This window comes from Puia sp., from assembly GCF_035546395.1.
Classification (GTDB): Bacteria; Bacteroidota; Bacteroidia; order Chitinophagales; family Chitinophagaceae; genus Puia.
Map to the genome: position 1 here is coordinate 111,682 of NZ_DASZXR010000005.1, position 115,343 is coordinate 227,024.

General features: G+C 55.0%; 107 protein-coding genes and 2 tRNA genes (2 of these 109 only partly in view). 60 read left to right on the top strand and 49 right to left on the bottom strand.

The features are described from left to right. On the top strand, window positions 1-1,084 hold the 3' portion of the coding sequence (locus tag VHE34_RS05355) for a phospholipase D-like domain-containing protein (protein ID WP_325585416.1). 869 nt of this gene lie to the left of the window's left edge; 1,084 of the gene's 1,953 nt are visible here — the last part of the coding sequence; the start codon falls outside the window, past its left edge; the stop codon is at window positions 1,082-1,084. A gap of 28 nt (window positions 1,085-1,112) precedes the next feature. Continuing rightward, window positions 1,113-1,346, top strand: coding sequence for a hypothetical protein (locus VHE34_RS05360; RefSeq protein WP_325585418.1), 234 nt, complete (start codon window positions 1,113-1,115; stop codon window positions 1,344-1,346). A 148-nt stretch (window positions 1,347-1,494) separates the two neighbouring features. On the opposite strand, the gene VHE34_RS05365 is transcribed toward VHE34_RS05360, so the two are convergent. Beyond that, window positions 1,495-1,565: transfer RNA gene (locus tag VHE34_RS05365), tRNA-Cys, on the bottom strand. 93 nt (window positions 1,566-1,658) lie between these two features. Between VHE34_RS05365 and VHE34_RS05370 the strand changes: the two genes are divergently transcribed. The 4 genes from VHE34_RS05370 (at window position 1,659) to VHE34_RS05385 (ending at window position 4,806) form a co-directional block, all read left to right on the top strand. After that, entirely contained in the window at window positions 1,659-2,534 is an 876-nt protein-coding gene (locus VHE34_RS05370) for a nucleoside phosphorylase (protein ID WP_325585420.1), read from the top strand. Between the two features lie 74 nt (window positions 2,535-2,608). After that, window positions 2,609-3,394 carry a diaminopimelate epimerase gene (gene dapF, locus VHE34_RS05375; RefSeq protein ID WP_325585422.1) on the top strand — a complete coding sequence of 262 codons (786 nt, stop codon included), beginning with the start codon at window positions 2,609-2,611 and terminating at the stop codon, window positions 3,392-3,394. A gap of 15 nt (window positions 3,395-3,409) precedes the next feature. Next, entirely contained in the window at window positions 3,410-4,345 is a 936-nt protein-coding gene (locus tag VHE34_RS05380; protein ID WP_325585424.1) for a magnesium transporter CorA family protein, read from the top strand. Between the two features lie 5 nt (window positions 4,346-4,350). Further along, the gene (locus VHE34_RS05385; protein ID WP_325585426.1) at window positions 4,351-4,806 is read left to right on the top strand and encodes an NUDIX domain-containing protein; all 456 of its coding nucleotides are present in this window, start codon (window positions 4,351-4,353) and stop codon (window positions 4,804-4,806) included. Window positions 4,807-4,821: 15 nt separating this feature from the next. On the opposite strand, the gene VHE34_RS05390 is transcribed toward VHE34_RS05385, so the two are convergent. The 3 genes from VHE34_RS05390 to VHE34_RS05400 are packed head-to-tail and all read right to left on the bottom strand — an operon-like array spanning window position 4,822 to window position 6,169. After that, the gene (locus tag VHE34_RS05390) at window positions 4,822-5,340 is read right to left on the bottom strand and encodes a GNAT family N-acetyltransferase (protein ID WP_325585428.1); all 519 of its coding nucleotides are present in this window, start codon (window positions 5,338-5,340) and stop codon (window positions 4,822-4,824) included. After that, window positions 5,337-5,639 (bottom strand): hypothetical protein, encoded by a 303-nt coding sequence (locus tag VHE34_RS05395; RefSeq protein WP_325585430.1) that lies wholly within the window; start codon window positions 5,637-5,639, stop codon window positions 5,337-5,339. The genes VHE34_RS05390 and VHE34_RS05395 overlap by 4 nt, the downstream gene beginning before the upstream one ends. Window positions 5,640-5,662: 23 nt before the next feature. After that, a complete protein-coding gene (locus tag VHE34_RS05400) occupies window positions 5,663-6,169 on the bottom strand; it encodes an Lrp/AsnC family transcriptional regulator (RefSeq protein ID WP_325585433.1) in 507 nt (168 codons plus the stop codon). Window positions 6,170-6,285: 116 nt separating this feature from the next. Here VHE34_RS05400 and ahcY point away from each other — a divergent pair, with 116 nt between their 5' ends. Beyond that, window positions 6,286-7,611 (top strand): adenosylhomocysteinase, encoded by a 1,326-nt coding sequence (ahcY, locus tag VHE34_RS05405; RefSeq protein WP_325585435.1) that lies wholly within the window; start codon window positions 6,286-6,288, stop codon window positions 7,609-7,611. Window positions 7,612-7,681: 70 nt separating this feature from the next. Here the strand turns inward: ahcY and VHE34_RS05410 are convergent, their stop codons facing one another. Next, complete coding sequence (locus VHE34_RS05410) at window positions 7,682-8,659, bottom strand: YeiH family protein (protein ID WP_325585437.1); 978 nt, start codon at window positions 8,657-8,659, stop codon at window positions 7,682-7,684. Between the two features lie 133 nt (window positions 8,660-8,792). Between VHE34_RS05410 and VHE34_RS05415 the strand changes: the two genes are divergently transcribed. Beyond that, a complete protein-coding gene (locus tag VHE34_RS05415) occupies window positions 8,793-8,984 on the top strand; it encodes a hypothetical protein (protein WP_325585439.1) in 192 nt (63 codons plus the stop codon). Between the two features lie 3 nt (window positions 8,985-8,987). Here the strand turns inward: VHE34_RS05415 and VHE34_RS05420 are convergent, their stop codons facing one another. The 3 genes from VHE34_RS05420 to VHE34_RS05430 all read right to left on the bottom strand — a co-directional run bounded on the left by VHE34_RS05420 (window position 8,988) and on the right by VHE34_RS05430 (window position 12,468). Next, a complete protein-coding gene (locus VHE34_RS05420; protein ID WP_325585441.1) occupies window positions 8,988-9,887 on the bottom strand; it encodes a LysR family transcriptional regulator in 900 nt (299 codons plus the stop codon). A gap of 25 nt (window positions 9,888-9,912) precedes the next feature. Then, window positions 9,913-11,280, bottom strand: coding sequence for a cytochrome P460 family protein (locus VHE34_RS05425; protein WP_325585444.1), 1,368 nt, complete (start codon window positions 11,278-11,280; stop codon window positions 9,913-9,915). A gap of 201 nt (window positions 11,281-11,481) precedes the next feature. Next, window positions 11,482-12,468, bottom strand: a complete 987-nt coding sequence (locus tag VHE34_RS05430; protein ID WP_325585446.1) for a D-glycerate dehydrogenase — start codon at window positions 12,466-12,468, stop codon at window positions 11,482-11,484. 127 nt (window positions 12,469-12,595) lie between these two features. On the opposite strand from VHE34_RS05430, the gene VHE34_RS05435 reads away from it, so the two are divergent. The 6 genes from VHE34_RS05435 (at window position 12,596) to VHE34_RS05460 (ending at window position 16,881) form a co-directional block, all read left to right on the top strand. Next, window positions 12,596-12,784 carry a hypothetical protein gene (locus tag VHE34_RS05435; RefSeq protein ID WP_325585448.1) on the top strand — a complete coding sequence of 63 codons (189 nt, stop codon included), beginning with the start codon at window positions 12,596-12,598 and terminating at the stop codon, window positions 12,782-12,784. Between the two features lie 119 nt (window positions 12,785-12,903). Further along, window positions 12,904-14,511: a sensor histidine kinase gene (locus tag VHE34_RS05440; RefSeq protein ID WP_325585450.1), complete on the top strand. Its 1,608-nt coding sequence runs from the start codon at window positions 12,904-12,906 to the stop codon at window positions 14,509-14,511. Window positions 14,512-14,625: 114 nt separating this feature from the next. Further along, entirely contained in the window at window positions 14,626-15,564 is a 939-nt protein-coding gene (locus VHE34_RS05445) for a J domain-containing protein (protein ID WP_325585451.1), read from the top strand. A gap of 11 nt (window positions 15,565-15,575) precedes the next feature. Further along, the gene (locus tag VHE34_RS05450) at window positions 15,576-15,902 is read left to right on the top strand and encodes a chaperone modulator CbpM (protein WP_325585452.1); all 327 of its coding nucleotides are present in this window, start codon (window positions 15,576-15,578) and stop codon (window positions 15,900-15,902) included. A gap of 8 nt (window positions 15,903-15,910) precedes the next feature. Continuing rightward, window positions 15,911-16,336 (top strand): hypothetical protein, encoded by a 426-nt coding sequence (locus VHE34_RS05455; protein ID WP_325585454.1) that lies wholly within the window; start codon window positions 15,911-15,913, stop codon window positions 16,334-16,336. Window positions 16,337-16,428: 92 nt separating this feature from the next. Continuing rightward, complete coding sequence (locus VHE34_RS05460; protein WP_325585456.1) at window positions 16,429-16,881, top strand: PA2169 family four-helix-bundle protein; 453 nt, start codon at window positions 16,429-16,431, stop codon at window positions 16,879-16,881. A 61-nt stretch (window positions 16,882-16,942) separates the two neighbouring features. Here VHE34_RS05460 and VHE34_RS05465 read toward each other — a convergent pair whose 3' ends face one another. Next, entirely contained in the window at window positions 16,943-18,259 is a 1,317-nt protein-coding gene (locus VHE34_RS05465) for an NAD(P)/FAD-dependent oxidoreductase (RefSeq protein WP_325585458.1), read from the bottom strand. A 220-nt stretch (window positions 18,260-18,479) separates the two neighbouring features. Between VHE34_RS05465 and VHE34_RS05470 the strand changes: the two genes are divergently transcribed. Then, the gene (locus VHE34_RS05470; RefSeq protein ID WP_325585460.1) at window positions 18,480-18,761 is read left to right on the top strand and encodes a hypothetical protein; all 282 of its coding nucleotides are present in this window, start codon (window positions 18,480-18,482) and stop codon (window positions 18,759-18,761) included. Here VHE34_RS05470 and VHE34_RS05475 read toward each other — a convergent pair. Beyond that, complete coding sequence (locus tag VHE34_RS05475) at window positions 18,713-20,686, bottom strand: tetratricopeptide repeat-containing sensor histidine kinase (RefSeq protein ID WP_325585462.1); 1,974 nt, start codon at window positions 20,684-20,686, stop codon at window positions 18,713-18,715. The two genes, VHE34_RS05470 and VHE34_RS05475, sit on opposite strands and share 49 nt — an antisense overlap. A gap of 376 nt (window positions 20,687-21,062) precedes the next feature. Here VHE34_RS05475 and VHE34_RS05480 point away from each other — a divergent pair, with 376 nt between their 5' ends. The 4 genes from VHE34_RS05480 (at window position 21,063) to VHE34_RS05495 (ending at window position 23,550) form a co-directional block, all read left to right on the top strand. Next, complete coding sequence (locus tag VHE34_RS05480) at window positions 21,063-22,031, top strand: PhoH family protein (RefSeq protein WP_325585464.1); 969 nt, start codon at window positions 21,063-21,065, stop codon at window positions 22,029-22,031. A 44-nt stretch (window positions 22,032-22,075) separates the two neighbouring features. After that, complete coding sequence (locus tag VHE34_RS05485; RefSeq protein WP_325585466.1) at window positions 22,076-22,483, top strand: hypothetical protein; 408 nt, start codon at window positions 22,076-22,078, stop codon at window positions 22,481-22,483. 89 nt (window positions 22,484-22,572) lie between these two features. Continuing rightward, window positions 22,573-23,118, top strand: coding sequence for an inorganic diphosphatase (locus tag VHE34_RS05490; protein WP_325585468.1), 546 nt, complete (start codon window positions 22,573-22,575; stop codon window positions 23,116-23,118). Between the two features lie 60 nt (window positions 23,119-23,178). Continuing rightward, a complete protein-coding gene (locus VHE34_RS05495; protein WP_325585472.1) occupies window positions 23,179-23,550 on the top strand; it encodes a TSUP family transporter in 372 nt (123 codons plus the stop codon). Window positions 23,551-23,613: 63 nt separating this feature from the next. Here the strand turns inward: VHE34_RS05495 and VHE34_RS05500 are convergent, their stop codons facing one another. Continuing rightward, entirely contained in the window at window positions 23,614-24,396 is a 783-nt protein-coding gene (locus tag VHE34_RS05500) for a C40 family peptidase (RefSeq protein WP_325585474.1), read from the bottom strand. A gap of 46 nt (window positions 24,397-24,442) precedes the next feature. Between VHE34_RS05500 and VHE34_RS05505 the strand changes: the two genes are divergently transcribed. The 5 genes from VHE34_RS05505 to VHE34_RS05525 all read left to right on the top strand — a co-directional run bounded on the left by VHE34_RS05505 (window position 24,443) and on the right by VHE34_RS05525 (window position 28,417). Next, entirely contained in the window at window positions 24,443-25,021 is a 579-nt protein-coding gene (locus VHE34_RS05505; RefSeq protein ID WP_325585476.1) for a sigma-70 family RNA polymerase sigma factor, read from the top strand. Beyond that, window positions 25,018-25,380 (top strand): hypothetical protein, encoded by a 363-nt coding sequence (locus tag VHE34_RS05510; RefSeq protein WP_325585478.1) that lies wholly within the window; start codon window positions 25,018-25,020, stop codon window positions 25,378-25,380. Before VHE34_RS05505 ends, VHE34_RS05510 begins: the two co-directional genes overlap by 4 nt. 257 nt (window positions 25,381-25,637) lie before the next feature. Next, a complete protein-coding gene (locus tag VHE34_RS05515; RefSeq protein WP_325585480.1) occupies window positions 25,638-27,467 on the top strand; it encodes a M61 family metallopeptidase in 1,830 nt (609 codons plus the stop codon). Window positions 27,468-27,472: 5 nt separating this feature from the next. Further along, window positions 27,473-27,895: a GNAT family N-acetyltransferase gene (locus VHE34_RS05520; RefSeq protein WP_325585482.1), complete on the top strand. Its 423-nt coding sequence runs from the start codon at window positions 27,473-27,475 to the stop codon at window positions 27,893-27,895. Window positions 27,896-27,952: 57 nt separating this feature from the next. After that, window positions 27,953-28,417: a DoxX family membrane protein gene (locus tag VHE34_RS05525; RefSeq protein WP_325585484.1), complete on the top strand. Its 465-nt coding sequence runs from the start codon at window positions 27,953-27,955 to the stop codon at window positions 28,415-28,417. A gap of 49 nt (window positions 28,418-28,466) precedes the next feature. On the opposite strand, the gene VHE34_RS05530 is transcribed toward VHE34_RS05525, so the two are convergent. After that, a complete protein-coding gene (locus VHE34_RS05530) occupies window positions 28,467-29,591 on the bottom strand; it encodes a hypothetical protein (RefSeq protein ID WP_325585486.1) in 1,125 nt (374 codons plus the stop codon). A 208-nt stretch (window positions 29,592-29,799) separates the two neighbouring features. Here VHE34_RS05530 and VHE34_RS05535 point away from each other — a divergent pair. Then, window positions 29,800-29,870, top strand: a tRNA-Cys gene (locus tag VHE34_RS05535). A 51-nt stretch (window positions 29,871-29,921) separates the two neighbouring features. On the opposite strand, the gene VHE34_RS05540 is transcribed toward VHE34_RS05535, so the two are convergent. The 7 genes from VHE34_RS05540 to VHE34_RS05570 form a co-directional block, all read right to left on the bottom strand. Then, window positions 29,922-30,218: a hypothetical protein gene (locus VHE34_RS05540; protein WP_325585488.1), complete on the bottom strand. Its 297-nt coding sequence runs from the start codon at window positions 30,216-30,218 to the stop codon at window positions 29,922-29,924. Between the two features lie 47 nt (window positions 30,219-30,265). Then, window positions 30,266-31,894 carry a glucose-6-phosphate isomerase gene (gene pgi / locus VHE34_RS05545; protein WP_325585490.1) on the bottom strand — a complete coding sequence of 543 codons (1,629 nt, stop codon included), beginning with the start codon at window positions 31,892-31,894 and terminating at the stop codon, window positions 30,266-30,268. 44 nt (window positions 31,895-31,938) lie between these two features. Continuing rightward, complete coding sequence (locus tag VHE34_RS05550) at window positions 31,939-32,958, bottom strand: GntG family PLP-dependent aldolase (protein ID WP_325585492.1); 1,020 nt, start codon at window positions 32,956-32,958, stop codon at window positions 31,939-31,941. Window positions 32,959-32,967: 9 nt separating this feature from the next. Beyond that, on the bottom strand, window positions 32,968-33,609 hold the full coding sequence (locus VHE34_RS05555; RefSeq protein ID WP_325585494.1) for a hypothetical protein: 642 nt from the start codon (window positions 33,607-33,609) through the stop codon (window positions 32,968-32,970). Between the two features lie 277 nt (window positions 33,610-33,886). After that, entirely contained in the window at window positions 33,887-34,189 is a 303-nt protein-coding gene (locus VHE34_RS05560) for a YtxH domain-containing protein (protein ID WP_325585496.1), read from the bottom strand. Between the two features lie 219 nt (window positions 34,190-34,408). Further along, window positions 34,409-36,826, bottom strand: coding sequence for an ABC transporter permease (locus VHE34_RS05565; protein ID WP_325585498.1), 2,418 nt, complete (start codon window positions 36,824-36,826; stop codon window positions 34,409-34,411). A 7-nt stretch (window positions 36,827-36,833) separates the two neighbouring features. Next, complete coding sequence (locus VHE34_RS05570; RefSeq protein WP_325585500.1) at window positions 36,834-39,221, bottom strand: ABC transporter permease; 2,388 nt, start codon at window positions 39,219-39,221, stop codon at window positions 36,834-36,836. A gap of 680 nt (window positions 39,222-39,901) precedes the next feature. Between VHE34_RS05570 and prfB the strand changes: the two genes are divergently transcribed. After that, window positions 39,902-40,994, top strand: a protein-coding gene (prfB, locus tag VHE34_RS05575) for a peptide chain release factor 2 (RefSeq protein WP_414709849.1) whose coding sequence is annotated in 2 segments (ribosomal slippage) — window positions 39,902-39,949 and window positions 39,951-40,994 — 1,092 coding nt in all. Because the reading frame shifts where the segments join, the coding sequence is not laid out codon by codon here. Between the two features lie 18 nt (window positions 40,995-41,012). Further along, window positions 41,013-42,644 (top strand): L-glutamate gamma-semialdehyde dehydrogenase, encoded by a 1,632-nt coding sequence (gene pruA / locus VHE34_RS05580; RefSeq protein WP_325585504.1) that lies wholly within the window; start codon window positions 41,013-41,015, stop codon window positions 42,642-42,644. Between the two features lie 44 nt (window positions 42,645-42,688). Here the strand turns inward: pruA and VHE34_RS05585 are convergent, their stop codons facing one another. After that, complete coding sequence (locus VHE34_RS05585; protein ID WP_325585506.1) at window positions 42,689-43,138, bottom strand: hypothetical protein; 450 nt, start codon at window positions 43,136-43,138, stop codon at window positions 42,689-42,691. A 140-nt stretch (window positions 43,139-43,278) separates the two neighbouring features. Here VHE34_RS05585 and VHE34_RS05590 point away from each other — a divergent pair, with 140 nt between their 5' ends. The 6 genes from VHE34_RS05590 to VHE34_RS05615 all read left to right on the top strand — a co-directional run bounded on the left by VHE34_RS05590 (window position 43,279) and on the right by VHE34_RS05615 (window position 47,263). Further along, window positions 43,279-43,878 (top strand): porin family protein, encoded by a 600-nt coding sequence (locus tag VHE34_RS05590; RefSeq protein ID WP_325585508.1) that lies wholly within the window; start codon window positions 43,279-43,281, stop codon window positions 43,876-43,878. 132 nt (window positions 43,879-44,010) lie between these two features. Further along, window positions 44,011-44,568, top strand: coding sequence for a hypothetical protein (locus tag VHE34_RS05595; RefSeq protein ID WP_325585510.1), 558 nt, complete (start codon window positions 44,011-44,013; stop codon window positions 44,566-44,568). A 141-nt stretch (window positions 44,569-44,709) separates the two neighbouring features. Continuing rightward, complete coding sequence (pyrR, locus tag VHE34_RS05600) at window positions 44,710-45,231, top strand: bifunctional pyr operon transcriptional regulator/uracil phosphoribosyltransferase PyrR (protein ID WP_325585512.1); 522 nt, start codon at window positions 44,710-44,712, stop codon at window positions 45,229-45,231. Between the two features lie 76 nt (window positions 45,232-45,307). Then, window positions 45,308-46,234 (top strand): aspartate carbamoyltransferase catalytic subunit, encoded by a 927-nt coding sequence (locus VHE34_RS05605; protein WP_325585514.1) that lies wholly within the window; start codon window positions 45,308-45,310, stop codon window positions 46,232-46,234. Between the two features lie 57 nt (window positions 46,235-46,291). Beyond that, entirely contained in the window at window positions 46,292-46,810 is a 519-nt protein-coding gene (gene coaD, locus VHE34_RS05610; protein ID WP_325585516.1) for a pantetheine-phosphate adenylyltransferase, read from the top strand. A gap of 9 nt (window positions 46,811-46,819) precedes the next feature. Next, window positions 46,820-47,263, top strand: a complete 444-nt coding sequence (locus tag VHE34_RS05615; RefSeq protein ID WP_325585518.1) for a hotdog fold thioesterase — start codon at window positions 46,820-46,822, stop codon at window positions 47,261-47,263. Here VHE34_RS05615 and VHE34_RS05620 read toward each other — a convergent pair. Continuing rightward, window positions 47,220-47,855: an NUDIX hydrolase gene (locus tag VHE34_RS05620; RefSeq protein ID WP_325585520.1), complete on the bottom strand. Its 636-nt coding sequence runs from the start codon at window positions 47,853-47,855 to the stop codon at window positions 47,220-47,222. The genes VHE34_RS05615 and VHE34_RS05620 overlap by 44 nt on opposite strands. A gap of 55 nt (window positions 47,856-47,910) precedes the next feature. On the opposite strand from VHE34_RS05620, the gene pyrE reads away from it, so the two are divergent. Together pyrE and VHE34_RS05630 are read left to right on the top strand one after the other, a co-directional pair. Next, window positions 47,911-48,564, top strand: coding sequence for an orotate phosphoribosyltransferase (gene pyrE, locus VHE34_RS05625; RefSeq protein ID WP_325585522.1), 654 nt, complete (start codon window positions 47,911-47,913; stop codon window positions 48,562-48,564). Between the two features lie 36 nt (window positions 48,565-48,600). After that, window positions 48,601-48,960, top strand: coding sequence for a heavy metal-associated domain-containing protein (locus tag VHE34_RS05630; RefSeq protein ID WP_325585524.1), 360 nt, complete (start codon window positions 48,601-48,603; stop codon window positions 48,958-48,960). Window positions 48,961-49,018: 58 nt separating this feature from the next. On the opposite strand, the gene VHE34_RS05635 is transcribed toward VHE34_RS05630, so the two are convergent. Beyond that, window positions 49,019-51,496, bottom strand: a complete 2,478-nt coding sequence (locus VHE34_RS05635; protein WP_325585526.1) for a TonB-dependent receptor — start codon at window positions 51,494-51,496, stop codon at window positions 49,019-49,021. A gap of 176 nt (window positions 51,497-51,672) precedes the next feature. Here VHE34_RS05635 and VHE34_RS05640 point away from each other — a divergent pair, with 176 nt between their 5' ends. Continuing rightward, window positions 51,673-51,936, top strand: coding sequence for a hypothetical protein (locus tag VHE34_RS05640; protein WP_325585528.1), 264 nt, complete (start codon window positions 51,673-51,675; stop codon window positions 51,934-51,936). Between the two features lie 72 nt (window positions 51,937-52,008). Here VHE34_RS05640 and VHE34_RS05645 read toward each other — a convergent pair whose 3' ends face one another. Then, window positions 52,009-52,875, bottom strand: a complete 867-nt coding sequence (locus VHE34_RS05645) for an AraC family transcriptional regulator (RefSeq protein ID WP_325585529.1) — start codon at window positions 52,873-52,875, stop codon at window positions 52,009-52,011. Window positions 52,876-52,958: 83 nt separating this feature from the next. On the opposite strand from VHE34_RS05645, the gene VHE34_RS05650 reads away from it, so the two are divergent. From VHE34_RS05650 to VHE34_RS05680, 7 genes are all read left to right on the top strand, one after another. After that, the gene (locus tag VHE34_RS05650) at window positions 52,959-54,809 is read left to right on the top strand and encodes a cation-translocating P-type ATPase (RefSeq protein WP_325585531.1); all 1,851 of its coding nucleotides are present in this window, start codon (window positions 52,959-52,961) and stop codon (window positions 54,807-54,809) included. A 537-nt stretch (window positions 54,810-55,346) separates the two neighbouring features. Beyond that, entirely contained in the window at window positions 55,347-56,012 is a 666-nt protein-coding gene (locus VHE34_RS05655; protein ID WP_325585533.1) for a hypothetical protein, read from the top strand. A gap of 31 nt (window positions 56,013-56,043) precedes the next feature. Beyond that, complete coding sequence (locus VHE34_RS05660) at window positions 56,044-56,787, top strand: hypothetical protein (protein ID WP_325585535.1); 744 nt, start codon at window positions 56,044-56,046, stop codon at window positions 56,785-56,787. A 10-nt stretch (window positions 56,788-56,797) separates the two neighbouring features. After that, the gene (locus tag VHE34_RS05665) at window positions 56,798-59,149 is read left to right on the top strand and encodes a TonB-dependent receptor (RefSeq protein ID WP_325585537.1); all 2,352 of its coding nucleotides are present in this window, start codon (window positions 56,798-56,800) and stop codon (window positions 59,147-59,149) included. Between the two features lie 78 nt (window positions 59,150-59,227). After that, window positions 59,228-59,662 carry a MerC domain-containing protein gene (locus VHE34_RS05670; protein WP_325585539.1) on the top strand — a complete coding sequence of 145 codons (435 nt, stop codon included), beginning with the start codon at window positions 59,228-59,230 and terminating at the stop codon, window positions 59,660-59,662. Continuing rightward, window positions 59,649-60,410, top strand: a complete 762-nt coding sequence (locus VHE34_RS05675) for a 5'-nucleotidase (protein ID WP_325585541.1) — start codon at window positions 59,649-59,651, stop codon at window positions 60,408-60,410. Before VHE34_RS05670 ends, VHE34_RS05675 begins: the two co-directional genes overlap by 14 nt. Next, a complete protein-coding gene (locus VHE34_RS05680; RefSeq protein ID WP_325585543.1) occupies window positions 60,382-61,338 on the top strand; it encodes a metallophosphatase in 957 nt (318 codons plus the stop codon). The genes VHE34_RS05675 and VHE34_RS05680 overlap by 29 nt, the downstream gene beginning before the upstream one ends. A gap of 137 nt (window positions 61,339-61,475) precedes the next feature. Here VHE34_RS05680 and VHE34_RS05685 read toward each other — a convergent pair whose 3' ends face one another. From VHE34_RS05685 to VHE34_RS05720, 8 genes are all read right to left on the bottom strand, one after another. Then, window positions 61,476-63,878 (bottom strand): TonB-dependent receptor, encoded by a 2,403-nt coding sequence (locus tag VHE34_RS05685; protein WP_325585545.1) that lies wholly within the window; start codon window positions 63,876-63,878, stop codon window positions 61,476-61,478. A gap of 5 nt (window positions 63,879-63,883) precedes the next feature. Next, the gene (locus VHE34_RS05690; RefSeq protein ID WP_325585547.1) at window positions 63,884-64,411 is read right to left on the bottom strand and encodes a DUF6176 family protein; all 528 of its coding nucleotides are present in this window, start codon (window positions 64,409-64,411) and stop codon (window positions 63,884-63,886) included. Window positions 64,412-64,539: 128 nt separating this feature from the next. Continuing rightward, entirely contained in the window at window positions 64,540-64,785 is a 246-nt protein-coding gene (locus VHE34_RS05695; protein ID WP_325585549.1) for a hypothetical protein, read from the bottom strand. A gap of 115 nt (window positions 64,786-64,900) precedes the next feature. Beyond that, entirely contained in the window at window positions 64,901-66,175 is a 1,275-nt protein-coding gene (locus VHE34_RS05700) for an amidohydrolase/deacetylase family metallohydrolase (RefSeq protein ID WP_325585551.1), read from the bottom strand. 39 nt (window positions 66,176-66,214) lie between these two features. Then, window positions 66,215-66,715 (bottom strand): hypothetical protein, encoded by a 501-nt coding sequence (locus tag VHE34_RS05705; protein ID WP_325585553.1) that lies wholly within the window; start codon window positions 66,713-66,715, stop codon window positions 66,215-66,217. Window positions 66,716-66,738: 23 nt separating this feature from the next. Continuing rightward, the gene (locus tag VHE34_RS05710) at window positions 66,739-67,185 is read right to left on the bottom strand and encodes a hypothetical protein (RefSeq protein ID WP_325585555.1); all 447 of its coding nucleotides are present in this window, start codon (window positions 67,183-67,185) and stop codon (window positions 66,739-66,741) included. 188 nt (window positions 67,186-67,373) lie between these two features. Further along, entirely contained in the window at window positions 67,374-68,978 is a 1,605-nt protein-coding gene (locus tag VHE34_RS05715; RefSeq protein ID WP_325585557.1) for a S8 family serine peptidase, read from the bottom strand. 16 nt (window positions 68,979-68,994) lie between these two features. Further along, on the bottom strand, window positions 68,995-69,963 hold the full coding sequence (locus VHE34_RS05720; RefSeq protein ID WP_325585559.1) for an N-acetylmuramoyl-L-alanine amidase: 969 nt from the start codon (window positions 69,961-69,963) through the stop codon (window positions 68,995-68,997). An 84-nt stretch (window positions 69,964-70,047) separates the two neighbouring features. On the opposite strand from VHE34_RS05720, the gene VHE34_RS05725 reads away from it, so the two are divergent. The 6 genes from VHE34_RS05725 to VHE34_RS05750 all read left to right on the top strand — a co-directional run bounded on the left by VHE34_RS05725 (window position 70,048) and on the right by VHE34_RS05750 (window position 77,615). Beyond that, window positions 70,048-71,463: an ABC transporter permease gene (locus VHE34_RS05725; protein WP_325585561.1), complete on the top strand. Its 1,416-nt coding sequence runs from the start codon at window positions 70,048-70,050 to the stop codon at window positions 71,461-71,463. Beyond that, window positions 71,460-72,911: an ABC transporter permease subunit gene (locus VHE34_RS05730; RefSeq protein ID WP_325585563.1), complete on the top strand. Its 1,452-nt coding sequence runs from the start codon at window positions 71,460-71,462 to the stop codon at window positions 72,909-72,911. The genes VHE34_RS05725 and VHE34_RS05730 overlap by 4 nt, the downstream gene beginning before the upstream one ends. Window positions 72,912-72,963: 52 nt before the next feature. Continuing rightward, window positions 72,964-73,593, top strand: a complete 630-nt coding sequence (locus tag VHE34_RS05735) for an ABC transporter ATP-binding protein (protein ID WP_325585565.1) — start codon at window positions 72,964-72,966, stop codon at window positions 73,591-73,593. Continuing rightward, window positions 73,590-74,825: an ABC transporter permease gene (locus tag VHE34_RS05740; RefSeq protein WP_325585567.1), complete on the top strand. Its 1,236-nt coding sequence runs from the start codon at window positions 73,590-73,592 to the stop codon at window positions 74,823-74,825. The genes VHE34_RS05735 and VHE34_RS05740 overlap by 4 nt, the downstream gene beginning before the upstream one ends. Further along, on the top strand, window positions 74,818-75,321 hold the full coding sequence (locus VHE34_RS05745) for a hypothetical protein (RefSeq protein ID WP_325585569.1): 504 nt from the start codon (window positions 74,818-74,820) through the stop codon (window positions 75,319-75,321). Before VHE34_RS05740 ends, VHE34_RS05745 begins: the two co-directional genes overlap by 8 nt. 119 nt (window positions 75,322-75,440) lie before the next feature. Next, on the top strand, window positions 75,441-77,615 hold the full coding sequence (locus VHE34_RS05750) for an outer membrane beta-barrel protein (RefSeq protein WP_325585571.1): 2,175 nt from the start codon (window positions 75,441-75,443) through the stop codon (window positions 77,613-77,615). 26 nt (window positions 77,616-77,641) lie between these two features. Here VHE34_RS05750 and VHE34_RS05755 read toward each other — a convergent pair whose 3' ends face one another. Beyond that, entirely contained in the window at window positions 77,642-78,592 is a 951-nt protein-coding gene (locus VHE34_RS05755) for an AraC family transcriptional regulator (RefSeq protein ID WP_325585573.1), read from the bottom strand. Window positions 78,593-78,759: 167 nt separating this feature from the next. Here VHE34_RS05755 and VHE34_RS05760 point away from each other — a divergent pair, with 167 nt between their 5' ends. Together VHE34_RS05760 and VHE34_RS05765 are read left to right on the top strand one after the other, a co-directional pair. After that, on the top strand, window positions 78,760-81,012 hold the full coding sequence (locus tag VHE34_RS05760) for a TonB-dependent receptor (RefSeq protein WP_325585575.1): 2,253 nt from the start codon (window positions 78,760-78,762) through the stop codon (window positions 81,010-81,012). A gap of 111 nt (window positions 81,013-81,123) precedes the next feature. Further along, entirely contained in the window at window positions 81,124-83,013 is a 1,890-nt protein-coding gene (locus tag VHE34_RS05765; RefSeq protein ID WP_325585577.1) for a CocE/NonD family hydrolase, read from the top strand. 2 nt (window positions 83,014-83,015) lie between these two features. Here the strand turns inward: VHE34_RS05765 and VHE34_RS05770 are convergent, their stop codons facing one another. Both VHE34_RS05770 and VHE34_RS05775 read right to left on the bottom strand, forming a co-directional pair. Then, a complete protein-coding gene (locus VHE34_RS05770) occupies window positions 83,016-84,512 on the bottom strand; it encodes a S8 family serine peptidase (protein ID WP_325585579.1) in 1,497 nt (498 codons plus the stop codon). Between the two features lie 120 nt (window positions 84,513-84,632). Continuing rightward, on the bottom strand, window positions 84,633-85,073 hold the full coding sequence (locus VHE34_RS05775) for a hypothetical protein (protein ID WP_325585581.1): 441 nt from the start codon (window positions 85,071-85,073) through the stop codon (window positions 84,633-84,635). Window positions 85,074-85,194: 121 nt separating this feature from the next. Here VHE34_RS05775 and VHE34_RS05780 point away from each other — a divergent pair, with 121 nt between their 5' ends. Further along, window positions 85,195-85,782, top strand: coding sequence for a class I SAM-dependent methyltransferase (locus VHE34_RS05780; protein WP_325585583.1), 588 nt, complete (start codon window positions 85,195-85,197; stop codon window positions 85,780-85,782). On the opposite strand, the gene VHE34_RS05785 is transcribed toward VHE34_RS05780, so the two are convergent. From VHE34_RS05785 to VHE34_RS05825, 9 genes are all read right to left on the bottom strand, one after another. Then, a complete protein-coding gene (locus VHE34_RS05785) occupies window positions 85,779-88,241 on the bottom strand; it encodes a TonB-dependent receptor (protein WP_325585585.1) in 2,463 nt (820 codons plus the stop codon). The genes VHE34_RS05780 and VHE34_RS05785 overlap by 4 nt on opposite strands. A gap of 26 nt (window positions 88,242-88,267) precedes the next feature. Next, a complete protein-coding gene (locus tag VHE34_RS05790; protein ID WP_325585588.1) occupies window positions 88,268-90,856 on the bottom strand; it encodes an outer membrane beta-barrel protein in 2,589 nt (862 codons plus the stop codon). A gap of 45 nt (window positions 90,857-90,901) precedes the next feature. After that, window positions 90,902-91,603 carry an ABC transporter ATP-binding protein gene (locus VHE34_RS05795; protein WP_325585590.1) on the bottom strand — a complete coding sequence of 234 codons (702 nt, stop codon included), beginning with the start codon at window positions 91,601-91,603 and terminating at the stop codon, window positions 90,902-90,904. A 196-nt stretch (window positions 91,604-91,799) separates the two neighbouring features. Further along, on the bottom strand, window positions 91,800-92,249 hold the full coding sequence (locus VHE34_RS05800; RefSeq protein WP_325585592.1) for a Fur family transcriptional regulator: 450 nt from the start codon (window positions 92,247-92,249) through the stop codon (window positions 91,800-91,802). 63 nt (window positions 92,250-92,312) lie between these two features. Next, window positions 92,313-92,624, bottom strand: coding sequence for a hypothetical protein (locus VHE34_RS05805; protein WP_325585594.1), 312 nt, complete (start codon window positions 92,622-92,624; stop codon window positions 92,313-92,315). Between the two features lie 117 nt (window positions 92,625-92,741). Then, window positions 92,742-93,932, bottom strand: a complete 1,191-nt coding sequence (locus tag VHE34_RS05810) for a GTP-binding protein (protein ID WP_325585597.1) — start codon at window positions 93,930-93,932, stop codon at window positions 92,742-92,744. A gap of 60 nt (window positions 93,933-93,992) precedes the next feature. Continuing rightward, a complete protein-coding gene (locus VHE34_RS05815) occupies window positions 93,993-94,406 on the bottom strand; it encodes a Fur family transcriptional regulator (protein WP_325585599.1) in 414 nt (137 codons plus the stop codon). A 74-nt stretch (window positions 94,407-94,480) separates the two neighbouring features. After that, window positions 94,481-96,928 carry an ABC transporter permease gene (locus VHE34_RS05820; RefSeq protein ID WP_325585602.1) on the bottom strand — a complete coding sequence of 816 codons (2,448 nt, stop codon included), beginning with the start codon at window positions 96,926-96,928 and terminating at the stop codon, window positions 94,481-94,483. Between the two features lie 113 nt (window positions 96,929-97,041). Further along, entirely contained in the window at window positions 97,042-97,440 is a 399-nt protein-coding gene (locus VHE34_RS05825; protein WP_325585604.1) for a Fur family transcriptional regulator, read from the bottom strand. 328 nt (window positions 97,441-97,768) lie between these two features. Between VHE34_RS05825 and VHE34_RS05830 the strand changes: the two genes are divergently transcribed. From VHE34_RS05830 to VHE34_RS05840, 3 genes are read left to right on the top strand one after another with little or no spacing between them, the layout of a single operon-like run. Further along, window positions 97,769-98,467 (top strand): type 1 glutamine amidotransferase domain-containing protein, encoded by a 699-nt coding sequence (locus VHE34_RS05830; protein ID WP_325585607.1) that lies wholly within the window; start codon window positions 97,769-97,771, stop codon window positions 98,465-98,467. Window positions 98,468-98,471: 4 nt separating this feature from the next. Then, window positions 98,472-99,302 (top strand): enoyl-CoA hydratase/isomerase family protein, encoded by an 831-nt coding sequence (locus VHE34_RS05835; RefSeq protein WP_325585609.1) that lies wholly within the window; start codon window positions 98,472-98,474, stop codon window positions 99,300-99,302. Between the two features lie 10 nt (window positions 99,303-99,312). Next, entirely contained in the window at window positions 99,313-99,729 is a 417-nt protein-coding gene (locus tag VHE34_RS05840; RefSeq protein WP_325585611.1) for a heme-binding protein, read from the top strand. A gap of 127 nt (window positions 99,730-99,856) precedes the next feature. On the opposite strand, the gene VHE34_RS05845 is transcribed toward VHE34_RS05840, so the two are convergent. The 5 genes from VHE34_RS05845 to VHE34_RS05865 all read right to left on the bottom strand — a co-directional run bounded on the left by VHE34_RS05845 (window position 99,857) and on the right by VHE34_RS05865 (window position 105,306). Then, complete coding sequence (locus VHE34_RS05845; protein ID WP_325585613.1) at window positions 99,857-101,506, bottom strand: PepSY-associated TM helix domain-containing protein; 1,650 nt, start codon at window positions 101,504-101,506, stop codon at window positions 99,857-99,859. Window positions 101,507-101,511: 5 nt separating this feature from the next. Then, the gene (locus VHE34_RS05850; RefSeq protein WP_325585615.1) at window positions 101,512-103,590 is read right to left on the bottom strand and encodes a TonB-dependent receptor; all 2,079 of its coding nucleotides are present in this window, start codon (window positions 103,588-103,590) and stop codon (window positions 101,512-101,514) included. Between the two features lie 79 nt (window positions 103,591-103,669). Beyond that, entirely contained in the window at window positions 103,670-104,047 is a 378-nt protein-coding gene (locus tag VHE34_RS05855) for a hypothetical protein (RefSeq protein WP_325585617.1), read from the bottom strand. Window positions 104,048-104,243: 196 nt separating this feature from the next. Beyond that, window positions 104,244-104,438 carry an Arc family DNA-binding protein gene (locus VHE34_RS05860; RefSeq protein ID WP_325585619.1) on the bottom strand — a complete coding sequence of 65 codons (195 nt, stop codon included), beginning with the start codon at window positions 104,436-104,438 and terminating at the stop codon, window positions 104,244-104,246. A 1-nt stretch (window position 104,439) separates the two neighbouring features. Beyond that, a complete protein-coding gene (locus VHE34_RS05865) occupies window positions 104,440-105,306 on the bottom strand; it encodes an SPFH domain-containing protein (protein ID WP_325585621.1) in 867 nt (288 codons plus the stop codon). A gap of 133 nt (window positions 105,307-105,439) precedes the next feature. Here VHE34_RS05865 and VHE34_RS05870 point away from each other — a divergent pair, with 133 nt between their 5' ends. Continuing rightward, on the top strand, window positions 105,440-106,510 hold the full coding sequence (locus VHE34_RS05870; protein ID WP_325585623.1) for an LLM class flavin-dependent oxidoreductase: 1,071 nt from the start codon (window positions 105,440-105,442) through the stop codon (window positions 106,508-106,510). Between the two features lie 297 nt (window positions 106,511-106,807). Here VHE34_RS05870 and VHE34_RS05875 read toward each other — a convergent pair whose 3' ends face one another. Beyond that, entirely contained in the window at window positions 106,808-107,821 is a 1,014-nt protein-coding gene (locus VHE34_RS05875) for a LacI family DNA-binding transcriptional regulator (protein WP_325585625.1), read from the bottom strand. 265 nt (window positions 107,822-108,086) lie between these two features. Between VHE34_RS05875 and VHE34_RS05880 the strand changes: the two genes are divergently transcribed. The 4 genes in view from VHE34_RS05880 to VHE34_RS05895 are tightly spaced (at most 48 nt apart) and all read left to right on the top strand, a layout consistent with a single transcriptional unit that may run on beyond the window. Then, window positions 108,087-111,149, top strand: a complete 3,063-nt coding sequence (locus tag VHE34_RS05880; RefSeq protein WP_325585627.1) for a TonB-dependent receptor — start codon at window positions 108,087-108,089, stop codon at window positions 111,147-111,149. Between the two features lie 21 nt (window positions 111,150-111,170). Continuing rightward, window positions 111,171-112,631 (top strand): RagB/SusD family nutrient uptake outer membrane protein, encoded by a 1,461-nt coding sequence (locus VHE34_RS05885; protein WP_325585629.1) that lies wholly within the window; start codon window positions 111,171-111,173, stop codon window positions 112,629-112,631. 48 nt (window positions 112,632-112,679) lie between these two features. Beyond that, a complete protein-coding gene (locus VHE34_RS05890) occupies window positions 112,680-113,582 on the top strand; it encodes a helix-turn-helix transcriptional regulator (protein ID WP_325585631.1) in 903 nt (300 codons plus the stop codon). After that, window positions 113,579-115,343, top strand: the 5' portion of a protein-coding gene (locus VHE34_RS05895) for an alginate lyase family protein (RefSeq protein WP_325585633.1). It continues 251 nt past the right edge of the window; the window shows 1,765 of its 2,016 coding nt (coding positions 1-1,765); the start codon lies at window positions 113,579-113,581; its stop codon lies beyond the right edge, outside the window. The genes VHE34_RS05890 and VHE34_RS05895 overlap by 4 nt, the downstream gene beginning before the upstream one ends.

Sequence of the window (115,343 nt, forward strand, 5' to 3'; positions counted from 1 at the left end):
AGTCGCCGCCTACGATTTCAATGATATGGAGATCGTCTCCCGCCTGCAAAAGCTGGGTAGCCGCCTAAAGATCATCATCGACGATTCCGGCACCCACGGGCCCGCAACCTCCGCCGAGTCCCGCGCCGCCGCACTCCTGAAGACCACCGCCGGCGCAGCCAATGTTCAGCGGCAGCATATGGGTGCACTTCAGCATAACAAGATGATCGTCGTCCAGGGTAACAAAGTCCGGTTTGCCATCGGCGGGTCCTGCAATTTTTCCTGGCGCGGCATCTATGTTCAAAACAACAACACCCTCGTTCTGCAGGGTACGGCAGCAGTAAAAGTATTTTCCGACGCGTTCGACAACCTGTGGAAGAATCCGAATAACCCCGCCGGCGCCGCCGCCGGCAGCTCAGCAACCTGGAACGATCTCCAGATCCCCGGCGTCAATGCGAAGGTCACTTTCTCGCCGCATAACCCATCCAATGCTATGCTGGCCGGCCTCGCGACGGATATCCTGACGTCCGGTTCCAGCCTCTTTTACTCCCTGGCTTTTCTCTCCACCACCCCGGGCCCCATCAAAGACGCGATCGTAAAGATCACCGCCAATAAGAACATTTTCGTCTACGGCCTGGCCAACAACAACGTCGGCGGTCTCGACGTCCAGGTCCCCGACGGCAATCCGCCGATCGCCTTCCCCGCCGCGCTGCTCAAACAGGTCCCTCCCCCCTTCCAACAGGAAGCCACCGGAGGTAAGGGCATCAATATGCACCATAAGTTCGTCGTCATCGACTTCAATAAGCCCACCGCCCGCGTATACACCGGCTCCTATAATTTTTCCTCCAGTGCCGACACCAAAAACGGCGAAAATCTCTTCTGCATCTCCGACCAGCGCGTCGCCACAAGCTATATGATCGAGGCCGTGGCGATGTTCGACCATTACGAATGGCGCGACGTGCAGGAAAAAGCAAAGGCAAACGGCGCCGCCAAACCCCTCGAGCTCCAAAAGCCCCCCCAACCCGGCTCCAACGTCAAACCCTGGTGGGACGAAGACTGGTCCAACCCGCAAAAAAAGCGCGACCGCGAATTATTCGGCTCATAAGCCTCCTTCAACCTACAAACCAAGATTTATGAGATCTTCCATTCTAACCCTTTTCCTGGTCACCATCACCTGCGCCGCCGCCTGGTCGCAGTCCTGCGACGCTTCCCTTTGGCAGCATGTATACAAACCCGAGCGGTTTACGGTTTGGAAAAGATGTACCTCCGTGACAGGGGTCATCAAAGCGATGAGGAAAGAAGCAGATGGCGATTTCCATATCCAAATGAAGATCGATGCAGGGCAACGCGGATTCATCCGCCGGTGATCAGCCGCTTTGGGGGCTAAAAACAAAGTGAAACCGACCGGACCATGTCCGGTCATTTTTCTTTTGCCGCTCCGGGATTTGCGAGCAAAGCTCGCATCCCTCCACGGCAAAGAAAAACCGCCTTACGGCGGTTTCACTTTGTCTTGCGAGGTTCCGAGCAGATTCGAACTGCTGTAGAAGCTTTTGCAGAGCTCTGCCTAGCCACTCGGCCACGGAACCAAAATCACCCAATTATCAACAAGTGCAAAATTTTTGAGTGGCTGCAAAATTAAGGTAATTTCGCAACAAACTCAAATATATCTCCCACAAAATATGCAACCAATCCCTGAAAGCGAACTGTTTATCAACCCCCGCGGCGCCGTCTATCACCTCAACCTCCGCCCCGAAGAACTCGCCCCCACCGTCCTGACCGTAGGCGACCCCGACCGCGTCACCAAAGTTAGTCAACATTTCGACACCGTCGAACACCGCCTCCAACACCGCGAATTCGTCTCCCACACCGGCCGGATCGGCCAAAAACGCCTCACCGTCGTCTCTACCGGCATCGGCACCGACAACATCGACATCGTCCTCAACGAGCTCGATGCCCTCGTCAATATCGACTTTTCCACCCGAACCATCAAAAAGGAATTCACCCCCCTTACCATCATCCGGATCGGAACTTCCGGCTCCTTACAGAAAGACATACCCGCAGACAGCTTCGTCGCCTCCACCCATGGCCTCGGTATCGACAACCTGCTCAATTTCTATCGAAACGAGCCGGCCCCCGACGAAACCGAACTCCTTCAGGCTTTCACCACCCAGACCCAACTCCACCAACGCCTCGCCCAACCGTACATCAGCGGCGCCAGCGCCACCCTGCTCCGTCACTTCACCGAAGGATTCCACCATGGCATCACCGTGACCTGCCCGGGGTTCTATGGCCCCCAGGGTCGGGTCCTCCGCCTGGGCCTCAGTCAGCCCGACCTCATCGACCGCCTCACCCATTTCTCCTATGGGCCCCACCGCATCAGCAACTTCGAGATGGAGACCGCCGGCATTTACGGCCTCGGCAAACTCCTCGGCCACTCCTGTCTCAGCCTCAGCGCCATCGTCGCCAACCGCATCACAAAGGAATTCTCAAAGGATGGGGACGCCACCGTCGCCCGCCTGATCCGCGAGACCCTAAAGATCGTCGAAGGACTGTAACTACGTACCACCGCCGCCCGGTCACCGGCCCCCTACCCCGGTTCCGCCGAAAAAAAGTTATCTTCGCCCCAGCTATGAACCAAATGCACTTCTTCAAATACCAAGGGACCGGCAATGACTTCATCATCCTGGATAACCGCAACTGGAGCTACACCGCCCTGACCACCGAACGCATCAAATTCCTCTGCGACCGCCGCTTCGGCATCGGCGCCGACGGTCTAATGCTGCTCAACCCGCATACCGGCTACGATTTCGAAATGAAATACTATAACGCCGACGGCCGCGAAAGCACCATGTGCGGCAACGGAGGCCGCTGCCTGGTCAAATTCGCCAACGACATCGGCCTGAAAAAGACCGAATACAGTTTTATCGCCGCCGATGGCCCCCACCTCGCCGAGATCGACGACGACAGCGTCGTCAGCCTCAAAATGAAGAACGTCGCCGAGATCCACGACTTCCACGGCGATTTCCTCCTCGACACCGGCTCACCCCACTATGTCAGGATGGTCACCGACGTCATGGAGCTCGACGTCTATCATAAAGGCATGGAAATCCGCTACAGCAGCGACTTCGCCAAAGAAGGCGTCAACGTCAATTTCGTAGAGCATCGCCGCCCCGACGAGATCATCGTCCGCACCTACGAAAGAGGCGTGGAAGACGAGACCCTGTCCTGCGGCACCGGCGTCACCGCCAGCGCCTTGGCCTGTTACCACAACGAGGCAGGTTACAACTATGTCAAGGTCATCACAAAAGGAGGAAAACTGACCGTCCGCTTCGATCGCACCGCCGACGGCGCGTATGAAAACATCTGGCTCTGCGGACCCGCCGTCCGCGTTTTCGAAGGCAGCATTGATAACTAGCCCCACCCGATAGACATGATCCAGTACTTCAAGAACGTCAACCATCAAACCATAGAGGTCGACCAGGCCAGGGACGGCGACTGGATCAATATCCTCCCGCCCCTTAAACAGCAGGAGTTCACCGACCTCTCCGAGGAAATGAACATCCCGCTCGACTTCCTCACCGACTCCCTCGATATCGACGAACGCCCCCGCTTCGAGGAAGAAGACAAGGTCCGGCTCATCGTCATCAAAACCCCAACCGAGAACAACTCCTTTAACGAAAGCGACGCCTATTATATCACGATCCCCATCTGTATCATCCTTACCCACAATCAAATTGTCACCGTCAATTCTTTCGAGAACGGTGCCATCAAGAAATTCCTCAACACCTTCCAAAATCGCCACCCCGACAAGAAAAATATGATGGTCCTGAAGATCTTCGAAAAGATCACCCAGACCTATATGGAATTTCTCAAGGAGATCAACCAGCGCCGAAACCTCATGGAACAAAAGCTCTACGCGTCCAACCGCAACGAAGAGCTGCTGGAGCTCATGAAGATCCAGAAAAGCATGGTTTACTTCGTCACCGCCCTCCGCAGCAACGAAATGCTCCTCCTCAAGCTCGCTCGCACCAATTTCCTCGGCCTCAACGATGAAGAGAAAGAACTCCTCGACGACCTCGCCGTCGACATGTCCCAGGCCCTCGAAATGGCGAATATCTATACCAACATCCTCAGCAGCACCCTCGACGCTTTTGCCAGCATCATCAATAATAATATGAATAACGTGCTCAAACGGCTCACCTCCATCACCATCATTCTCTCCCTGCCGGCCCTCGTCACCGGCATCTACGGAATGAACGTACATACCCCTATTCCCGGCTCGGATACCTTCTATATACCGATCCTCCTGTCCATAGGCATCAGCATCGTCATCTCCTGGTATTTTATGAAGAAAAAATGGTTCTGAATAACATGTTCAACCTCAGAATATATGGCATTCTCGTCGGCGACAACGGGGACATCCTCGTCAGCGACGAATACATCCGCGGCAACTATTACACGAAATTCCCCGGCGGCGGCCTGGAATTCGGCGAAGGCACCCGCGACTGCCTCAAACGCGAGTTCAAAGAAGAGATGGACCTCGACGTCGAGGTCACCGATCATCTCTACACCACGGATTTCTTCCAGATGTCCGCCTTCAATCCTGAACACCAGATCATCAGCATCTATTATTTCGTGCGCGCACTCGAGCCCATCAAGGCGCCACTACGATCAAACCCCTTCGATTTTGATGAGCGCGAACTGGCCATCTACGCCGAAAAAAAAGAATGCGAAACCTTCCGGTTCATCCCCCGGTCACAGTTCAACGAAGAAAGCGTCACCCTACCGATCGACAAGGTCGTCGCCCGACTGTTGACAGCCCGCTAAGCCCGTCACACCAGGTCACCCCTCGCTAGGCTGCAGGGGTGTCTCCAATAAAAGTTCAAGAAAAGTAAGATCGAGCCAGCGCCCAAACTTATAACCCACCTCCCGGAAATGCGCCACCTCCACGAATCCAAAGGACGCATGCAGCCGGAGACTGGCGTCATTCGAGGAATCGATGCCCGCAATGATGGCATGATAGCCCTTTGCCCGCGCCGAATCGATCAGCGGCTGGATCAGCAGCTTGCCGACACCCTTGCCCCGCTGTCCCTCGGCGACATAGACCGAATTCTCGATGGTATATTTATAGGCTGGCCAAGCCCGGAACGGGCCGTACGAACTAAACCCGATCACCTGCCCCCCCTCCTCAGCCACAACGACAGGATAGCCCGCCGCGAGCTTGTCCCGGTACCAGGCGGCACGCGCCTCCAGTGTCTGCGCCTCGTAAGTATAGACAGCCGTCGTATGAAGAATAACATGATTGTAAATCGCCAAAAGCGCGGGAATATCGGCCTCTCGGGCCTCGCGGATCGTGATCATCGTTTTACGCTCAGTTTTTCAACCAATTCTTCGCCGATGCCTTCGGCGCTGATACCAAAGCCGGTGACCAGCACGCCTTTGTCGCCCTTGAGCGACTCGATCGCATACACTACCGCCTCGTCCGCAGGATCGCTCTCCCCTTCGAAGCGATAGAACTCCGTGATCTCGAAATCCGCGGGCTTCAACGCCAACGGAGTCTTCGAACAGCAGATATTATCGGCCTCCAGATTAAAATCGATGGTGTATCCCCGTTGCTTCAGGCCGTTGACCGCCTCGGCTACTGTATCGTATGAGTACATAAGAAAATATTTAACGCTGCAATTTACGAAATAAGTTGGTGCGTCTGTTTGACAACTCCCATGACAAACGTGCTTTGTACGTGACCAATGTTCTCCACCTGTCCCAGCTTATTGACATGAAAATCGTAATAGGCATCCATGCTCTCAACCGCCACCTTCAGCATAAAGTCGAATTCCCCCGAAATGATATAGCACTCCAGCACCTCGTCCATCTCCTGCATCGTCCTGATAAACTTCGCCCCGCTCCGCTTATTGTGCTCTTTCAGCGAGACATAGCAGATCGCCAGCAGGCCCTTCCGCACCTTGGAGTGATCCAGCAGCGTCGCATATTGCCGGATCACACCCGTCTCCTCCAGTCGCCGGATCCGCTCGTGCACCGGCGTCGTACTCAGATGTACCTTTGCCGCAATCTCCCGCACAGTGATCTTCGCGTTGTCCTGCAACAGGCGCAGGATAGCCCTGTCTTTCTCATCCAGGTCCACCGGCCCTATAGCCGCTTTTTCTTTTTGTGGGTCTTTTTCTGTCGCCATACCGTATTTTATTCTACGAAAAGGTTAAAAAATTGCTATCTGTCCCAAATTTACAAACAATGGCTATATTTTTGTTCTAGCATTGCTAACTTTGACCAAAATTTAAAAAAATCTCCATGTCAACGAAAACTCAGAGCATCGATCTGAAGCTCCCGTATAAGGTGAAAGATATGAGCCTCGCCGAATGGGGCCGGAAAGAAATCCGCCTCGCCGAAGCAGAAATGCCTGGTCTGATGGCCATCCGTGCAGAATATGGTCCTTCGCAGCCCCTGAAAGGAGCCCGCATAGCAGGTTGCCTCCACATGACGATCCAAACCGCCGTGCTGATCGAGACCCTGGTTGCCCTTGGCGCCGAAGTAAAATGGTCGTCCTGTAACATCTTCTCCACCCAGGACCAGGCTGCAGCCGCCATCGCCGCCGCCGGAATCGGTGTTTTTGCCTGGAAGGGCCAGACCCTCGAAGAAGCCGACTGGTGTATCGAGCAGACCCTGTTCTTCGGTAGCACCGATCGTCCCCTCAACATGATCCTGGATGATGGCGGCGACCTCACCAACATCGTTTTCGACAAATATCCCGAGCTGGTGCAGCATATAAAGGGTCTCAGCGAAGAGACCACCACCGGTGTTCACCGGCTGTATGAGCGCATGGAAAAGGGTACGCTCCCCATCCCGGCGTTTAACGTAAATGACTCCGTTACCAAGTCGAAGTTCGACAACAAATATGGCTGTAAGGAATCCCTCGTGGACGCCATCCGCCGCGCCACCGACGTCATGATGGCCGGTAAGGTTGCCGTTGTCGGCAGCTATGGCGACGTCGGTAAGGGCTCCGCCGCTTCCCTCAAGGGGGCAGGCTGCCGCGTCATCGTCACCGAGATCGACCCCATCTGCGCCCTCCAGGCCGCCATGGACGGCTTCGAGGTAAAGAAGATGGTGGACGCCGTCAAGGAAGCCGACATCATCGTCACCGCCTCCGGCTGCCGCGACCTCATCACCGAAAAACACTTCCGCCTGATGAAGGACAAGGCCATCGTTTGTAACATCGGGCACTTCGACATCGAGATCGACATGGCCTGGCTGAATGCCAACTATGGCAAGACCAAGGACACCATCAAGCCCCAGGTCGACGTCTACAACATCGACGGCAAGGACGTGATCGTGCTCGCGGAAGGCCGCCTCGTCAACCTCGGCTGCGCCACCGGCCACCCCTCGTTCGTGATGAGCAACTCCTTCTCCAACCAGACCCTCGCCCAGATTGAACTGTGGGTCAACCACAAGAAATACGAGAACAAAGTATATGTGCTGCCCAAGCTCCTCGATGAGAAGGTAGCCCGCCTCCACCTCGCCAAGATCGGCGTCCAGCTCGACGAACTCACCGACGCTCAGGCCTCCTACCTTGGCATCCCCAAGGCCGGTCCCTACAAGCCCGAGCACTATCGCTACTAGTCGACATTACCGCGACAAAGGATACCGCCCGCTTCACCCGAAGCGGGCTTTTTATTATATTTCTTACTTATCACGCCAACACCATCACCGCCCATAACGTCGCACTGGCGATCAACACCCAAACGACCACTCCCTGCACCAACGGTTTCACGCCCGTATTCTTCAATACCTGCCGTGACAGCCCGCTGCCGATCAAAAACAAGGTCAGCGTCAGCCCTGCATGGGAAGCCCCAACGACCGCATGGCTCAAAGCCGGCATCGGCAACCAGGTGTTCAGCAAAATAGCCACCACAAAAAGCCCGATAAACCAGGGAATTTTGACCTTTGCCTTCTCCCCATCCCCACCCGCTGCACGGCCACCCCTACGCCGGAAAGCCAACGCCGCCCCAAGCGACACGGGGATGATCCACAACGCCCGTGCCAGCTTCACCGTCGTTGCAATCGCCAACGCCTCGGGCCCATATCGCCCCGCGGCCCCCACCACAGAAGAAGTATCATGGATCGCGATCGCACTCCACAGCCCAAACTGCGCCTGACTCAGGCCCAGCAAATGGCCGACGACAGGGAAGAGGAACAATGCCACTGAATTAAGAATAAAGACCGCACCCAACGCCACCGATACCTGCCGTTCCTCGGCGCGGATCACCGGGGAAAGCGCCGCGATCGCACTCCCGCCGCAAATAGCCGTACCGCCGGAGATCAACAAAGAGGTCTTCCGGTCAATTTTCATCCATCGACCGAGCAGAAGGCCAAAGGTCAGCGTTCCGAAAATAGAAACTACGGTAAAAAGAAAACCCTCCCGGCCGGCCTTCAGCGCCGTAGCCGCATTGATGCCAAACCCGAGTCCAACCACGGATACCTGAAGAAGAAGATGCGTCGCCTTATGATTCAGATGCAAAAAAGGATGCCCGACAAACAGGGCGATCACCAGCCCTAAAACGAGCGCCATCGGCGCCGAAACCAGCGGAGTCAAACAAAGCAGCACCGCCACCGCAAAGAGTATCTGCCGAAAGATCACATGCCTGTCCAGAACTTTTATCGTGTCCATAGTTTTAAGTTTTTCTATGACACAAAGTTCTGTCACTGGCGCCCCACAGGGAAATTGCTAATAGTATGACTAATAACCACAGGTTATAGCAGACGGTCCAATCTCCCTATCTTTGCCCAGTCAAAATGCAGCAATGAATCGTTCCCTCAAAACCGTTCTCATGGGTCTGGCCCTGGTCCTCTTTGTGGGCAGCTTCTATCTGAAGCAGCTGATCCCTGCCAGCCCCGACATCGCCGACGGCATCGTCAAAAGCGCCGCCATCGCGATCCTATTATTTATCGTGATCAAACAACGCATCCGCAAGAAACCCACCGATCCGCTGTGACCCCTATTTTCGGTCACGGTAATGCATCGCAAACCGCACAAACAACTCCGGCAACGCGCCCGCCTCACCTTGCAACCGCGCAAAGTAAAAATTCCGCTCGATCGCAAGCCCCTTCACATCCAAAATGACACACTCACTATTCTGCAACTCCTTCGTCACCGCATGCACCGACAGAAACGCCATAGAGGGCGCATGCAGCAGGTAGGATTTGATCATCTCCGTGCTGTCCAGCTGCATCTCCTTCCGCAACTGCGACAGCTTCAACCCCACCCCCTTCAGCGCATGTGCCAGCACCTCCAGTGAACCCGAGCCTGGCTCGCGAAGCAATAAAGGAATGCGCGCCAACTCCTCCGGCCGGATGCTGCTTCGACGAGCCAACGGATGCTCCGGATTGCTCACCAGCACGATCTCATCGCGCAGAAACTCCGTATACCGGATCGCCGGATTCCGCGAATGCCCTTCTACAATCCCCAGGTCAATTTCCTTCCGCTCCAGCGCCTGCTCTATCTGCTGCGTATTCCCGCTCACCAGGCTCACCTGCACCTCCGTATACCGGCTATGAAAGTCCGCCAGGATCGGCGGGATGATATACGGCGCCGCCGTCATGCTTCCCCCAAGCATCAGCCTCCCGGTATGCCCCTGCGTAAGCGTGCCCATATCGAACTCGAGATTCCGATACACGGCAAAAAGGGCCTCGGTATGCTCCAGCAACCGCTTGCCCGCCGGCGCCAGCCGGATATGCGTTCCATTCCGTTCGAAAAGCTTCACCTTGAAATGCTGCTCCAGCTCATGGATATGCTTGGTGACGGCCGGCTGGGTAATCAACAACTCCTTCGCCGCACGGGTGAAATTGAGGCGCTTGGCCACCGTATGAAATACCTGTAATCGAAAGTCGAAGGTCATGGCAGAAAGATGGCGGGGCCGCTCCCTATGGGCGGGGAAGGACCGAAGCCTTTTGGCCCGTAATATACTGCACCCTGCCGGCAACGACGTCGGCCGCCGGCATCTTTTTCGTCAGCGAGGCCCCCTCATAGCGGACATACCCGGGTGTTCCCGCAGCCCCGAAATTCAACGTCTCGACAGATACAAGTCCTTTCGGGATCCGCCCGCCGAACCAATGCGGATCATCCCGCTGCGACCAGGTCACCAGGGCAACGGCCGCCCCCGCAGGATAGGCCTGCCCCCTCCGGGCGCTGCTTACCGCCAGGTCGTTGCCATAAAGGCTGGACATCGTGCCTTCCCGGGTATTCACGAATGTCGCGATCACCTTACCCCTCAACGGATATCTTCCCACACTATCCGGCAGCGAAGCCGCCTGGTCATAAAGAGCCAGCGTATCGGCCAGCGGTAGCGTAAAAGTATGGTCCAGCTTCGCAACCGGCCGGTGACAGTTCATACATTCCGTGACAAAGGACGCATCCTTGCCATAGGGCTTAAGGGCGAGCCCCCCGACCCAGCGGGCCCAGCCCCAGCCGAATGTGGACGCATATTTTTGGCTGTCCCGTATCATGAATTCTACCTGTTTGTATGCACCTGCATGGATCTCCCCCGAAGAATCCGGCAACTGATCCCAGGCCACCTTCGCAAACATCGCCCCGTCCGGCCAGGGATTCGTATGCCCCTCGCGAATGGCCTTGATCGTTACATCATTCCCGAGTATCAGCCGAAACGTCCCGTTGTCATACCGCTCGGTCGTCGATACGGCCTTCCAGTCGGCAAATCCGGCCATCGGCCCATAATCGATGCCGTTATATTCGTCCGCCGCGCTTGCAGCAGGAGCGGTCAAACCGGTCCATTGCGCATATTGCTCCGACAACGCCCGCTGCCGCGCCGTATCCGGCTTCGCATGGTAGCCTAACGAAAGCGCATATTGCTTAAGCACACCGATCTCCGCCCCGGAGACCAACCCCTGGCGATGCAACGCAGTATATTGCGACAACGGCATCGCCTGCTGCTCGATCTGCATGATGCACTCATACAGTTTGGCCGCCTGTACCCCCTTGGGCAGATTGTTGAAAAGAGAAAAGTTCAGCGCCTTGCGGCCTTCTTTGACGTCTTTGACGACAATCCAGTACGCCGGCGCCGGCTGATCGAACCAGGCCAGCCGGGTCTCACTGGAATGACAATCGTAACAGGCCCGCTGAAGAATGGCCTTGACCTGCGGCGGCGCCTCCAGGTCCGCAGCCGCCGGCGCATTGTCCAGCGGCGGCCGGATGAATTGGATAGCAATAAAAAGGAGGATACAAATAAGCAGGACCTTACGGGCTATTTTCCAAAACGAGCGGGCTGATTCCATCTGTTGATCATTTATTCGTCTAAATTATCCGTTCCTATGCGGTCAAATCACTCCAATAGGTCAGTCCCGGCCGCCACTCGCCGAAACGCCAAAATCGCCCGGCGAACGCCCCGAACCGCAGCCCGCCGCCCCGCCGGTCACAATCCGGCAAGCCGCCAAAAACACCCCCGTCAGACGCAGTCCGCCAAAAAAAGCACCCCGTCAACGCCCCAACACCTCCGGGTTAAACACCGAAGGCGGTTTCCCCGCCATCGGCCCAAGCCCCAGCGCCGCGATCAGGTTATCAGCCGCCAGCTCGGCCAGTCCATGCTGCGCCTCCGCCGTTCCCCCCGCGATATGCGGGGTCAGCACCGCATTAGGCTGTCCCAACAACCCCGGATATACTGCCGGCTCCCCCTCAAAAACATCCAGTCCCGCCGCAGCGATCCGGTTCTCCTTCAAGGCAGCCGCGAGGGCCACCTCGTCAATAAGTCCGCCACGCGCGATATTGAACAACATCGCCGAAGATCGCATCAATTCCAGCTCCCGCGCGCCGATAAGATGATAGTTCTCCGCCGTATACGGCATCGCCAGCACCACCAGGTCCGCCTCTGCCAGCAGCTCGTCCTTACCCCTGTACTCCGCCCGGACTTCCGCTTCGATCGCCGGGTCCAGCCGGCGCCGGTTATAATAGATCACCTTTGTCCGAAATCCAACCGCCCGCCGGGCAATAGCCTGGCCGATCCGCCCCATTCCCATGATCCCAAGGGTCTTATCACAAACGTTGACCCCAAACCACCGGCTCCCGGTACTGCTCTTCCACTGCCCCTGTTCCACCCAGTGCGCCGCCTCTACCAGCCGCCGCGCCGTAGCGATCATCAGCCCCCAGGTAAAGTCCGCCACCGTTTCATCGGCCGGCCCGGGGGAATTCGTACCGATGATCCCCGCCCGGGTCAGCGCCGATACATCCACATTGTTATACCCCGCCGCCGACACACAGATCGCCTTGAGTCGCGGCAATCCCTGCACCACCGCATCGTCGATCCGCTCGCCACCCGCGATCATGGCCCCGTCCATCTCCATCAGCGCGGCATGCAACTGCTCGGAGCTATAGCGCGGTCCCTCATTGATCGTAACATCGAAATATACCCGCAACCTGTCCACCACATCGGGGAACAGCGGCCGGGTAATGAGAATTTTAGGCTTCATAACGACTAACAGTGGGTTTACTGGAATGTTTAAAGGTAACACTTTCACATTTCATTAATAAACGCTCTTTATCCACTTCAGTCTATGATATAGACAACACAAACATTCACTTGTAAAACTTATTGTTATGAAATATGTAATCGCCCTGATCCTCCTGATCGCCGTCGTACTGAATGGCCTCACCAGCTACCACCTCTTTGAAAACTCCGTTTATGGTCTGAGCAACCTCATGATCATTTCCTCCTACCTGTCCATCGTCTTCAGCATCTTCCTGCTCACGATGAGCAAGCGGAAATCCGCGATGGAATTGGAATAGTCCCTCCATATATACCCTCCGACCCGGTCGCCGCGAGACGACCGGGTTATTTATTACCCGGGCCGCCGTTTTTTTGTATATTGTACCACCCTCGACCTGCGCTTACCAAAACCTTAATTATGAACAGGCCCGTCTTCCGATGGTTCAGGGATATCTCTATTGCAAAAAAACTCTATTTCACGGTCGGGATCATGGCCCTGCTTATCGCCCTCGAGCTGGCCGTCCTGCTTTTTTCCATCAACACCCTCTCATCCGTCCGCGCCTATGTCGGCGGCGAAGGCCTCTGGTCAAAGGCCCAGAAAGATGGCCTCTACCAACTGCTCAAATACGCCCGGACCCATGACGAGGCCGATTACACGAAATTCCTCGACTTTCTAAAGGTCAACCTCGGTGACCACAAGGCCCGCCTCGAACTGAGCAAGCCCGATCCCGATCTCGCCATCGTCCGTCAGGGCTTTGTGGAAGGTCGCAACCATCCCGAAGACGTCGATGGCATGATCCACCTCTTCCGCCGCTTTCACAACAATCAATATATCCACCGCGCCATCGTCGCATGGACCCAGGCGGACGAATCCATCATCGCCTTTATCGACCTGGGCCGTCGTCTCCATGACGTCATCAACTCCCCCGATAGCTCGCCACAACGCATCAACGCCATCCTCGATGGCATCGATCCGCTGAACCGGCGCCTCACACCCATCGAAGACGAGTTCTCTTTCGCGCTCGGGGAAGGCTCCCGCTGGCTGGAAGGGGTCGTGCTGCGTCTGCTCTTCATCGTGGCCCTGACCGTCGAGTGTACCGGCCTCATCCTGGCAATCACCGTCAGCCGCGGCATTCAAAAGGGACTCCGCGAGATCCTGCTGGCCGCCCAGGCAGTAAAGAATGGCAATTTCGCCCGCAAGGCCCGCTCCTACTCGGCCGATGAGATCGGCATCCTCGCGAACAATTTCAATTCCATGGCCGATGAATTGTATAAGTTGGAGCAGGAAAATCAGGAAGTCTATGCCTCCCTCGAAAAAAAGGTCCGTCAGCGCACCTCGGAAATGGAGAGTAAGAATAAGGAGCTCGAACAGTTTGCCTATGTCGCCTCCCATGACCTGCAGGAGCCGCTGCGCACCATCTCGGGCTTCGTCGATTTGTTGAATAAAGAATACCGGGAGAAACTCGACGGAAATGGTCAGATCTACCTCAACTATCTCTCGCAGGCATCCGACCGGATGAAGATCCTCATAAAGGACCTGCTCGACTATTCCCGCATCGGCCGCGAAAAAGAAGCAAAGTCCGTCGACTGCAATCAACTCCTCGATGAGGTCCTCGCCGATCTCGGCAAGTCCATCCGCGAATCCGGTGCAAAGATCACCGCCGGTGACCTGCCTGTCCTCCGCGCCTACCCTACCGAGCTGAAGTTGCTTTTTCAGAATCTCATCGCCAACTCGATCAAATTCCGCCATCCTGAACGCCCACCCGAGGTCGCGATCTTCGCCGCCCAGGACAACGGCAAGTGGAAATTTGCCGTCAGCGACAACGGCATCGGCATCGAAAAGCAATTCCTGGAAAGGATATTCATTATCTTCCAGCGGCTGCATAGCCGGACGCAATATGAGGGCTCCGGTATCGGCCTGGCGCACTGCAAAAAGATCGTCGAGGTCCATCAGGGGCAGATCTGGGCGGAAGCCACCCCCGGCCAGGGCTCCCGCTTTTATTTCACCATCAGCAAGGATCTTTAACGTCCGCAATCCCGTTTCATCGCATCGGTGATCAGCTTTGTCACCGCCGCCGGGAAACCCCGCAAACCAACACGACAAAAAGATTGTTATTTTTGCCAAAAGGAAACACCATCCATGGATTTCATCGACTACTATAAAGTCCTCGGCGTCAGTAAAACCGCAACCCAGGACGAAATTCGCGCAGCCTACCGAAAACTGGCCCGCAAACACCACCCGGACCTGAACCCGAACGACAAGGAGGCCAACAAGAAATTCCAACAGATAAACGAAGCCAACGAGGTCCTCAGCGACCCGGAAAAAAGAAAGAAATACGACCAGTACGGCAAGGACTGGCAACATGCCGAAGCCTTCGAAAAGGCGCAGCAGGAAGCCGGTCGGCAATCCCGCCGCGGCGCCGGCCGTAACCCCTTCAGCGGAAGCGAAGGAGGAGGAGGCACATTTACAAGCGAAGACTTCGAACAGGGCGATGGCGGATTTTCCGACTTCTTCGAATCCCTCTTCGGCGGTTCGGGCCGGCGCAGCGCCGGCGGCAATGCCCGGTTTCGCGGCCAGGACTACCAGGCGGAACTACAGCTAAGCCTCACCGAAGCCGCAGCCACCCATCAGCGCGTGCTCACCGTAAACGGCAAGAATATCCGCATCACGATCCCCGCGGGCGTCGCCAATGGGCAGGTGATCAAACTGAAGGGACATGGTGCGCCCGGGGCTAACGGCGGACCCGACGGCGATCTCTACATAACCTTTATTATCGGGGATGATCCCCGCTGGACGAGGGAAGGCAACGATCTCCGGACCGACGCCCCACTCGATCTCTACACGGCCGTCCTCGGCGGCGAGAGCACCGTCGAGACGCTTAACGGCAAGGTCAAGCTGAAAATAAAACCCGGTACGGCAAACGGGACCACCGTTCGTCTCAAGGGCAAGGGATTCCCCGTGTATAAAGAAGAGGGAAAGTACGGCGATCTTTATGTCCATCTCGAGATCCAGATCCCGACCAACCTGACCGAAAAAGAAAAAGAACTCTTCCGGCAGTTACAACATCTTCGGCAATAAACCAATAAGCTATGTCATCCGACCAACTCATCCCGGCAGGCGAATTCTGCACCTTCCACCACGTCGAACTCTCGTTCCTCCAGCATCTCCATGACTCGGGTCTCATCGTCCTGACCATCCGCAATGCCATAGCCTACCTTGAACCGGACCAGCTCGCCGCGGTGGAGAAGTTCGCCCGCTGGCATTATGAGTTGTCCATCAATGCAGAAGGCATCGAAGCCCTGTCCCATGTCCTCGATCGGGTCGACCGGCTGATGGCCGAGAACAACCGGCTTCGGACCCGGCTTCGCTGGTATGAAAGCCCCCGCGGTGGCACAACTCTTGAAGTTGAGCCCTAAAACCACCCATGTACACCTCCATCGTCAACAACCAGGACCAGGCACTGGCGCATCTCTTCTTTCACTGCTGTCTCGAAGACGAGAATTTCACGCTGGCGGAAATGGACGATCTCTCGGCCAAGCTCGTCATCCTCGGTTTAAATACCCGCATAAACACCCGGGACGAGCTGGTCTCCTACCGCTCCTATCGCGCGGAAATCCCTGACGAGCAGCTCTACATCCGCTATCTCGTTTCATTGATAAAGCCGGTCAACGAGCTGGCCCTGTATTCCTGGTGCGTCGAACTGTGCATCGACGATCCCGCCCTCGACGCCCGGGAAGAAGCCTTGCTCCACAAGATCGCCGTCGAACTCAGCCTCGACAACATCGACGCTACCGTCGTCCGCAATTGCATCGCCCAACGCAAAGCCGTCGAGCTGAAAAAGATTTTTTGAGGAATAATTTGCCCGTATTCCCACGATCAACGCCGCCCCCGCTCTCATTCCCCTATGGCACGATTTTAATACCCTTGCAGTAAACGGCGTCTATGCAAAATTCACAGGAAACGATCGAAGCGCTGAACGATCTGATCAAGGTAAATAACGATCGGATAGCCGGCTACGAAAAAGCCATCCACGAGGCAAAACAGGAAGACAACGACCTGAAGATACTCTTCGCATCGATGGTCGCCGAGAGTCATCGCATGAAGATAGCCCTCGCAACCGAGGTCCAGAGCCTCGGCGCAGAAGTACCGCAAGGAACCACAATGGAAGGAAAGATATACCAGGTTTGGCGGGAGTTGAAAGCGGCTATCAGCGGTCACAACCGCCATGCTATTCTTTCGGATTGCGAAGCCGTGGAGGATGCCGCCCAAAAGGCCTACCGAATGGCGATGAAAAACGACCTGCCCGCTTTTATCCGCGACCTGCTTACCCGGCAGCTGGATACCCTGCAAGCCTCCCACGAAGAGGTCCGGTCTTTGAGAGATCAATATGCCTAGGGTACCGAACGTACGCTGTCATCCGTGCCCATTCACCTCTCTTATGACCATGATAGCGCGGCTACAGCCGCGCTATCACCCTTTCCGCTACATCCCATCCGCTCTGCAGCGCCGCCTCCACCGTACCCGGCGCCGCTCCCTCATACAGCGCCTCCCCACAGAAATAGAGGGTCCCTCCAAAGGCCTGACCCAGGATAGTGCGCGCACGAGCCGCTTCCACGGTCTCAAAGCTATAGCCGCCCCGTACAAAGGGCTCCTCCGACCAGTCAAGGATCATGGAAGCCTCGAGTTCGCCCCGTACCCCCTCCAGGTCCACCGAAAAGATCGCCGCCACGCTCTGAAGACAGCTCTCCAGGCGCGCAGTTTCATCCAGCTGCTGAAACCGGCGCATTCGGTCTCCCGCCAGCCAGCCCGTAAGCAAGCAATTCTCCTCGCCCGTCTGCGTCCACCAGGTTGGTGCAGCCTGGTCACTGAGCACAAAAAGGGTTCGTCCCTCCGGTTTCCCGTCCAGCCAGAAGGCACGCTTGAACTCAAGCAATATTTTGATAACGGAGCCAAATCCCAATTGCTTTACCGCCTCGTCCAGTTGCGGCAATTCCGGAACGAATCGCAATCCTCCCATCGCCAACACACCGAGCGATATAGATACGATGATCGTATCAGCGACAAAGACCTGTCCCCGGTCCGTTGTTACCGCAATATGTCCCTTTTCCCACGACACCTCCGATACCGGCGTTGAGCAATACAATTCTGCGCCTTCCCGCCGGCATTCCGCCGCCAGGAAATCGATCATTCGACCGTAACCGCCCACCGGGCGCCATTCCTCTTCCCCCTCCTCACCGGACCATTCTTTGTACAGGGCCATCGTACTGGCCCGGTCCATATCGGCCAGGTCATAACCCTCCGCAAACCGCCGCACCGACTGCCGCAGCTGCGCATAGCGTTCTCCTCCAAAATGCGTCGCCAGGAATTCCGCGATCGGCAGATCTTCCGTCAAACCCGCCATCGCCTCCATCAGCGCCCCCCAATCGGCTCCCATCACCCCCTCCGCATCCGGTCCCGCCGCAGAACCCGCGGGCCCCGCATCCGATGCCGCCACATCACCCCCACCCGGCCGCCGCACCATCACCGCGTTAACCGGTTGCAAAACAATGCCCGCCTCCTTCATCAACCCTAAACTCAACGGCAATTCGCCGTGTATGAATTCCGCTCCACCCTCGGCGGGCGTCGAAAAACTCTTCGGGGTCAGAGTCCGGATACGCCCGCCCGGCTCCGCCGCCGCCTCCAGTAAAATGACCCGGAAACCCGCCGCCGATAACCGCCGGCCCGCCTGCAATCCCGCAGCCCCGGCCCCAATGATGACGATCGATTTAGCCATAAAAAACGCAAAGCCTGAAATTATACAAATGGGGACAACTATTTCTCAAAAATCACCTTTTGCAGCAACGGTTTTTTATTATTTTTGTAGTCGTCTGCCTATCCCCATCGTAAAAAAATTCACTCTGAACGGACGGAGTCCGTTCTTGAATTCAAATCCTTTAAGAGAAACGCCCCGACCTGAGCACAAGAATTGTTAATAGTAATTCAAAGGGAGCCTTATGCAAATACAATTTATCCGGAATATCCAATTTACCAAGCTCGTGAAAGCCGATGGCCGGCTGAGGGAATTCAATTTCCGCAAGTCCAACGGACTGCAGGAAGGACTGTTCACCGTCGATGTCAGCGACGACCGCGGGAATCGTATCATCCTGAGAATGCAACGCGAAGACGGCGTTTGGAAGATCATCAAACAGCAACTGCCGGCATGGATCTGGGAGAACGAGGCCGTTTTTCACAATCTTATCGAAGAAGAGCTGGGCGCCGCGGGTATGGTGAAATAACAGCGGCTCCCCTTCCCCCATTCACTTTCCACAAAGAACCGTCCATTATTGGCTTCGGCGAATTCATGACATAGCAGAATACCGAGACCGGTTCCCTTCTCACGGTTGGTTCCATAGCTGGTAAAACTCTCTTTACGCCTGATCCTCTCCAACGCATCCTCACGCATCCCAATGCCGCTATCCGTTACGACGATCTCGATCTCGGCCGCCTTCCGGCATCCGTTCACCGTTACGACGCCTCCGCTGCTGCTGAACTTGATGGCGTTGCTCACCAGGTTGCGGATCACCACCAGCATCATATCCTTGTCGGCATAGCCCACCAGCGATGCCGTCATCTCCATTCGCAACAGCACATTCTTTTCCTTCGCCTGCTGCGCAAACAGTTCCAATACCCCCCTGACCAGCTCATCCATTTCCAGCAACACCGGCACGATCACGGCCCCATTCAGCTGGCTGCTCGCCCAGACCAGCAGATTGCTCACCAGCTCCGAAGAATGATCCACATTCAACCGCAGCTCGTTCAGCATCGCCCTCGACTCCGGCTCGGAGATCTTATTTTCCTTCATAAAATGCATCAGCACTTTAAGTGAGTTCAACGACCCACGCAGATCATGGGCGACAAGGGTAAACAGCTTGTCCTTTTGCTGGTTGCTCAGCAGCAACTGGACTGCCTGGTGCTCCAGCTCCTCCTTCTGCTCTTCGATCTTTTCGTTCTTCTCCCGCAACAGCTGGTTCATCCTCCGGTTCAGCGTCCTGCCGCGTAACAACAGGAATGCCAGCAGGCTTAGCAGGGCGATCACCACGACCGTCACCGTCACCTCCAACGTCGCCCGGCGCAGCTTCGATTCATACGTGGCATCCTTCACCGCCTGCGCCTCCCGCAGCCGAATCGTCTGCTTGTCAAAATCATACTGCGCAGCCCTTGCCATCAGCTGCTTGCTCGATTCGTCGTTGAACAGGCTATCGGAATAATCCTTATAAAGTTTGAAATAGCGCAGCGAATTGCGGTAGTCGCCCTTGGCCTCGTAGATATTGGCCAGGACCCGGGCCGATCGCTGGATCTCCGGCTTGCGATGGATCAGCTGCGCCTCCTGCAAAGCCTCGTTGGCATACTCCAGCGCCTGTGGATAATCCTTCAGTTGCAGGTATACCTGGGAAACAAGACTCTTGGTCTCCGTGATCCCGATAAGGACGTTTCGCTGCCGGAAATACATCAGGGACTCGAGATAACGGCCCAGCGCGCCTTTGTAATCTCCTTTGACCGCAAGGATCCGGCCCACCTCGTTGTTGTACATGGCCGTATTGATCTCGTCCTTCCCCGCACGGGCGCTCTCTACCGCCCGCTGCGCATACTGCAGCGCCTCCTCATATTTGCCCTCCTTTAGAAAGATATCCGCCTGGTTGTTCGCAATAAAGGCCGCCTGGGTACTGTCACCCCCGCGCCTGTAAAGTTCCCGCACCCTCTCCATCAGTTGCTGCGCCTTGCCGTATTCCTCCTGCTGCTTGTAAAAAAGGGCAAAATTGATGTTCACCCTGGCGATCAGGGAGATATTGCCGATCTCCTCGGCAATGTCCAGCGAATGCTGGTAGCTGCCAAGCATGTTCACATAGTCCCCGATCATCTCGTACGTATTTCCCAGCATCCGCCAGCTCTCCGCTTCCCCTCTGCGGTAGCCCGTTTGGCCTGCAAAAGCCAGGGCCGCCCGCCCATAGCGGAAAGCGCTGTCTGCGCTGATCCCGTAATAGGCCCGCGCCAGGCGGTTCAGCGTGTCCACATATGCCGTATCGGAAGGGACGGGCTGGCCCCCCGGAGTGGACCGGATCGTCGCCCGGAGCCGCACGGGCTCCGGGGATTGGGCCGGGGAGAGGCTACAAATCCCCAGGAAAAAAGCCATTAACCAGGCTGCAATACAATAAGATTTCATTCTGGGCGTACTGTTTAGAGTATAGGATCAGGAGCTTGCGCTTGGGCCTCGGCTTTCGGCCCGTTACAGGTGGGATCAGAGAAGATAAATCGGGCTGTTTACGAACCAAATCGTACGCCCGAACGTTATTTCCAAAAGGGATTCAGCGTCGCCGGTAGTGCAGCACGGACGAGATCGGTAGCCGGGTAAAAGTAATCAAAAATTCGAGTCATTCACTATTCACACGCTGTTAATAAGAATTAGAAGGAAAAAAGGATGGTCCGGATTATATTTGAAAAGCAAGCAAAATAATCCCCGAACCGGCACAGCAGCCAGTTCCAGATACCCGGACAATACCCTGAATTAATCCGATTTCAAGAATCTAAAAAGAATTGAATTGACTGAGACTATTATCAACCTGGAAACAGTTAACCCCATTGAGTTCTTCGGCGTAAATAACGGTAAGCTTGACATCCTGAAGAAAAAGTTTCCCCTATTGAAGATCCTGTCACGAGGTACCCAGATCAAGTTGAGCGGATCGCCCGAACAAGTGGAGACAGCCAAAGAAAAAATCGATTTGTTGGTGCAATATCTGGAACGAAACGGCCATGTAAGCGAGAACTATTTCGAGCAGATACTGGGCGGTGACGATGCCGAGACGGTAGATCATTTTGTCGACAGGCATCCAAACGACATCCTGGTATTCGGTCCGAACGGGAAGACCGTCCGCGCCCGCACCATCAACCAAAAGAAAATGGTCGGCGCCGCCGATAAGAATGATATCGTCTTCGCCATCGGCCCGGCCGGTACCGGTAAAACCTATACCGCCGTTGCACTCGCCGTGAGGGCCCTCAAGAACAAGATGGTCAAGAAGATCATCCTCACCCGCCCTGCCGTGGAAGCCGGCGAAAGCCTCGGTTTCCTCCCCGGCGACCTAAAAGAGAAGATCGATCCCTACCTGCGGCCCCTCTACGATGCCCTGGACGACATGATCCCCGCCGACAAGCTGGGCTATTATATGAGCACCCGGACCATCGAGATCGCTCCGCTGGCCTATATGCGCGGCCGAACCCTGGACAACGCCTTCATCATACTCGATGAGGCCCAGAACGCCACCGATCTCCAGATAAAGATGTTCCTCACCCGCATCGGCGCCAACGCAAAGGCAATCATCACAGGTGACCTCACCCAGATCGATCTGCCGAAGAACCAAAAGAGCGGCCTCGCAAAAGCCCTCTACATCCTCAAGAACATCGACGGCATCGCCCATATCGAGCTCGACGAAGAGGACGTAGTCCGCCACCGCCTCGTCAAAGCCATCATCAAGGCCTACGAAAGAGACAAAAAAGAAGAAGAAACCAAATAATCGAAAAGCCCGCCGTCAGGCGGGCTTTTTCGTACATTCGCTCCATGATGAAGAAAATCCTCCTACCGGCCGCAATCCTCCTGCTGGCCGCCTGCAACAATGACAAATCCTACAAAAAAGCAGAGGACGCCCAGGACGCAGGCCGCGAATTCATCCGCGCCTCCCTCGACGGCAACTATGAAAAGGCTTCCTTCTATCTCTACCCCGACAGCACCAACAAGATCATCTTCGCCCGCTGGCGCACCATGCACGATCACATCAGCCCGGACGAACAACAAAAATACAAGGACGCCAGCATCCTGCCCATCGATATCCACCCGATCAATGATTCCGTCACCAGCTATACCTACGCCAACTCTTACAAAAAAGACACCAGCACCATCCTCATCGTCAAGGTCAACGGCGAATGGTTGGTCGATCTGAAAGAGATTCTCAACGACCACCACCATTAAGCCCACCCGCGATCGCCTGCCAAATGAAATTTTACCCGTCACCGGGCAATATATACCTTTGCAAACAATCGCTATTATATATTCTATTTATGATGACAGTCTCTCACCCCTGGCACGGCGTGCCGGTAGGAAAAAATGCCCCGCGGATCGTCAATGCGATCATCGAGATCCCGCAAGGCTCCCGCTGCAAATATGAGATCGATAAGGATAGTGGCCTGCTCAAGCTGGATAGGGTCATCTACTCTTCCTTCTACTACCCCGTCAACTACGGCTTCATCCCCCAAACCTACGGCGACGACAAGGACCCCCTCGATATCCTCGTCATCACCTCGCTGCCCGTTCAGGCCCTTTGCCTGATGGAAGCAAAGGTCATGGGCGTTATGCAGATGGTCGACAGCGGCGACGCCGACGACAAGATCATCGCCGTAGCGGCAAACGACCCCGGCGTCAACCACTACAACAACCTGGAAGAACTGCCAAAGCATTTCTTTGAAGAGCTGCGCCATTTCTTCGAGGAATACAAAAAACTCGAGAACAAGACCGTCGTCGTAGAAGAGTTCGGAGACAAATCCACCGCCCTCAAAGTCGTCGAAGACGCCGTCAAACTCTACGACGAAATGTTCCGGAAGCAATAACCGCTTCCCGCCCGCGCCCGCGCCGCCCTCAGCCCGGCTCAACCGCAAAAACCTGCGCTTATGTCAATTCAAACGATTGCCCTGCTTGTAATAGTTGGCCTGCTGGCCGGCATGCTGAGCGGCCTCGTCGGCCTCGGCGGCGGCGTCATCATCGTACCCGCCCTCGTCTTCCTGCTCGGATTTACCCAGCACCAGGCCCAGGGCACCTCGTTGGGTATCCTGCTGCTGCCCGCCGGCATCTTCGCCGTGCTCAACTATTACCAGAAAGGCTACATCGATGTAAAGGCGGTACTATTGCTGTTCGTGGGGTTTCTCGTCGGCGGCTGGCTCGGCAGCAAACTCTCCCTCAGCCTGTCCGAAGCCGTCCTCAAGAAGGTCTTCGCCTGCGCCCTCGTTCTGATCGCCGCAAAAGTGTTGTTTTTCGATAAGTAACAGCCGGTCGCCACCAATCTGCCACCAAGGTTCCTTGTCAGCCGCCGGCAGCCGCCCAGGCGCCTATTTTTCAAACGGCGCCAAAAGTCTTCGGATTGTCCGCAAATGATGCGTTCGCTGCCCATCATCCGATCGCACGATCCCCATATTGTCGATCTTGTCGATCCTCACCTTCCCCGACGCATGGATGATCTCATGCGCATTCAACAGGATGCCGACATGCGTGATCCTCCCCTCCTCATTATCGAAGAAAGCCAGGTCCCCCGTCTTCGTCTCCTCCAGGAAACCAACCCCCTCCCCCTGTGTCGCCTGCTGATAAGCATCCCGCAACACCGGCACCCCGAGGAATTTGTAAACGGTTTGCACAAACCCGCTGCAATCAAAACCAAAGACGGATTTCCCTCCCCAGAGATAGGGAATATTGAGGAACTTGTATGTCAGCTGCCGGATCGCCTTTGCATCCAGCATCGCTCCCCCGGGGTCCCAGGCCTTGCCCCTATAATGCACCTGGTTCTTCCGCCACTGCGCCCGGCCGTTCTTCATCGCCGTGAGATGACTGCCCATCGGCACCATCATCGGATGACCATTGTATTCCAGCGCCGCCACCCACTCAGGCGTCAGCGAGGCCGCCCCACCCTCGAACTCCTTTTCATCCACCTCCGTCAAATGCGTGGAGGTACACCAACCTTCATACTCATCATAACGGACACGCACCCGGCTCCATTCCTTACCCTGTTCCAAAATTTCGCAACACTCCCCGAATACGAGCTGACTGACCATTTCTGTCCTGTGAGAGGGTTCCAACCTTAGCGGGCTTACAGGGACGCAACAAATTGCTCTGATCATACGGTAAATTTATGGATTTTTGCCATCTTCGCATCTCATTAACATCGTGAGAAAAGACCCATTCCACCATATGACCGACCAGCAGCTGCTGGGCCGTTACTATGAGGACCATAACAACGAATGGCTGGGATCCCTGCTTCAACGCTACACGCTCCTGCTCTTCGGAGTCTGCATGAAATACCTTCATAACGAAGAAGACGCCCGCGACTGCGTCCAGCAGATCTTCGTAAAGGTCATCACCGAACTGGCCAAATACCGGGTCGAATACTTTAAATCCTGGATCTACACCATCGCCCGGAACCACTGCCTGATGCGACTGCGCGACCAGCATGGCCGGTCCACCGAACTGACCGACTCCCTCCTCGCCGCCTGGGACGAAGAACCCGGCAAGAACCGGCACTGGGAGAAAGAACAACTGCTCCAATGGATGGCCCAGGCCCTGGAAGAATTGGGAAAAGAGCAAAAACTCTGTGTAATTTTGTTCTATCTGGAAAAAAAGAGCTACCAGGAAATAGCCGGCAACACCGGTTTTTCGTTATTACAGGTAAAAAGCTACATCCAGAACGGTAAACGGAACTTAAAAATAGCGATCGAAAAAAAGGCCCGGGAGGGCTCGAACGGATGAACAAGGACTTGCTCAACATATTAGCCAACAGCAACAAGGACATCGACAACCAACAGTTGATGGACTACCTCAGCGGAAAGCTCTCCGGCGAGGCCCTGCATGAGCTGGAGCGGTCCATGGCCGACAACGAGTTCCTCAACGACGCCGTCGAAGGTCTCCAGCAGGTCCGCAACAGAAAGGACATGCAGTCCTATGTTGACCAGCTCAACGCCGCCATGCAAAAGACCCTCGGGAAAAAGAAACAACGCCGGCTCAAACGCCGGCTCAAGGAAGACCCCTGGGGCCTCATCGCCGTCGTCCTCGTCATCGCCCTTTGCATCCTCGGATATATCGTCATCCGCAAGCTCCAGCAGAAATAATTCCTTTTACAGGTGGATCAGGATGAAGATCCGCGGGAGCCACTGTCGGCGCAGACGCAGCCGTCACCATGGGCGCGGCAACCGTCACCTCAGAAGGCCGCGAGGTAGGAGCAACAACAACAGCAGAAGAGGCGGAACAAAAGCCAATGGTCGCAACCATGGCAAACGACAGAGTAAAGAGTCTTTTCATAAAATGAATATACTCAAATTTCTTTTCTCCAAAAATGTCTATATTCGACTAATTATTAATTGCTTATATGGACTTCAAAAAGAGTGTTCTAATCCTCGCCCTGGCCCTCGCAGGAAGGCAGGCTTTTTCCCAACGCATCAGCTATATCGTGTCCTTTCCCAACCTCGCCCATCATGAGGCCCGGATAGAGATGGTCGTAAGCGACCTCAACACCCGCACCGCCTTCTTTCGCATGAGCCGCTCCTCCCCCGGCCGATATGCCACGCATGAGTTCGGCAAGAACATCTATGACGTCAAAGCCCTCGATGCAGGCGGCAAGCCCCTGACCCTGACACGCATCGACGGCGATGTCTATGAGGTCACCCGCCACAACGGCTACGTCCGATTGCAGTATACCCTCTATGGTAACTACGCCGATGGCACCTATGTCGGTCTCGATCCGGCCGGCGTTCATTTGAATATGCCAGCCGCCTTCATGTGGCTCAAGGGCGCGGACAATGTTCCCATCACCATCCACTTCAATATCCCCGCCGAGTGGCATTGGACCGTCGCGACCCAGATGCAACCCACCGGCGACAGCCTCACCTTCCTCGCCCGCAACTTTCAATATTTTATGGACTGCCCGACCAAACTCGGCCCGCTCCACTACCGGCAATGGGATGTAAAGAACCCCGACGGCAGGATCTATAAATTCCGGATAGCCCTCGACGGCGGCGCCGATGACACCACCTTCACCAGTTTCAGCGGGAAAGTACAGCGCATCGTCCGCCAGGCACAGGCCGTTTTCACTGAGACGCCTGCCTATGATTACGGCGCCTACACCTTCCTGGCCAGCATCAATCCTTACGTACACGGGGACGGTATGGAACATCGAAACTCGACAATGATCAGCATCCCTACCGTCTTTCGCGACAACGACCGGCTCCTCGGAGTGTTCGCCCATGAATTCTTTCACTGCTGGAACGTAAAACGCATCCGGCCAAAGACCCTCGAACCGTTCAACTTCGAAAAAAGCGACATGAGCTACGAGCTCTGGTTCGCCGAAGGCTTTACTCAATACTACGGCGAACTTCTGCTCACACGCGCGGGCTTCCTGCGCGATACCGACTATGTCAAGACCATCATCGCCGGCCTGATCAACACCAAGATGAATACCCCCGGCGCCCAACGCTATTCACCCGTCGAGGCCAGTGAGGAAGCCGTCTTCACCGACGCCGGCGTAGCGGTCGACAAGACCAACTTCCCCAACATCTTCAGCTCGTACTATCCTTATGGGGGCAGCATCGCCCTCGCCCTGGATCTCCAGCTGCGCGCAAAGTTCAATAAGACCCTCGACGGGTATATGACCGCCACCTGGAAGAAATTCGGCAAACCCGAGGTCCCCTATAACGTCGCAGGTCTGCAGGAAGTGCTGGCCTCGTTCACCGGCGACCGCAAGTTCGCGGAAGGATTCTTCACAAAATATATCTATGGACACGAGCCCATCGACTACAATTCCCTGCTGGCGCCGGCAGGCTTCCTGTTGAAGAAGACCGACGCCGGCAAAGCCTGGATCGGCGGCTCCCCCCGCACCTTCTCCGAAAAGGAAGGCCTCATCATCGAAGCCAATACGCTCCGGGGTACCCCATTGTATGAGGCGGGTTGCGACATCGATGACAAGATCCTCGCGATCGACAACCAGGACACCCGTACCCTGGCCGACCTCAACGGCGTTCTGGCCAAACTGCATCCCGGTACCGCGGTCGCCATCCGCTACCTGCATCGCGGAGAAGAAAAGAAAGGCGCCATCACCGTTGGTGAGAACCCCGCCGTTTCAGTGGTCACCTTCGAACAGGCGGGCCAGACCGTAACTCCGGCCATCCAGCAGTTCCGTAAAAGCTGGCTGGGCGCAAAATAACACCTATGATCCGTCTCGCTACACCCGGCGACACCCCAGCCATCTCCCGGCTGCTTACCCAGCTGGGTTACCCGGGAACCGATGCCTTTCTCGAAAGACATCTGCTGGAAATGCTGGCCGATCCCCGTGAAGCGCTCCTGGTTTGGGCAGAAAACGACACCGTCGCCGGCTTTCTTTCGATGGACTTTTCCATCTATCCGTCGCTGAAAGGACCGGTCGCTACCATAAAAGCGTTTGCAGTCGACGAAAATGCGCGCAGTAAGGGTATTGGCGCCCGGCTGGAAATGGAGGCCACTCGCCTCGCCAGGGAGAAGGACTGCGACCGGATCATCGTCCACTGCCACGCCCGGCGCACCCGGGCACACGAATTCTACGGCCGCCAGGGCTACGAAGAGTCCCCGAAGTACCTGGTTAAAAAGCTCTCCTAGGGGCATAGCTATTGCAGCCCATAGTAAAATAGTAACTTCGTATAAAAATAATTTACTATGACTACGTTGCAACAAATTCGTGACTGGGGCGCCACCCATCATCCGCGATGGTTGGTCATCGTCCGCGTCGGACTCGGGTTATTTCTTTTTGCCAAGGGCATTACCTTTATGCACAACGCCACCTTATTGGACCGCCTGATCTACGGCGGCGCTTCTCTGGCCGAGAACCAGACCCACTGGCTGCCCATCCTCATCACCTGGGCGAATCTTCTCACGGGTACGCTGCTGATCATCGGTTGCTGGACCCGGGCGATGGCCCTGCTTCAGATTCCGATCCTCATCGGCGCCATCATCTTCAACGCACAACGAGGCGTATTCGCGCCCGAATCCGAATTGATACTGGCCATCCTTACCCTGCTGCTGGTCCTCTTTTTCCTGGTGGAAGGCGGCGGGCCGCTCTCGCTTGACGGGTACTTCGAAAAAAACAAAGGCCGCGGTTCTCACGGCGATATTCTGCCATAAGCACCACGGCCCGATCATTTCGACCGACCCGTTTGTTCTGTTTACCCGACTATTGATATTGAATATAGATCGGGCTGGGCTTCAACGCCAGCACCTGCGTGGGCGTCATCATCGTAGTGGCCGCGAATTTCACCTTCGCCAGCGTCTTCACGTCGTTCTTATAAAACAGCTTGAAACCGGTGAATTGAACCGGCTGAGCCCATTCGTAATTCCTGTAGGTATCCATTTTTAACTGCTGAGGACCCCATCCGTCCATATCCATAACGATCTGTACATCGGGGCGCGTCCGGATCTCCTTGTAGTTGGTGATCATTTTCTGCGTCCAACGGTGAACGACAAAGACCTTTGGCGGCAGGTTGTGGGCTTTCACCAATTTTGCCAGGTACTCCGAACACCAGTTGACATCCGCAGCATCGAACGTGCCCACGTTTTTGCCCACCCGCATTCCGGGTTTCATTGCGAATTCCGCATCGATCCCCAAATGGACATTGGGCATGCTCAGATATTTTTCCAGCAGGGGTACCTCCGACTGCACATTCGAAAAGCCCACCTGGATATCCAGGAAAACGAGGGCATTGATCCTCGCCGCCATGTGAAGTATCGAATCGATATGCTTGAAAGGCATGCGCGCCCGGTATTTCCCATCCTTACCGGCACTCCCTTGCGCAGTTACGGCTATATAGTGGAGGGCAGGGATCACCGGGATCGTAGTGTCGGCCGCCTGCCACTTCTTTACCTCTCCCATGAGCATTCGAAGCATCTCATCGGGCGGATATTCACCCAAAACGCCCATGCGTTTGCTGTATAGGTTGCCATAATAGGCAACGATCCGTTTGAAAGGCAAAATAGCACCCGAATTGGGATAGGCCGTCCTGACCGGCCACTTCCCCGAAGAATCGCGATTCGCCAGGTGCTTCAGCAGCCGGTTATATTTGGCCGTATCGATCGGACCCGCCGCCGCAGCCGGCTCGGAAGGAACCGTATCCTGCGCCGCCACCGTCTTCGCCGCCGGAGCCTTCGAGGAATCCGCCTTCCCCGCAGCATCCGAACGGCCGTTATTGCAGGCCGTCAGCACGATCACCCCGCAGACGCCCGCCACAAATGCCATCCGCAAAGTCGTATAGCCACGCTTACTCTCAAATTTCAATTTCTTTCTGATGTCGTTGATTTTCATGGTTTACTGCCTTGTCATTTTGATGCAGGCAAAGTTAATCCAAAACGAACCCATCAACTTTTTATTTTATAACAGTTTCTTAAAAAATGTGGAAAATCCCCTCCCCCGCACATCCCCGCACCGAAAAAATTCGCCTTCCGCTTCAAATAAATAGTCTACTAATTTTGTAGACTAACAAATTCATCCTATTTTAGCGCCAGGTTACATGAGTTACGTGGCCGAGCGGCGAGGCGGAGGTCCGCAACACCTTCCAGGAGGGTTCGACTCCTTCCGTAACTGCAAACAAAAAAAACCGAAACGGGGCTTTCATTATTTTGGCAGAATAGATTATCACCGCGGCGCCAACAACCCCTTCACCCTATCCGGAATCCGATCCACAAGCACCCACTCCCCGCTCCCCCGATCCACAGGCATCCGGTCCCCACTCCCCCGCCGGTCCACCGGCATCGGCTCCACCACCGCCAGGTTCGCCACCACGCAAGGCATCCGATCCGGCTGCATCACCCGCACCTCCGCCCGGCCGCTCACAAACAATCGCCCCTGCAAAGCGCTGTCCCCAATCAGCAACCCCTGCCCCCGCACACACCAGGGCCCCACAACAAGAAGGAAAAGAAAAAGTATTCTCATATACATCTTTTCCACCCCGATGCAGGGCCCCGCCCAATTACACAAAATTATCTCATCTTTTTATACGCATTGATCAACCCGTTCGTCGAACTATCGTAATTCGACACCGGCTCACTCCCCTTCAGCTCCGGCAATATCTTCCCCGCCAGCTGCTTACCCAACTCAACCCCCCACTGGTCAAACGTGAAGATATTCCAGATCACCCCCTGCACAAAGATCTTATGCTCATACAACGCGATCAGCTCCCCAAGCGTAAATGGCGTGATCTCCTTGATCAAAAACGAATTCGTAGGCCGGTTCCCCGCAAACTTTTTATAAGGGATCAGCGCCGGGGGAACACCCTCCGCCTTACATTCCTCCTCCGTCTTTCCGTTCATCAGGGCCTGCGTCTGGGCAAAGAAATTGGACAACAGCTTATTATGATGATCTCCAAGCGGATTATGAGAGATCGCCGGCGCAATGAAATCACAGGGTATCAGGATGCTCCCCTGGTGGATCAGCTGGTAGAACGCATGCTGCCCGTTCGTCCCCGGCTCGCCCCACACCACCGGACCCGTCCGCCATTCCACCGGCTTGCCATTCCGGTCCACGCTCTTACCATTGCTCTCCATATTGCCCTGTTGGAAATAGGCCGCAAATCGGTGCATATACTGGTCATAAGGAAGGATGGCCTCCGTTTGCGATCCAAAGAAATCGGTATACCACAGGCCTATCAGCGCCATCGTCACCGGAATATTTTTCTCGAACGCCGTCGTCCGGAAATGGACATCCGTCTGATGCGCCCCCCGGAGCAGCTGCTCGAAATTGTCATAGCCCACCGTCAGCGCGATGGACAACCCGATCGCACTCCACAGTGAATACCGGCCGCCGACCCAATCCCAGAACTCGAACATATTGGCGGTGTCGATGCCGAACTTCGTCACCTCCTTTGCATTCGTCGACAGGGCGGCAAAATGCTTCGCGACAAATTTCTCATCCCTGGCCGCCTTCAGGAACCAGTCCCTCGCCGAATGCGCATTGGTCATCGTCTCCTGGGTAGTGAACGTTTTGGAAGCCACCAGGAACAAGGTCTCCTCCGGCGTCACCTTCTTCAACGTCTCCACGATATGCGTCGCATCCACGTTGCTCACGAAATACGCCTGCATCCCCTCGATCCAGTATGGCCGCAGCGCCTCCGTGACCATCACCGGCCCAAGATCGCTTCCACCGATCCCGATATTGACGATGTATTTTATCTTCTTGCCCGTGTAGCCCTTCCATTCCCCGCTATGAATGCGGCCGCAAAAATCCTTCATCTGCGCCAGCACCCGCAACACGTCCGGCATCACATCCTTCCCATCGCTGAGCACGGGCTCCCCCGAAAGGTTCCGCAACGCCGTATGCAACACACTCCGGTTCTCGGTCTCATTGATCTTCTCCCCCGTGAACATCGCCTCGATGGCCTCGGAAACCTTACTCTCCACCGCCAGCCGGCGCAACAGCTCCAACGTCTTCTCGTTAAAAATGTTCTTGGAATAGTCGAACAGGATGTCATCCAGCCGGAGCGAATGATGTTCGAATCTCCCCGGCTCGTCCGCAAACAGCTGGCGCATATGCACGCCCTTCATCTCCTTATCATAATGATTTTGCAGCTCCTGCCAGGCCTTTGTCTCTTTCGGTGATACTTTCGGGAACATAAGGAAACTATTTTTTTCGTTGGTAAAAACTAACAATACGGAAATTATAATTGTTCGATCACGCTCACCACCTCGTCGACCATCGACGGGCTGATGTCAAGGTGGGTCACCATCCGAACCTGGTTGGCAGCAATGGCGATTGTCAGGATGCCCTTCTCCCGGAGGTCCGCCGACAGGCTCCTGGCACAATCCATCGCTCCCCCCAATTCAAAGATGATGATATTGGTCTCGACGGGCATAATGCTTTTGACAAAATCCTTTTTCTCCAGGGCAGCGGCAATGGTTCGCGCATGTGAATGGTCCACCGCCAGTCGCTCGATATTATTCTCAAGCGCATAGATCCCCGCTGCGGCCATAAAACCAGCCTGCCGCATCCCGCCGCCAAACACCTTTCGCACGCGGCGCGCCTGCTTGATAAAGGTAGCTGGTCCCAATAAGATACTGCCGATCGGGCAACCCAATCCCTTGTTCAAACACACGGAAATGCTGTCGAAAACAGCGCCGAACTCGCGCGCCGTCTGACCCGTCGCCACCAATGCATTGAACAGCCGCGCCCCATCGAGATGGAACTTCAGGTGGTTGTCGGTACACACCTGCCGGATCCGCCTGATCTCCTCAAAATCATAACAGCTGCCCCCACCCCGGTTGCAGGTGTTTTCCAACGCTACGAGGCTGGTACGCGCCCGGTGTACATCGTCGGGGTTCATCGCCAGGGATACCTGCCCGGCCGTTATCCGTCCAAGGTCACCGGGAAGGGCCCGCACCTGCGAACCCGAATTAAAAGCGATACCGCCACCCTCATAGACATAGATATGCGCCTTCTGCTCGCAGATCACCTCGTCGCCGGGCTGCGTATGACATTTAATAGCTATCTGATTGGACATGGTGCCACTCGGACAATAGAGCGCCGCCTCCATCCCGAAAAGCCGGGCGGCCATAGCCTCGAGTGAATTGACGGAAGGGTCTTCCCCGAAAACATCATCCCCCACCGATGCGCTGAACATGGCATCAAGCATTGGAGGCGTCGGGCGTGTAACGGTATCCGAACGAAGATCGATAGGCATAATTCCTGTTTAGGATCGCAATTTAAGGCGAAATGGCCAGACCAATCGCCCCGCATTGAGAACCAGCAACAGATAGATCAGATCGAAAACGACGATCAGCCCGCCGGTAAAGGTGAGGAACTTCGACCGTAGCATATAGAACATGATCGTCGGGGCCAGCGTCCCGATCAATTTGGCAACGGCAATCCCTGCCGACTGCCCGGACAGATTCCCCCGGGTATTGATCATGTTGATGTAAAGGACGGACATCGTCAGATTCATAATATATGCCACGTTTGCCCCGTAGATGTCATGCAGATCCCGGGTGGCAAAATAGATAATGGCAAATGCCATCGTCATGACAAAGAAAGAATAGGGATAAAAATATTTCGTGCTGATCCGTTGAGGCCAATCCCGCTTCCCATAATTAAAATAAGTGATCAGGATACCGATGTCCAACAGAAACCAGGTCATATTCACCACCCGGTGCACCGGATTGCCATCATTGAAAATAGTGGCAAAGCAAAACTCCCAGGAAATATTGAACGCGAGGGAAATGAAGGGCATCCCGTAGGTTTTGTCGCGAAACCCACGAATGATGATAAAGATATATGCGATAGACCAAGCTGTCCCGCTCACCACGTAGAGTGATTGGTTTAGGAGTTCGATCATGAAAAAAGGGGAATTTGAGCACGAAAATACAGATTTCAAGGAAAACTCATAGGTGTTTTTCTCTATAAATAGTACTTTTACGATACACAGGATCGAAAAATACCCAGTCTCCCCATCCCCAAAAATAAAGGTGGGCCCAAACATTTTGGGTCCACCCTCTGGAATCTTACGGGATTCCCAGTTCAATAGAACCTTACGGGGTTCCTAACTCAATGAAGCCTTACGGGGCTCCTCTCCTCCGGACCTAGGCTGGCCCGGCCTATACAAAGATATGCTATCAGGACAATGCCTGCTCCCTGATATTATTTCCCCTTTCTTTAGCCGCCTTGATCAGCTCGAGCACATGGTTGCGGACGTCCTCTTTCATCCCTTCCGCTTCCCTTTCGAAGATCTCTTTCAGCTCGTCCAGCTCATCCATGGTCACCCCTCTCAGATTCCGCAGCTTCCGCTTCAACGAATCGGCCGTATCCGCGATCTTCCTGCGTGTTTCTTTTCCTTCTGCGGGGGCAACCAAAATGCCGACAGCCACGCCTGCGGCAAGCGCCGCCAGAGTGCCGATCATAACTTTCTGTGCATTCATAGTAGTATTTTGATGGGTGAATAAATTAGATGTGCGATACTTTTCACCGTCCAAGAACAATGCCGAAAATCGTTAAAAGGGAGTGCCGGAAACAACATCGGGGAAATGGGCAATAAAATCCACAGGTCACCGGAGCCCGGATAACCCGGCATCTCGATATCGGCGAAAAGAAAATCCGGCCGATGCCGGCCGATCAGCTCCAGGGCTTCCAGCCCCCACCTAAGGCAACCGCAGGTTGTCGGCAGGATTGGCCCGCGCCGCCCCCAGGCTGCGGAACAACACCGTCGCGAGAGCCACCCCCATCAGACCGATCGCCGCCATCGTAAAGATCCACCCCGACAGCGGGATCCTGTAGGCGAAATCAGCCAGCCACCCGTGCATCACCCAACCCGCCAGGGGACAGGAGATGACCACGGCCAGCAATACCGGCCGCAGGAAGCCCCCGGAAAGCAACAGGCAGATCGACGCGACGGAGGCCCCCAGCACCTTACGGATGCCGATTTCCTTCACCCGTTGTTCCGCCGCGAACGTCGCCAGCGCAAACAAGCCCAGGCAGGCGATCACAATAGTGATCGTGGTAAACACACTCATCAACCCCGCCAACTGATCCTCCTGCTTATAGTTGTTGTCGAACGCCTCATCGAGGAAGTCGAATCGGAAAGGCGTGTGCAGATCATATCGGCCGTAGATCTTTTTGATCGCCCCCATCACGGTTGGCACATTGACGTGCGCGCCGATCTTTACATACAAACAGCCGTAGATTCCCGGTGACCATTCCTTGGCGGCATCCTCGGTCACCGTCACCGCAAACGGCTTGATAGGCGCATGCAAGGACAGGTAATTGAAGTTCTTCAACACCCCCGCAACAGTGACCAGCTCCTTGTCGATCCGCAGCTGGCGCCCTACCGCCGGCTTATCGAGTCCAAGATCGGCCACGGCCGCTTCATTCAACAGGATGTTTTTCTTACCGGTCCAACGACTGCCGGCCAACGGCGCCTCCTCCCACTTCATCCCCAGCATCGAAATAAAATTACTGTCGACGATGAGGCCATCGACCTGTGCCGGCGAACTCTTACCCGGCTGATCCACCATATGCATAAAGACACCATCGGCGTAAAGCTCGAAATGTGACGTGGCAACCCTTTTTACGGCCGGCAATGCCTCCACCTCATGGCGATAGGCGGCATAGTGTTCCATGGTCGATGCAAAAGGCAGCATGACAACATTCTCCCGGTCAATCCCGGTATCTGCATGACGGATGAAATAGAGCTGCTTGCCGATTACCGCACTGCTGATCACCAACGTCATCGAGATCGCGAACTGCAGCACGATAAATCCTTTCCTCACCCGCTCGCCACCCAGCTTCCTGCTTAATTTACCATACAGTACGGCCACCGGCCGGAAATGCGACAGCACCAGCGAAGGATAGCTTCCCGCTATGAGCACGATCAGCACGAACAAACCCGAAAAAAACCCAAGCACCATCGGGTCCGTCAAAAAGCCCGGGTCGATCCTGATGCCCATCAGCTGGTAGAAATTGCCCTTCAGCCAAAGGAACAACACTCCCCCAACGACAAACGCCACTACGGCGAAGACGGCGCTTTCGGTATAGAATTGCCCCGCAAGGCTCAACCTTCCCGCACCCAGGATTTTTCGAACACCCACTTCCTTGGCTCTCACCGCGGCCCTGGCCGTGGCGAGGCTCATATAGTTCACAAGCGCCAATAACAGGATCACCCCGGCCACCAGCACCAGCGGCCACAGGTACCGCCCATGCACCCCGGTAAATCGCAGATGCTGCCCCTTGATCGGAAACAGCCGGTATTGATGGAGTTGTTTGAAAGGCCCGTCTCCAACCGGTTCCTTCACCCTTCCCTCCAGCGCTTGCCCGATCCGTGCCAGGCTCCGTTCGACTTTTGCCGTATCCCGCGCATCGCGGAGCAGCAGCCACGTGGAAAAGGCCCCATTTCGGATAACCTCGTCATGCAGATAGTCCTGAAATTTCTCCACACCGGACATCGTACTGATCGCCGAAAGCAATCCAAATTGGATCGAACTGTTACTGGGAACATCGGCGGCCACACCGGTCACCTCCAGCGGAAACCGGCCGTCCATCAGCAGGGTCTTACCCATCGGGTCCTCCGAACCAAAATATTTGGTCGCCTGGCTCTTGGTCACCACCACAGTAAACGGCCGCGAAAGCGCCGTAGCAGGGTTCCCCCGCAACAGTCGAAAACTGAAAAAACTGAAAAAATTGCTGTCCACAAAATACATCTCGCGGGTCTCCCGGAATCGCAGTTCCGGCTTTGCCCTGTTTTGCAGGTCCACACCCAGGAATACTGGATACATCCGGGTCATCGCCTGCACCGAGGCATCCGCCTCTTTCGCCGCCGGTCCGGCGACAATCGTCAGCTGCGGACTGAAAAAGATCTGTGGCCCAAAGCTCTCCCCGCTGGTCATCGAAAAAATACGCTTCGAATGGGCATGCCAGCGATCATAACTGTACTCATGCAATTCATAAAGGACGATCGTCAAGGTTACAGTAATCCCCGCCGCCAGGCAAAAAATATTGATGGCGCTGTACAATTTGTTACGGCGCATCTGCCGCAAAGCCATCCGCAAATAGTTAAAGATCATATCCAGGTTATTCGGTTCGCAGATTTTTGATCGGGTTCGCCTGCGCCGCCCGAAGGCTTCGCGTCAGCACCGTCACCAGCGCCACCCCCAGCAGCCCCGCGCCGCTCACCGCAAACACCCACCACGACAGGGAGGTCCTGTGCACAAAATTATCCAGCCACCGGCGCATCAGCCACCACGATACGGGACAGGCAATCACCACCGCCAGCAACACCGGCCGGAGAAAATCCCGGGATAACAATCCCCCGATCGACGCCACAGACGCCCCCAGCACCTTCCGGATGCCGATCTCCTTCACCCGCTGCTGCGCAGCAAACGTCGCCAGCGCAAAAAGTCCCATGCAGGCGATCACAATGGTAATGCCCGTAAACAACCCCATCAGCCCCGCCAGCCGGTCCTCCGCCTTATACACCTTGTCAAATGCCTCATCGAGAAATTGATATTCGAATGCCAGGTCGTGATCGTATTTACCATAGGCTGACCTGAGGGAGGCTATCAGCGTCGGCAGGTTGACATGCGCATTCACCTTGACGAACATCCAGCCATTGCTCGTAGTCCCCCAGCGTCGGGCCGTGTCCCCGCCGACAAACAATCCGAGCGCCCCAACCTCGTTCTTCAACGAACCATACACAAAATCCTTCAAAACACCGCCCACCTGGAATTCCGCCGACCCAAGCTGGAGACGCCGCCCAATGACATCACTGCCGAGGCCGAGTTTCGCCACAGCCTGTTCATTCAAGAGGATATGCTTTCCGTCATATAATCCCGCCGTCGGCGGCGGAGGGGTCTTCCACTGCAGCCCCAGCAGCTGAGGGAAGTCGTTGTCGGCATCCAGGATGGACAACATCATCTGTTTGTCCGAACCTTTCACCTGCGCCGACCAAAGGTCGTATCCCCCATACATCGGGTAATGGGCCGTGGCCGCCCCCCGCACCCCGGGCAGCGCCTGCACCTCCCGCTTAAAGGCCTGGTAATGGGGAAGGGTGGTGCCAAACCGGATCATCACTATATTTTCCCGGTCCACGCCCGTGTCGGCATGCCGGATCAGGTAAAGCTCTTTCTCAACGACGACACTGCAAAGCATCAGGATCATCGAAATGCTGAACTGGAACACGATAAACCCCTTACGCACCCGTTCGCCACCCCGCCTCCGGCTGAGCTTGCCGTATAAAACAGCGACCGGTTTGAAGGCCGACAATACCAGCGAAGGATAACTGCCGCTCACGGCGATGGTCATCACCAGCAGTCCCGTAAAACACGCGGCCACCACCGGCGTCCACAGGAACGCACTGTCTATCTTCAATTGCAGCAGGTGCAGGAAGACCGGCCGGAAGACCCAAAAAAGCAGGAAACCCAACCCAAACGAGAGTACGGCAAAGAAGGCAGACTCGGTATAAAACTGCCCGGCGATCGTCGACCGCCCCGCCCCCATCACCTTTCGCACGCCGACTTCCCTCGAACGAAGCGCCGCACGGGCCGTCGCCAGGCTCATATAATTGATCATCGCCAGTAAAAGCACCAACCCCGCGACATAAGGGAAGATATCCAGGTAATTGCCAAGCCCACGCTCCCGCCCAAACAAATGACCCTGGGTCAGCGGAACCAGCTCGAACGAAGTCTTCACCTCGTCCTGTCCCACCGAACGCGCCATCCGGGTCAGCGTCCCCGCGACCTCCGGCGCCGCCGACGCATCCTTCAGCCGGAACCAGGTGGCAAAATTGCCGCCACCCGGCGTCTGCGCCTGCAAAGGCTGTTGTAAGAGAGGATTCGTCTGCGCCCCGGCAAGAGAACCGATAAAATCGAAGTCCAACCCCGTATTGGACGGCGGATCGGCCGCCACTCCGGTGACCTCCAACCGCAACACCTTATCGTACAACAAGACCTGCCCGATCGGATCGGCCGATCCGAAATATTTCCTCGCCGCACGCAAGGTCACCACCACAGTATTGGGCCGCCGCAACACCTGCTCCGGGCTACCCTTCAGCATCCGGTAACTAAAGAACCGGAAGAAGCCTGCATCCGCAAACAGGAATGGCCCGTCGGCGCCCGTCACTTCGATCGGCTTCGCCGCATTCTGCACCACCGGCGCCTTATAGGCCTGCCAGGTCCGGACATAACTTTCGACATTCCGGTCCTCCTTTTCCAGCATCGGCCCCGTGACATACGTCAGGGCTCCCGAATGCCATTCGGAATTACCAAAATGAAAGGTCCCCCAGGTGCTGAAAGTCCTATCCGCATTCGCCTGCCACCGGTCATAGCTGTGCTCATGCAATACATATAACAGTATCGTCATGCTCACCGCCAGTCCAACGGCAAGACAACCGATATTGATCAAACTATAAAAAGGATTTCGCCAAAGATTGCGGAAGGCGCCGCGCAGGTAAAAGAGGATCATTCCCTAATATACGAAGGTTCCATTTCGCCCCCTAAACAAAAACAAAAAGCACCAAGTCTTCTCAGTATTTCGACCGAAGTCTCCATACCTACTGACCCGATGCTTTTGTAGGTCGCTCCACCCTCGTTGGTCAAAACTTAGGCTTCACTTCCCTGTTTTTGAGTTGTTTTATACCCTATTTGGTGCTAATCCCCAAACGATGGACTCAATCTTTAAACGACCCGACTCGATTTTTCCTCCTTATCAGGTCTCAGACTTGCATACCTCACCCGCTCCCGGATCGGCCCTTTTTCAAACTCGGATTTGACCTCCTTAATTTGACCGGTTTCCGTTCTTTCTTCGGATTCGAACACAATTCTTCCACCTGACTCGGATTGTCTCCTTGCCTGATCTGGATTAAGCTTTTCTTTCTGGGTAATTCGCCCCGTCCTGGGCTTAGACTTCTCTCGGAAAACTTCCTTCGGTTGATTGATCTCCGCTTCCCGATTGTGTTTTGAAGATACATCATCACATCCCCCGTTTCCAAATTTTTAGACCAATTAGTACGCACAGGTTAATCACATAGTTATCCACATCACTACTGCACTACCAAGGGATAATATCCGCGAATCAAAACCCGCCCACAATCCGTAACTTTGCGGTCACTTTGGGATAACAAACCCCCCAAAGCCTTGACAATCATGACACAAGAACAGATCAAGTCTATGAGGGACCGCGTGGTCGTCCTGAGGAGGTTTCTTTGACGTCGACAACCGTCAATATAAGATCAACGAAGAAAAACAACTCTCGCTAAGCCCGGGTTTCTGGGACGATAACAAACGCGCGACCGAAATTCTCAAAAACATCAAGCTCAACGAATACTGGGTCAAGCTCTACGATTCGGTCAATTCGGCCGTCGAAGACTTCGCCGTTCTCTTCGATTTCTGGAAGGCCGGCGAAGCCACCGAAGAAGAAACCCGCGAAGCCTATGAGAAGGCCCTCGCCCAGATCGAAGAGGTCGAGTTCAAAAGCACCCTCAACCAACCCGAGGATGAGCTCCCCGGCGTCATGCAGATCAACTCCGGCGCCGGCGGCACCGAAAGCCAGGACTGGGCCGAAATGCTGCTACGCATGTACCGCATGTACGGCGAAAAACAAGGCTGGTCCGTCACCGAACTCGATCTCCAGGACGGCGAAGGCGCCGGCATCAAAAGCGCCACGATCCAATTCGACGGTCCCTTCGCTTACGGCTTCCTTAAAGCCGAAAGCGGCGTCCACCGCCTGGTCCGCATCTCACCCTTCGATTCCAACGCCCGCCGCCACACCTCCTTCGCCTCGGTCTTCGTCTACCCCCTCGTCGACGATAGCATCGAGATCGAGGTCAGCCCCGCCGACCTGGAATGGGAATTCTATCGCAGCGGCGGCAAAGGCGGGCAAAACGTCAACAAGGTGGAAACGGCCGTTCGCCTCAAACACATCCCCAGCGGCATCATCGTCGAATGCCAGCAAGCCCGTACCCAGGGCGAGAACCGCGAGAAAGCCCTGAAGATGCTCAAAAGCCGCCTCTACGAAGAAGAGCTCCGCAAACGCGAAGCCCTCAAGAACGCCACCAACTCGACAAAGAAGAAGATCGAATGGGGCTCGCAGATCCGCAGCTATGTCTTCCACCCCTACAAAATGATAAAAGACCACCGCACCGACTTCGAAGTCGGCAACGTGCAACCAGTGATGGACGGAGAATTGGATGGATTCATAAAAGCCTATTTAATGTCCGAAAAAGAAACAACATCGTAAAACACACACCGATAACACATGAGCATAGGAACCTTCAATTATCCGGCGCCGGCCAACGAACCGGTCCTCACCTACGCCCCAGGCGCAAAAGAGCGGGAAACACTCAAAAAGACCCTGCAGGAACTAAAGTCCACCCAACACGACATCCCCATGTTCATCGGGGATGAAGAAGTACGTACGGGAAAAAAGATCGCCTTCCACCCTCCCCACGAAACAGCCCACACCCTCGGCCACTATCACGAAGGCGGCGAGACCCATATCCGGCAAGCCATCGACGCAGCCCTCAAAGCAAAAGAGAAATGGGCCGCCCTCCCCTGGGAACATCGCGCCGCTATCTTCCTCAAGGCCGCCGACCTGATGTCCACGAAATATCGCCCCTATATGAACGGGACGACCATGCTCGGCCAAAGCAAGAACGCCTTCCAGGCCGAGATCGACAGCGCCTGCGAACTCATCGACTTCCTCCGCTGGAATGTCCACTTCCTCAGCGAGATCTACCGCCAGCAGCCCGTCAGCAGCCCCGGCGTTCACAACCGGACGGAATGGCGCCCCCTCGAAGGCTTCGTCCTCGCCATCACCCCCTTCAACTTCACCGCCATCGGCGGCAACCTGCCCACCTCCGCGGCACTCTGCGGCAACACCGTGGTCTGGAAACCCGCCCATAACCAGATCTTCTCCGCGCAGATGTTCATGCGCATCCTCAAAGAAGCGGGTCTCCCCGGCGGAGTCATCAACCTCATCTATGCCGACGGAGCCTCCCTTGGCAAAATTTGCTTCAGCCACAGAGAATTCGCCGGCATCCACTTCACCGGAAGCACCACCATCTTCAATCATATCTACAAAACCATCGGGGAAAACATCAGCAACTATCGCAGCTATCCCCGCATCGTCGGCGAAACGGGCGGTAAGGACTTCGTACTCGCTCATGAGAGCGCCGACCCCGATGTCCTGGCCACCGCCCTGCTCCGCGGCGCCTTCGAATACCAGGGACAGAAATGCTCCGCAGCCTCCCGCGCCTACATCCCTTCCAACATCGCCGAGTCCGTCAAAAAGAAGCTCGTCGAAGGCGTGAAAAGCTTTAAAATGGGCACCGTGGAAGACTTCTCCAATTTCGTCAACGCCGTTATCGACGAAAAAAGCTTCAACAAGATCAGCTCCTATCTCGATAAGGTAAAGGCCGACCCCGCAAAAGCGTCCATCCTCGTCGGCGGCAACACCGACAAGTCAAAAGGCTGGTTCATCCAGCCGACCGTCATCGAGGCGAAAGATCCCAAATTCGTCACCATGTGCGAAGAGATCTTCGGGCCCGTCCTCACCATCTATGTCTATCCCGCCGCCGAATTCGAGCAGACCCTTGAACTCGTCGACTCCACCTCGCCCTACGCCCTCACCGGCTCCATCATCGCCCGCGACCGCACCGCGATCGACCTGGCGACCAATCGGCTCCGCAATGCCGCAGGGAATTTCTACATCAATGACAAACCCACCGGCGCAGTCGTCGGCCAACAACCCTTCGGCGGCGCCAGGGCCTCCGGCACCAATGATAAGGCCGGCTCGATGCTCAACCTCTATCGCTGGTTGAGCGCAAGGACCATCAAAGAAACCTTCGCTCCACCCACGGATTACCGTTACCCATTCCTCACTGAATAAAAAAACCGGGCGTCAGCCCGGTTTTTTGTTTCCACCATGTGAGGCTAGGCCGCCTTCTTCGCCGGCTTCAATTGCCCTCGCAAAAATCCGCCGTCCACTCGCTCGATCAGCGTCACCACCCAGATCGCCGGCGTCATCGGCGGAACATGATCTTCCTGCCCAAGCGTCAACAACACCGGAACCCCATAAAAAGGACTCTGATCGTCCTCCGTCTCGAACGACCAGTACAGCTCAGGTTGGTTCCTACGCAGCGTCTCGCCGACATACCGGGCAAAAAGGTCACGCGCAAACTTGTTCTTCCGATCCTTCATTTCTTCCATCGTGTAATTGGCGCGGATATAATTCTCCAGCACATCCAGTGAGCCGGGAGAATAATCCAGTCGCATTCTTACTTCTTTGGGGAGGAGGCTGAGCCGCGGCATTTCATCAGGCATAATGTTCAGCCACCAGGTGTAATTGTCTTCCTTGCCGTTGAGGTCACTAACAGTTATCATAAGGGTATTGAGGGTTATTACTACAATGATAGCCAATTTTATGTAACAAAAAAGACCGCATTAAAAATCTTATCAAATATCAAAGGTGGACAGTCAGGCACTATCTTTGCAACCAGTAACAAAAAAATAATAATTTGATTATGAAAAAACTAGCATTGGTCCTTTTTGCAGGGTTCTCTCTCGCAACCGCGCACGCGCAATCGGTGCAATTCGGAGTAAAGGGGGGAGTAAACTTCGCCACGCAGATAGGGAGCGACGCCGGCGACAGCAGAGTAATGGGTAACGTCAACGCAGGCGTTTTTATGCGGTTTGGCGTTGCACCGGGATTCGGCGTTCAGCCGGAGCTTGTTTATTCGGGTCAGGGCGCTGGCTACCGGGTAAGCGGGTACAGCGACAACTATCACGCAAACTACCTTAACATCCCCCTCCTCCTGAAATGGTCCAGCCGCCAGGGTCTCTATTTCGAAACGGGTCCCCAGGTCGGTTTCCTGCTCAGCGCGCATGAACACACCCAGGGCAACAGCTATGACAACAAAGACCTGTACAACTCCGCCGACTTCGCATGGGTATTCGGGGTAGGCTACAAGATCCCGATGAGCCCCGTAGGCATCGATTTCCGCTACAACCTCGGCATCACCAACGTCGAAAACCTCGATGTCACCCGCCAAAACGGCTCGATCCGCAACAGCGTTGTCCAATTGGGTCTAACGTACACATTGTTCAATAGCGCTCGTAGATAATAATTTGCAAAAAAGATCGTTAGAAAAGGGCCGCAATAAAATGCGGTCCTTTTTAGTTAAAATACCCACTAAGTGGTATTGCTAATTAGTTGTCCACGGGTACTTTTGCCCACAACCAAAAACCTCACAAGTATGAAAAAACTCCTTTTGTCCGTCGCAGTACTATGCACAACCGCTATTGTTTCAAAAGCCCAAATGGCCGCAGGGGACTTCCACTTCGGCGCCGGCATCCATCTCGGCCTGCCCGTTGGAGACTTCCACAACGTCACCTCCTTCGGGATCGGCGGTGAACTCCAGGGCGAGTACGCCTTTACCGAGAACGTCACCGGCGTCGCAACAACCGGCTACACCTACTTCGCCGGAAAATCCTTTGACGACGGCATCGGCGGAACCTACAAAGCCAACTACGGCCACATCCCCGTCATCGTCGGTGCTCGCTACTATGCCACCGAACAAGTCTTCTTTGGCGCCCAGATCGGTTATGGTCACTATTCCGTAAGCGTCTCCGGCACCAATATCGGCAATGGCGCCAGCGGCGGCTCCGGCGGCTTCGAGTACCGTCCCCAGGTAGGCTACAACGCCAACCCGATCCAGTTTATCCTCAGCTATGACGGCACCTCCGTCTCCGGTGGCACCTTCAGCCAGATTGGCCTCTCCGCCCTCTACACCTTCGGTGGCGGCGGCAAATAATAAAAATCATTCTACCCGGGGCCGGCGCGCAAGCGTCGGCCTCTTTTTCCCCGGCCCGGCGAAGCCGGCCGGACATCATTGAATAAAAAGAGGCCGTCCACTTTTGAATTGAGACGGCCTCTTTTTATTATTTTTGATCCCATGAAGATCATCCTCAACGAACAGCAATTGGCCCTCACCATCCAACGCCTCGCCAACCAGCTGCTCGAGAACCATCTTGACCTGGCCAATACCGTATTCATCGGCATCCAGCCGCGGGGCATCTACTTCTCCGACCGGATCGTTCAACAATTGCAGTCCGAAGTCGCACCGGCAGCCATCCAATACGGAAAGCTCGACATCACCTTCTACCGCGACGACGTCCGCAAAGGACTACATGAACTCAATCAGACCGAGATCCCTTTCTCCATCGAGAATAAAGAAGTCATCCTCATCGACGACGTCCTCTGGACCGGCCGTACCATTCGCGCCGCCCTCGACGCCCTGCTGGACTTCGGCCGCCCCGCCAAAGTGGAACTATGCGTCCTCATCGACCGCCGCTACAGCCGCCAACTGCCCATCCAGGCCGACTATGTCGGCCGCCCCATCGACTCCATCATTACCCAAAAAGTAAAGGTCTACTGGAAAGAAAAGGACGGCAAGGACGAGGTCGCCCTCCTCTAACCCCTCCGCCAATTCGCACAGGCCCACCCAAAAAACGCCGCCATAAAATAAAAATTTACCCTAATTTTGCCTTCTAATGCAACTGAGCACAAAACATCTACTTGGCATTAGAGACCTACAACCGGCTGATATTCAACTCATTTTAGACACAGCCACCCAATTCAAAGAAGTCTTACAACGACCCATAAAAAAAGTCCCCACCCTCCGGGACGTCACCATCGTCAATCTCTTCTACGAGAACTCGACCCGCACCCGCATCTCCTTTGAGCTTGCCGAAAAACGGCTCTCCGCAGATACCATCAACTTCACCGCCTCCGGCTCCTCGGCCGCCAAAGGCGAGACCCTGCTCGACACCGTCAACAACATCCTCTCCATGAAAGTGGATATGGTCGTCATGCGCCATAGCGCAAGCGGAGCCCCCCACTTCCTGGCCAAACATATCCCCGCCGCCATCGTCAACGCCGGCGACGGGATCAACGAACACCCGACCCAGGCCCTCCTCGACGCCTTCTCGATCCGCGAAAAGCTCGGCGGCCTGGCCGGAAAAAAAGTGGCCATCATCGGCGACATCATGCACTCCCGCGTCGCCCTCAGCAATATCTATCTCCTGAAGAAAATGGGCGCCGAAGTGACCATCGCCGGCCCCCCTACCCTCATTCCCGTCCATATCCGCGAAGCCTTCGACGTCCGCGTGGAATACAACCTCCGCAACGCCCTCGAATGGTGCGACGTCGCCAACGTCCTCCGCATCCAGCTCGAACGCCAGAACCAGCCGCTCTTCTCCTCCCTGCGCGAATACAGCCTCGCCTACGGCGTCAACAAACGCCTCCTCGACAGCCTCCGCAAGGACATCGTCATCATGCACCCCGGTCCCATCAACCGGGGCGTCGAACTCGACAGCGACGCGGCCGATAGCAAACAGTCGATCATCCTCCACCAGGTCGAGAATGGCGTGGCCGTACGCATGGCCGTCCTCTATCTCCTGGCCGGAGGAACACAATAAGAGGAACAAAAAAATGAGGCCGGAAGCCTCGCCCATATAACCACAATCGCTTCGCCTATGCAACGTATCGGCCTCTTCCCGGGAACCTTCGATCCGATCACCATCGGTCACCAGGATATTATCAACCGGTCCCTCCCGCTGTTCGACAAACTCTTCATCGGCATCGGCCGCAACGCCAACAAAACGGCCATGTTCTCCGAAGAACAACGCCTCGGCTGGATCCGCGAAATCTATAAGGAAAATCCCAAGGTCGAAGCCATCATCTACGATGGCCTCACGATAAAGGCCTGCCAGCAGGTAGGCGCCCGGTTCATCCTCCGCGGTATCCGCTATGTCAGCGATTTCGAATATGAAAAGGCCATCGCCGACATGAACCGAAGCCTCGATACCAACATCGAGACTATCTTCCTCACCTGCCTGCCCCAATACACCTCCGTCGCCTCCACCCTCGTCCGCGACGTCCTCCGAAACGGCGGCGACGTCATGCAGTTCCTCCCCGAAGTAGTTCAACGCTCACTCAACGGCCAGAACCTTTCCGGTGGAAAACCCGTCACCCCCCATCGTCGCACCTATTAATCCCACATTATGGCCATCTGGTTCCATCCCGACATTCAACCCGCCGCCATCCAGGCCCTCGGCAACAACACCATGGGCGATCATCTCGGCATCCTCTTTACCGAGATCGGTGACGACTACCTCAAGGCGACCATGCCCGTCGACCACCGGACAAAGCAGCCCTACGGCCTGCTGCACGGCGGCGCCTCCGCCGTCCTGGCCGAGACCCTCGGCAGCCTCGCCTCCCATCTCGTCGTGGATAGCAGCAAGTTCAACTGCGTCGGCATCGAAATAAATGCAAACCACCTCCGCGGGGTCCGCGAAGGCCTCGTCACCGGTATCGCCAAACCCCTCCATACCGGCAAGACCACCCATGTCTGGGATATAAAGATCTACGACTCCCGCGACAAACTCGTCTGCGTCAGCCGCCTCACTGTGGCGATAGTCCCGCAGCCGCCTTTATCACATCCTTGATCGATGGAAAGGTGTTGCGCAGCAACACCTTCATCCCATCCGCGTCCACCCAACGCAGCTCCGTTATCTGCTCCTCCGACTGCGGCGTCAGCTCACCCGGCGCCGGCGCCTGCATCCGGAACCAGTGCGTCTCCTTCAAAATATGCTTCCCGCTCTCGTCATACGTATGATACGTGATCAGCAACGGCCCCTCCATAATCACCCCCCCAATCCCCGTTTCTTCCATCACCTCCCGGATCGCACAATGCTCGATCGTCTCCCCCGGATCCAGCTTCCCCTTCGGCAAGTCCCATACCCCCCGCCGCAACATGAAAAGATATTTCTCCTCCCTGTTATGCACCAGCCCGCCACCCGCCTTCACCAGCAAGAACTTCTTCCAGAAGGCCTTCCGCAACTCCCCGAAGTCCTTATGGACAAAGATGCCGGCATGCACTTTCGGCTGCCGCATCTCGTGGATCATCGAATTCACCGCCGGATGCGAGAAATCATCGATCATCACCGCATCGTCATGATGGGCGTATTCTTTGATCTCGGACGTCATCTCGTCACAAAGGAACAGGGGCTTGTCGTTGAAGTAGATCTTGATGTACATAAGCAGCGCAACCGGCGTTTTAGCCCGTTTGATGCAATTTAACTACTTTCGCGTCATGGCAGAAAAGATCATCACCACCAATGAACGGGCCGTAGCCGAAAAACTCCTTCAGGTAGAGGCCATCCGCCTCAGCCCCCAACAGCCCTTCACCTGGTCCTCCGGCTGGAAAAGCCCGATCTATTGCGACAACCGTAAAGTCCTCGGCTTCCCTTATATCCGCGATTTCATCAAATCCGAACTCTGTAACGTCATCTTCGCGCAGTTCCCCGAAGCCGCCCTGCTGGCCGGCGTAGCCACCGCCGGTATCGCCTGGGGCGCCATGGCCGCCGACCAGCTCAAGCTGCCCTATGTCTATGTCCGCAGCAAACCCAAGGAACACGGCCTCGGCCAGCAGATCGAAGGCTACTACCAAAAAGGACAACCTACCGTAGTCATCGAAGACCTCATCTCCACCGGCAAAAGCAGCCTGCAGGTGATCGACATCCTCCGCGCCGAAGGCCTCGAGGTCGTCGGTCTCGTGTCCATCTTCAATTATGGCTTCTCCGCCGCCGGCGAAGCCTTCGAAAAAGCCGGCGTTCCCTATGTCTCCCTCTCCAACTACCCGACCCTCATCCACCTCGCCCTCGAAAAAGGACTCGTGAGCGCACAGGACGAACGCGTACTCCTCGAATGGAGCAAAGACCCTGCCGCCTGGCAACCCGGCCGCTAAAAAAGTCGTATATTACAAACACAAATTCCATTACATATGAAAAAAGTTCACCTTCTTCTCGCCCTCCTCCTCGGCCTGGCAACCACCACCATCGCCCAGACGAAACCCCAGCTCACCGCGGTGATCAAAACCCCCACCGTCCAATGCGATCAATGCAAGGCCCGGATCGAACGCTACATGGCCCACGAGGACGGCATCGTAAAAGTCAACGTCGACTATAAAAAGAAGACCACCACCGTCACCTACCTCACCGACCGCACCAATATCGAGAATATTAAGGCCATGATCGCCAATGTCGGCTACGACGCCGACGACGTCACCGCCGAACCCGATGCCTACAAACGGCTCCCCACCTGCTGCAAGAAACCCGAAGACGGCGGCGGCAAAAAACAATAACACCGAGTCCCAGGCATAAAAAAAGCCCGGCTGTCGGCCGGGCTTTTTCATTGATTATCTATTTCGAATCAAAGCTCAACGGAAACTCCACCTTAATAGCGATGTTCCTTCCCATATTGTAAATTCCAAGATGTCCATTGGGCGACGACGAATATTGCTCGAAGTATTTCAGCCGGCTCAGGTGATCCTGGTAAGCTACATCGAACAGGTTGTTTCCCATGACATAGACGTTGAAGAGGGTCTTGCCGCTGCCATTGGTGATCCCGGCGCCGATCCCGGCGTTGAACAACGCATATCCGGGAGTGGCCGTTTCCGTATTATCGGTCAGATAGACCCTGTTCTGCGCCGCGTACCAGGCTACCTGCACCTTCACAAACCCATTGACAATATGATGCGACGGCGCCTCGATATCATAGCGCAATTCGGACAGTCCATGCACGGGTGGAATGAAAGGAAGATATTTATTGCTGTCCGTCTTATACTTAGCGTCGACCCCCTTGTTAAGCGCATATACCGCAGACACGCTATTCTCGAAATGAAGGGCTTTCACCGGGTGAATATCGATGCTGAACTCACCGCCGTATAACCGGGCCTTGCCCTGCTGGAATTTATAGGTCTGGTTACCCGGAACAAGCACGGAGTCCCCGCCGCTCGCATTCAACAGCCGTTGGTTGAAGATGTAATTGGAGATGTTGTTATTGAATACACTGAGATTCACCTCCAGGTACCGGGAAGTAAAGGCGGCGCCAATGTCTTCCTGCAGACTGAACTCGGGTTTAAAATCCCCATTTCCGATCTGGTATTGATTCGTACCGGGATGCACCCCGTTGGCCGAGATCTCGGCAATGTTTGGCGCACGGTACCCCCGGGCAATATTGGCCTTTATCGAGAATTGGTCCGTAAAATTATACGTAGCGCCCGCACTGCCGGTCAGACCCGAAAAGGTATGACTGTAATTGGGAAATACCGGGTTGGCGCCGGCCGTATCCGCCCCATACACCGGCATATCGAATCCCGTCACCGGGTTGGAGCCTGTATACAATTGCCTGTTCGTGAAGCTGCGGCTGTCGAACCGAAGCCCGCCGGCAATATCGAGTTTATCGAAGGTCTTCTTCAGCAGCGCGAACGGACCGACATCGAATTGATGATAAGTCGGGATCACAAACTCCGTTCCCTTCGTAACAATATTGTCCTGGTACATCCCATTCACACCCGCTGTGAGATTCCAACCACTGAATTCCGGGAAATAATATTTTACATCATAAGAATAGGTATTCAGTTGCAGGAACAGCCCCGCGATCAGCGGCTCGGTGGGATGGCTGAATTCCCGGCGCATACTCCGCTGAAAACCCAGGTTCACCGCCAGCCGGCCGTCCCCGATGATGAAATTGTTGGTCCAATAAGCCCTGAAATGCTGGATATGCTGGTGAAGAACGCTCATCTTGTAGGTGGTCAGCTCATCGGTCGACACGATGGGTCTGACGGTATCGTCTTCCGTTATTTGCTTGGTAAACTGACGGGTGGCCGAATCCCGGCTGCCGTCGGGTATCTCCTGCAGATCATCAAAATAAGAAAGACTGAGATGGGAATATCCCCAATCGCGATGCAGACCCAGGGAAAGACTCGCGTCATTCTCGTTGAAAGCCGAATTGTAGACCCGGCCGTCGATTGTATTCTGGTAGTCGATGGCCTGCTTGTGGGATACCCTCGTCATCCACTCAAAGCCGTTCCGGGTGCCGGCTAACATTTGAGACGCACCGACCATCCTGTTATTGGTATTGTATTCACCGGACAGGCTGCCGATGATCTTCCCTTCCGGCGCCGCCGGGGTCGGAATGAGGTTGACCACCCCGGCCATCGCATCCGACCCGTAGGTCAGGCTGGCTGGCCCCTTGATCACCTCGATCCTGTCGATTCCATACTGGTCTACTTCAATGCCATGCTCGTCCCCCCATTGCTGCCCCTCCTGCCTTACCCCGTCGTATAAAGTAAGTACGCGGTTATAGCCCAGTCCCCGGATAAAAGGCTTGGAGACGTTGGGCCCCGTAGTCAGCGCATTCACACCCGGAACCTTGGCAATGGCATCGATGATATTGGTGCTCAGGTTGGTCGCAATATAGTCATGATTGATAGCAACAATAGGCACCGGGCTCCTCTTGATCTGGGTGGCCTTCGACTGACCCGTCACCACGACCGTGTTTTCTTCCACATATTGATCGGACAGCGCAAAATCCTGTGTCACCGGGCCACTCACCGTGACCATCTTCGTGAAGGTTTTGAAGCCCACATAATGGACTTCGACGAGATAGGTTCCCGAAGGGAGATTGTTGAATTTGTAGTTCCCGTCATTGTCGGCAATCACTCCCAACTTCAGGTCGGGGATATATACCGAAGCCCCTGCAAGCGGGGTGTTCTTCCCGCTTTCGGTTACTTTTCCCGATAAGGTTCCGCCCGCGATAGTTCCGGCCGCAAGCAGCGGGCTAATGCCCAGAAGTAAGATAGTAGTGTATAGATAGCGCAACGATAAAGCCTTCATGAAATCGATTTTAGCGTATGGAAAATGCAAAATGGCCGCAAAGATCCGGCGTTACATTTCCAATAAAATAGTTAGATGTAAGAGGATAAAAACCCGGCAGGCAGGCCGCCGGCTTCTGTCACGGTCAAAGGAAGAAGTCACCCGGTAACAGGCGGACCGCGAAGTCCGAAAATAAAATGGGGAAAAGAATAAAACCGGTAATCCGTCCCAAGAGCATAAACAGGAAAATAAACCGGGGCAGTCAACGAAAAATACCCAACCTGCGTAAGAAAGGGAAGCTCTACGACCTGGTTCTCACAATCGCACCGGAATCCGGTCTTGCCGACCTGCACGTACTTGCCGGAGGAAATGGAGCTGTCTCTATGCCGCACAACAAGGTCATGCAAAAAGAGCTTGGGGGTGATGCTGAGCGAAAACATCAGCAGCATTACTCCGCTTAAGACAGTTCGTATGGTCGTTTTGTGCCGCAAGATCGTAACCTTGTTGCAAATTAGGCCTTTTTGCGAAACTGTTTACGCCCCCTTGGCTTTTTTGCGGTAGGCGCTCGCCGTAACGCCAAATCTTCTTTTAAAAAGCTTATTCAAGTGGCTTTCGTCGGTAAAATCCAGCTCGGCGGCAACGCCGGAAATACTAAGTTCGCTGTATAGCAAACGCGTCTTGACCAATTGTAATTTATAAGCCGATATATACTCCTTCAGCGTTGTTCCCGTTTGTTGCTTGAAATAGAGGCTGATATGGTCTTTTGATTTGTGGAAATGGTGGGCGATGTTCTTTACTTTCAAGGCCTCTTTATCATAAATATGCTGATGAACAAAATTGACGATACCCTGCACCATTCTTTCCGCTCGCGGCGTTTTCAAGGGGAAAATTAATTGGCGCCGGATATGCCGGGCAATGAGCTGAAGTAGTAAAAAAACGATATTTTTGGAGATGTTTTCCTTTCCATAATCCTCCTGCTCTTTTTCCGATAACAATCGTTTTATCAATAGCTGTGCCCAAACTCTGTCCTCTTCATCGGCAATGATATTTCCCTTGATGCGATGATGATTGTGAAATACATATTCCATCTGCTCAAAAAGTGGCGTCAGCTGGAATTGATCTTTTTCGGGGCTGCCGATAAATGCGAAAAAGCTACCGGTAAAGTCAACGATGCAAAACTCGCTCGGGATAGCCACTTTGAAGGTATGCAGGTCCTGCGGCGTCAGCAGGAACAGGTCTCCGGTTGTGTAATCGAACTGGTTGTCATTGATCACATGCTTGCCACGGCCACTTAACACAGAAACGATCTCAAAATGGCGATGGCGGTGCGGCGGGGAATTATTGGCCTGTACCTGCTTCACCGTCATTGCAAGATCCGGCTCCTGGAAATAGGTTGTCATGCCGTAAATATACCTAAAAACGCCGTTTTTTTACCCGTTTTTAACAGGGGCGTGCTATAGTTTTGCCTCATAAATGAATAAGGATGTCTGAACAAGAACACGAACACCCTCATCATACAGAAGACCTGGTCCGCATTGGGGCGGTAGCTATCGCTTTGCTGCTAAGCTGGCTGGGTGCCTGGAAATACCTGGCGCAATTCGACTTCATTGCCATCCTGGCCACCCTTGTCGGGGGATACCCGATGTTCAAGGAAGCTTTTCAGAACATCCGCGAGCGCCGCATGACCATGGAGCTTTCCATGTCCATCGCCGTCATCGCCACCCTCGCGATCCAGCAATATTTTACGGGCCTGGTTATTACATTCTTTGTACTCATCGCTGAATTTTTAGAGCATCTCCTGGTCTCACGGGGCAGAAATGTCATCGAAAAGTTAGTAGCGCTTCTTCCGCGGAAAGCTACCGTGCGCCGCGGGCAAATGGAGAGCGACTCGGACATCACCGATATACAAACAGACGATATAGTCGTCGTAAAGCCAGGTGCTTCCATTCCAGTGGACGGCATTGTGGTAAAAGGAAACTCCTTTGTCGATCAATCTTCGCTCACCGGGGAATCCATCCCTGTCGAAAAGACGCCAGGAGTGGAAGTATTTGCGGGGACATTGAATCAATCCGGTATTCTCGAAGTGCAGGTAAAACGGGTAGGCCAGGATACGACTTTTGGAAAAATAATTGCCATCATCGAGGAAGCCGAACAATCGAGGGCCCCCATCCAGAAAACGGCCGATAAGCTGGCCGCAAGGTTGGTTTACCTTGCGCTGGCAGGTGCAGCCATCACCTGGCTGTTCACCCATAACGCCGTATCTGCCATTGCTGCGCTGGTAGCCGCCGGCGCCTGTGGAGTAGCCGCCGGCACTCCTCTTGCTATTCTGGCAGGCATCGGTCGGGTCGCCAGGGAAGGCATCATTGTAAAAGGAGGCATCTACCTGGAACAATTGGCAATGGTGGATACCGTCATCCTGGACAAAACCGGCACTTTGACGCTCGGTGAGCCCGCGGTAATGAGCATCGAAAGTTTTAACGGTGTCAGCACGGAAAAGGTCTTACAATTAGCCGCCTCTGTGGAACAACATTCCGAACACCCCATTGCAGCGGCGATCAATGCCAGGGCAAAAACGAATAACCTTCCACTCTTTTCTTACAGCAATATCCGGTATCTGCCGGGACAAGGCATCATCGGCATCATCGATACCGATGAGATCCTGGTGGGCAACGCCAACCTGGTAGCGCAAAAAGCGGGTGATTTCGATACCGCTGTATCGGGTTACCTAAGCAGGGAAAGGGAAAAAGGATATACAACGGTTTTCGTTCTCCGGAACAATACTATCGCCGGCGCTATCAGCGTTGCGGACATAATAAGACCCGAAGCCCGGCAGGCCATCGAAGCAATAAAAGAGCTGAATTGCCGGGTCATATTAATGACTGGTGACCAAAAAGCCGTCGCCACGGCTGTTGCCCGTTCTTTAGCCGTAGACGAGGTATATGCGGAAATGCTGCCGGCGGAAAAAATGGAAAGGGTGCGCGCATTGATGCAGTCCGGAAAGAAGATCGCAATGATAGGTGATGGCATTAACGATGCGGCAGCCCTGTCAGAGGCAACGGTGGGTATCGCAATGGCCAGTGGAACTGCCGTTGCCCTGGAAAGCGCCGATATGACACTCATGAACAACAACCTGCTGAAAATAGCAGCGGCCCTGCAGATCAGCAGGCAGTGCATGAAGGTGATCCTATTTAACTTTTGGGGGACGGTAATAGTCGATATATGCGGTATTTCCCTTGCATTTGCCGGGTATATCACTCCCCTGGGGGCGGCCCTTATTCATGTTATTTCCGAGCTGACCTTTATTCTTAACTCCGCCAGGCTTTTTCGAAAATAATGCCGGGCCCCGCTCCGGCAACACTCTCAGATTTGCTAATCTTTTCGCAGTATCGGAATAATGTCCTATTTTGCAACCGCGCTGCAAATGCGCGTTGTATAGGACTGTTTGAATCTCACTCGAACCATACGATCTTTTCTCGCTACCGGCCTCCTGGGTCTTTTTGCATTGGCAATCACGCCGAAGATCGCGATACACGCGCTCATCGCGCACCATCGGGATGTCCACCTACCAGTGTGCCCATGCGCCGCGGAGCATTTGAACACCGCGAGTTTCCATTGCGCCACGGACAATCTTGTCGTCACTCTTCCCTTTCTTGTTTCCCATCTCGCAGGTCCGGAAACAGTGGCTACTGCTCTTGCTGTACGTGGTGCGACAGTACTCGTCGCGCCGCTTTGCCGGTTTCACCCCCTCTACGGACTGCGCGGGCCTCCCGCTCTCGTTTAATTCGCATTCGTTTCCAATTCGCCGGCTGTGTTCCCTGATGGGGACATGCCGTTGTATCCTGCAATTTCCCATATTTTAAAAATTTCTTCGATGAAAAAGACGTCTTCATTGCGTCGCCAATCCGTATTTGGCGCATGCGTAATTTTTCTTGCCCTGCTGGCAGGCTGTAATAAAAAAGAATCGACCGGAACTCCCGCTCCCCCCAGTAATGAATTCCTGACGACCGTGGAGCTGAAACTCACCAATACCGCCGATGCCAACGACACGCAGACGGCTATCTGGCGGCAGCTGGACCCGACAGGCTCGGCCGCGCCGGACACCAGCCTGGCCATATTGAACCTGAAGGCAAATGCCACATACAGCGCCCAGGTGATCCTGCTCGACGAAACCCAAAAGCCGGCCGTGGTGGTCAGCGATGAGATCAAGCAACGGCAGAATTATCACTTGTTCTTTTTCCAGCCCACCCCGATCTCCGCTTCGAACCTGGTCATCAGCAACACCTCCACGGATATTCCGGCAAATGATGGAACCGTGACCAGCGCAACCGGCCCCTACCTGAACCTTGTGGTCAGCCGTACCGACCAGGATTCCAACAATCCTCCCTTGCAGATCGGCCTGACGGACAATTTCGTCACCGGCGCCGCCAGTACCGGATGGCTGCGGGTAGTACTCCGCCATCAACCCAATGTGAAGAACGGCACTTATGACCCGGGCTCTTCCGACCTTGACGTCAACTACAAAGTGAACATTCAATAATCGATACCCAAATAGTAAAAACATTGAAAATATGAGACAATTGAAAATAGGTGCTACACTGATCGCATCGATGCTCACCATGGGCGCAATGGCCCAAAAAGGACCTAGTTTTATCGGCGTTAGCGGCGGAATTTCTTTTCCTACGGGCAACTGGGGCAAGTCGGCCTTCATTTCCAGCACGAACGGTTATGCCTCCGATCCCGCAGGCTTTGCCGATAAAGGCGCACTCGTCGAAGTCAACGGCGCATGGTTCTTTTCGAAACATTTCGGCATCGGCGGATTGTTCCGTTATGGAACCTATAAGACCAAGGACATCGACGTCCTTTCGGCGGGATACCAGGATTCCTTCGATGTGGACTCCGTAGGGACGACAGCCACCAGCTGGAAAGCCTGGAGCCTGATGCCCGGCCTTTATTTTGATCAGCCCATCGCCAAAAAGTTCTCGTTCATGGCGCGGGCACTGGCCGGCATCACGCACGTGACCACGCCGACCATCAGCGTCTATGTGACGGACAGCGACATCGACGACGGCACCTTCGTACAGCAATCGGCATCCAAGACGGCCTTCGGTTTCGACGGCGGCATCGGTGTCAGCTACCGGGTGTACAAGGGACTGGGCATCCGGCTACTGGGCGACTATTTCTATTCCAAACCCAACTTCACGATCCAGAATACGGAGCGGAACAATGCGGCGGGCCGATTGGTCAACAGCTATAACGAGGCTTTGGCGGGTTTCAACGTGTCACTGGGAGTCGCCTACGTTTTCGGAAAATAAGCTTCTTTTTATGATAACACGCATATGGATATATGCATTCCTGCTTCTGGCTGCCACGGCGGTGAAGGGTCAATCCCCTTCCTGTCCGTTGGTGGTCCGGGGCCAGGTGATCTCAGCGGACTCCGCTGCGTTGCCGCCGGGTGCTGTAAGTATTAACCTGCCAAAGTTGAACCGGGGTGTACGCGCCGACAGCAGCGGCACCTTCTCCATCGATCATATCTGCAACGGCAGGCTTGAACTGGTGATCAGCTGTGAAGGATTTCGTACCCTCGACACCGTGGTCCGGGTAAACAAAGATATCACGCTGCAGGTCAGTTTGCATACGGTGGCCGATCAACTGCATACCGTCGAAGTCACGGGGCGCATGCTGAAGAAGGACCAGCTGAGTACGGCCGTGACGACCACCATCAGCGGCGCCGCGCTGGAGCAGACGAAGGGGCTTTCGCTGGGCGAGGCGCTGAAGACGATCTCGGGGGTGAATACCTTGCAAACCGGTCCGACCATCTTCAAGCCGGTGATCCATGGCGTTTACAGTAACCGCATCCTGATCCTGAACAACGGGATCCGGCAGGAAGGACAGAACTGGGGAAACGATCACGCACCGGAGATAGATCCCTTTATCGCTACCCGCATCACCGTCATCAAAGGCCCGGCGAGCATCCGGTATGGATCGGATGCCATCGGAGGCGTCATTCTCGTCGAACCGAAGGAACTGCCGGCTGAACCCGGCTTCGGCGGGGGCGTGGACGTCGTGGGAATGACCAATGGCCGGGGCGGAGCGGTATCCGGAAATGTAGAGGGCGCCGCGGGCGGCAAATGGAAGGGACTCAGCTTCCGGCTCCAGGGCTCCCTGAAAAAGGCAGGAAATGCGGAGGCGGCTAACTACTGGTTGGGCAATACCGGGTATAACGAAGGCGACTATTCTGCAACCTTGCGGTATGCGAAGGACCGCTATGGTATCGAGGCCTATTACAGCCGGTTTGTTACGAAGATCGGCATTGCGACAGCTTCGCATATCGGCACGGTACAGGACTTGCTGAGCGCGATAGCCCGTCCCGAACCGGCGGTGAAGGCGGATTTTACCTATTCGATCGTCAGACCTTACCAAACCATCGACCACCAATTGCTGAAAGCCGATGCCTATTGGAAACTGGGCAAGTTCGGACGCCTGGACTACGTATTTGCCCGGCAGGTAGACACCCGCAAGGAATACGACGCCGATATCTCGTTCAACGATTCGCTGGCAAAGTTGAACCCGCCGGACCTCTATTTCCGGCTGACGACCTATACCAACGACCTGGTCTGGCAACACCCGGCCATCGGGAAAAAGATCGTCGGCAGCTTTGGCCTCAACTACCTTACCCATGGCAACCTGCAACAGGGCACCGGCTACCAGGAACTGATCCCGAACTTCGTGGACTATGGCGGGGGCGCCTTCCTCATCGAAAAGGCGGAGTGGAAAAAGCTCACCGTCGAAGCCGGATTGCGCTACGATTACCGCTGGATGCGTGCTTACACCGTCGATGCCCGCACCTTGCGGGAAGACCGGCCCACCTACACCTGGAACCGTACGACCTTCAATGCCGGAGCGGTCTATTATTTCAACGACCATTTCTCCGTCGACTACAACTTTGGCACCGCATGGCGGCCGCCCCAGGTGATCGAGCTGTTCGCCAACGGCATCCACCAAAGTGCCGTGGATTACGAGCATGGGGATTCCACCCTGACGCTGGAAACCGCCTATAACAATACCCTTTCGTTCAACTGGCTGATCGGGCCCCTGCACATCGAAGCCGGCGGATACATCAATTATTTTCATCACTACATCTATCTGCGGCCGGATGCGCCAAAAGTGCAATCTACCATCCAGGGCGCTTTTCCGTCGTTCACCTATACCCAGACCAATGCCCTGTTCCAGGGCGTCGATCTCACGGTCGAGTATTCGTTCCTTAAACATTTTTTGCTGACCTCGAAGACAAGCATCGTGCGCGCCCGTGACGTCTCCACCGATGACTGGCTTATCGGCATCCCTTCGGACAAGTTCGACAATACCTTGAAATATGAATGGCCGATGGTGGGAAAAAAGGTGAAGGCCCTGTTCATAAGCGTGAACAATCTCGCGGTGCCCAGGCAGGTGCGGGTGCCAACGAAGATCCAGGACTATGCGCCGCCGCCGGATGGCTATATCTTATGGGGAGCGGCCGCGGGCTGTTCCATCCCCGTGGGAAAGAAGTGGATGGACGTCAGCCTGACGGCAACGAATTTGACCAACGTGGCTTACCGGGATTATATGGACAAGTTCCGGTATTTTATCGATGAGATAGGCAGGAATGTGATCCTGCGGGTGTCGGTGCCATTTTAAAAGGTTCGCCGCAGACGTTGATAAGATTTATTGCAACTGCGTTGCAATAATCGTATCTTTGAACCCGAAACAGGGTATATGCGGGTCATCAAAAAATCTTCGTACAGGTGGCGATGGGACGCCATCGGCATCAGTGCTTCCATGGTATGCGCCGTTCACTGCGTGGCGCTGCCGCTGTTGGTTTCATCGTTGCCCTTTTTGGGAATAGAATTGCTGTCAAACAAGGTCTTCGAGGCGGTGATGATCGGTACCTCGCTGGCGGTCGGCAGCTGGGCCCTGTCTACCGGGTACCGGCGGCGGCGCCGCTACGGTTGGCCGGTAGCTCTTTTCGCAATGGGGATGTTCTTTTTGCTGTACAGCACGCTTTGGACGATCCCGAAGAACGAGGAGATCGTGTTCAAGGCGTTGGCTGCCGCCTCTATCATCACGGCGCATGCCTTCAACTGGAAATACGGAAGAAATTGCGAGATAGGTCCGGCCCACACTCAAAATGCGAAACATGACCATCAATAAAATGCCGCTGACGGTGGCCGTAGTCCTTTGCCTGGCGATGGCGATTTCCTCCTGTTCGCCGCGGTTTGCGCTGACGGGCGCGAGCAAAAAAGAATACCGCATGGATGCCTCGCTGCCGGACGACAGGGGCGTCGCTCAGGAATACCTGCCATATAAACGGCAGCTCGATTCTGCTATGAATATCGTCGTCGGAACCTCGGACCAACACCTGACGAAGCCCTACGATTCCGCCGAAACACTGCTCGGCGACTTTTTCTGCGAGGCGTTGATGCAGCAGGCGCGGCAACTGGGTGCAGCGCCGGATATCTGCCTGGCCACGAAAGGCGGATTGCGGGCCGATCTTCCCCGCGGACCCATCACGGTCGGCAAAGTCTACGAGCTGATGCCTTTCGAGAACGAGCTGGTCACCGTCACGCTGAAGGCGCCGGAGGTACGAAAATTACTCGATTTCATCGCTGCCTCGGGCGGCCAGCCGGAAGCAGGGATCCGCATGACCATCCGCGCAAAAAAAGCCGTCGACGCATCCATCGGCGGCCGGCCTTTCAATGAAAACCGCCCCTATATCCTGCTGACATACGATTACCTGGCCACCGGCGCCGAACACCTGGATTTTTTACGCGGCCTTCCCCAGCAGCATCTGCATAAAAAGGTAAGGGATGCCTTGCTCGATCATATCCGGCAGCAGACCGCCGCCAATAAGAACATCAATATTCAAACCGATGGAAGAGTTACTGTCGACACCCGTTAGCCGCCGGTCCCTAATACGATCCGGCGCCGCCGCGGCCGCCCTGCTGGCAATAGGCGTGGATCCTTTGGAAGTTCTCGCCGCCTCTGCTCCCGTGCGGATCACTATTTTGCACACCAACGACGTCCACAGCCGGATCGAACCCTTTCCCATGGATGGGTCGGCCAACCAGGGGCTCGGCGGGGTGGCGCGAAGAGCCGCGCTGATCCGGAAGATCCGGTCGGAGGAGAAAAACGTCTTGTTGCTGGACGCAGGTGATATCTTCCAGGGAACGCCCTATTTCAATCTTTTCGGCGGCGAGCTGGAGATGAAGCTGATGAGCGAGATGGGCTACGACGCGGCCACCATGGGCAATCACGATTTCGACAACGGACTGGAAGGATTCGCCAAACAGCTGCCCCATGCCCGTTTCCCGATATTGGTAGCCAATTACGATTTTACCGGAACCCTTCTCCGGGATCGGACCCTTCCATACACCGTTTTCAAACGAGACGGTATCCGCATCGGCGTATTCGGACTCGGCATCGAGCTGAAGGGGCTGGTGGATCAAAAAAATTATGGGCAGACCGTCTATCTCGACCCCATACAAAAAGCCATCGAGACAGCCGCCATACTGCGGGACCGACACCGGTGCCACCTCGTTATCTGCCTGTCCCATCTGGGTTATCGCTATGAAGATGACAAGGTGTCCGACCGGGTGCTGGCAGCCCAAACTCGCGGTATCGACCTGATCATCGGCGGCCACACCCATACGTTCATGCCGCAGCCGGAGGACGTGCCCAACCTGGACGGTCATCCCACCACCATCAATCAGGTGGGCTGGGCCGGCATCAACCTGGGACGGATAGACTATACGTTCCACCGGGGAAGGATGGGCGAAAACAGGCCGGCGGTGGCTTACACCATCGGCGCACCGCAACGGTTGACATAAGCTTAACCATCTGCCTGCGGAATGCGGGTAGACCCGTCGTCTCCGAACTGTGCGTTATTTTGCCCGGCTTTCCAGGATTCGTTCATTGGCGTTGCGCTTGCCCATTTCACGCGGTGATCGAACCCACTCGTTCCCTTTTACAGCCGGCTTCGTTCCTCCAGCTGTCGCGCTTTACCCCCCGTTAATTTACCGCCGAGATGATAGATGGCTGTCAGGCGGAGCCGGCGGCTGTCTGGCTTGTCGGAGTAGCTACTTTGGATCGAGGAGCTGGCCGAAACACCGGTCCACCGAAGCGTATGAAAAACATCGGTGCAGTTGAGCCTCACCTCGAGTTTTCCTTCCCTAAAGCTCATCTTATAGCCTGCGTCAACCGAAAAAGAGGAACGGCTGATATAGATGCCCGCGGCATCCGGCGAAGAGTACCGGGCCCGTATGTCGAGCAGGCTTTGCCGGAATAGCCGGAAGGTCGGGTTTACCGTCAGATCGGCTACCCATCTTTTGACGGTATGCGAATCCCTCAAAAGGATCAGCGGATACTCCGAATAGCTGACGTTCGTCATCGCATTGATTGTCCATCCCGGCTTAAGCTCTACCGGCGTGACAAGTAATACTTCATACCTGTGTTTGTGGGGATAGTTGGTGTTACTGGTGACCAGTGCCCCAGATGCGGCGTCGACATGCATACTCTGGGCGATGTAGTTGCTCAACCGGGTATAGGTGAAAGTGGCGATGTATTTTTCCATAAGCGTGTAGGACAACGCACCGATCCAACCTATCTCGGGCACCAGATGGGGATTGCCCTGGTAATAAGAATATTTGTCTGAAAAATAGCGAACCGGGTTGAGATTGCCGTACCCCGGCCGATTGATACGACGGCTCATGGACAGACCCAGCTTATGCATTTTGTTCAACGGGTGTTCGAGCGACAAGGAAGGAAAGAGGTTGGCATAGGTCGCTTTTTCCTCCTGGCCGGTGTTGATCGAATTCCCGTCCGAATAGGTGTGCTCCACCCGTAAACCTGCTTCCAACGACATCTTCTTCCATTGCCTGGAGGCCGAGAGGTACCCCGCTGCGATTTGCTCCTTATAGATGAAATGGTCGCTCAGACTGGAATCGAAATAGGCAATCCCACCCCTTACGGAATCGTAACGAAAATCGTTATTGATCGTCACTGACGAATATTTTAACCCCATTTTTGTTTTCCAGCCCCCGATCGGAAAAGCGAGATCGGTTTTGATCGAATAGATATCCACAAAGCTGGGTTGATGGATATTCAGCTGCTGATAAGGTTGTAGCGGTGTGCCGGATGCATCATAGGTTGCATTCCCCAAAAAGCCGTCGGATTTATTCCGGTACGAGAGATAATCGGCATCTGCCGTCAGCTGGGTGCCCAGGCTGTCGATGTTGAACGTATAATTGAGGTTATAGGCGGCGTTCTTGTACGGCTCTTTTGCCAGGTCCTTGTTTTGACGCACTGCAATGATCGCCCCTTGCTGGTCACCTACTATCGTGGGGCCTGCTGCGTTCTTCACCCAGTCGTCAAAAGACCCGGTATAGACTAACCCCAGATCCTGCCTTTTATCCAGGCTGAGGTCGACACCCAGCTTATAACTGTAAAACCGGCTTTGGTGCACGTCCGTGAACGCCCGGCTGAAGATAGCGGGCTGGCCGTTATAGCTGGTGACCTGATGATTGGTCTCGTTGGCGAAATAGGGCTGATAATTGTAGCCGAAGTTTCCGAAAATATTGATCTTTTGGGTTTTGATATTGCCGTCCCAATTCTCCGAGGTGAGCAGAAAATGGCTGGCGCCGATGCCCGCGCTGACATTGGCGGCATATCCGAGCTTATTGCTTTTCCGCGTGATGATATTGATGATGCCCGTATTGCCCGACGCGTCATATTGTGCGCCGGGCGTTGTAACAATCTCGATACGGTTGATCGTTTCCGAAGACATTCCTTTGAGCAGGTTGCTCAACTGCTGGCCGGAAAGGTAGGTTTTCCGGCCGTCGATCATTACGTTGACCGTAGCGGAGCCTTTCAACAGCAAGTTTTCCTGTTGATCAAGGCTAACACCGGGCGCCCGCTGCAACAGTTCCATCACGGAAATGCCGGAAGCGGAAGGCGTCTGCTCAGCATTCAGGATCAATTTCCCGTTGTGTACCTCGATGGCTTTTTTCCCGGCGACGACCTGTACTTGCTTCAGATGGGTGTAAATTTCCCGCAGCACCATTGGTTCGCGCTGAAGTTGTGTATTTTCGGCCAATTGAAAGGTGTCCGAACGCGATGAGAAACCGGAGTGGCTGGCCGTCAGGATATACCGGCCGCCCTTGAGTGGGCTTAGCCGGTATGATCCATCGGGCTGGCTGAACCATGAACCAACTGCATGCGGTTCTGATAACAAACGTATCTGCAGGCTTACTCCTACAACCGGATTTCCATTGCTGTCTACTATCTTTCCCATTACCGAGCCTGTCACCGGCTGACCATAAAGAGCGCTGGTCAGCAGCGCCAGGTATACGATGGCCAGGAGTTTTTGCATACCCTTTATTTTTCGGCCTGCTGGTGGCGCCCGATGCTTTCCTCGATGAAAGAAGGAACCAGCGTGAATTCTGTTTTCAAGGTGACCCGAGATCCTTTCACCAATATCTGCTTCATGTACTCCACATGCTTCCTGTCGATATCCGATGTGGAAGTGCTGGACGTTGCGCCGCCCTCCCCGTCGATAGCCAGCCAATAGATGAACCGGGGCTCATTGACAGTATCCCGGAACACCGATTCGAAATACATTTTTTCCCGCTCAAGGGTTTCGATCATCGGGCGATAGGCGTCATGGTGCCACTGCACCCACTCACGGTAGACAGGCATATTGGCCGTGTCCAGCCTGAAGCGGTAAAGCGTCGCATGCAGCGGGTACTTCAAAGCATTCGCTGAATTTGCCTGCGCCTGCTGTGGGACATTCGATTCCCGCTGCAGCGGTGTGGCGGCCGCAGCCGGGAACCCCGGACCTGCGAACCAGCTGGCCGACACACCTACAAAGACGCCGAGAAATATCAATCCGGCAGATCGCAACATGTGACTAAGTTAATTTATTATTGCAACACAGTTGCACTACTTTTGGACCGGCGGTCTGGTTTGCCATTGAGCGGTAAAGACGCGGTCCAGCAAGCGCCCCGAGGTCGATCCCTTTCAAAGCGATGACATCATCTTATCAGCGCATACACCACCGATGAATCAGGCGTCGGCACACAATGCAGGATGCCCTTCTTGCAAAAAACCTGCAAATTCCGGTAGATCGTCACCCGGTTGATCGGCCGGGCAATATTTTCTTCAATGTCGGCGCTGGTCAAACCACCGTTTCTTGAATGAAAAAGCGAGAGCATCTGGAGCCGGGCGTCAGCGATCAACAGGCGGTGCTTTCTCAGCTTCGCCAAAAAATCTTCATTCATGGTAATCGGGTAATCTTACCACTTGAAAATCGGTTGGGAATTGCAATGACGAACTGAAAAACGATGAGCGACCGCCGGAGCAGCTGATCGAAAGGTGAGCGATAGGATGTTTTTGTCAACGGTGCTCCGATCTTTCCATCGATGGACGGAATGGCGCGTAAATCGGGCTGGCTATGCCATCGAGGTCATACACGATCCTGCCTGCCTGGATCGTCATTTCAGCTTCCAGTTTTTTGTCGCCCTCTACTTTCGAACCGGTATAGTCGAAAAAGCCGAACTTACCCCTGCGCAGATTCAAAATGGCTACATCGGCCCTGGCGCCCACGGAAAGGTGACCCAATTCAGGACGTTTGATCTCCTGAGCCGGGTTCCAGGTCGAAGCAAGGATGACCGAGTTAAGGCTCATACCAATGGCCATGAGCTTAGACATGACATTGAGCATGTCTTTCATGGCATCGTTCATGCTTCCTGTATGCAGATCGGTACTGATGGAGTTGGGAAGGAAGCCCTGCTTTATAGCCGGGATAGCCTGGCTGAAAGCAAAGCTGATGCCTCCATACCCCAGGTCGAAGCAGATGCCTTTTTTCCGGGCTTCCCACACGAAGGGTTTAACCTGCCAGCTGGCGGTGTCAACCACCGATTCACGGGTCCGCAGCTGTGCGAAACAATGTGTAAATATATCGCCAGGCCGCAGGTGTTGCATAAAAAGTTCTTCGAGCGACAATGGCGGGCGGCTTTCGCCGAAATCGATCATCACCGGGATATTGGCCAGTTTTCCTCCCTCAACGGCCTGGTCCACGGGTGTCCAGCCATGTCCTTCAAAATGCGCCACCTTAATGCCAACGACGATCTCGGGATTCGCCCTGGCGACCATTGCCGTCAGTCTCCCATTCATGTCGGCAGGATCTTGTTCATAAGGGCCCCCGCGCATTCCTTCTCCGACAATATTCAACAACACAAGAATCCTGGTCAGGGAATGGTCAATGATATTTTTTTTGAAAGTAGCAAACGTCTTCCACCCGGCACTGCCGGCGTCGACGACGGTGGTGACCCCATTTCTGAAAGTAAAACCGTCCGGTGCGACAGCGTAAAAACCATTGCTGAGATAATGTTCGGGTTCCGTGCCGAAAAAGTCATGGGTGTGGATGTCTATAAGACCAGGTGTAACGTACAAACCGGTGGCATTTACTACCTGGCTGGCTTCCGAAGTATCTATATGTTTGGCGACCGCGGAGATCTCGCCGTTGATGATCCCCACGTCCATCAGTTCATCGATGTTATTCTTTGGATCAATGACATGCCCGCCGTGGATTACGATGTCAAACGATTGTCCCTGTCCGATGAGGCACAACAGCAGGAAGATAGCTAAACTGAATAGAACTCTTCTCATCGTATTTCTTTATAAATAAATTATCCCGATAATAGTTCGTTAATTTATCCGGACAAAAGTAGCATCGGCTACCCGGTATATAAAATCATTGAAAGAAGGTGTAATTTTGATCTTCCCCCTCACCGTGATCAGGTCGTCACTGGAAAAATTTGGCGATCGATCCTTAAAATCAACAATCAGGATCGTTTCAATAGTACTTCGCCCGCAAAAGAAACAAGTCCTGTTCGGATTCTTGGACAGCGCACACTCGTGTCCATTCAGCTCCATTGGAATAAAATAACCTGTTATCTCCACTTCTTTTCCGTTTAACCTGATCAGGGTATCAGAAAAAGCAGGCATTTTTACAGTGGCCCTGTATGGCGCATACCAAATGGAATTGAATTTCACCTGGCTAAGGATCTGCCAATCAATTTCAAGCGGTTTGGTGCTGCGTTGTCCGTCAAAATAGAAGCTGGCGATAGTTATTCCGAGGCCCGCAGCGAGTAACATTGAAATGAAGACGTTGCTTCTGAAATAGCTGCGCAAATACTGTCTGGCCATTAATAATGCAGTTGATCGTTTTTTCAAGGGGTAACATCTTCGGATTCTTCCAGGATATAGTAGAATTCATGTATGTCATCAGAGTTCAGTCTCAACTTTCCCCGAAATGTTTTATAGTCGTCGATGTGATAATGGGTGTTTCTGGCCTTTAGGCTTACAGTAAGAACAGAGGCCGGTCCGGCTTTACCACAAAAATAGCATGACGCATAGGGATTGGCGGAAAGAGCAATTTTCAGACCGTTCTTATCGAAAGGAATGGTGTAACCCTCGATCTCGACTACAGTGCCTCCGAGATTTTTCAATTCCCAGGAGAATTTGGGAAACTTCATATAAGCTTTAATTTCCTCCACATATTTTTCCTGGAACTCGATGTTTTGCAACGTTGTCCAATCGAGCTTGACGACCTTTGGCGGACGCAAGGTCGTCGACGCCGGAAAGAGAAAAATCGCAAGAATGATCAGTTTGCTCATTGATTGATACTTATTGCGACGATAGTGCTATAAAGATAAGCTTTTCTTACAATTGACAGAGATGCAGTCTTAAATATATAAGAATGATCACGCGAAACTTCATAGCAGCAAGCTATATTCTTTCCGTTACGATCTTGACGCAGTAGCTTACACCATCGGCGCGCAGCAACCGCTGACGTAAGGGTGCGTCATTTTGCCCGGCGTTCCGCCAATTGCAGCGCCTTGTATACATTCACCACGCCCCCTGTCCGGCATAACGCTGTAAACGGAACGCGTTTTTCCTCCTTCCCCACCTGCAGCAATACGGGGTGGTCCACTTTTATCACGGATGCAAGGATAATATCCTTCACTTCCTTCGCGGTCAGCTTCGGATAATATTCCCGGATCAGCGCCGCCATCCCGGCCACCACCGGCGAGGCCATGCTGGTGCCATCGAAATAAGCATATTGGGACCCGGGGATCGTAGAATAGATCTGCTCGCCCGGGGCGAAGACATCCACTGCTGTCCGTCCATAGTTGGAGAAAGGTGCTTTCAACGTGCTGTCGTCCTTCGGACCGGACGCGCCGACGACGATCCATGCCGGTGCATCTTCCCCATCGGTAAATCGCCGGTTGGGAAAATTGGCGGCCGTATCGATATCCGCATTGTCGTTACCTGCCGCCTGGACCAGCAGGACGTCCTTTTTCATCGCGTATCTCACGGCTTCGTCTACCGCCGCCTTGTCCTGGCTATAGCCTTTACCGAAGCTCATGTTGATCACGCGGGCGCCGTGGTCGGCGGCATACCGGATGGCGTTGGCGACGTCCTTATCCCGCTCGTCCCCGTCGGGAACGGTCCGCACGGCCAGGATGCGGACATTATCCGCCACACCCAGGATACCCAAATGGTTGGTCCTGTCGGCGGCGATGATCCCCGACACATGGGTCCCATGCGTTGCATCCGGCCCCATGACATCCCCATTGCCATAATCCCGTTGCCGCGAATTGAAATAGTCATCTCCCACCCATTCCGGCCGCGGGTCGTACGAAAGATTCAACTGGTAATCGACCTCGGACTTGAAATGGTCCAACGCTCCGGTCAATTCTTTCTTTCGAAAGTCGCCATAGCTTTCTCCGCCGGACAAGACGTCTATCATCACTTTTTTCACCCGAGCCTGCCGCGGGCCGGATGGCTGAAAATCCTCGAAATCCTTCACAGTAGGGCTATCCTTGCCGATCTTCCTTACCATCTCGTCGAGCGTATCGGCAAAGCTGCTGACGCCTTGCAGGCTTCGCCTGGCCGATGCCGATTTCTCTTCCAGCAGCCGCTTTTCCTCCTGGTAGCTACGCCAGCCGGCCAATTCCTTCCCCTTCCACTGTCCACTGTCCTTTCCCTCATACAGGGCGCGCTGCTGGCGGACCTGCCGGGTGAGCTCCAGGTTATCATAGTGGACATCCCCTTTCGGCCCGCCGATATAATTCCAGCCATAGGTACCGTCATCGCCTTTTTTCGGCCGGGGATTTGTCCACAATACGCGCTTTAGGTCTTCGTGCAAGGTATCTACGCCTCCGTCTATCACCGCCACTATCACCGGTTTGGAGTTCTTGTCCGCCAGGAGCTCTTTATACGCCTTTTCCGTGCTAATGCCGAAAACGCTGTCTGCCGAAAGATCCATATTCTGCCAGTTCGGCCGGTGCGGAATGGGCGCTCTTTCCTGGCCTGACAAACGGCCCGGACTACCGGCCATCCACATCAATAGTATTACAATGAACTTGTTCTTCCAATTCGGCGTTCTGACGGTGTATATATTCATTAGCATGATTTTCATTCTATCCACCCGGTGACGCGGATGACCGGTCGGCTTTTAATCGTTCCGCATATCGCCGCAAGGCATCGAGGATGTTCCGGACGACCTCGTTTTGGCCGGCTTCACTATTCAGATATTCCTCTTCCTCCTTATTGCTGAGATAGCCGGTTTCGATCAGCACGCTGGGCATACCGGTGGCTTCCAGCACATGGATCCCTTTATCCCTTTGTTTCACGCCCCAGGTTTTCCGACCCGCCCGCTGAAACTCTTCCTCGACCAGGGAGGCGAACAGCGCGCTCCTGAAAAAATAGTTCTTCTCATACAACTGAGCCATCATCATGGCCTCCACCGGGTCCCTTACAAACGTTACGGCGCTGTCTCCCATGTCCTCGGGTTCCGTATCCACCTCGTCGATGGCGCTGGTCTTCGTCGCACTCCGGTCAGCCCGCCAGATATACGTGGTTGCGCCTTGCATCGAATTTTTTACCAGGAACGATTCGTAGGTCGGAACAACCACCCGTTTTTTTATTTTCTTCTTCCCTTTGGTGATGATCTGCCATTTTTTTACGTAACCCGTTATCCGCTTTTGATAATAACTGCCGGCAGGCGCCACCGTCGCATCGCAGTGGATCGATATAAAGAGATCGCCCCTGGCCTCGTTGGCGATCTTCGCCCGGTTGGCCAGCCCCTCCGTTTTGGTGACGGCATTGCCCGGCAGGACATCGGTGGTCCGCGTGTACACTACTTTGATATCCGGAAAACGGTCCCGGATGGCCTTTCCCAGTTTAAGCGCAATGGCCAGGGTAACATCCTTCTCCCGGGAGATCAGTCCGTTTGTCGTTCCCGGGTCGATCCCGCCATGCCCGGCGTCCAGCACTACCGTATGAATGCCGGGTGGTCGCAGCGCCGGGGATCGGTCGCCGGCGAATATCCCAGATGCCGGGGACGCCTGCCATAGGATCAGCCATCCAATAATCAACCGCGTTCTCAAGGAGGGTCCTCTCTTTTTTTGGCGAAGGTAAAAAATTTATTGCAACTAGGTTGCATTAGATAAAAAACTGTATATTGTAGCCCTATGACCGGTGTCATCGCCAAACATGAATTTGCCCGCCTTTGGAAGGACAGGCGTCTGCTGCTTTTGTCCGGAGTGCTGCTGGTGCTGCTGATAACGAGCCTTGTCACGGCAACGCAAAACATCGGCGCGCTGCGGGCGGAACGGCTGGAAGCGCAGGAGGCGAGCCGCCGGCGCTGGCTGGAGCAGATCCCCAGAAATCCGCATGTGGCGGCGCATTTTGGCAATTTTGCGTTTCGTATTCAAACGCCGCTAAGTCTGTTCGATGACGGGTTGGACAGCTATACGGGCACCTACGTTTACCTGGAACCGCACAAACAAAACGACATCAAGTTCTCGCAGGCGCAAGAAGCCACGAGCATCGGCCGCTTCAGCCATTTTACGCCGGCTTTTATTCTGCAAACGCTGCTTCCCCTGCTGATCATTTTCCTTTGCTTTGCTTCGGTGACCAAAGAAAAGGAAGACGATACGCTGAGGCTGCTGCTGCTGCAGGGCGCCAGTATGCGACAGGTGGTGTTGGGAAAGGTGCTGGGCAATTTCGGGGCGATCGCGCTGCTGATGATCCTGTTCTTCGTCATCAGCGGCGTTGCGCTGGCCGGCCTTGCCGGCGGCAATGCATCCGTATGGCCGGCGTTGCTCTTGCTCTTTGGCGCCTACTTCGCGTATGCGTTTGTATTCACTGTAGTGGCGATAGTCATTTCCGCCCATAGCCGGTCCAGTCGCGCTTCGCTGATGAAGCTGCTCGGCATCTGGATACTGGCTTGCATCATCGTACCTAAAATAGCCGCCAACCTCGCAGGCAATCTTTATCAGACACCTTCCCAATTCCAATTCAACGAAATGGTGCGCCAGGACGAAAAGAACGGGCTGGATGGGCACAACCCTGCCGATAGCCGGCGCAATGCCTTGCTGAAACAGACCTTGGCGAAGTATGGTGTGGACACGATTACCAAATTGTCCGTGAATTTCGACGCCATCGCCATGGTCGAAAGCGAAAAATATACGACGATGGTGTATCGCAAGCGCTTCGGGCAGGTGGAAGGCCAGTTTCAAAAGCAAAATGCATTTTGCGAATGGATCGGTCTTGCCGATCCGTTCCAGGCTATTCAATCCTGCAGCATGGCCCTGTGCGGGACGGATTATGACCATTTCCGGCAGTTTCATGCGCAGGCCGAGCAATACCGGCTCTATTTTGTGAATACGATGAATGAATTCATGGTGACGCATACAAAAACGGGTGACTGGTCGACCTCATTTGGCCGGGATCTCTACCAGACGATCGAGCCATTCGCTTATCATCCGCCCCCGGTTGGATGGTCGCTCGCCCGGCGGCCGGTGAGTTTTGTCCTTCTCCTGTTCTGGCTCGCCATTTGCCCGTTGCTTATTCACAGTACCCGTAAAATCCCGGTCGTACAATGAGACGCATCACCGCCATTCTCTACTATGACTGGCTGCAAATGATCCGCAGCGCTTCCTTTGTGTTCATCTCGGGGTTGCTCTTATGCATCGGCATCTACGCTTTGTATTATGGCCATGCACAGGTACGCGACCAGCAGGAAAACATCGCACGGGTAAAACAGGCGATCGACAGCACGGTCCGGGGATTCTATCACACCGTTTCCAGGGGGGATACGACGGCGCTGGAAGCCTATTCCGAGTCGGGAACCCTGTTTGCCAACTACCCCAGGCCCCTCGCGGCGTTGAGCTTCGGGCAGCGGGATGTCGACCGGTTTGCGCTGAACCTCGCGACTTACAGCTTCTTTTACGACAAGTACTCCACGGGGTACAAGAACAAGACGCTCTCCAACGAGATCGTGAACCCAATGCGGTTGCTGGCAGGAAACCTGGACCTTAGCTTCGTGCTGATCTTCCTGATGCCATTATACCTGATCCTCCTTTCTTACAACATCATCAGCGGGGAAAAAGAAGCCGGCACCCTGGACCTGCTGGGGATCCAAACCATCCGCCTGAACGGATACATCCTGACCCGCCTGTTGTTCCGCCTGGGGCTGATGGTGGTCATCGGCGGCGCACTTATTGTGGCAGGCGCCTTTGCGGCGCACAGCGATGCGGTTTCCACGCTGTATTTTTCCGGCGTGTATATTGGGTACAGCACCTGCTGGGCAGGCATCGTTCTTCTGTTCTGCCGAAGCCGGTATTCCGGAACCAACGCCCTGACGCTGATTACGGCCTGGCTGATGCTTTGTTTCGTGCTGCCCGCGTTGTACAATGCCCTTTTGAACGCGCAGCATCCCATCCATGCAAAGACCCGGATCAGCAACGCCGTCCAGCGGTCGGAATCGGATGTGTACCCGTTGCCCAACCGGGTCAAGCTCGACAGTTTCTTAACCCTGTATCCCCGGTATCGCACTACGCCAATGGACTCCATTACCGGCTACAACGACGCCCGCTGGTGGGCCTGCACCTATGGCATCATCGACCATGATCTGGAGCCGATCGAGGAGGAATACCAGTCGGCGCGGTCGCGGCGCATCCGGGCGGCCAACCGGTGGAACTACGGATCCCCCGCCCTGCTGGCCCAATATGCATTCAACCAACTGGCGGCCAGCAATGCCGAACAACTGCAGGATTTCGACACGTTGGCCTATCGGGGATTTTGCAAAAGGATGGAATATTTCGATTCGCTGTTCTTTCTCGGGCACAACCAATTTACGCTCGCCCAATTCAAGGATATCCCCCTGGAATACGAATACCATGCCATCGTTCCGAACGAAACCTTTACAGGGCCGGCCCTGCTCATGCTCGCGGCAGGCGTCTTGCTGCTTGCCGCTGGTTACCGTCTCGTCGGTTCCACCGCCGCCGGTCCGAAAAATCAACCAATCGTCCCCACGTTGTTAACGCAGTAAATTATTGCAACCAATTTGCAATAGTAACCGAAATTTACCCTAAGTTTGATTCATGGTAGCCTCCAGGAATCTGACCTTTGCTTACAACGGGGATACGAGCTTTACGTATCCCGATCTTCAGTGCTCCACCGACCGGCCGCTGCTGATCACCGGCCGGTCGGGCACCGGAAAGACCACGCTGCTTCACTTACTGGCGGGCATCCTCGTCCCTACAGGCGGCGATATCCGCGTCAACGACATAAGCCTCGGCTCCCTATCCCCCAGCCGGCTGGATAAATTCCGCGGCCGGAACATCGGCATCGTTTATCAACGCCCACATTTTATGGCTGCGCTGTCCGTGATGGATAATATCCTGCTTTCCCCCTATTTTTCCGGACAGGAAATGGAGCGAAGCAAAGTGAAGGACATCGCCGGCAGGCTGGCCATCGGAAAGCTCCTTTCAAAAAAGCCTGCCCGGCTGAGCCAGGGCGAGCAACAACGGGTTTCCATTGCCCGCGCCCTGCTTTCCGGTCCGAAAGTACTCCTCGCCGATGAACCCACCAGCAGCCTGGACGACGACAACGCCGAGGCCGTCATCCAATTGCTCAAAGAGCAGTCCGCGCTCGCCGGGTCGGCACTGATCATCGTTACCCATGATGAAAGAGTAAAAACCCATTTCGCCAACACCATTCAGCTTGCATGATCTTCAAAATAATTTTCCGCAACCTGTTGTATAAGCCGTTAGGCACGGTGTTAAGCATCCTTTTGCTGATGTTCGGCGTCGGCATCATTTCGATGTTGTTGACACTGTACAAGCAAGCGGAGGACAAATTCGACAACGATCTGAAAGATATCGATCTCGTTATCGGCGCCAAAGGAAGCCCGCTGCAATTGGTCCTGTCGGCCGTCTATCATATCGACGCGCCCACGGGGAATATCCTGCGATCCGATGCGGAAAAGATCATCCACAACCCATTGATCAAGCAGGCCATTCCGCTCGCGTACGGCGATTCCTATAAGACCTATCCCATTATCGGAACCGATTCCGCCTTTCTGAAATTGTATGGAGGTGTATTGCAACAGGGCAACCTCTTTACAAAGACATTGGAAGCCGTAGTCGGATCCAATGTGGCGGCTTCCACCGCGTTAAAGGAAAACGATACCTTCTTTGGAACCCATGGAATGGGTGCGAAAGGACATGTTCACAAAGAATTCCAGTACAAGGTAGTCGGGATATTGAAGCCCACGAATACCGTCCTGGACAACCTGGTGCTGACCAATGTCGCGACCGTTTGGGCCATCCACAACCACCACCATCATGATGAGGGTAAAGAAGATAAAGATGATGACGACGAAAAGAAAGCCGGCTCCGGTGACACCGTAAAGCCGGAAAATGAACTGACGGCCTTCCTGATAAAATTCCGCAGTCCGATGGGCCTGATGATGATTCCCAGGATCATCAACGAGACCACGAACATGCAGGCGGCTTCCCCTGTCCTGGAGATCAACCGGCTTTTCGACTTGCTGGGTGTCGGTATCAAGACGATGCAGGCCGTCGCCTTTGCGATCATGCTGATCTCCGGATTGAGTGTCTTTATATCGTTGTACGGCCGGCTGCAGGAAAGGAAATATGAGCTGGCGCTGGCCCGGTCGATGGGCAGTAGCCGGCTTCGGCTTTTTGCGATGGTGCTTGCCGAAGGGATCACGCTTTCCCTGGCCGGCTTTCTCGCCGGGATCCTCTTAAGCCGCTTCGGCCTGCTGCTGTTGGACAAATTTGCGGCCGGAAAATTCCATATCGACCTCCGAAAGCAAGGCCTTTCCAAAGAAGAAGGATGGCTCTTCCTGGTTACGTTGGGTATCGGCCTCGCGGCCGCGTTGATACCGGCCGTTAAGGCATTCCGCCTCAACATTTCAAAAACCTTAGCCAATGACTAGATATATTCTCATTCTTGCCTGTGCTTTGTCGGCTGCCTTTTCGCCGCGAAGCCGGGACACCCTGAAGAAACCGGACCTGGATGCCCCGAGAGGCCTGGATAAGGACACCATAAAATTCCTGGACTGGGAGATGTTGCAGGATATTAGCGGCGAACGGCGCTATGTGGAAGCGTTAAAGGGACATATGGAGTTCCCCGTATTCCCCCCGAAGATAAAGATCCTCGAAGGAACCATCGTGGAGGTGGCCGGATACGTTATTCCCGCCGACAGGAACGGATCGGTATTATCGCTTTCGGCCAATCCTTACTCCGCCTGTTATTTCTGCGGAAATGGCGGCCCCGCATCGGTCCTCACCCTCCTGCTGAAGAATGACGATGGGTATGACCGATATCACATCGATGACTATAAGGCCTTCAAGGGAAAGCTCCGGTTGAATTCAAAAGATATCGATCAACTCTATTATACCTTGGAAGATGCAGTGGAGGTAAAGGAGTAAGAGCCGCCTTTTACAAAAGAGCTTCCAGGCGAAGCATTCATAGCTCAGTTTTCACCATGTAGTTATTGACAAGGCCCTGTTTCTACAGGGCTTTTCCCACAGACAAAGGAATGCCTTTCATGAATAAACTGCTTTTTTCCCTGGTATTGGCCATTCCCTGTCTTGTCTCAGCGCAGGATAGCTCCGGCCGAAAGACAGGTGATACGGTGCGACTTTTCCGATCCATGGATACCGTGAGTATCCAGGCCCGGCGCCATGTAATAGAAGTGCGTGGTGGAAAGATGATCCTGAATGTGGGTCAGAGCGCCGCGGCGACCGGCGGAACGGTGCTGGATATCCTGCAGCATGCGCCGAATATCACCCTAGACCCCAACGAGAATCTGCTGCTCAAAGGCTCAGCTGCCGTCAATGTCCTGATCGATGGCCGGTTGACCTATTTATCCGGCCAGCAGCTGAGCAATCTTTTAAAAACCCTTTCCGTTGAGTCCGTGAGCCGGATCGAGATCATCACGGCGCCGGGGGCGCAATACGATGCCGCCGGCAACACCGGCATTATCAATATCATTACCCATAAAAGCAACAGGCAGGGTTATGCGGCTGCCCTTACCGCCGGCGGCGGCTTTGGCCATTTCGGCGGCCAGACAACCGAGAACCTCAGCGGAAATATCCGAAGTCAACACATCAACGTGTACACGGACCTGGGCTATAGCAAAAGATCGCTTTTGCCTTACCGGACTAATTATCAGCGTTCGAGTTTCAACGGGCAACCGGCTGTTTATGACCGCGCGCTGACCAACCCATTTCATACAGGCAGCTACAGTTATAAACTGGGCGTCGACTGGACCCTGAACGACCGCCAAACCCTGGGGATCTTGTATGCCGGCTATTACAATCCCTGGAAGCGAAACGTCAACGGCCCCACGACTATCCGCGATACGGCCGGCAAGATCCTCTCCATCTTGCAAAACCGCGATTTTCAGAACGAGCCGTCGACGAGCAATGCCTATAACCTCGATTGTTCGTTCCACTTGGATACCGCCGGCCGGGTGCTGACGGCAGACGCCGATTACATCTCCCAGCATAACCAATACGATGGCTATGTCGGCAACGCGCCGGAGAATGCACAGGGGCAACCGCAGGGCGCGTTTCAGCAATTGAACATCCACCAGCCCAGCTATATCGATATCCGTTCGATCAAGGCGGACCTCACCTGGCCGGTACACGCCTGGAAGATCAGGACGGGGGCAAAATTCTCCGCCGTGCGGATTGACAACAATTTCCGGTACGACTCAGTCGCCGGCGGGCTTTCGTATTTCGACTCCAGCCTGAGCGATCGTTTCATCTACACCGAAAAAATTGCCGCCGGTTATGCCTCTGTGTCCCGTCAATGGAAAGGGCTGTCCGTCGAAGCAGGCTTACGTGCGGAGCATACGGTGTCGGAGGGGAACGCCCTAAACACCGCACAGGATAACAAACGCCGTTATCTCGATTGGTTTCCTTCGCTTTCCCTGGAAAAACAGGCGGGGAAACAACACCGGTTGTCGCTGACCGTCAGCCGCCGCATCAACCGGCCGCCATATGGCGACCTGAACCCGGTACGATATATTTCGGACCCCTATTCCTATTACCAGGGCAATCCGAACCTGCTGCCGGAGCTTGCCTGGGTCGGCGTGATCGGTTATACGTTAAAAAGCAAGTATGTCTTTAGCTTCACATACACGCGGCAGAACCATCTCATCGCCGAGACGGCTTTTATCAACGACACATCGGGCGCGCTGGTGGTGACGAACGCCAACTATCCGCACAGCGACCGGTTTGAGCTATTGACCGTGATCCCGGTCGAGCCGGTGGATGGTTGGTCCATCAACCTGGCATCGAATTTCAACTACACGGAATATCCCCTGATCCTGGCGACGGATTCGCAGCAGGTACGCCGGGCGGCCGTGGACCTGACGCTGAGCCAGCAAGTGCGGCTGTCGTCCAAAAGCAGCTTCGAGCTGATCAGCCGCTATCTTTCCCCGCATACGGGAGGTATTTATCTGTCGGGGCATTATTTTTCGGTGGATGGCGGTTACAAGATCAGCTTCAGGCAGGGAAAGATGGAAGGCCGGCTGGGATTTACGGACCTGTTTCATACGATAAGATATTCAGGCAGCTCCCTGAGCCATACGCTGCAGAGCGGCTATTACAATACGCCGGATACCCGGCGGATCTCGGTAAGCCTCACCTGGCGCCTCGGTGGCCAGCTCACCCAGGGAAAGGCCAGGACACTGGACGAGCAGCGGCGCCTGTGATGAGGGTCTAAAGAGAAGAGCACGCCTCAAGACCGCAATTCACTTGGCAACATACCGAATTTACGTTTGAAAGCCGCAGCAAAATGTTGCGGGCAACTATAGCCGACCCGGTCGGCAACTTCGCTGACAAACAATTTCTCGTCCAACAGCAACTGACGTGCTTTTCCCATTTGTAGATCTTTAACATAGCCAAATACCGTACATCCGAACAAATCTTTAAAGCCGCTTTTCAGTTTGGTTTGGTTAATACCGACGATCCTTGCAAGGTCGATAATGGTGTAAGGCGTATGGTAGTTCTTCTCGATGTACATCCTCGCTTCGTGCAAGCGCTCTATATCTCCCGGGTTTAATTTCGTAATAGGCGGAGGATAATTTTTCAGCGCCTGAATTTGCAACAAAAACAGTTCAGCCGCTTTTGTTTCAAGATACAGCTGTTGCAGCGGGCCATTGAATGTACTGCCGCCGATATCACTGATACATTGAAACATGGCAGGCAGCAAAGGACGGGTGGGTGATGTACCGTATTCTTCCTTGTACAGGCTATTGTACACGGCGTCGGAATAAGGTTCATCGTCATCGATCACTCGATCCAAAAAAGCCGGCTGAACAGCCAGGTCGAAAAATTTGTATTCGTTTCCCGCCGGCGCGGCAAATGTCTCCGATCGATCTTTATTCCGCCGGCAGGAACTGTAGGTATTGACAGTATGTGTCCTTGGCGTACGTTGCTCAGTGATCGATGTTTTACTTAATGCAAAATGCGTCAAATAGAACGAAGAATAAAAACTGATGGAAAAGCGGCTGTCTACCCTGGCTGATTGCTTTCCGCGTATCAAATGAAAATGGCTCAACGATACATCGTGGAGTTCCATTGAAACGGCATCGCTTTTAATTACGGTAGTGGTTTCCAACAGTTGCGGACTGAAAAAGTCATTTTCCATCACTACGGCTTCCGGATCCAATTGCATTTTATACCCCATAACAAACTTCCTTTTACGGCATTAATACTTCCAAACGCGGTACTATTCGTCAAAGTCAACGGTGAATTTTGCAAACGTAAAAAACGCTTATGAAGATACGAAAGTATTGCAACTTAGTTGCATTAAAAATCAAACCAAACAGCCTTCAGATGAAATATTTCTTTACTATGTTGCTGACAGTGGCATCGGTCAGCGTATTCGGGCAAACCAAAGGAAAAGTGATCGACTCAAAAACCGGTGAACCTATTGCCGGGGCCACCGTTAAAGGTATAGAGACGGTTACGACGGATACGTATGGCAATTTTGTCGTAAAGGCAGAAACGGAAATTACCGTTACCCATATAGGATATGAAACCAAAACCGTTCAAGCCGGTAAATCCCCTTTAACAGTTGCCCTTTTCCCGTCGACAGCACAACTGGCGGAAATCAGGGTAAGTGCTTTTAACTCCAATCGCAAATTGCTGGATGTGGCGGCGCCGGTGACAGTGCTTGGTGAACGGGATCTCGACAAAGGCGACAACTTCAGCATCGTTCCGGTGCTCAACTCCGTTCCCGGCGTGCGACTGGATTATTACACACTTAATGACTATCGCATCAATATAAGGGGTTCCATTCTGGGAACGTATAGTGTTCATGGCGATGGGTATAAGACGTATTGGAATGATATCCCGTTCACGCCCGGCAGCGGCGGCGGCGTTTTGGGATCTATCGACGTAAATGCTTTGGACAACATAGAGGTCATCCGTGGCCCCGGGAGCAGCCTGTATGGAGCAGGCATTGGCGGCGTCCTATTGCTGACTACCAAAAAGGCAGACCACAACGAAAACAGCGTTTCGTTCGACGGATCCATCGGCAGCTATGGCGCCAGGCGATTCACGACCAGCATAAAAAACGCCACGGACAAGACCAATGTATTTGCTCAGTTCACGGATATCGAATACGATGGCTACCGGACCGGCGGCTTCAGCAATTCCAAATATGTAACGCTTGGCGCCCAGTTCTATCATAGCGAAAAAAGCACTTCTACGCTGCTGGCGGGCTATCAGATCCGTCGGGGCGGCATTTCCGGAAACTTGGACAGCGCTGCCGCCGCCAAAAACCCCAGGCAGGCCAGTACCCTTCCGCCGACCGGATATGGCCCGCAACAATACTCCATCGGCTATGCCAATAAATACCGTTTCGACAGCAAATGGTCGAATACCTTCTCGGCCAATCTTACCGACGATTTCGGCGCCACGTTCGTGCTGGTATATCCTTACTTCAGCATCTGGGAAAAATATCCTTCCAAAGACCTGTTCTTCCGCAATACCACCACGTATAATTCCATGTGGGGAAAGACAGGCGTCAAAATCACTTTCGGGGCGGAATATACCAACACCCTTGACGAAACAAAGTACTTCAAGGGCAGTTTCGACAGCACGATAACGGAAGATCGCAGGGATATTACCAGCGCCTTCATCGGGTTCGCACAAGCCGAACTATCCTTTCCGCACGACTGGATCCTGACAGCAGGTTTGAGCTACAACAATTATTTCTACCGGCTCCAGTCATTCATCCATCCATCCGATCTGGAACGGCACGCCGATAATGTAAGCCCGCGGATCTCGCTGCTAAAGAAGATCAATGACGATGTCTCCGTATATGGCAGCTATAGCCGTGGCTTCACGGCGCCGCAAGGCGGGCCGCTGGGCGACTTTTTTAACGCCGACGGCACTGTAAATGCCAATCTGAAGGCTACGCTGGGAAGCAATTACGAGGCTGGCATCAAGGCCGCTTCCCGGAACCGAAAGCTGTATGCGGAAGCCAATGTGTATCAATTTAACCTTACGAATGCGATAGTACCTGTCCTGGTACCGGTATCCGGGGTATCCATTGCAAAAAATACAAATGCAGGAAAGATCGATGAGTTCGGCATAGAAAGTTCAGCCGGATACAACTTTGTCATGGACGGGACAGGGTTCATCAAAATGGCGGGAATAAAGGCCTCATACACTTATAACCACTACATCTACAAGGATTATAAAACCTATGTACAGGTAGGGTATCCACCGGTGAACGTAGATGCGGACTACCGGAACAACGAAGTTCCCGGAGCGATCCCGCACACCGTGACGGCTTCCGCGGACATCAATACGGCGCCCGGCTTTTATGCCAGCGCATCTTACTACAGCTATAGCAAGCAGCCGCTCAACAATGCCAACGACAGCTATTACAAGGCTTTCTCGCTGCTCAATATAAAAGCTGGTTTTCGCCGCCGGCTGGGTAATCGCTTCGAGGGGAATATCTATGGCGGGATCAACAATGTGGGCAACACTCATTATTCCGGGCTGATCGAATACAACGAAGCAAACCGGCAATATTTCAACCCTGCCGCCAACGTAAACTATTATGGCGGGATAAGCGCCAGGCTTATTTTATAATGGCAGGCGGCCGGCTCACCTGCTTTGCTTATATCCTACCGGACGGCGCCACCGAATGGGAAAACCGGATTATTGCAATATATTTGCATTAATCAAAAATCGATCGACCAAATGAAGAGATGTCATGCCGCCTTATTTTCATTGTCAGTATTGCTTTTTTCTTATGGCGCCCGGGGCCAGGGGCGCTCCGGAGAAGGCGCCGCCTATGTCAAGGATCATTACACGAAACAGGAAGTATACATCACGATGCGGGATGGCGTCAGGCTGTTTACGGCTATCTACACACCCAAAGATGCGTCCGCGGACAAAAAATACCCCATCATGATGCAGCGTACGTGCTATAGCGTCTCTCCTTATGGAGAGGACCGGTATCCATCCCGGCTGGGTCCTTCGGACTCCATGATGAGGGACGGCTACATTTTCGTTTACCAGGATGTGCGGGGCCGCTGGAAGAGCGAGGGGATCTGGACCAATATGACGCCGGTTATCGACGACAAGAAAAGCAGGAAAGACGTCGATGAGGGTTCGGATACGTACGACGCGATCGACTGGCTGGTGAAGCATACCGCCTATAACAACGGACGCGTCGGCCAGTGGGGGATCTCTTATCCCGGCTTTTACACGGCTGCCGGGATCTTATCGAATCATCCCGCGTTGAAAGCCTCTTCGCCGCAAGCGCCGATCTCCGATTTCTTTTTCGACGATTTTCACCACAACGGGGCCTTCCTCGAGAGCTATATCTTTACCTTTCCCGTGTTCGGCGTCCAGAAAACGGACACCACCAGCAAGGCCTGGTATGAAGGCCAGTTCATCAAGCCCACCACCCGCGATGGCTACCAGTTCCTGCTGGATGTTGGGCCGCTCGTGAACTTCGACCGGTGGTACAAGGACAACTTCTTCTGGCAGGAAACGGTCAAGCACCCCAATTATGACGAATTCTGGCAAAAACGATCGCTTCCCGGACATTATAAAAAGATAATGCCCGCGGTAATGCTGGTCGGAGGCTGGTTCGATGCCGAAGATCTCACGGGTCCCCTTGCCATACACAAGGCGATAGAACGATCGGACCCCGAGGCGTATAATACCCTCGTCATGGGGCCGTTCGGTCATGGCCGGTGGTCGAGAGAGACGGGACATACCCTGCACAGCAATGTGTATTTCGGGGACAGTATAGCGACGTTCTATCAAAACAATATCGAGGCCAGGTTCTTCCGGCATTTTCTAAAGGAATCCGGGGACAGGAATTCGGGTTTGCCAAATGCCTATATGTACAATACGGGCAAAAAAGAATGGCAGACCTTCGACAAGTGGCCCTCCCCCGCCGCGGTCCATCAAAAGCTTTATTTGAACGATGACGGCCGGTTGGCCTTCAATCCCCCATCCCGCGAGGCAGCCGATTCCTTTGTCAGCGATCCGATGAAACCCGTTCCGTATACCGAGGACAACACGACCACGGAAGGTTTTACGCCGCACAATTACATGAGCGAAGACCAGCGTTTTGCGGGCCGCCGCCCGGACGTGCTGGTATACCAGACAGATGTGCTGCAGGAGGATGTCACGCTTGGCGGCGAGATCATGTCCCACCTGGACGTGTCCACTACGGGAACGGATGCCGATTGGTTCGTGAAACTGATCGATGTCTATCCCGCCGACGAGCCCAACAGTCCCTATCAACCCAATAAGAACATCCTGATGGCGAATTATTGGCAAATGGTGCGCTCGGAGATCATGCCCGGGCGTTTCCGGAATAGTTACGAAAAGCCTGAGCCTTTCGTGCCCGGCAGGAAGACGGAAGTAAAATTTCGCCTGCAGGACGTGCTGCATACCTTCAAAAAAGGCCATCGCATCATGATCCAGGTGCAAAGCACCGCCTTCCCGCTTTTTGCCCGCAATCCGCAGAAGTTTTTGCCCAATCCCTATAAAGCCTCGCAGGCCGACTATATTAAGGCTACGCATACGGTCTACAACGATAGTTATATCGATGTGGAGGTACTGAAATAAGGCTACGGGTTCCGCCTTGGATGGATCGCCGCCGATGACGCCATTGCAGCTGCTTGTTCCAGCGCGTTACAGGCATTTACGATCCCCCCGCTCCTGCATAGCTCGCTGAAAGGGACATGCGTCGCACAACCCCCTTTGAAAAGCAGGATGGGATGATCGACTTTTACCACGGAGCGGAGGATAACGTCCTTCACCTGGTTGGCGTTCAAAGCGGGATAATATTCCCGGATCAGGGCGGCCAGACCCGCCACCACGGGCGATGCCGTATTGGCGCCGTCATAATAGGCATACCGGGAACCCGGGATCGTTGAACAGATCTGCACACCGGGGGCAAAGACGTCCACCGCCGTCTTTCCATAGTTGGAAAAAGACGCTTTCAACGTCGAATCGTCATTGGGCCCAGAAGCTCCGACGACGATCCATGCGCCTGCCTCGCCGCCGTCTGCATACCGGCGATTCGGAAAGAGCGCCACCGAATCCAGGTCCGCGTTGTCATTGCCCGCCGCCTGCACGATCACTACATCTTTTTGCATCGCGTATGCCACCGCCCGGTCTACCGCTTCTTTATCCTGGCTATATCTTTTCCCGAAGCTCATGTTGATCACTTTCGCTCCATGGTCGGCGGCATAACGGATGGCATTGGCGACATCCTTGTCCCGTTCGTCCCCGTCGGGAACGGCCCGCACGGTCAGGAGGCGGATGCAGTCGGCCACGCCGGAGACGCCGATCCTATTGGTCCGGTCCGCGGCGATGATCCCCGCCACATGGGTCCCATGGCTCGCGTCGGGACCCTGGACATCCGCATTCCCATAATCCCGTTGGTCGGAATTGAAATAGTCGTCGCCGACCCATAACGCCCGTGGATCGTAGCCCCAATTCAGGTGATGCTCCACCAGGTTGATAAAATGTTCCATGGCAGGAGCAAAATCATTGTTCCTGAAATCCGGATAACCTCTTCCCCCGGCGATTACTCCGCGAACCACGTTCGTAACATACGCTTCTCCCTGCCCCTGCGGTTTGAAATCCTGCAAGTCCTTTAACGTCGGAGTATCCTTGCCGATCTTTTTCACCACGCTATCCAACACCTTTTCAAACCACCGGATATTTTCCAGACGCTGCCTGGCTTCCGTCAATTGCCGGTTCAGTTCCCTCTTTTCCTCCTGGTATTGCCGCCAGGCCGCCAATTGTTGGCCGGTGAAGGCCGTACTATCTCTGCCCTCGTATTGCAACATTTGCTGCCGCACCTGCCGGGTCAGCTCCAGGTTGTCATAATGCAGGTTGCCTTTCGCCGATCCGATATAATCCCAACCGTATGTTCCGTCATCGCCTTTTTTGGGCCGGGGATTTCTCCAAAGCACATTTCTCAGGTCCTCGTGCAAGGTATCTATTCCCGTGTCGATCACGGCTACGATCACCGTGTCGGGGACCTTGCCTTTAAGCAGCTCGTTATAGGCCCGTTCGGTACTGATGCCAAATACGCCGTCGGATCGCAGGTCCATGTTCTGCCAATTCGGACGCTGCCGGGCAATGACAACCTGCACGCAAGCCATCGCGGTTAAAAAACACACAAACCGTCTATGGACTAAAATTGCCATTGCTTTACCAACAGAAAAGGCCGGTTATTGGGAAATATCCTCTGCGTCCTCGATGACGTAGTAAAATTGATGGATATCGGTGGAGTTCAATCGAAGCCTGCCGCGGAACGTCTTATAATTGTCGATGAAGTATCGCTTGCCTTTTGACTTGAATTTAACGGTCATGACGGATGCGGGCCCGGCCTTGTTACAAAAATAGCAAGCCGCGTAGGGGTTGGCCGAGAGAGCGATGAAATTCCTGTCCTTATCCACGGGGACGACATACCCTTCCACTTCGACCATCTGGCCATCCAGCCTTTGTAATGCCGGTGGAAATTTCGGGAATAGCATATAGCCCTTCACCTCCTGGATATACTTTTCCTCAAAAGGAATATTTTGCAACGTGTCCCAGGAAACCTTCACGGCTCCCCCATCCTTGATGGTGACAAAAAGGAGGACCAGTGCAAGGCATGCTTTTCCGAACATAGACGGATAGTGGTTTGATTATTCAAAAAATGCATCCAGGTTGTAAATATAAGGACTTTGCCCTAGCTAATGCAACTTAATTGCAATAATTTTGATGGCCGGGGAACTACTATTCACCGCTATGCATATCGAACTTGACCGCCGAAGCCGGCAGCTTCCTTCTCAAACGCTGCTCGACGCATTGATGCAGATGGGCGAAATAGCCGCGCCGCATTTCGCGAACGATCTCGGCTGCGGAGCCGGCCCGGACGCCGTGGAATTGGTGAGCAGGGGTTGGCAGGTACTGGCTATCGACAAAGACCAGCGATTCGTCGACCGCCTGAGGGAGAAGGATGTCAACGGCCCGTTAACGGCCAGGGTGCAGCAATGGGAAAACCTGAGCCTGCCGCCCGCCGACCTCGTGAACGCCAGCTTTTCGCTTCCTTTTTGCCGCCCGCGATATTTCCTCCGGTGCTGGAACACTATCCGCGAAGCCATTCTTCCCGGTGGATTTTTCAGCGGGCATTTCTTCGGCGTCCATGACGAATGGTCCGACCGGGCGGCGATGACCTTCCACCGGAAGGAGGACATGTTCACGTTGTTCCGGGACTTCGATCTGCTGCGCCTGGAAGAGATCGAGGAAGAGGGAACGGCGGCAGGGCTCGCCAAGCATTGGCACCTGTTTGCGGTTGTCGCCCGCAAACGGGAAGCGGCGGGACTCGCCGGCTAAAAGCCGGCGATCATCTTTACCCCGATGTTTCGTCCCATATTGTAAATTCCCAACCGTCCATTGGGAGAAGCACTGTAATATTCGAAATACTTCAGCCGGCTGAGGCTGCTTTGATAGGCGGTGTTCAGCAGGTTGTTCGCCTGGAATTGCAGTTGCAAGGACTGGGTGTGTGTATAGAAGATCGTGACCCCGATAGAAAGATTCATCAGGGCGTAGGAAGCAGTCGGAGTTTCGGTGCCGTACAGGGCGAGATACCGGTTTTGCGACGCGTCATATTCCAGCTCCGCCTTGCCGGTCACCGACCGGACCAGTTTCGATCGGATCGTCGTCTCCCGGACGACGCCGCTTGTCCAGCGGGCAGGCGGGATCAACGGAAGGTATTCCCCCTGCACGCCTTTGCCTTTATAATCTTCTTTGGAATTCACGCCATAAGTCAGCACCAGGCTGTTGTCGAAGGCAACACCGGGCCAGCCGGCGGGGTGGAAGCTGAATGCGGCCTCGAGTCCATAGAGCCGGGCGGCCGCCTGCTGGTATTGGAAGGTCTTGTTGCCCTGGGCGTCCACCCGCGGCCGGCCGGCCATGTCCACCTGTTGGCTGAGATAGATGTAATGCCCGATATGGTTGTTAAAGACGCTTACCGAAAAGCTCCACTGCCGGAATTCCCCGTCAACGCCCAAGTCCTCTTCCAGGCTGAACTCCGGTCCAAAATTCCGGTTCCCGAGATAGACGATATGCGCGCCGGGGTCGAGCCCATTGGAAGCGATCTCCGTAATGTTTGGGCTTCGATAGCCTCGGGCGATATTCGCTTTGAGGTTGATGCACCGGCCGATCTGCCAGGCCATCCCCGCGCTGAGCGAAAGGCCGCTGAATACTTTGTCCAGCGCGGGAAATTGCAGGGAGGCGCCAGTGGTGTCCGGCGCATGCGCCTGGCGGGAAAAATCGGTGGCCGGGTCGGCCGCGACATAAAAATTGTTGCTCCGGATATGCCGGGTGTCGAATCGCAGCCCGCCGCTGAAGGTCAGCTGCCGCTGTTTCCATTTCCCATAAACGAAGCTGCCGGCATCCAGCAGCCGGTAATCGGGTATCGGGAAATCCGTCGCCTGCCTGCTCTTGTTGTTTTGGATCATTCCGTTGACGCCGGCCGTGACATCCAAACCCTCTGCTACCGGGTAGGTATACCTGACGCCATAGTTCACGGTGTTCAGCCGGACGAACAGTCCCGCCTGGCCGGGTTCGGTAGGGTGATCGTATTCCCGGCGGATATTCTGCTGGAAACCGGCCGTGGCATCCAGCTCACCGTTCCCCAACCGGTAATGGCTATTCGTGTACAGCCGGTAGTGTTGGATATGCTGGTGCAAAGGGCTTAGCACATAGCTGTTAAGATCATGACCGGATACAATGGGCCGGTTCTTAATGTCATCTGCGTCTCCTTCTGCTACCTGGCGGGTAAACCGGCGCGTCAGCGAATCCCGGCTTCCGTCGGGTATCCCCTGCAAATTGTTATAAGCAGTGGCGTTCAACGTGGTCGTCCCTTTGGCGGAAGCATAACCCGTCGATATCGACACATTCGCTTCCCGGAAACCCGTGTTGTACACCCTCCCATCGACCGCATTGGTGTAATTCTTCGCCAGGCGGTAGGAGCCGCTCGCGGCCCAGCGCCAACGGCCGTCGTTGAATCCCAGTCGAAGGGCATTCCCGATGAGACCGTTATTGCTTTGATATTCGCCCAACAGCCGGCCGTGCAGCCGGCCGTCCTTTTCCCTCGGCAACCAGGGAAAAAGGCTGACGACGCCTGCCACCGCATCCGACCCGAATTGAAGGCTGGCCGGGCCTTTTATCACCTCCGCTTTATCGATATTGTAGGCATCCACCTCGATGCCATGCTCATCCCCCCACTGCTGTCCCTCCTGGCGGACACCGTCGTACAGGGTGAGGACCCGGTTGTATCCCAGGCCCCGGATAAAGGGCTTTGAAATATTCGGCCCCGTCTTCACCGAATTAAGCCCGGGCACATTCTTCACCAGCGCGTCGATGACATTTGACTCGATGGCTCCGTCGATCTTCCGGGAGGATACCGCGACGATAGCCACCGGGTTTTCCCGGACCAGGGTCGCCCTGGAAACACCCGTGACGACGATCTCGTTCAGCATGGCCTGGGACGGCGCCAGGTCGAAATCGACGACGGACTTTTCCCCTGCCGCCAGGATCACCTTTCGCAAACCGTCCTGGTAACCCACATGCGATACCCGTAGGGTACCCTTGACCGGGGTGTCAAGCCTGAGCCTGTAGAACCCATTGCTGTCCGAAAGCGTGGATCGGGTCCCAACCCCGATGGTAGCGCCGGCCAGCGGATGCCCGTTGCCGGTAATCCTTCCCTCGATGGAAACGGGCGGCGGCTGTGCGCCTGGATGCAACGTCCCTAAAATGAGCAACAGCGAATAACATAAGCGAGATACCATAAAAAATTTGTTGAGCGTGAAATAGCTTACAATCGTTGTTGTTCTTCCAGCACATGTTCTTTACCGGTGTTGAGCGTTCCCCCGAGGTGAAACACCAGGCTAAGCCGGATCCGCCTGCTGTCGGGAGTATGATAATAACTGACGTTGGCGGCCGGGCTGAGGGAGGTGCCGGAATAGCGGATCGTGTGGAAGAGGTCGGCCACGGCCAACCGCACATCCAGCTTTTGCGCGTAGAAGCTTTTTTTCAGGCCGGCATCGGCCGTAAAATAATGATGAATGATATACTGCCCGGCAAGGGACGGACTGGTATAGTGCGCCTGGATATCCAGCGTTACACCTCCCGGCAGCCGAAAGTGCTGGTCCGTGCTGAGATCGACAGTTGTCTTTCGGGAATGGAACGGCCCCGCGGCAGACAGGTAGGCCAGGGTTTGCCGATAGGCTTCCACGATGGCATTCATCTCCCAGAATCGCCCCGCATGCGCCGGCAGCACCAGCTGCACATCGAACTGTTCCCGGTAGGAAAAATTCACATCCGAGATTGTCAGGTTGCCGCTGGCCGTGTCCTGTACCGGCGATTCCATGATGGGACCATCCGTCCGGTCATACCCGAGGGTCAGCAGGTATACGCTCCGATAACTGTAGGTTAACGATCCTTTCCAGGTCAATTCCGGCCGGAGGTAAGGATTGCCCACGGCATAAGAATATTTGTCCAGGAAGTACCGGGAAGGGTTCAGCTCGCTGTAGTCCGGGCGATTGATCCGTCTGCCGATGGAAAGGTCCAGCTTGCTAACCGCGGAAAGCCGCCGGGAGGCCGCAAGACTGGGAAAAAGATCGAGGTAGTTGCGTTTGGTATCCGAAGTCGTAGCGCCGATCGTGTCGACAACCACAGCTTCCGAACGGGTATGTTCGATCCGAATACCCGCTTCCAGGCTGGCGTTCTTCCATTGCCGCGCCAGCGACAAATAGCCGGCATACACTTGCTCCGTATAAATGAAATGATTGCTCAGGACCGGCGAATAAACCAACACACCGCTCAGCAGCGAATCGTACACAAAGTTATTGTCCGTCCGCACGAAACCGTATTTTCCCCCGGCGCGAAGTTCCATATGGCCAATGGGATATACGAGATCGGATTTTAGCGAACGTATGCGGATGTGACTGGGTTGTTGGAAAAACAGCAGCTGGTAAGGCTGAAGTGGCTTATCATCGGTGTCATAGAGGCCATTGCCGATAAATCCCGATGAATTGTTCCGGTAATCGGCCATATCCGCGTCCGCCTTCAGCAGTTTTCCGGCGGTGTCCAGTTTCAGCCGGTAGTTGAGGTTGAAAGCATTATCGCGTGTAGGAACCTCGGTATTGTTGGCGTTTTGCACCACCCCAGTCACCTTGTTCAACTCGTCCCGCAACCAGGTAGGTCCCTGGCCGATCCGCTTCCAGTCGTTGGAGTAGCCGCTGTACACAACGCCGATCTCCTGCCGGCGATCGAGCGTGAGATCCACACCCGCCTTATAACTGCGGGCCGTAAGGACGTTGGGATCGTCCGAATGCCGGTCGTACAGCGTGATCGTGTCGTTGTTGCTGAGCCGCCGAAGGCTGGTGCGATGCAACAGGCCATGGTCATACCGGTAATTGAATGCGCCGTAAACATTCCATCTTCCGGTGCTGAGATTTCCCGTTAGCCCATCCGCCGACTGGAGGTACCTCCCGGCGCCGATGCCGGCGGTGATCGCCGCCGCATAACCCCGCCGGGCGCTTTTTCGCGTCACGATATTGATCATTCCACCATTCCCCGACGCATCGTATTGCGCTCCCGGCGTGCTCAACAGCTCGATTTTCCCGATGCTCTCCGCCGGCATTCCCTTCAGGAGGGCGGTGAGCTGGGCGCCCGACAAGTACGTCATTTTCCCGTCCACCAGGACATTGATGGAAGCCGACCCTTTCAGCAGGATATTTTCGTCGGCGTCTATCCGGATCCCCGGCAGCCGCTGCACCAATTCGAACGCCGAGCTACCGCCGGCGGTGGCATCGCTTTCGACGTTGAGCGTCAGCTTTCCCGTGGCGGCTTCGACGGGTTTTCGGCGAGCCGTCACATTGATCTCGGCCAGGCCGCCGTACCATCGTTGAAGGATCAGTGTCGGCAACCGAAGCGATATTCCTTTGCCGATCTGCAGCATGTTCGTCAGCGTTGGACGATAGCCCGCAAAGCTGGCTGTCAACTCGTAGCTGCCGGCTGCGACGGCGCTGAAAGCAAATACGCCATTGGTGTCCGTCAGTACGCTCACCCGCCTCGAGATGTCGGTTAGGGAATGGAGGACTACTGTAGCCCTCCGCATCGGCTGTCCCTGCGGATCCGTCACCTTTCCTTCGAGGGCTCCGACGGCCGGGGCCGCCCGCTGCTGCGGCGACTGGGAAAAGACAGGCAGCGATATACAGGCCGCCAGCGAGAAAGCCACCGTCGCATATAGGAGGGCGTGGCCGGCCGTCAGGATATACCGGCCGCCCCTAAGCGGGCTTAGCCGGTATGATCCATCAGGCTGACCGAACCATGAACCTACTGCATGCGATGGTGCCCCAGGCTGAACTTTTCCGGCCTGCTCGCGCCCGATGCTTTTCACTATGAATTTTTTTTGCCATTGCCGGCCGCGCCGGCTCATCGCAGGTTATTTTGAAATGGTTTCCAGGTAAAGCTTTTGCAGGTCACCGGCGGTGATATCGACCGAGCGCAGGCGATGGACCATTTCACCCTCCCGCATGATACCGATATGAGTGCCGATGGCGACGGCATTGAAAATATCATGGGTCGCCATGAGCACCGCCCCACCTTGCGCCGAAAAGCTCTTCACCAGTACCGTGAATTCTTCGATCGCTCTCGGGTCCAGCCCACTGGTGGGCTCATCCATCAGCAGGGCCCCGGCCTTTTTTGCCAGCGCGATGGCGATGCCCACCTTTTGCCGCATGCCTTTTGAATAGGTAGCCATGCGCCGGTGGCAAGCCTCTACCTGTAAACCGGCTTGTTCGAGCATTCGCTCCAACTGACCGGTGCGGTACCGGAATCCTGCTAGCCTGCTGAAGAAATCGAGGTTCTCCACGCCCGTCAGCGAAGGGTACAGCTGCACTACCTCCGGAATATAAGCCAGGTGCTTCTTCGTCTGAAGGGGCTGCCGGCTTACGCTGATGTCATTGATCCATGCCTCTCCACCGGAAGCCGGAAGAAACCCCAAAAAGATATTCAGGGTGGTGGATTTACCCGCGCCGTTTCCGCCCAGCAGGCAAAAGACTTCGCCGGCGGCTACCTCGAGGTCGACGCCATTCAGGGCAACGACATCATCGTACTGCTTGGTTAGCTTCTCCGCTTTCAGCATGGTCGAGGGATCTTTTTGGATGAGCCCCGGAAGAAAAGGATCTCGCGGGCGCCGGCGTGGCTATCGATGAAGAAGCCGGGTTCGCCGCGTTGCGCTGAGTGCGCGGGGGCGAACAGCTCACCACGAAAAGCGCAGCAGACGTCATCGCGATCTTGGTCCGGGATGAAAAAATAGCATGCATATGGTTGCCTTTGATTTATGCCGTTTTCCGGCTTTTAGCCAACGGGCTGTTTCTCTGTTTGCAGGAGCTGCATCTTCCTCGCATGATCAGGTCCCGCTGGTTCATAGTGAAGTCTTTGGGTAGCTTTACCGAAGGAATGCCGATATCCTCAAGACAGTAAGACTTGCCACAGTCGTCGCAAATGAAATGTACGTGATCAGGCGATTGCCGGAGTCCCTTTCCCGGGCACAACGCATAGACCACGGTCGGATCAGGTGTCGGTACGCAATGAATGATGCCTTTTTTGCAGAAGACCTGCAGGTTCCTGTAAATGGTTACCCTGTTGATCGACCTGGCCAGGTTGCCTTCGATATCGGCGCCGGTCAAACCGTCGCTTCTTGAATTGAAAAGTGCAAGCATCTGCATCCTGGCATCTGTGATCAGCAGCCGGTGCTTCCTTAGCACCGCCGAAAAATCTTCATTCATGGTGATTGGGTTGTCTTACCACTGGAAAAATCAGCTGGGAACTGCCCCATGGGCATAAGGAGATTACACGTTACCGGCGGCGGGGGGCCCTTTGTTAACAGATGCGCGGGGGCAAGCGGACGGTATCCCGCCAGCAATATCCGTGAAGCAGACGAGCGTCCACTCTTTATGAACGATCAATTGAATACAACCCGGTGCGGCCATGCCCGTGGGCTGGAACGCGAGATGCTCGCAAAAAAAACATCGCTCCCCGATCGAGGCATGGTGACCGGCATTTTGCCGGAGGTCACCATGTGCCCGGGAATAGTGCAGCCATTGAGCGGACATCGACAATAGCAGCATCAACAGCAATATGATCGCCTTCGTGGAGCGCATTGTTAGGAGTAGAAGCCGATTCCTGCAACTAAGTTGCAATTAATTCTTGAAAAAAACAACAAAACCTGCCTTTATCAGGCGCCAGCCGGCTCCGCCGGTTGGGACACGGTCAAAATTTCATAATTGGGGAAATTCATCCTTCCAGGTTATTTTCTTCCAGCGCCTGGCTTCCTCGTCCGTAAGCAGGCAGGCCCGGATCGCCCTGAGGCATTTGCCGGAATCGAGATCCTGGCCGATAAAGACCAGCTCATTCAGGCGGTCGCCCCACTCTTTGCTCCAGCGCGATTCGATCAGGCGGCGATTGTGGGCAAAGGAAGGATAGCGGATCCGCTCCGCATAAGGCATGCTTGCCCACCAGACGCCGGCGCTTTCTACCCGAAGGCTGCCCCCCGCCTGGCTGAAATTCACCGCCGTTGCCGGCCTGGACGCCAGCCAGAAAAGCCCCTTTGCCCGGATGATATTGCCGGGGTACCGGTCGTTGAGAAAATGCCACCATCGCTCCGGATGAAAAGGACGAGGGTCCCGAAAGACAAACGACGAAATACCGTATTCCTCCGTCTCCGGGGTATGCGGCCCGCCCGCAAGCTCCCTTATCCAGCCGGCCGACTGCTGCGCCTTTTCAAAATCGAAAAGCCGGGTATTCAAGATCGCGGCTGGTTCAATGCGGCCGAATTCCGAGCGGACGACCCTGGCTACGGGGTTCAGCCTTCGCAAGGTGGCTTCCAGCAAAGAGGCGGTTTCCGCCGGGACAAGGTCGGTCTTGTTCAATACCAGGACATCGGCAAACTCCACCTGGTCGGTGAGAAGATTGACGATGGTGCGGGCATCGTCCTCCGCTGCCAGGCCCCGGTCGGTCAGGACCTCGGAGGATGAAAAGTCCTTGAAGAAATTCAGGCAGTCCACCACCGTCACCATCGTATCGATGTAGCTGAACCGGGAAAGGTCTATCTTCCCATCTTCGGCGGCAAAATGGAAGGTCTGAGCCACAGGAACAGGCTCGGAGATCCCAGTGCTTTCAATGAGGAGGTAGTCGAAGCGGTTCTCCGCCGCCAGCTTCTCCACTTCCCGTATCAGGTCCTCGCGAAGGGTGCAGCAGATGCAGCCATTGCTCAGTTCCACCAATTTCTCTTCGGTCCGGGACAGCACATGCTCCCGTTCGACCAGCTGCGCGTCGATGTTCACCTCGCTCATGTCATTGACAATGACCGCTACCTTCAGGTTCGATTTGTTGTGGAGAACATGGTTGAGAAGGGTGGTTTTCCCCGCGCCTAAAAATCCGCTGAGAACCGTTACAGGCAGCTTCTTCATTATTGCACTTTTGTTGCAATAATAACCATTTCTATCCGGATAATTGCATCAAAGTTGCAATTATTTTTGCCTTCCGCCTTGACGGTTCGTTTCCTGGCCGGGAGCACATTTGCGGCAGTAGCCCGATATCCAGTAGTTGGAGATAAGTCCTGTATAGCCTTCCGGCAATTTGGGGCGGACATGGTTGGGCAGACACTCCACCGTATCGCAGTGAAGGCAGCGAAAGTGGATATGATCGTGAGAATGATGCTCCGGGCTGCATCCCCTGCACAGGGCATAGTAATATTTTCCCTCGTCGGACATGAACTTATGCACGATTCCATCCTCGCAAAATCTGTTCAGCACCCGATAGATCGTCACCCTGTCCATTTGTCCCCGCACACGATCTTCCAGGAAATCCTGGCTCAGCGCGGAGGAATATCTTTCCAACAAATGCAGGACGATCTCTTTCGACGCCGTATTTCGTCTGTTCACGGTAACTCGCTTTCAGCAAAGATACAGCAAAACCCGCAGATGCAACATAATTGCAGTTACCCCGCTCACCCGGTTCATTCCGCCCTCAAGGTCTTCACCGGGTTGAGCATTGCGGCTCTCACCGCCTGAATGCCGACCGTCACCAGGGTAATGCTCATCACCAGCACTCCGGCTAGTGAAAAGCTCCACCAGGGGATGGCAATGCGGTAGGCGAAGTCTTCGAGCCATTGGCTCATGACCCACCAGGCGAGCGGAAAAGCGATGAGCAGGGAGAACATGACCAGTCGCATAAATCCTGCGGTCAGGAGCAGGACGACTCCCGACACAGGCGCGCCAAGCACCTTCCGGATCCCAATCTCCTTCACCCGTTGTTTAGCCGAATAGGATGCGAGGCCAAACAGGCCGAGGCAGGCCAGCGCGATCGCCACGGCGGAGAATAGATCCATGATCTTTCCCAACCGGAGCTCGGATGTATACAATCCGTTAAAGGCCTCATCGAGAAAATGGTATTCGAATGGAATTTCCGGCACGGCCCTTTTCCATTTTGACGCCAGGAAAGCGATGGTTTCCGGCAGGCGCCGCCCGGTGATCCGCACCAGCAGCTTCCGGCCACGCATCTCAGGGAACAGGATAAGAGGACGGATGCCATAGTGGAGGGACTGGTAATGAAAATCCTCCACGACGCCCTTGACATAGCCGGATCGGGTGCTGTCCAGGAACAAGCGCTTTCCAATAGCCTCCTGCGGCGACCAGCCGAGCGCGCGCGCCGCCGATTCATTGAGGATAAAATGCATTAGAGGTGTTATGGTATTGCCCGGAACCGTACCGATGCCCCTGCCCGGCGCCCAGATCCCGGTGGCCGTAAAATCAGCGGGCTGGGCGTCGCGCATATCCTCCAATGTAATATTGTTGCCGGCGATAAGCCGGATCCCTGTCGTCGGAATGAAGTCGGGATCGATCGGATTGCCGGCAACGGCCAGCTTCTGTTCGGTAGACATCGACGTCGACCGGATCGAATAGGAAGCGGAAATAGACACCGGCGACTCTGTGCAATGGCTCAGGCTGATCACCTCGGGGTTGGCCAGCAGCTCCGCCTTCATATAGTCCAAATGGGTCAGCAGGTGCTTGCCCATCGGCATCTCCACCACATGTTCCCGGTCATAGCCCAATCGCTTGTGTTGAATATAGTTCAACTGCCGCTGCATGACAAACGTCGAAACGAGGAGGAATACCGAAAGGACGAATTGAAAGATCATAAGCACCCGCCGAACGGACCGGCCTCCGGAGGTTTTGGCAAAAGCCCCCTTCAACACCTTGACTGGATGGTAACGCGACAGCACGAAGGCCGGGTAGGCGCCGGCCAAAACACCCACCACCGCCACGATAACCAGCACCAGGGCCACGAAAGGCGGGGAAAAAAGGACGGCGGCCGGCAGCCGGCGGTCTGATAGCCGGTTCAACACGGGCAGCGTCGACAGAACGGCCACCAGGCTTAACAGGGCAGCGATGGCGCAAATCAAAAGAGATTCCCCCACGAACTGCCGGAACAGCCCCCCTCCACTCGCCCCGGCAACCTTTCGGATACCCACCTCCCGTGCCCGGTCCATCGACCGCGCCGTGCTCAGGTTGATATACGTGGAACACGCGATGACCAGGATCAACAGGGCCACCCCCGCCAGGATATAAATGTAGACGATGCTCATGCCAGGCTCCAATCCCGGGAAGTCCGAATGAAGATGGATACCGAGGAACGGCTCCAGCGGAAAATTGATAACGACCCCCTGGCCCATCATCTCCGTTTTCAGGAAGGCAGCGATCTTCGGCGGAAGGGTTGTGAAGTCCTTCGGGTCTTTCAGTAGCAGATAGGTAAAGCAGTTATGGGGCAACCAGGCATTGTCCTGGTTTTCATACAGGGATGAGAAGGAGGCAAGAAGATCGAACTTGATCTGCGAATTGGAGGGACAGTCCGCCATCACGCCCGTCACCTGGTAATAGACGCTGTCCGTCCCTATCATCAGCTGTTTACCCACCGGATCCCCAATGCCGAAGTAACGGCGGGCCGTCGATTCGGTGAGCACGACCTTATTGGGTCCCGACAGCGCCGAATGCCGGTCTCCCTCCAGCAGGCGAAAGCTGAAAAAGTCGAAAAAGGTCGAATCCGCATATAGGAAATGCCTTTCCCAAAACTGTTTGTCCCGGTAAACCACGATCCGGTTGGGATCCGTCATCCGAACGGCCGATTCGATCTCGGGAAAGACACGTTTGAACGTGGTCGCCACTTTGGTGCTCGTCGCGCTGCCGCGCTGCACCCCGGCGCCCCCGCCGAATCCGTACTCCATATCCACCCGCGCGATGCGCGGCCCCTTAGTCTCGAAGTCATCGTAGCTCAACTCATGAAGGATAAACAGGCTGATGAGCAGACAGGCCGACAGGCCGATGGTCAATCCCAATAGGTTGATCCCGGCAACCAGCGGATACTTCCGCATGTTGCGAACCGACATAGTCAGCCAATGGCCCATCATACAGTTGATTTTTGCACCCGACGAGGCTGTAACTTAAGTTTTATTGCAACTTGGTTGCAATAAAATGGACCGGCGGTCATCCTTGCCGCTTGGACGGCAACTTCCGCATTCTGCTACTCCGTTTCCCGAAGATGCTTTTTGGAGCATTTGCCGCAATAGCCCGACACCCAGTAGTTGGAGATCAACCCCCGGTAACCTTCCGGCAACTTGGGTCGTACCAGGTTCGGCAGGCACTCGACCTTCTCGCAGTGCAGACAGCGAAAATGAACATGATCGTGGGAATGGTGATCTTTCGTGCATTTTTTGCACAAAGCGTAATAGTATTTCCCCTCGTCCGACATGAATTTGCGCAGGACACCATCCTCGCAGAACCGGTTCAGCACCCGATAGATCGTTACCCGGTCCATTTGCCCCTTGACCTTGTCCTGCAGCACATCCTGGCTAAGCGCGGAGGGCGACTTTTCCAGCAGATGCAGCACCATTTCCTTTGCTGCCGTGTTGCGCCTGTTCATTGTCTGTAATTTATTGCCAAAGATACGCAAAAAGGATCAGATTGCAACATAATTGCAATTGTAACGCTGATTCATAAAGGACTAATTGACCGGGCGATCGATGAAATTAGATACAATGCTGCCAGGATCGCGACCGGAACTTTTACATTCGACTCTTCGACAGATGGATTTGTTCGCACAGCCCTATGGGACCAACTTTTCTTCCACGGGAAATTGAGAATTGACGAAATGCCGTGGATTTGTTCGCCATGAAGATGATGTTGCATTTGAATTTCAAATCTTTACGACTGGCACTCGCTTTGGTCTATCTCATGAAATTTTATCAACCATGGAATTCAAAAAAATCTTATTCGTGGTGACGAGCCATGACCAGTTGGGCAACACAGGCCGCAAGACAGGAATTTGGATCGAAGAGTTTGCTGCGCCGTATTATCATTTCCTCGACGCGGGGAAGGAGATAACGATCGCTTCACCGAAGGGTGGTCAGGCGCCGATCGACCCGAAGAGCAATGAGCCCGGGAACCGGACGCCCGCCACCGTCCGTTATTACAACGATCCGGCAACGATCAAACGCCTGAGCAATACCGTGAAAATCAGCTCGGTCAATGAAAGGGATTTTGATACCGTATTCTATCCTGGTGGCCACGGTCCGATGTGGGATCTCCCTGACGACAAAGACTCGATCCACTTGCTGGAAAGCTTCAACCGGGCCGGAAAGGTGATGACCCTGATGTGTCATTCGCCTGTCGCTTTGAAGAATGTCAAAGGGATTGACGGGGACTGGCTGATCCGTGGAAAGCGGGTGACAGCCTTCACCAACGGCGAAGAATCGGAAGCGGAGCTGACCTGGGTTGTCCCTTTCCTGCTCGAGGATATGTTGAGGAGCAGAGGTGCGAATTATCTGAAAGGAGAGAACTGGCTGCCGTTCGTCACCCGGGACGGCAAACTGATAACCGGGCAGAACCCGGCTTCTTCCGTGCTCGCCGCACAGACCGTAATGGATGTTTTTGAACGTATGAAACAATGATACCATGATGGACAAATTAATATCGCTCGCCAAAGAGTCACCCGAGCTCTGGCGCGTCACCTTGAACAACCCACCGGTGAATATCTTCGGCCCGAAATCGATCCCGCAAATGGAGGAAGTCATCACGGCGTTGGAGACCGACTCCCGGGTGAAGGTGGTTATCTTCGAAAGTGCGATCGAAGGTTTTTTCATGACGCATTACGATTTTGTTTCACCCGCCGAGGAGACCAATATTCTTCCCCCAGGACCGACAGGACTACTGCCCTGGCCGGACCTACTCGTCAGATTGAGTCGGTTGCCCGTAGTATCCATAGCCAAGATCCGAGGGCGTGCTACCGGCTGCGGTAGTGAGCTTGCCCTGGCCTGCGACATGCGTTTCGCCAGCAGGGAAAAAACCATCATGGGGCATTTCGAGGTTGGGGCTGGGATCGTGCCCGGAGGCGCACCCATGGCCAGACTGCCGAGATTGATGGGCCGGGGCCGGGCGCTCGAGATCCTTCTGAGTGCGAATGATTTTCCGGGTGACCTTGCAGAGAAGTATGGATATGTCAACCGGGTATTTCCCGACGCTGAGCTCGATGCCTTCGTCGACAATCTGGCCAAACGCATTGCTTCTTTCCCCCGCCAGGCACTTAGCGAAACAAAACGTTTCGTCGATGTAGCCAGCCTTCCGCCCGACTATGAGATTGGCGCGGAGATGGTTGTCTGTGGTGCGTCCATCGCCCGGCCGGAGACACAGCGGAGGATCAAACTATTATTGAGCTGGGGGCTCCACAAGGCCGGGGACATTGAGACACGTCTCGGCTACCATGTGGGACAACTGGGAAACGCCTAAAAAAAGACTCATGAACCTTTCTTTGGAACAGGCTGAAACCGCCATTAAAGCGGCAAAAGAAAAAGCCAGGCAGTTGAGCTGTCTGCAAAATATCGCCCTGGTGGACGCCGGCGTCAACCTCGTGGCCTTCGCCCGGATGGACGATGCGTGGATCGGCAGCATCGATGTCGCCTTGCGCAAGGCCAAAACGGCCCGGTATTTCAACATGGAAACCGGGGAACTCGGTAAGTGGTCCCAACCGGGAGGGCCGGGCTGGCAGATCGAGCATTCCAATGGCGGCCTCATCACTATCCCAGGTGGGATCCCTATCAAAAACAAGAACGGTGAGATCATCGGGGCCATCGGAGCTTCCGGTAGTACGGCTGAGAATGATCATGCGGTGGCGCAGGCCGGGGCCGACGCAATAAATAGCGCAGCTTCTTTATAGTATTTGAGGTTAATGGTCAGCCCCGTGGCTTTTTTGAACACCCGCGCAAGGTTCCTTTCGCTCGTGTTTGCCAGGCTGTGCGCGGGGAAGGACAAGATGCGGACATTTTAGGACAAGCCGGAAATGCTCAAACCTTCTTCCGAAAAAAGAAGAAGAAACCCACAAGCACCAGCACGATCTGCCCGAAAGCCCAAAACATCGTACTCCAGTCCCGCACGGTCTTACCACCCCAATCCATAAAATGATGCTTATGGAACACTGAAAAGCTATACCCTTCGGCATAGTCGGCGTTATCCACATGAGCGGCGAGTTCACCGCTGCATGTCTCCACATATACCCGCTCCTTCTTTTCGCCCCCATAGCTCACCTTCCATACGGGCAACCGCTTATCGGAAAAATTATACTCATCCCCAAAGGCGGTGACAGGCGAAACCTCGATCGCCTCCGCAATCGGCCTGCCGGAGAACTTCGCTGCCAACGCCTCCGCATATTTCTTTTCGCCTTCTGCAAGCAAAGTATAATCTCCCGGATGGATATAATACACGGGCGCCATCGCAGCTTTTCCTTCCTTCATGAGGTCCTTCCGGCCGCTGGCCTTCTCCGATACCACGCTGACCCGCCAATAGACATCCCCGCCGATCCGCGCCAGGCCGATATTGGTCATCGGTCTACCCACTGCAGCCTGCAACCGGCTCCACTCGGGATGCATCCCCGCAACGGCAAAATGCACAGGCAGGTTCACCGCCTCCGGCGGCGCCACCAGCTGGGTAAACGCATGATAGGCGCCGCTGAAAGTCCACATCAGGGTAAATAAGACCGCCACGATCGACACTACCCGATGCGCGCGCCGAATCCCCTTTGTCTTCCTGCGCGTCGTAAAGAAAAGCCACACGCCCAGCACGGACGTAAAAAATGCCAGCCCTGCCACGCAGAAGATCACCGCCAGCCTGCCCTTCCCAAACCAGTCGAGCCAACCCCAGGTATGACAGATGCGGAAGAAGGTGTCAAACGCCGCGCGATTCTTATCCATCGCAAAAGAAAAGCGGTCCTGTGTCGTCTCCACATAGATTCTTATCCTATCCTTTCGCTCGAAATCCACTCGGTATACAGGTAGTAACCGGTTGATGCTCTTATACTCGTTATCATAGCCCTTCAATAACGACACATTTGACACCTTCGCACCCCGTACCGGGTTCAGCACGCACTCCGTAGCCGCGCCACAGCAGTCATGCGCCATACTCGCCTTCTCCGCCGGCATGCCCGTCATCGCCGTCACCGGCATCGCCGAACCCGTCATCTCCGCCGCCGCTCCGTCACGCGCCATCCCGTTCATCGCACCGGCCGCTTCCTGTTTCCCCGCCATCTCCCCCGCCGCCTTCCTGTCCTCCTTTGACGCTCCAGCCCCCTCCAAAAAATATCTCGCCAGCCACTGCGCATACAACCAATCCCCCATCGGCAGGACATTCCCATTCGTACAACTCAGGTATACCGGCTCCCCCCCGGCACCGGCGGGACGTACCTGGTAGAACCAGTTGGTGTCGATATGCACCAGCCGAACCGCTGTGACCGAATCGATATGCCTGCGGCGTAATGCCGAGTCCAGCGACACATGGATCCGCGAGGTATCCACTGCCACGGCCGCATAGCCCTGCGTCGCCACAGCCGGCCGGATATTGGTCATAATCGGATGCATTAGCCCGCTCGAAGCCCAAAGCAACAACGGCAAGGCGATAAGGATCGACAACCGCCGGTGCAGTAAGTATAGTTTCCTCTTCATAAATATTATCGTAAAAAATGCCAGGCCAACCCAACCGTCACTTCAGCCGGATCGCCCAAATTATAACTGTATCCATACGTTGATTTCGTCGCCAGCGCGGCGTAATAAGTATTGAACGCGTTCAGCGCATTCACCCACACCTCCCAGGCGCGGTAAGTATACCCCATCCGGAAGTTCACGATCCCGAATCCTGCATATCGCACCGTATTGGCATCATCCATCCAATAACGACCCAACCGTTGCCACTCGGCGCCAAGCCGGAAACCCTTCAAAAAATTCGGCCGCCAGGTCAGCTCGGAATTAAGGATAAAATGCGGCGCCGCAGCCATCTGCCGTCCACTGTAATTCTTCCCGTTCTCGTACTGCACGACAAACCAGTGATCCGAATTCGCCCCACTCACCCGCAACGTCCACTCCTCCGATGGCCGCACCGTCACCCCATACTCCACCCCCTCATGCCTCGTCTTCCCGGCATTCTGATTGACAAATGTCCCGTCCGGCTGACGTACGTTGATGATCTGGTTCGTCCCATCCATCCGGTACACACTCCAGTCCACATACAGCTTGTTCCGCAATAGCGCCAGCCATCCCCCCGCCTCATAGTTGAAAAAGGTCTGCGGCCGGAGATACGGCACTTTCACCCCATTGTACAGATCGGTCACCTGCGGCGGTACATACCCCTGGCTATAATTGGCATAGAACCCGATGCCCTTGTAGTTGTAGGTCGCTCCCACCTTCGGCGTCACCCTATAAAAATCATTCCGCGTGTCCGGCGATCCGGTCGACGCTGAAGGCGGCAAAAAGTTTCGGAACCCATAATGGAAATAGTCATACCGCACCGCAGCCACCGCCTTCAGGCCCGGCAAAAGGCTCGCCTCGTAATCGACATATCCCGCGAGATTCGTGATCCCCGTCGAATAATTACTCAACAACGAATCGGACCCCGTATAACTCCCATAATTCCCCTTCGCATCCCGTTGGATGGCGATATACTTCGCCCAATACGAGCTCGGGCTCACGTCGGCGCTGGCGCCCGCGATCAACCGGCTCCGCAGGAACCGGAAGTCCTGCCGGTGCTGCAGCAACCCGAGAAAGCTGTGAAAGGAGTTGTCATTGATCTGCCCGTTGGCCAGCAAAGGATTGGTCCTGCTGTTGCTGATATAGTAGGAAGGATTCTGCCCCACGCTGTTGTTCCGGTAAACCACACTCACCTGCGTCGACGCCTTATCGCTCCATCGCCAATCCAGCGTCGACCGGATCCGCAGCGCCGCCACTTTTCGATAGGTAAAGGAATATGGTGTCTGATAATTGTGTTGCGCAAAATGAGCGCTGTCCAGCGAACCATACATATCGCTGTAGTAATTGACATAGGTCACCGAACTCGTCGAGGTCAGCCGGTCACTAAGCCGGCCATCCACCCGCAAGGTCAACGCCGTCTTATGAAAATCGCTGTACTGGATCGGTCCATTGGTCCGGTTCGCATAATACCCGCTCGCGATCACCCCCCACTTTCCGAACGTTGCTCCAACCTGCCCATCACCCCGGGTATAACCGTTGTTGTTTCGTTGGATGCTGACCATCCCCGCCGGGGTCGCCGGCGGCGACACCGTGATCACATTCACCGCCCCCCCGATCGCCTCGGCCCCATATAGCGAAGAGGCCGGCCCGCGGATGATCTCGATCTGCTTGGCCGCCGCGGTGTTCATCTCCAGCAGCGCATTGTGATTATAGACGCCCGTCGTCCGAATAGGGATGCCATCCTCCAGGTACAAGAACACCCCCGCCGTGGTCATCGGCTGCCGGATGCTCATCTCATGCTGCTCATTCCCGAGATCGACCATAAAGACGCCGCTCACCTTGTTGAGCAATTGGTCCAGTTGATTGGCCTTCGTATCGGCGATGGTCCGGCTGCTGATCGTGCTGATCGCCACCGGCGCCTCGGTCCGCTTCTGCGCCGTACGACTGGCCGTAACGACAAGCTCTTCCAATTTGTTGATATGTGGACTGTCGGGCTCCTGCCCAAGGACAATAACAGGGCATGCCCATGCCATGGCAATGACGCCAAAGCGTAGCAAAATTTTCATCAGATGTTAGTTGAAAGTAAAAATTCCCGCCCCAAAAAAGGTCAAAACAAGAAGCGGTCAGAAAAATAATGGGTGAAGACTATCCAACCCGGGGAGGCGCAAAAAAGGAAGGAATATATTCCTGTGCCGCACGATCCGTATATCGTGCAAAATGCCGCAGCACAAAAGCCGTTACGACAGGCTCAGGAAGCAGATTTTCAGGGCGATGTACCTGCAACAACACCTCGTCCCGCTGCCCGCCCCTACCCGGCGCCTGTTGCTTGCTCTCGTCATCGGCCAGCTTCTTGTTGAGAAAACAAGTCCCCTTACAACAGCTGATCGGGTTGAGCCGGTTGACGCAAAGATTCTGAGCGATGAAGTCCCGGTTGACCTGGAACTCGGCGATCAGGCACCATTTGCTGAAGCTTTGAGCAGCCACAAGCAAAATCAGTAGTATGGTGACGGGATATTTGTACATCGGTGGAAAGATACACCGGATGCAAAGCTAAGGCATTTTTATCATTGCAATAACAATTTTCCCGTCTCCACGCCATCTTTTGTTTCGACCCGCAACAGGTAGACCCCGGGCGGTCAACCCTCTTTCCGTATCGATAAATAAAAATCAAACCCCGGGATCTGCCGAAGCTAACCCCAGGGTATATACGTAAAACGTCTTACTGACTACTCTTCTTTCCGCGCTCTCCCTCTTCGGCTGACGACTCTCTGAGCCGGCCCGCTTCCTTCAACGCCCGATGCAGGATATACTCGATCTGCCCATTGACGCTTCGAAACTCGTCCGCCGCCCATTTCTCGATCGCCTTCATCATCGCGGCATCCATTCGTAAAGCAAAAGGTTTCTTCTCCGCCATCTTAATGATTTAAGGTACCCGTATTCACCACCGGCTGCGACTCCCGGTCGCCACAAAGCACGACCATTAAATTACTGACCATCGCCGCCTTCTTCTCCTCGTCCAGGTCGATGATCTGCTTCGAACTTAACAGGTTGAGAGCCGACTCCACCATCCCTACCGCGCCTTCCACGATCTTATGCCGCGCCGCAACCACCGCCGAAGCCTGCTGACGCTTCAGCATCGCACCTGCGATCTCCGGTGCATAGGACAGGTGCGTGATCCGCGCTTCCACGACCTCGATGCCCGCGATCTCGAGCCGCTCGGCCGTCTCGCGTTCCAATGTCGTATTGACTTCATCGAAGTTCGTACTTAACGTCACCGAAGCCCGCTCATCCTCGAAATGATCATAAGGATAGGAGGCCGCCAGTTTCCGCACCGCCGAGTCCGTCTGAACCTTGATAAAATTCACATACTGATCCACCTCGAAACAGGCCCGGTACGTATCCCGCACCTTCCAGACAAGGATAACGCTGATCAGCACCGGGTTCCCCATCTTGTCATTCACCTTCAGCTGCTCACTTTCGAAATTCCGCGCCCGCACCGATACGGTCTGCCGCTGCAGAAAAGGGTTCACCCAAAAGAACCCACTCTCCCGGACCGTTCCATAATATTTACCGAACAACAATAGCACCTTGGCCGTATTCGGCGGGATCACCATCAACCCCCGGGCCAAAAAGACAAAGACCACCCAGGCAGCCACCGCCAAACCCGGCAGCTGCTTCTCCGCCAATAGTGCGATCGCCGTCGCCAACACCACCAACATTAAACCAAAGATTCCATACCCATTAAGGGGTTTGCGGATTCTCTCCGCGCTATAGCTGTTCATAATTAAGGAGTTTTTGAATGATATTAAAATGATATCATTGTGATACAAATATAAATCGCGTCCATGGAATATGCAAACCATTCATCCCTTTTTTTGTTACTCCATGGCGGCCCGAACATCACCGCTTATTTATATGTCGCTCTCTTCCAAACCAATCCGCCTCAGCGTCCTCGATCAAACCCCCATACGCAAAGGCTCCGATGCCCCAGCCTCCCTGCAGGAATCCATCCGCCTCGCCCGCCTGGCCGACCGCCTCGGCTACACCCGCTACTGGCTCTCCGAACACCACAATACAATCACCCTCGCCGGCTCCGCCCCCGAGATCCTCATCGCCCGCCTCGCCGCCGAGACCCATCAAATGCGCATCGGTTCCGGCGGCATCATGCTCCCCAACCATAGCACCCTCAAGGTCGCCGAGAACTTCCGCCTCCTCGAAGCCCTCTACCCCGGCCGCATCGACCTCGGCCTTGGCCGCGCCCCCGGCGGCGACCGCCTCACCGCACAGCTGTTGAACCCGACCAACACCTTCGATCCCCAGGAATACATCAAACAACTCCGCGACCTCGAAGCCTTCCTCACCGATACCCCAGCCCCCGGCAACTATGAAGGGAAGATCCGCGCCATCCCCCGCATCGACACCCGGCCCGAACTTTGGATGCTCACCTCCAGCGGCGAAAGCGCCTTCCTGGCCGCCCACTTCGGCATGGCGCTCTGCTATGCCCAATTCATCAACCCCGTCGGCGGCCCCGAAGCCATCCGCGCCTATCGCAATCGCTTCAAACCGTCCGCAACCCTCTCCGAGCCAAAAACGGCCGTCGGCATCTTCGCCTTCTGCTCCGAAGACCCGCAAAAAGTGCACGAGACCCAGGCGCTCATCGACTACCGGCTCCTCGGGTTCGAAAAAGGCCAGTACGACGAGATCCCCACTGTCGCCGTCGCTCTCTCATATGACTATACGCCCGCAGAGTGGCAACGGGTGCTTCACAACCGCCGCCGCACCGCCGTCGGCACGCCCGAACAGCTGCGCGATAAATTCGCCGGCCTCGCCGCCGACTTCGACGCCGACGAATTCGTCATCTCCACCTTCACCGAAAACCCCGCTGATCGCCTCCGCTCCTACGAGTTGCTTGCGCAACTGTTTGAGTTAATGCCTAACTTTAAGCATGAAGCCGGTCATCCTGTTCCTTCTGCTCACAATAGCTAAAACACTTTCTGCCCAACAACATCCGAACATCATTCTGATTCTGGCCGATGATCTCGGTTATGCTGTGGCAAATGGAAAGGCGTCCGGCTCAATGTCAGCAAAGACCCGAACGCACCCATTGAATTATACGATCTGGAAAAAGACTCGGGCGAACAAAAGCACATCGCCGCCCAACACCCGGACATCGTCCGGAAAATAAAGCAATATATGCAGGAAGCCCATCAGCCCAATAAAGACTGGCCGCTGCTCGCAACAGAAACAAAAGGCCGGCCGGCCGATCGCTAAACGCCGTCAGGGCTAAGCCATCGTCGAATCACGCACCTCCAGCCGCGCCGGCAGCATCACCCGGTCCTCCGGAACGACGATATACTTTTTCTCCAACCGCCGGAACAAAATGGTCGCCGCCTCCTTCCCCATATCATAGGCCGGCTGTGCGATGGTCGTCAACGACGGATTCAACAGGGACGCCGTCACCAGGTTCGAAAAGCTGATCACCTTCACATCCTCGGGGATCCGCAACCCCAGCTCACGGCAGACATGATACACCTGCACGGCCAATTTCTCAACCGACGCAAAAACCCCGGTAGGCCGGTTCTCCGCCATCAACAACTCCCGGATCAACTGGTAATTTGCCGCCTCATCATTGCCGCAATGAACGATCAAACCCGCCTCGGGCGTCCGCTCATACCGCCGCAACGCATCCTCATATCCCTGCTGCCGCTTATTGGAAATGCTCAGACTCATCGAGATCGTCAGATGCGCCACCCGCCTGCAACCGGCCTTGATCAGGTGCTCCGTGGCGATAAACCCGCTCTCATGGTCGTTCGTCATCACTTTTGGCGCGACGACGCCTTCGCTCACCCGGTCGAAGAAGACAAGCGGAATGTTCCGCTGCTGCAACTCCAACAGGTGACGGGTGTCCTGCGTCGACCCGCAAAGCGACAGGATCACGCCATCCACCCGCCCACTCTGCAGGCTGGAGGCAATGGCCGCCTCCTCCCCCACATCTTCATTGGTAATATAGATCAGGACATGATAACCCTTCTCCCGGGCAACGGTCTCGATCCCCTTGATGGCAAGTGCAAAAAAATTGTTGGCAACTTCCGGGATGACGACCGCAATGGTTCGGCTGCGATGCTTACGGAGACTGCTCGCATAAGGATTGGGCTGGAAATTCATCTTCTTCGCCAGGTCAAACACGCGCTGCTTGGTGGGAGTACTGATCTCCCAGCTATCCCGAAGAGCCCGGCTGACGGTGGAAACGGATAGATTGAGCTCCTGGGCCAGTTGTTTTAGGTTAACCGAGTTCATGTAGAGCAAGCATCATTTAGTAAAGGAAAATTACACAATCCCCTTCCGGACCCCGATTTTATTTACGAAAACGTTGTAGTTGCCGCATCTCCCGAAAACCAACCACCGCTGCATGTCCGCAACGCAAATTCACGCAACCGTTTCCGTAAATAAAGTGATGAGTCACCGCTTATTATCCTGAAACTTTTCTCCAATTTGACGCCGGCAATCGACCATTCAATCGACCATTCAAACAAACCCAATTAAAAAACTTGCCATTATGCTTATGCGAAAAACTTTTTTCGTGCTGGGAATGCTGATCTTCCTGGGTCAAAGCCTGTACGCACAGGTAAGAACCGTTTCCGGGAAAGTCCTGGCGCCCGATAACACACCGGTTTCCGGAGCAACTATCTCCGTCAAAAGCTCCTCCCAAAAAGGCAGTTCCGTCGCCGCCGGCGCCGACGGCGCCTACACCATCAGGGTCCCCGTCAAAGGGCCCTATACCCTCCTTATCTCTGCAGTAGGTTACGATCCCCAAACCATCCCCTCTTCCGCCATCGGGGAAAAACCTTTCAATGTCTCGTTAAAAGCCAACACAAAAGGGCTCAACGAAGTGGTCGTCGTCGGTTACGGAACCGCAAGGAAAAAAGACCTGACCGGCGCCGTCGCCACCGTCTCCCTGGCCAATACCGACCAAACTCCGGTACTCGGTGCCAGCCAGCTCCTGGAAGGGACCGTCGCCGGTGTACAAGTTACACAATACAACTCCCAGCCCGGCGCCGCCTTTAGCGTCCGCATCCGGGGCACCAACTCCATCAGCTATAGCAGCGATCCCCTATACGTCCTCGACGGCTATGCCGGCGCCGACCTCACCGGTCTCAACTCCAACGATATCCAGTCCATCGATATCCTCAAGGACGCCTCCGCCGCAGCCATCTACGGCAGCCGCGGCGCCAACGGGGTCGTTCTCATCACAACGAAAAAAGGCGCCATAGGCAAACCGGTCGTCAACTTCGACATGTACACCGGCGAACAACAGGTCGCACACATGCTCAAGATGATGAACGGCAAACAATTTGCCACCTACCTCAACACGGTGGCCACCTTCAACAACACCGCAAAGCCCTACACCGATGCCCAGGTCGCCTCGATTGGCGCCGGCACCGACTGGCAAAAGGCCGTCTTCCGCACCGCGCCGATCTCCAACTACTTCATCAATCTAAGCGGCGGCAGCGAAACAAACCACTACTATCTCAGCGCCAACTATTTTGACCAGAAAGGCGTCCTCATCAACACCGGTTACAAACGCGGCACCATCCGCTTCAACATGGACAGCCGCATCAGCAATAAGGTCAGCGCCGGCATCAACTCCGCCGTAACCTTTGCCTGGCAGTCCAAAGGCGATGTCAACTCCAACGGCGGCAGCACCAGCGGCACCATTCTCGACGCCCTGCGGTTCAACCCCGCCCTTCCCATCCGCGACAGCACAGGCAACTTTACCTTCCAGGACGGCCCCCTGCCCTACACCGACCAGATGGGCAACCCCGTCGCCCAGGCTACCCTGAACACCGACCGGCAAAACGACATCCGCGTCCTGGCGAACGCCTTCGTCGAATACGAACCCGTCCCCAACCTCCATCTTCGCTCCACCATCGGCGGCGAACTGTACAACGGTCGCGAAGAGATCTTCAAGCCGACCACCAGCTACCTCGCCCCCAATGGCCAGGCACAGGTCAACACCAACAACAATTACAACTACCTCAACGAGAACACCGCCCGGTACACCTTCAACAAAGGCATCCACGCCCTGGAAGTGCTCGCCGGATGGACTTACCAGCTCTATCGCAACAAGTCCGCCAATGCCACCGCCACCTCCCTGTCTTCCAATGCCTATGGAACCGACAACCTCGGCGTGGGCTCCGCCTCCAGCGTATCTTCCAGCAGCAGCAAGAACGTCCTGGCCTCCGGCCTTGCACGGATCAACTATCGCCTGATGGACAAATACATTGTCACTTTCAACATGCGCGAGGACGGCTCCTCCCGCTTCGGCGCAAATAAGAAATGGGGCTACTTTCCCTCCGGCGCCTTTGCATGGCGCGCCTCGGACGAGAAGTTCATCCAGAAGATTCCCGCGATCAGCGAGCTGAAGCTCCGCATCAGCTACGGTGTCACCGGGAACCAGGACATCGCCAGCTACCTCTCGCTCGAACAATACACGACCAACACCTACTACCTCAATGGGGCCCGCGTAGTCGGCATTTCACCCAACAACATCGCCAACGGCGATCTCGCCTGGGAACAGACCGCCTCCAGCGATGCCGGTCTCGACCTCGGCTTGTTCAACAACCGCCTCCAGTTCACCGGCGACTATTATAACAAAAAGACGACAAAGCTCCTCTACCAGGTCAGCCTGCCCACGACGTCCGGCTTCACCACCATGACCCAGAACATCGGCGCCGTCCGCAACAAAGGATTCGAACTTGCCGTCACCTCGACCAATATCAACAAAAAAGGCCTCCGCTGGACGACCTCGGTCAACTTCTCCCGCAATATCAATAAGATCCTCAGCCTCGGCCCGACTACCTACCAGTACACCGGTAACGTGAGCACCAGCCTCTTCCCCAGCGGCGGCCAGGCTTCGGCCATCCTGCAGGTAGGCCAGCCCATCGGCTCCTTCTACGGGTATAAATTCCTCGGCATCTGGCAATCCCAGGACCAGATTCTCAAAAGCGGCACCAAACAGGCGGTCAAGCCCGGCGATCCCCGCTATATGGACCGCAACGGCGACAGCAATATCACCGCCGCCGACCGGATGATCATCGGTCACGCCCTGCCGAAGTTCACCTATGGCTTCAGCAGCGACCTCCGCGCAGGTCCATTCAACCTCTTCGTCCTCATCCAGGGGGTCTACGGTGACAATATTCTCAACGAGAACAAGATCGAAATGGAGAACGGCACCACCGGCGACAACAAGTTCGCCTATGTGGCAAAAGACAGCTGGACGCCCAATTACGGCGGCCCGGTGAATAACAGACTTCCTATCGTATCCAGCACGCTCCGTCGCGGCCTCGGCGTCACCAGCGATATCCTCGAGAACGGCTCCTACGCCCGCCTGAAAACGGTGACGCTCTCCTATGACGTTCCACTGCCACGACTGACCAGCGTCTTCAAAAAGGCTACCGTCTACATCACCGGCCAGAACCTCCTCACCCTGACGCACTACTCCGGCTATGACCCCGAGGTCAACTCCTATGCCAACTCATCCGGCAACTACACTTCGCTGAACACGGACTACAACCCGTATCCCAACGTTCGGTCATATCTGGCAGGTATCAAACTGGGCTTCTAACCCACATCAAAAACAAAAACAATGCAAAAGAATATATTGCTCTACACCGCCGCCGCAGGCACCCTCCTGCTCGGCGCCTGCAAAAAGCAGCTTACCGAGACACCCTACAGCTTCCTGACTCCGACGAATTTCTACCAGACGGCCGCCGACGCCCAGTCCGCCATCAACGGCGTGCTCAGCGCCCTTCAACCGCAGGCTTACTACCAACGCACCATCTATATCATGACGGAATGCCCCGCGGATTGCCTCGCACCTATTCTCACCCAGAACCAGGAACGGATCGATATGTACAAACTCCAGTACAACTCCGCCAATCCCGAGATCACCAACTGGTGGGTCAACAGCTACAAGCTCATCAGCCGCGCCAACGACGTCATCACCAACGTGCCGCCAATAAAAATGGACGCAGCCCAGAAGAATAACATCCTCGGCAACGCCTACTTCCTCCGCGGCATGGCCTACTTCGACCTGGTCCGCAGCTTCGGCGACGTGCCCCTGCTCACCAAGCCCATCACCAGCCCCGGCGATAGCTCCCTGTTCCCAAAACGCACCCCCGCCGCCAGCATTTACCAGCAGGTGATATCCGATCTCAAATTCGCCGAAGCCAACTGCTTCTCCGAACCGAACATCTCCTCGTCCAACAAAGGCATGGTCTCCACCGGCGCTGCCTCCGCCATGCTCGCCCGCGTCTACCTCCAGCGCGCCAGCACTCCCTATGCCGACGGCGGCGACAACCAGGCTGCCCTCGACGAATGCAACAAGGTGATCAACAGTAACGTCTACTCGCTGATGCCCAACTACGGCGATATCTTCAGCTGCGATACCAAATATTATCCCGGCAATAAGGAGGTGATCTTCGCCGTCCAGTTCGGCGACAACTCCAGTTCCACCACCCAGAACATCACCTGCCGCATGTTCTCTCCCTCCCTGCTCGGCGGCTCAGGCTCCTTCGTCGCCAACAGCAATTTCGTTCAGAACGGCTACCCTGCCTATGATACCATGCGCCATAATTGGAACATCGGCACCAAGGTCGGTTCAACTGCCGTCACGCCGTTCATTTATAAATACCGCGACGCTAAATGGATCGCCAACTCCAACAACTCCCGCATGAACTGGATCGTCCTCCGCTACGCCGACGTCCTGCTGATGCAATCCGAAGCGATGAACAACCTCAACCCCAACGACCCCGGTAAATTCGCCGGGATCGACAAGGTGCAGCAGCGGGCCAGGATCCCCGCGGCAAACCAATACAGCTTCACCAACGTCCCCACCGCCGACAACTTCGTCGACTCCCTGCTCAAGGAAAGACAACGGGAACTCTGCGTGGAAGGCCACCGCCGGTGGGATCTCATCCGTCTGGGCCGCTATGCGGCCATCGAATCCGGCATCGGCATGACACTGCCTGACTTCCGCCTGCTCATGCCCATTCCGCAAACCGAGCTGGATGCCAATAAGAACCTGACCCAGAATACCGGATACTAAATACAACAGGGAGGGCGCATGCCCTCCCTTTCACATAAACCATATTTTATGAGACCTCAACTGCTAAAAGTATCAAAGGAACCCGGTCACTCCTTCAGCGTCCGGCGCGACCTGGTACCGTATATCAACAACAAATGGCATTTCCATTCCGAAGTGGAACTGATCCACTTCAAGCAGGGCAGCGGCACCCAGTTCGTGGGCGACAACATGAAGCGGTTCAAATCCGGTGATGTCGTCCTCGTAGGCGCCAATCTTCCCCATTACTGGCGCTTCGACGATCCCTACTTCGACGAGGGCCGCCAACAACCCACCGATGTCTGTGTCGCCCACTTCTCGGAGAACTTCTGGGGCGGTTCCTTCCTCGATCTCCCCGAGAACATCGGGCTTAAAACCCTCCTCGAAAAGGCCCGTCTCGGCCTGCAGGTCGAAGGAGAGGCCAAATACAGGGTTGCAGCACTCCTCGAAAAGCTCCTCGACTCCGAAGGCATGTCCCGCGTCATCCTGCTGATCGAGGCGATGCACGTCCTGGCCGGGTCCGACGAGTTGCAACCCCTCGCCTCCATCGGCTTTAAACACAGCCTCGGAGAAGCCGAACACCTCCGCATCAACCTGATCTACGAATACAGCCTCCGCCATTTCCGCCGGCCCATCCAGCTCGAAGAGATCGCCGCCGTCGCCAATATCAGCCCCAATTCCTTCTGCCGCTTCTTCAAATCCCGAACCCGGAAAACCTACTCCCGTTTCCTCCTCGAGCTCCGCGTCGGCCACGCCTGCAAGCTCCTGATCGAAAACAACCTCAGCATAAAACAATTGTGTTACGAAAGTGGATTTAATAATTTCACCAGCTTCTACAAATACTTTAAATTGATCACAGGCAAATCCCCGCTGGGCTACCAGCGCGCCTGGGCATCCGGAAGCTGTCCAACAGAACATATAAACACAATAGTATGAAAAAGCTATGCTGGGCCCTGCCCATCATTTTCCCACTGCTCCTGCAAGCGCAGCCAAACGCGCATTCCCTCGAAAAACTTTGGGAGACCGACACCATCGTCCCGGTCCCCGAATCGGTCCTGCCCGATGCCAAACACACCCAACTCTACGTCTCCCTCATCGACGGCGGCGGCTGGGACGAGGACGGTAAAGGCGGCGTAGGAAAGCTCAGCCTCGACGGCAAACACCTCGATACCCACTGGTTCGTCGGCATGAACGCCCCAAAAGGTCTCGGCCTGTTCAACGATCGCCTCTACGTCGCCGATATCAGCCATGTCGTGGTCATGGACATAGCGGTCGACAAGATTATAAAGATCATCACCATCCCCGGCGCCACCGGCCTCAACGATATCACGGTCGACGACAAAGGCATCGTCTATGTCTCCGACTCCAAAGCCGGTAAGGTCTATCGCATCGAAAACGACGCCGCCCGCCTCTATATGGATGACCTGCCCGGCGCCAACGGGCTGAAAGCGACAAAAGACGGGCTCTATATCCTCGCCCGCAAAGCCGTCCTCTTCGCCGATGCAAACAAACAGCTCAAGACTATCACTACCCTCCCCAACGGCGGCGACGGCGTAGAGGAAGTCGGTAACGGAGACCTCATCGTCAGCGAATGGCTCGGCATCGTCTACTACGTTTACGCCGACGGCCGCAAAGAAGTCCTCCTCGACACGCACGAACAAAAAAGGAACACCGCCGACATTCACTATGATATCGCAACGCACATTCTCTATATTCCCGGCTTCAACACAAAGACCGTATCGGCATACAGGCTGAAAGGCCCCAACGCCGCAGCCTCGCTACTCTGGGATCCCCAACACCTGGCCGAAAACCGCGGGAAAACCCAACTCATCTCCCAGCTCCGCGCCCAGGCCGACCGGATCCTCGATCTCCCTCTGCTCTCAGTAATGGACAAATCCATTACCCCGCCCAGCGGCAATAAACACGACTACATGAGCCAGGCCCCCTATTTCTGGTACGACAGCAGCAAACCCAACGGCCTGCCCTATGTCCGCCGCGACGGCCGGCGCAACCCGGAGATTTACAAGATCACCGATCATAAAAACCTCGCCGAGCTCGGCAGCCAGGTTCAAATACTTGCACTGACAAGCGATCTCACAGGCGACCCCCGTTATGCCGCCAACGCCGCCCTAAGACTGCGCCACTGGTTCCTCGACGACGCCACCCGCATGAATCCCAACCTCGAATACGGCCAGGGCATCCCCGGGATCAACACCGGCCGCGGCATCGGCATCATCGAGACCATCCCCCTCATCGGCATCGCCGACGCGGCCACCCTCCTCGAATCCATCGGCGCCGAAGCCGGTCCCAAAGCCACCACCGCCCCCCAGCCCGATCCCAAAGCCACCACCGCCAAGGCCGCCGCGCAATCCTGGACCCCCGCCGACGCCCAGGCCCTGCGCCATTGGTACAGCCAATACCTCGACTGGATGCTCACCAGCAAAAAAGGCCAGGAAGAACACGCAGCCGCCAACAACCACGGCACCTGGTACCTCGCCCAGGCCACCGCCATCGCCCTCTACACCGGCGACGCAGCCAAAGCCCATACCCTCGCCGAAGAAGGAAAAGCCAAAATGGACCACCAGATCCAGGCCGACGGCCGCATGCCCGAAGAGCTGGCCCGCACTAACGGCCTCGGTTACAGCACCTACAACCTCCAGGCCTTCTTCACCCTCGCCCGGCTCGCCGGCCACGCCG

Coding starts and splice junctions, on each gene's coding strand:
- VHE34_RS05360 (WP_325585418.1), top strand. CDS start 1,113: ATGAGATCTTCCATTCTAACCCTTTTCCTGGTCACCATCACCTGCGCC.
- VHE34_RS05370 (WP_325585420.1), top strand. CDS start 1,659: ATGCAACCAATCCCTGAAAGCGAACTGTTTATCAACCCCCGCGGCGCC.
- dapF (WP_325585422.1), top strand. CDS start 2,609: ATGAACCAAATGCACTTCTTCAAATACCAAGGGACCGGCAATGACTTC.
- VHE34_RS05380 (WP_325585424.1), top strand. CDS start 3,410: ATGATCCAGTACTTCAAGAACGTCAACCATCAAACCATAGAGGTCGAC.
- VHE34_RS05385 (WP_325585426.1), top strand. CDS start 4,351: ATGTTCAACCTCAGAATATATGGCATTCTCGTCGGCGACAACGGGGAC.
- VHE34_RS05390 (WP_325585428.1), bottom strand. CDS start 5,340: ATGATCACGATCCGCGAGGCCCGAGAGGCCGATATTCCCGCGCTTTTG.
- VHE34_RS05395 (WP_325585430.1), bottom strand. CDS start 5,639: ATGTACTCATACGATACAGTAGCCGAGGCGGTCAACGGCCTGAAGCAA.
- VHE34_RS05400 (WP_325585433.1), bottom strand. CDS start 6,169: ATGGCGACAGAAAAAGACCCACAAAAAGAAAAAGCGGCTATAGGGCCG.
- ahcY (WP_325585435.1), top strand. CDS start 6,286: ATGTCAACGAAAACTCAGAGCATCGATCTGAAGCTCCCGTATAAGGTG.
- VHE34_RS05410 (WP_325585437.1), bottom strand. CDS start 8,659: ATGGACACGATAAAAGTTCTGGACAGGCATGTGATCTTTCGGCAGATA.
- VHE34_RS05415 (WP_325585439.1), top strand. CDS start 8,793: ATGAATCGTTCCCTCAAAACCGTTCTCATGGGTCTGGCCCTGGTCCTC.
- VHE34_RS05420 (WP_325585441.1), bottom strand. CDS start 9,887: ATGACCTTCGACTTTCGATTACAGGTATTTCATACGGTGGCCAAGCGC.
- VHE34_RS05425 (WP_325585444.1), bottom strand. CDS start 11,280: ATGGAATCAGCCCGCTCGTTTTGGAAAATAGCCCGTAAGGTCCTGCTT.
- VHE34_RS05430 (WP_325585446.1), bottom strand. CDS start 12,468: ATGAAGCCTAAAATTCTCATTACCCGGCCGCTGTTCCCCGATGTGGTG.
- VHE34_RS05435 (WP_325585448.1), top strand. CDS start 12,596: ATGAAATATGTAATCGCCCTGATCCTCCTGATCGCCGTCGTACTGAAT.
- VHE34_RS05440 (WP_325585450.1), top strand. CDS start 12,904: ATGAACAGGCCCGTCTTCCGATGGTTCAGGGATATCTCTATTGCAAAA.
- VHE34_RS05445 (WP_325585451.1), top strand. CDS start 14,626: ATGGATTTCATCGACTACTATAAAGTCCTCGGCGTCAGTAAAACCGCA.
- VHE34_RS05450 (WP_325585452.1), top strand. CDS start 15,576: ATGTCATCCGACCAACTCATCCCGGCAGGCGAATTCTGCACCTTCCAC.
- VHE34_RS05455 (WP_325585454.1), top strand. CDS start 15,911: ATGTACACCTCCATCGTCAACAACCAGGACCAGGCACTGGCGCATCTC.
- VHE34_RS05460 (WP_325585456.1), top strand. CDS start 16,429: ATGCAAAATTCACAGGAAACGATCGAAGCGCTGAACGATCTGATCAAG.
- VHE34_RS05465 (WP_325585458.1), bottom strand. CDS start 18,259: ATGGCTAAATCGATCGTCATCATTGGGGCCGGGGCTGCGGGATTGCAG.
- VHE34_RS05470 (WP_325585460.1), top strand. CDS start 18,480: ATGCAAATACAATTTATCCGGAATATCCAATTTACCAAGCTCGTGAAA.
- VHE34_RS05475 (WP_325585462.1), bottom strand. CDS start 20,686: ATGAAATCTTATTGTATTGCAGCCTGGTTAATGGCTTTTTTCCTGGGG.
- VHE34_RS05485 (WP_325585466.1), top strand. CDS start 22,076: ATGATGAAGAAAATCCTCCTACCGGCCGCAATCCTCCTGCTGGCCGCC.
- VHE34_RS05490 (WP_325585468.1), top strand. CDS start 22,573: ATGATGACAGTCTCTCACCCCTGGCACGGCGTGCCGGTAGGAAAAAAT.
- VHE34_RS05495 (WP_325585472.1), top strand. CDS start 23,179: ATGTCAATTCAAACGATTGCCCTGCTTGTAATAGTTGGCCTGCTGGCC.
- VHE34_RS05500 (WP_325585474.1), bottom strand. CDS start 24,396: ATGATCAGAGCAATTTGTTGCGTCCCTGTAAGCCCGCTAAGGTTGGAA.
- VHE34_RS05510 (WP_325585478.1), top strand. CDS start 25,018: ATGAACAAGGACTTGCTCAACATATTAGCCAACAGCAACAAGGACATC.
- VHE34_RS05515 (WP_325585480.1), top strand. CDS start 25,638: ATGGACTTCAAAAAGAGTGTTCTAATCCTCGCCCTGGCCCTCGCAGGA.
- VHE34_RS05520 (WP_325585482.1), top strand. CDS start 27,473: ATGATCCGTCTCGCTACACCCGGCGACACCCCAGCCATCTCCCGGCTG.
- VHE34_RS05525 (WP_325585484.1), top strand. CDS start 27,953: ATGACTACGTTGCAACAAATTCGTGACTGGGGCGCCACCCATCATCCG.
- VHE34_RS05530 (WP_325585486.1), bottom strand. CDS start 29,591: ATGAAAATCAACGACATCAGAAAGAAATTGAAATTTGAGAGTAAGCGT.
- VHE34_RS05540 (WP_325585488.1), bottom strand. CDS start 30,218: ATGAGAATACTTTTTCTTTTCCTTCTTGTTGTGGGGCCCTGGTGTGTG.
- pgi (WP_325585490.1), bottom strand. CDS start 31,894: ATGTTCCCGAAAGTATCACCGAAAGAGACAAAGGCCTGGCAGGAGCTG.
- VHE34_RS05550 (WP_325585492.1), bottom strand. CDS start 32,958: ATGCCTATCGATCTTCGTTCGGATACCGTTACACGCCCGACGCCTCCA.
- VHE34_RS05555 (WP_325585494.1), bottom strand. CDS start 33,609: ATGATCGAACTCCTAAACCAATCACTCTACGTGGTGAGCGGGACAGCT.
- VHE34_RS05560 (WP_325585496.1), bottom strand. CDS start 34,189: ATGAATGCACAGAAAGTTATGATCGGCACTCTGGCGGCGCTTGCCGCA.
- VHE34_RS05565 (WP_325585498.1), bottom strand. CDS start 36,826: ATGATCTTTAACTATTTGCGGATGGCTTTGCGGCAGATGCGCCGTAAC.
- VHE34_RS05570 (WP_325585500.1), bottom strand. CDS start 39,221: ATGATCCTCTTTTACCTGCGCGGCGCCTTCCGCAATCTTTGGCGAAAT.
- pruA (WP_325585504.1), top strand. CDS start 41,013: ATGAGCATAGGAACCTTCAATTATCCGGCGCCGGCCAACGAACCGGTC.
- VHE34_RS05585 (WP_325585506.1), bottom strand. CDS start 43,138: ATGATAACTGTTAGTGACCTCAACGGCAAGGAAGACAATTACACCTGG.
- VHE34_RS05590 (WP_325585508.1), top strand. CDS start 43,279: ATGAAAAAACTAGCATTGGTCCTTTTTGCAGGGTTCTCTCTCGCAACC.
- VHE34_RS05595 (WP_325585510.1), top strand. CDS start 44,011: ATGAAAAAACTCCTTTTGTCCGTCGCAGTACTATGCACAACCGCTATT.
- pyrR (WP_325585512.1), top strand. CDS start 44,710: ATGAAGATCATCCTCAACGAACAGCAATTGGCCCTCACCATCCAACGC.
- VHE34_RS05605 (WP_325585514.1), top strand. CDS start 45,308: ATGCAACTGAGCACAAAACATCTACTTGGCATTAGAGACCTACAACCG.
- coaD (WP_325585516.1), top strand. CDS start 46,292: ATGCAACGTATCGGCCTCTTCCCGGGAACCTTCGATCCGATCACCATC.
- VHE34_RS05615 (WP_325585518.1), top strand. CDS start 46,820: ATGGCCATCTGGTTCCATCCCGACATTCAACCCGCCGCCATCCAGGCC.
- VHE34_RS05620 (WP_325585520.1), bottom strand. CDS start 47,855: ATGTACATCAAGATCTACTTCAACGACAAGCCCCTGTTCCTTTGTGAC.
- pyrE (WP_325585522.1), top strand. CDS start 47,911: ATGGCAGAAAAGATCATCACCACCAATGAACGGGCCGTAGCCGAAAAA.
- VHE34_RS05630 (WP_325585524.1), top strand. CDS start 48,601: ATGAAAAAAGTTCACCTTCTTCTCGCCCTCCTCCTCGGCCTGGCAACC.
- VHE34_RS05635 (WP_325585526.1), bottom strand. CDS start 51,496: ATGAAGGCTTTATCGTTGCGCTATCTATACACTACTATCTTACTTCTG.
- VHE34_RS05640 (WP_325585528.1), top strand. CDS start 51,673: ATGGGGAAAAGAATAAAACCGGTAATCCGTCCCAAGAGCATAAACAGG.
- VHE34_RS05645 (WP_325585529.1), bottom strand. CDS start 52,875: ATGACAACCTATTTCCAGGAGCCGGATCTTGCAATGACGGTGAAGCAG.
- VHE34_RS05650 (WP_325585531.1), top strand. CDS start 52,959: ATGTCTGAACAAGAACACGAACACCCTCATCATACAGAAGACCTGGTC.
- VHE34_RS05655 (WP_325585533.1), top strand. CDS start 55,347: ATGAAAAAGACGTCTTCATTGCGTCGCCAATCCGTATTTGGCGCATGC.
- VHE34_RS05660 (WP_325585535.1), top strand. CDS start 56,044: ATGAGACAATTGAAAATAGGTGCTACACTGATCGCATCGATGCTCACC.
- VHE34_RS05665 (WP_325585537.1), top strand. CDS start 56,798: ATGATAACACGCATATGGATATATGCATTCCTGCTTCTGGCTGCCACG.
- VHE34_RS05670 (WP_325585539.1), top strand. CDS start 59,228: ATGCGGGTCATCAAAAAATCTTCGTACAGGTGGCGATGGGACGCCATC.
- VHE34_RS05675 (WP_325585541.1), top strand. CDS start 59,649: ATGACCATCAATAAAATGCCGCTGACGGTGGCCGTAGTCCTTTGCCTG.
- VHE34_RS05680 (WP_325585543.1), top strand. CDS start 60,382: ATGGAAGAGTTACTGTCGACACCCGTTAGCCGCCGGTCCCTAATACGA.
- VHE34_RS05685 (WP_325585545.1), bottom strand. CDS start 63,878: ATGCAAAAACTCCTGGCCATCGTATACCTGGCGCTGCTGACCAGCGCT.
- VHE34_RS05690 (WP_325585547.1), bottom strand. CDS start 64,411: ATGTTGCGATCTGCCGGATTGATATTTCTCGGCGTCTTTGTAGGTGTG.
- VHE34_RS05695 (WP_325585549.1), bottom strand. CDS start 64,785: ATGAATGAAGATTTTTTGGCGAAGCTGAGAAAGCACCGCCTGTTGATC.
- VHE34_RS05700 (WP_325585551.1), bottom strand. CDS start 66,175: ATGAGAAGAGTTCTATTCAGTTTAGCTATCTTCCTGCTGTTGTGCCTC.
- VHE34_RS05705 (WP_325585553.1), bottom strand. CDS start 66,715: ATGGCCAGACAGTATTTGCGCAGCTATTTCAGAAGCAACGTCTTCATT.
- VHE34_RS05710 (WP_325585555.1), bottom strand. CDS start 67,185: ATGAGCAAACTGATCATTCTTGCGATTTTTCTCTTTCCGGCGTCGACG.
- VHE34_RS05715 (WP_325585557.1), bottom strand. CDS start 68,978: ATGAATATATACACCGTCAGAACGCCGAATTGGAAGAACAAGTTCATT.
- VHE34_RS05725 (WP_325585561.1), top strand. CDS start 70,048: ATGACCGGTGTCATCGCCAAACATGAATTTGCCCGCCTTTGGAAGGAC.
- VHE34_RS05730 (WP_325585563.1), top strand. CDS start 71,460: ATGAGACGCATCACCGCCATTCTCTACTATGACTGGCTGCAAATGATC.
- VHE34_RS05735 (WP_325585565.1), top strand. CDS start 72,964: ATGGTAGCCTCCAGGAATCTGACCTTTGCTTACAACGGGGATACGAGC.
- VHE34_RS05740 (WP_325585567.1), top strand. CDS start 73,590: ATGATCTTCAAAATAATTTTCCGCAACCTGTTGTATAAGCCGTTAGGC.
- VHE34_RS05745 (WP_325585569.1), top strand. CDS start 74,818: ATGACTAGATATATTCTCATTCTTGCCTGTGCTTTGTCGGCTGCCTTT.
- VHE34_RS05750 (WP_325585571.1), top strand. CDS start 75,441: ATGAATAAACTGCTTTTTTCCCTGGTATTGGCCATTCCCTGTCTTGTC.
- VHE34_RS05755 (WP_325585573.1), bottom strand. CDS start 78,592: ATGGGGTATAAAATGCAATTGGATCCGGAAGCCGTAGTGATGGAAAAT.
- VHE34_RS05760 (WP_325585575.1), top strand. CDS start 78,760: ATGTTGCTGACAGTGGCATCGGTCAGCGTATTCGGGCAAACCAAAGGA.
- VHE34_RS05765 (WP_325585577.1), top strand. CDS start 81,124: ATGAAGAGATGTCATGCCGCCTTATTTTCATTGTCAGTATTGCTTTTT.
- VHE34_RS05770 (WP_325585579.1), bottom strand. CDS start 84,512: ATGGACCTGCGATCCGACGGCGTATTTGGCATCAGTACCGAACGGGCC.
- VHE34_RS05775 (WP_325585581.1), bottom strand. CDS start 85,073: ATGTTCGGAAAAGCATGCCTTGCACTGGTCCTCCTTTTTGTCACCATC.
- VHE34_RS05780 (WP_325585583.1), top strand. CDS start 85,195: ATGCATATCGAACTTGACCGCCGAAGCCGGCAGCTTCCTTCTCAAACG.
- VHE34_RS05785 (WP_325585585.1), bottom strand. CDS start 88,241: ATGGTATCTCGCTTATGTTATTCGCTGTTGCTCATTTTAGGGACGTTG.
- VHE34_RS05795 (WP_325585590.1), bottom strand. CDS start 91,603: ATGCTGAAAGCGGAGAAGCTAACCAAGCAGTACGATGATGTCGTTGCC.
- VHE34_RS05800 (WP_325585592.1), bottom strand. CDS start 92,249: ATGAATGAAGATTTTTCGGCGGTGCTAAGGAAGCACCGGCTGCTGATC.
- VHE34_RS05805 (WP_325585594.1), bottom strand. CDS start 92,624: ATGCGCTCCACGAAGGCGATCATATTGCTGTTGATGCTGCTATTGTCG.
- VHE34_RS05810 (WP_325585597.1), bottom strand. CDS start 93,932: ATGAAGAAGCTGCCTGTAACGGTTCTCAGCGGATTTTTAGGCGCGGGG.
- VHE34_RS05820 (WP_325585602.1), bottom strand. CDS start 96,928: ATGATGGGCCATTGGCTGACTATGTCGGTTCGCAACATGCGGAAGTAT.
- VHE34_RS05825 (WP_325585604.1), bottom strand. CDS start 97,440: ATGAACAGGCGCAACACGGCAGCAAAGGAAATGGTGCTGCATCTGCTG.
- VHE34_RS05830 (WP_325585607.1), top strand. CDS start 97,769: ATGGAATTCAAAAAAATCTTATTCGTGGTGACGAGCCATGACCAGTTG.
- VHE34_RS05835 (WP_325585609.1), top strand. CDS start 98,472: ATGATGGACAAATTAATATCGCTCGCCAAAGAGTCACCCGAGCTCTGG.
- VHE34_RS05840 (WP_325585611.1), top strand. CDS start 99,313: ATGAACCTTTCTTTGGAACAGGCTGAAACCGCCATTAAAGCGGCAAAA.
- VHE34_RS05845 (WP_325585613.1), bottom strand. CDS start 101,506: ATGAAGAGGAAACTATACTTACTGCACCGGCGGTTGTCGATCCTTATC.
- VHE34_RS05850 (WP_325585615.1), bottom strand. CDS start 103,590: ATGAAAATTTTGCTACGCTTTGGCGTCATTGCCATGGCATGGGCATGC.
- VHE34_RS05855 (WP_325585617.1), bottom strand. CDS start 104,047: ATGTACAAATATCCCGTCACCATACTACTGATTTTGCTTGTGGCTGCT.
- VHE34_RS05860 (WP_325585619.1), bottom strand. CDS start 104,438: ATGGCGGAGAAGAAACCTTTTGCTTTACGAATGGATGCCGCGATGATG.
- VHE34_RS05865 (WP_325585621.1), bottom strand. CDS start 105,306: ATGAACAGCTATAGCGCGGAGAGAATCCGCAAACCCCTTAATGGGTAT.
- VHE34_RS05870 (WP_325585623.1), top strand. CDS start 105,440: ATGTCGCTCTCTTCCAAACCAATCCGCCTCAGCGTCCTCGATCAAACC.
- VHE34_RS05875 (WP_325585625.1), bottom strand. CDS start 107,821: ATGAACTCGGTTAACCTAAAACAACTGGCCCAGGAGCTCAATCTATCC.
- VHE34_RS05880 (WP_325585627.1), top strand. CDS start 108,087: ATGCGAAAAACTTTTTTCGTGCTGGGAATGCTGATCTTCCTGGGTCAA.
- VHE34_RS05885 (WP_325585629.1), top strand. CDS start 111,171: ATGCAAAAGAATATATTGCTCTACACCGCCGCCGCAGGCACCCTCCTG.
- VHE34_RS05890 (WP_325585631.1), top strand. CDS start 112,680: ATGAGACCTCAACTGCTAAAAGTATCAAAGGAACCCGGTCACTCCTTC.